The organism is Weeksella sp. HMSC059D05, assembly GCF_001809725.1.
GTDB lineage: Bacteria > Bacteroidota > Bacteroidia > Flavobacteriales > Weeksellaceae > Weeksella > Weeksella virosa.
This window is the reverse complement of the sequence record NZ_KV798524.1, coordinates 248,370-363,712: the sequence shown is the minus strand read 5'-3', so window position 1 is coordinate 363,712 and position 115,343 is coordinate 248,370. Positions and strand designations below refer to the sequence as shown.

General features: G+C 36.4%; 108 protein-coding genes, 1 tRNA gene and 1 pseudogene (2 of these 110 cut by a window edge). 47 read left to right on the top strand and 63 right to left on the bottom strand.

Annotation, left to right across the window (positions count from 1 at the left end):
• The 3 genes from HMPREF2660_RS04310 to HMPREF2660_RS04300 form a co-directional block, all read left to right on the top strand.
• Positions 1-1,838, top strand: the 3' portion of a protein-coding gene (locus HMPREF2660_RS04310) for a TonB-dependent receptor (protein WP_070485756.1). Its footprint begins 961 nt before the window's first position; the window shows 1,838 of its 2,799 coding nt (coding positions 962-2,799); its start codon lies off the left edge, out of view; it ends in the stop codon at positions 1,836-1,838.
• Between the two features lie 139 nt (positions 1,839-1,977).
• A complete protein-coding gene (locus HMPREF2660_RS04305; protein ID WP_255356411.1) occupies positions 1,978-2,829 on the top strand; it encodes a metallophosphoesterase in 852 nt (283 codons plus the stop codon).
• Entirely contained in the window at positions 2,826-3,878 is a 1,053-nt protein-coding gene (locus HMPREF2660_RS04300) for a phytase (protein WP_070485752.1), read from the top strand. The genes HMPREF2660_RS04305 and HMPREF2660_RS04300 overlap by 4 nt, the downstream gene beginning before the upstream one ends.
• A 212-nt stretch (positions 3,879-4,090) precedes the next feature.
• Here the strand turns inward: HMPREF2660_RS04300 and atpG are convergent, their stop codons facing one another.
• The 8 genes from atpG to HMPREF2660_RS04260 all read right to left on the bottom strand — a co-directional run bounded on the left by atpG (position 4,091) and on the right by HMPREF2660_RS04260 (position 9,861).
• A complete protein-coding gene (gene atpG / locus HMPREF2660_RS04295) occupies positions 4,091-4,957 on the bottom strand; it encodes an ATP synthase F1 subunit gamma (protein ID WP_070485750.1) in 867 nt (288 codons plus the stop codon).
• A gap of 55 nt (positions 4,958-5,012) precedes the next feature.
• Positions 5,013-6,590 (bottom strand): F0F1 ATP synthase subunit alpha, encoded by a 1,578-nt coding sequence (atpA, locus tag HMPREF2660_RS04290; RefSeq protein ID WP_070485745.1) that lies wholly within the window; start codon positions 6,588-6,590, stop codon positions 5,013-5,015.
• Positions 6,591-6,601: 11 nt separating this feature from the next.
• The gene (gene atpH / locus HMPREF2660_RS04285; RefSeq protein WP_013598302.1) at positions 6,602-7,162 is read right to left on the bottom strand and encodes an ATP synthase F1 subunit delta; all 561 of its coding nucleotides are present in this window, start codon (positions 7,160-7,162) and stop codon (positions 6,602-6,604) included.
• Positions 7,162-7,659 (bottom strand): F0F1 ATP synthase subunit B, encoded by a 498-nt coding sequence (locus tag HMPREF2660_RS04280; RefSeq protein WP_070485743.1) that lies wholly within the window; start codon positions 7,657-7,659, stop codon positions 7,162-7,164. Before HMPREF2660_RS04280 ends, atpH begins: the two co-directional genes overlap by 1 nt.
• A 105-nt stretch (positions 7,660-7,764) precedes the next feature.
• Positions 7,765-7,974, bottom strand: coding sequence for an ATP synthase F0 subunit C (atpE, locus tag HMPREF2660_RS04275; protein WP_013598300.1), 210 nt, complete (start codon positions 7,972-7,974; stop codon positions 7,765-7,767).
• Positions 7,975-8,022: 48 nt separating this feature from the next.
• Entirely contained in the window at positions 8,023-9,174 is a 1,152-nt protein-coding gene (gene atpB, locus HMPREF2660_RS04270) for a F0F1 ATP synthase subunit A (RefSeq protein ID WP_083299059.1), read from the bottom strand.
• A gap of 95 nt (positions 9,175-9,269) precedes the next feature.
• The gene (locus HMPREF2660_RS04265; protein ID WP_013598298.1) at positions 9,270-9,638 is read right to left on the bottom strand and encodes a hypothetical protein; all 369 of its coding nucleotides are present in this window, start codon (positions 9,636-9,638) and stop codon (positions 9,270-9,272) included.
• A complete protein-coding gene (locus HMPREF2660_RS04260; protein WP_013598297.1) occupies positions 9,628-9,861 on the bottom strand; it encodes an AtpZ/AtpI family protein in 234 nt (77 codons plus the stop codon). The genes HMPREF2660_RS04265 and HMPREF2660_RS04260 overlap by 11 nt, the downstream gene beginning before the upstream one ends.
• Before the next feature lie 28 nt (positions 9,862-9,889).
• Here HMPREF2660_RS04260 and dusB point away from each other — a divergent pair, with 28 nt between their 5' ends.
• On the top strand, positions 9,890-10,888 hold the full coding sequence (gene dusB, locus HMPREF2660_RS04255; RefSeq protein WP_070485741.1) for a tRNA dihydrouridine synthase DusB: 999 nt from the start codon (positions 9,890-9,892) through the stop codon (positions 10,886-10,888).
• A gap of 34 nt (positions 10,889-10,922) precedes the next feature.
• Here the strand turns inward: dusB and HMPREF2660_RS04250 are convergent, their stop codons facing one another.
• The 7 genes from HMPREF2660_RS04250 to folE form a co-directional block, all read right to left on the bottom strand.
• Positions 10,923-11,306 carry a Cof-type HAD-IIB family hydrolase gene (locus HMPREF2660_RS04250; RefSeq protein ID WP_070485739.1) on the bottom strand — a complete coding sequence of 128 codons (384 nt, stop codon included), beginning with the start codon at positions 11,304-11,306 and terminating at the stop codon, positions 10,923-10,925.
• Positions 11,306-12,370, bottom strand: coding sequence for a DUF2891 domain-containing protein (locus tag HMPREF2660_RS04245; RefSeq protein ID WP_013598294.1), 1,065 nt, complete (start codon positions 12,368-12,370; stop codon positions 11,306-11,308). The genes HMPREF2660_RS04250 and HMPREF2660_RS04245 overlap by 1 nt, the downstream gene beginning before the upstream one ends.
• Positions 12,371-12,439: 69 nt before the next feature.
• The gene (locus HMPREF2660_RS04240) at positions 12,440-14,431 is read right to left on the bottom strand and encodes a putative porin (RefSeq protein WP_070485736.1); all 1,992 of its coding nucleotides are present in this window, start codon (positions 14,429-14,431) and stop codon (positions 12,440-12,442) included.
• 98 nt (positions 14,432-14,529) lie between these two features.
• Positions 14,530-15,969: a RagB/SusD family nutrient uptake outer membrane protein gene (locus HMPREF2660_RS04235; RefSeq protein ID WP_070485734.1), complete on the bottom strand. Its 1,440-nt coding sequence runs from the start codon at positions 15,967-15,969 to the stop codon at positions 14,530-14,532.
• A gap of 21 nt (positions 15,970-15,990) precedes the next feature.
• Positions 15,991-19,110 (bottom strand): SusC/RagA family TonB-linked outer membrane protein, encoded by a 3,120-nt coding sequence (locus HMPREF2660_RS04230; protein WP_070485732.1) that lies wholly within the window; start codon positions 19,108-19,110, stop codon positions 15,991-15,993.
• A gap of 168 nt (positions 19,111-19,278) precedes the next feature.
• On the bottom strand, positions 19,279-20,748 hold the full coding sequence (cysS, locus tag HMPREF2660_RS04225) for a cysteine--tRNA ligase (RefSeq protein ID WP_070485731.1): 1,470 nt from the start codon (positions 20,746-20,748) through the stop codon (positions 19,279-19,281).
• A 28-nt stretch (positions 20,749-20,776) separates the two neighbouring features.
• Positions 20,777-21,451: a GTP cyclohydrolase I FolE gene (folE, locus tag HMPREF2660_RS04220; protein WP_070485728.1), complete on the bottom strand. Its 675-nt coding sequence runs from the start codon at positions 21,449-21,451 to the stop codon at positions 20,777-20,779.
• Between the two features lie 116 nt (positions 21,452-21,567).
• On the opposite strand from folE, the gene hutH reads away from it, so the two are divergent.
• Together hutH and HMPREF2660_RS04210 are read left to right on the top strand one after the other, a co-directional pair.
• Positions 21,568-23,076 carry a histidine ammonia-lyase gene (gene hutH, locus HMPREF2660_RS04215; protein WP_168160786.1) on the top strand — a complete coding sequence of 503 codons (1,509 nt, stop codon included), beginning with the start codon at positions 21,568-21,570 and terminating at the stop codon, positions 23,074-23,076.
• An 85-nt stretch (positions 23,077-23,161) separates the two neighbouring features.
• Positions 23,162-23,548 carry a ribosomal maturation YjgA family protein gene (locus HMPREF2660_RS04210; protein ID WP_013598287.1) on the top strand — a complete coding sequence of 129 codons (387 nt, stop codon included), beginning with the start codon at positions 23,162-23,164 and terminating at the stop codon, positions 23,546-23,548.
• Here HMPREF2660_RS04210 and HMPREF2660_RS04205 read toward each other — a convergent pair.
• From HMPREF2660_RS04205 to HMPREF2660_RS04195, 3 genes are all read right to left on the bottom strand, one after another.
• Positions 23,545-26,946: a hypothetical protein gene (locus HMPREF2660_RS04205; RefSeq protein WP_255356409.1), complete on the bottom strand. Its 3,402-nt coding sequence runs from the start codon at positions 26,944-26,946 to the stop codon at positions 23,545-23,547. The genes HMPREF2660_RS04210 and HMPREF2660_RS04205 overlap by 4 nt on opposite strands.
• Positions 26,947-27,120: 174 nt before the next feature.
• Complete coding sequence (locus HMPREF2660_RS04200) at positions 27,121-29,337, bottom strand: NADP-dependent isocitrate dehydrogenase (RefSeq protein WP_070485725.1); 2,217 nt, start codon at positions 29,335-29,337, stop codon at positions 27,121-27,123.
• Between the two features lie 285 nt (positions 29,338-29,622).
• Positions 29,623-30,270, bottom strand: coding sequence for a protein-L-isoaspartate(D-aspartate) O-methyltransferase (locus tag HMPREF2660_RS04195; protein WP_013598284.1), 648 nt, complete (start codon positions 30,268-30,270; stop codon positions 29,623-29,625).
• A gap of 71 nt (positions 30,271-30,341) precedes the next feature.
• On the opposite strand from HMPREF2660_RS04195, the gene HMPREF2660_RS04190 reads away from it, so the two are divergent.
• Together HMPREF2660_RS04190 and HMPREF2660_RS04185 are read left to right on the top strand one after the other, a co-directional pair.
• Entirely contained in the window at positions 30,342-31,346 is a 1,005-nt protein-coding gene (locus HMPREF2660_RS04190) for a Gfo/Idh/MocA family protein (RefSeq protein WP_070485723.1), read from the top strand.
• 15 nt (positions 31,347-31,361) lie between these two features.
• The gene (locus tag HMPREF2660_RS04185; protein WP_013598282.1) at positions 31,362-32,252 is read left to right on the top strand and encodes a 3-hydroxyacyl-CoA dehydrogenase family protein; all 891 of its coding nucleotides are present in this window, start codon (positions 31,362-31,364) and stop codon (positions 32,250-32,252) included.
• A gap of 47 nt (positions 32,253-32,299) precedes the next feature.
• Here HMPREF2660_RS04185 and HMPREF2660_RS04180 read toward each other — a convergent pair whose 3' ends face one another.
• The 7 genes from HMPREF2660_RS04180 to leuS all read right to left on the bottom strand — a co-directional run bounded on the left by HMPREF2660_RS04180 (position 32,300) and on the right by leuS (position 41,403).
• Positions 32,300-33,250: a hypothetical protein gene (locus HMPREF2660_RS04180; protein WP_013598281.1), complete on the bottom strand. Its 951-nt coding sequence runs from the start codon at positions 33,248-33,250 to the stop codon at positions 32,300-32,302.
• An 11-nt stretch (positions 33,251-33,261) separates the two neighbouring features.
• Positions 33,262-34,500, bottom strand: a complete 1,239-nt coding sequence (locus tag HMPREF2660_RS04175) for a hypothetical protein (RefSeq protein WP_070485722.1) — start codon at positions 34,498-34,500, stop codon at positions 33,262-33,264.
• The gene (locus HMPREF2660_RS04170; protein ID WP_070485721.1) at positions 34,478-35,344 is read right to left on the bottom strand and encodes a polysaccharide deacetylase family protein; all 867 of its coding nucleotides are present in this window, start codon (positions 35,342-35,344) and stop codon (positions 34,478-34,480) included. Before HMPREF2660_RS04170 ends, HMPREF2660_RS04175 begins: the two co-directional genes overlap by 23 nt.
• Before the next feature lie 3 nt (positions 35,345-35,347).
• Positions 35,348-36,391, bottom strand: a complete 1,044-nt coding sequence (locus tag HMPREF2660_RS04165; protein ID WP_141743544.1) for a GNAT family N-acetyltransferase — start codon at positions 36,389-36,391, stop codon at positions 35,348-35,350.
• Positions 36,385-37,245 (bottom strand): hypothetical protein, encoded by an 861-nt coding sequence (locus tag HMPREF2660_RS04160; RefSeq protein WP_141743543.1) that lies wholly within the window; start codon positions 37,243-37,245, stop codon positions 36,385-36,387. The genes HMPREF2660_RS04165 and HMPREF2660_RS04160 overlap by 7 nt, the downstream gene beginning before the upstream one ends.
• Positions 37,223-38,455, bottom strand: coding sequence for a polysaccharide deacetylase family protein (locus tag HMPREF2660_RS04155; protein WP_070485715.1), 1,233 nt, complete (start codon positions 38,453-38,455; stop codon positions 37,223-37,225). Before HMPREF2660_RS04155 ends, HMPREF2660_RS04160 begins: the two co-directional genes overlap by 23 nt.
• Before the next feature lie 92 nt (positions 38,456-38,547).
• Positions 38,548-41,403: a leucine--tRNA ligase gene (gene leuS / locus HMPREF2660_RS04150; RefSeq protein WP_070485714.1), complete on the bottom strand. Its 2,856-nt coding sequence runs from the start codon at positions 41,401-41,403 to the stop codon at positions 38,548-38,550.
• A 94-nt stretch (positions 41,404-41,497) separates the two neighbouring features.
• On the opposite strand from leuS, the gene HMPREF2660_RS04145 reads away from it, so the two are divergent.
• On the top strand, positions 41,498-41,911 hold the full coding sequence (locus tag HMPREF2660_RS04145; RefSeq protein WP_013598274.1) for a hypothetical protein: 414 nt from the start codon (positions 41,498-41,500) through the stop codon (positions 41,909-41,911).
• Here HMPREF2660_RS04145 and HMPREF2660_RS04140 read toward each other — a convergent pair.
• Complete coding sequence (locus tag HMPREF2660_RS04140; protein WP_083299057.1) at positions 41,893-42,924, bottom strand: sensor histidine kinase; 1,032 nt, start codon at positions 42,922-42,924, stop codon at positions 41,893-41,895. The genes HMPREF2660_RS04145 and HMPREF2660_RS04140 overlap by 19 nt on opposite strands.
• On the bottom strand, positions 42,924-43,601 hold the full coding sequence (locus HMPREF2660_RS04135) for a response regulator transcription factor (RefSeq protein WP_013598272.1): 678 nt from the start codon (positions 43,599-43,601) through the stop codon (positions 42,924-42,926). Before HMPREF2660_RS04135 ends, HMPREF2660_RS04140 begins: the two co-directional genes overlap by 1 nt.
• A 198-nt stretch (positions 43,602-43,799) precedes the next feature.
• Between HMPREF2660_RS04135 and HMPREF2660_RS04130 the strand changes: the two genes are divergently transcribed.
• The 4 genes from HMPREF2660_RS04130 (at position 43,800) to HMPREF2660_RS04115 (ending at position 49,394) form a co-directional block, all read left to right on the top strand.
• A complete protein-coding gene (locus tag HMPREF2660_RS04130) occupies positions 43,800-46,556 on the top strand; it encodes a TonB-dependent receptor (RefSeq protein ID WP_070485713.1) in 2,757 nt (918 codons plus the stop codon).
• A gap of 26 nt (positions 46,557-46,582) precedes the next feature.
• A complete protein-coding gene (locus HMPREF2660_RS04125) occupies positions 46,583-47,797 on the top strand; it encodes a hypothetical protein (RefSeq protein ID WP_070485711.1) in 1,215 nt (404 codons plus the stop codon).
• Positions 47,798-48,103: 306 nt separating this feature from the next.
• Positions 48,104-48,430: a DUF59 domain-containing protein gene (locus tag HMPREF2660_RS04120; protein ID WP_013598269.1), complete on the top strand. Its 327-nt coding sequence runs from the start codon at positions 48,104-48,106 to the stop codon at positions 48,428-48,430.
• A gap of 46 nt (positions 48,431-48,476) precedes the next feature.
• Positions 48,477-49,394: an SPFH domain-containing protein gene (locus HMPREF2660_RS04115; protein ID WP_013598268.1), complete on the top strand. Its 918-nt coding sequence runs from the start codon at positions 48,477-48,479 to the stop codon at positions 49,392-49,394.
• A gap of 128 nt (positions 49,395-49,522) precedes the next feature.
• Here HMPREF2660_RS04115 and HMPREF2660_RS04110 read toward each other — a convergent pair whose 3' ends face one another.
• Positions 49,523-50,113, bottom strand: a complete 591-nt coding sequence (locus tag HMPREF2660_RS04110; protein WP_070485708.1) for an HdeD family acid-resistance protein — start codon at positions 50,111-50,113, stop codon at positions 49,523-49,525.
• Between the two features lie 206 nt (positions 50,114-50,319).
• Between HMPREF2660_RS04110 and HMPREF2660_RS04105 the strand changes: the two genes are divergently transcribed.
• A complete protein-coding gene (locus HMPREF2660_RS04105) occupies positions 50,320-52,440 on the top strand; it encodes a prolyl oligopeptidase family serine peptidase (RefSeq protein ID WP_141743542.1) in 2,121 nt (706 codons plus the stop codon).
• A gap of 100 nt (positions 52,441-52,540) precedes the next feature.
• On the opposite strand, the pseudogene HMPREF2660_RS04100 reads toward HMPREF2660_RS04105, so the two are convergent.
• Positions 52,541-53,977: pseudogene (locus HMPREF2660_RS04100) on the bottom strand (glyceraldehyde-3-phosphate dehydrogenase); the annotation flags it as partial.
• A gap of 507 nt (positions 53,978-54,484) precedes the next feature.
• On the opposite strand from HMPREF2660_RS04100, the gene HMPREF2660_RS04095 reads away from it, so the two are divergent.
• The 3 genes from HMPREF2660_RS04095 (at position 54,485) to HMPREF2660_RS04085 (ending at position 55,784) form a co-directional block, all read left to right on the top strand.
• Positions 54,485-55,111: a peroxiredoxin gene (locus HMPREF2660_RS04095; protein ID WP_013598264.1), complete on the top strand. Its 627-nt coding sequence runs from the start codon at positions 54,485-54,487 to the stop codon at positions 55,109-55,111.
• 123 nt (positions 55,112-55,234) lie between these two features.
• Positions 55,235-55,555, top strand: a complete 321-nt coding sequence (locus HMPREF2660_RS04090) for a thioredoxin family protein (RefSeq protein WP_013598263.1) — start codon at positions 55,235-55,237, stop codon at positions 55,553-55,555.
• Positions 55,536-55,784, top strand: coding sequence for a DUF6952 family protein (locus tag HMPREF2660_RS04085; protein WP_013598262.1), 249 nt, complete (start codon positions 55,536-55,538; stop codon positions 55,782-55,784). Before HMPREF2660_RS04090 ends, HMPREF2660_RS04085 begins: the two co-directional genes overlap by 20 nt.
• An 87-nt stretch (positions 55,785-55,871) precedes the next feature.
• On the opposite strand, the gene rseP is transcribed toward HMPREF2660_RS04085, so the two are convergent.
• Genes rseP through mutY form a run of 4 tightly spaced genes read right to left on the bottom strand, consistent with a single transcriptional unit; the run spans position 55,872 to position 59,381 of the window.
• On the bottom strand, positions 55,872-57,188 hold the full coding sequence (gene rseP / locus HMPREF2660_RS04080; RefSeq protein WP_013598261.1) for an RIP metalloprotease RseP: 1,317 nt from the start codon (positions 57,186-57,188) through the stop codon (positions 55,872-55,874).
• 50 nt (positions 57,189-57,238) lie between these two features.
• The gene (locus HMPREF2660_RS04075; RefSeq protein ID WP_083299055.1) at positions 57,239-57,850 is read right to left on the bottom strand and encodes a gliding motility lipoprotein GldD; all 612 of its coding nucleotides are present in this window, start codon (positions 57,848-57,850) and stop codon (positions 57,239-57,241) included.
• Positions 57,851-57,874: 24 nt separating this feature from the next.
• Complete coding sequence (locus HMPREF2660_RS04070) at positions 57,875-58,306, bottom strand: single-stranded DNA-binding protein (protein WP_013598259.1); 432 nt, start codon at positions 58,304-58,306, stop codon at positions 57,875-57,877.
• A 28-nt stretch (positions 58,307-58,334) separates the two neighbouring features.
• The gene (gene mutY, locus HMPREF2660_RS04065; RefSeq protein WP_070485706.1) at positions 58,335-59,381 is read right to left on the bottom strand and encodes an A/G-specific adenine glycosylase; all 1,047 of its coding nucleotides are present in this window, start codon (positions 59,379-59,381) and stop codon (positions 58,335-58,337) included.
• Positions 59,382-59,455: 74 nt separating this feature from the next.
• On the opposite strand from mutY, the gene HMPREF2660_RS04060 reads away from it, so the two are divergent.
• Both HMPREF2660_RS04060 and HMPREF2660_RS04055 read left to right on the top strand, forming a co-directional pair.
• Positions 59,456-59,749, top strand: coding sequence for an HU family DNA-binding protein (locus HMPREF2660_RS04060; protein WP_013598257.1), 294 nt, complete (start codon positions 59,456-59,458; stop codon positions 59,747-59,749).
• A gap of 229 nt (positions 59,750-59,978) precedes the next feature.
• Positions 59,979-61,547, top strand: coding sequence for an Rne/Rng family ribonuclease (locus HMPREF2660_RS04055; protein WP_070485704.1), 1,569 nt, complete (start codon positions 59,979-59,981; stop codon positions 61,545-61,547).
• Between the two features lie 76 nt (positions 61,548-61,623).
• Here HMPREF2660_RS04055 and HMPREF2660_RS04050 read toward each other — a convergent pair whose 3' ends face one another.
• Positions 61,624-63,753 carry a S9 family peptidase gene (locus HMPREF2660_RS04050; protein ID WP_070485702.1) on the bottom strand — a complete coding sequence of 710 codons (2,130 nt, stop codon included), beginning with the start codon at positions 63,751-63,753 and terminating at the stop codon, positions 61,624-61,626.
• A gap of 14 nt (positions 63,754-63,767) precedes the next feature.
• Entirely contained in the window at positions 63,768-64,115 is a 348-nt protein-coding gene (locus HMPREF2660_RS04045; protein ID WP_070485701.1) for an arsenate reductase family protein, read from the bottom strand.
• 99 nt (positions 64,116-64,214) lie between these two features.
• Between HMPREF2660_RS04045 and rluF the strand changes: the two genes are divergently transcribed.
• From rluF to HMPREF2660_RS04030, 3 genes are all read left to right on the top strand, one after another.
• Entirely contained in the window at positions 64,215-65,108 is an 894-nt protein-coding gene (gene rluF, locus HMPREF2660_RS04040; protein ID WP_013598253.1) for a 23S rRNA pseudouridine(2604) synthase RluF, read from the top strand.
• An 84-nt stretch (positions 65,109-65,192) separates the two neighbouring features.
• A complete protein-coding gene (locus tag HMPREF2660_RS04035) occupies positions 65,193-67,640 on the top strand; it encodes an alpha/beta hydrolase family protein (RefSeq protein WP_070485699.1) in 2,448 nt (815 codons plus the stop codon).
• Positions 67,641-67,830: 190 nt separating this feature from the next.
• The gene (locus tag HMPREF2660_RS04030) at positions 67,831-68,982 is read left to right on the top strand and encodes a cystathionine gamma-synthase (RefSeq protein ID WP_070485697.1); all 1,152 of its coding nucleotides are present in this window, start codon (positions 67,831-67,833) and stop codon (positions 68,980-68,982) included.
• 84 nt (positions 68,983-69,066) lie between these two features.
• Here the strand turns inward: HMPREF2660_RS04030 and HMPREF2660_RS04025 are convergent, their stop codons facing one another.
• From HMPREF2660_RS04025 to HMPREF2660_RS03995, 7 genes are all read right to left on the bottom strand, one after another.
• The gene (locus HMPREF2660_RS04025; protein ID WP_013598250.1) at positions 69,067-69,678 is read right to left on the bottom strand and encodes a DUF4254 domain-containing protein; all 612 of its coding nucleotides are present in this window, start codon (positions 69,676-69,678) and stop codon (positions 69,067-69,069) included.
• Between the two features lie 82 nt (positions 69,679-69,760).
• Positions 69,761-69,937, bottom strand: a complete 177-nt coding sequence (gene tatA, locus HMPREF2660_RS04020; protein ID WP_013598249.1) for a twin-arginine translocase TatA/TatE family subunit — start codon at positions 69,935-69,937, stop codon at positions 69,761-69,763.
• 36 nt (positions 69,938-69,973) lie between these two features.
• A complete protein-coding gene (locus tag HMPREF2660_RS04015) occupies positions 69,974-71,641 on the bottom strand; it encodes a murein hydrolase activator EnvC family protein (protein WP_070485696.1) in 1,668 nt (555 codons plus the stop codon).
• Positions 71,641-72,426, bottom strand: coding sequence for a lipoprotein insertase outer membrane protein LolB1 (locus HMPREF2660_RS04010; protein ID WP_070485694.1), 786 nt, complete (start codon positions 72,424-72,426; stop codon positions 71,641-71,643). The genes HMPREF2660_RS04015 and HMPREF2660_RS04010 overlap by 1 nt, the downstream gene beginning before the upstream one ends.
• A gap of 13 nt (positions 72,427-72,439) precedes the next feature.
• Entirely contained in the window at positions 72,440-73,450 is a 1,011-nt protein-coding gene (locus HMPREF2660_RS04005; RefSeq protein ID WP_013598246.1) for a sugar phosphate nucleotidyltransferase, read from the bottom strand.
• Between the two features lie 45 nt (positions 73,451-73,495).
• Positions 73,496-73,927: a dUTP diphosphatase gene (gene dut / locus HMPREF2660_RS04000; protein WP_070485693.1), complete on the bottom strand. Its 432-nt coding sequence runs from the start codon at positions 73,925-73,927 to the stop codon at positions 73,496-73,498.
• On the bottom strand, positions 73,924-75,348 hold the full coding sequence (locus HMPREF2660_RS03995) for a lipopolysaccharide biosynthesis protein (protein ID WP_041942103.1): 1,425 nt from the start codon (positions 75,346-75,348) through the stop codon (positions 73,924-73,926). Before HMPREF2660_RS03995 ends, dut begins: the two co-directional genes overlap by 4 nt.
• A 102-nt stretch (positions 75,349-75,450) precedes the next feature.
• Here HMPREF2660_RS03995 and HMPREF2660_RS03990 point away from each other — a divergent pair, with 102 nt between their 5' ends.
• The 3 genes from HMPREF2660_RS03990 to HMPREF2660_RS03980 are packed head-to-tail and all read left to right on the top strand — an operon-like array spanning position 75,451 to position 77,746.
• Entirely contained in the window at positions 75,451-76,452 is a 1,002-nt protein-coding gene (locus HMPREF2660_RS03990) for an NAD(P)H-dependent glycerol-3-phosphate dehydrogenase (protein WP_013598243.1), read from the top strand.
• Entirely contained in the window at positions 76,452-76,859 is a 408-nt protein-coding gene (locus tag HMPREF2660_RS03985; protein WP_013598242.1) for a hypothetical protein, read from the top strand. The genes HMPREF2660_RS03990 and HMPREF2660_RS03985 overlap by 1 nt, the downstream gene beginning before the upstream one ends.
• A gap of 53 nt (positions 76,860-76,912) precedes the next feature.
• Entirely contained in the window at positions 76,913-77,746 is an 834-nt protein-coding gene (locus HMPREF2660_RS03980; RefSeq protein WP_070485692.1) for a siderophore-interacting protein, read from the top strand.
• A gap of 57 nt (positions 77,747-77,803) precedes the next feature.
• On the opposite strand, the gene HMPREF2660_RS03975 is transcribed toward HMPREF2660_RS03980, so the two are convergent.
• Together HMPREF2660_RS03975 and HMPREF2660_RS03970 are read right to left on the bottom strand one after the other, a co-directional pair.
• Positions 77,804-79,687: a lysophospholipid acyltransferase family protein gene (locus HMPREF2660_RS03975; protein WP_070485690.1), complete on the bottom strand. Its 1,884-nt coding sequence runs from the start codon at positions 79,685-79,687 to the stop codon at positions 77,804-77,806.
• Position 79,688: 1 nt separating this feature from the next.
• A complete protein-coding gene (locus HMPREF2660_RS03970; RefSeq protein ID WP_070485689.1) occupies positions 79,689-80,930 on the bottom strand; it encodes an aspartate kinase in 1,242 nt (413 codons plus the stop codon).
• 181 nt (positions 80,931-81,111) lie between these two features.
• On the opposite strand from HMPREF2660_RS03970, the gene fbp reads away from it, so the two are divergent.
• Both fbp and HMPREF2660_RS03960 read left to right on the top strand, forming a co-directional pair.
• Positions 81,112-82,131 carry a class 1 fructose-bisphosphatase gene (fbp, locus tag HMPREF2660_RS03965; protein WP_013598238.1) on the top strand — a complete coding sequence of 340 codons (1,020 nt, stop codon included), beginning with the start codon at positions 81,112-81,114 and terminating at the stop codon, positions 82,129-82,131.
• 16 nt (positions 82,132-82,147) lie between these two features.
• Positions 82,148-82,783, top strand: coding sequence for a suppressor of fused domain protein (locus tag HMPREF2660_RS03960; RefSeq protein WP_070485687.1), 636 nt, complete (start codon positions 82,148-82,150; stop codon positions 82,781-82,783).
• A 290-nt stretch (positions 82,784-83,073) separates the two neighbouring features.
• Here HMPREF2660_RS03960 and HMPREF2660_RS03955 read toward each other — a convergent pair whose 3' ends face one another.
• Positions 83,074-83,268 carry a CsbD family protein gene (locus HMPREF2660_RS03955; RefSeq protein ID WP_013598236.1) on the bottom strand — a complete coding sequence of 65 codons (195 nt, stop codon included), beginning with the start codon at positions 83,266-83,268 and terminating at the stop codon, positions 83,074-83,076.
• 162 nt (positions 83,269-83,430) lie between these two features.
• Positions 83,431-83,512 (bottom strand) — tRNA-Leu (locus HMPREF2660_RS03950).
• A 107-nt stretch (positions 83,513-83,619) separates the two neighbouring features.
• On the opposite strand from HMPREF2660_RS03950, the gene HMPREF2660_RS03945 reads away from it, so the two are divergent.
• A complete protein-coding gene (locus tag HMPREF2660_RS03945; RefSeq protein ID WP_070485685.1) occupies positions 83,620-83,982 on the top strand; it encodes a DUF3127 domain-containing protein in 363 nt (120 codons plus the stop codon).
• Positions 83,983-84,029: 47 nt separating this feature from the next.
• Complete coding sequence (gene aat, locus HMPREF2660_RS03940) at positions 84,030-84,665, top strand: leucyl/phenylalanyl-tRNA--protein transferase (protein WP_013598234.1); 636 nt, start codon at positions 84,030-84,032, stop codon at positions 84,663-84,665.
• A 4-nt stretch (positions 84,666-84,669) separates the two neighbouring features.
• Here aat and HMPREF2660_RS03935 read toward each other — a convergent pair whose 3' ends face one another.
• The 3 genes from HMPREF2660_RS03935 to HMPREF2660_RS03925 form a co-directional block, all read right to left on the bottom strand.
• On the bottom strand, positions 84,670-85,434 hold the full coding sequence (locus HMPREF2660_RS03935) for a DUF3108 domain-containing protein (RefSeq protein WP_041942102.1): 765 nt from the start codon (positions 85,432-85,434) through the stop codon (positions 84,670-84,672).
• Positions 85,435-85,538: 104 nt separating this feature from the next.
• Positions 85,539-85,820 carry a NifU family protein gene (locus HMPREF2660_RS03930; RefSeq protein ID WP_013598232.1) on the bottom strand — a complete coding sequence of 94 codons (282 nt, stop codon included), beginning with the start codon at positions 85,818-85,820 and terminating at the stop codon, positions 85,539-85,541.
• Positions 85,821-85,826: 6 nt separating this feature from the next.
• Positions 85,827-86,930, bottom strand: coding sequence for an Mrp/NBP35 family ATP-binding protein (locus HMPREF2660_RS03925; protein ID WP_013598231.1), 1,104 nt, complete (start codon positions 86,928-86,930; stop codon positions 85,827-85,829).
• Between the two features lie 131 nt (positions 86,931-87,061).
• Between HMPREF2660_RS03925 and HMPREF2660_RS03920 the strand changes: the two genes are divergently transcribed.
• On the top strand, positions 87,062-87,523 hold the full coding sequence (locus HMPREF2660_RS03920) for a DinB family protein (protein ID WP_070485683.1): 462 nt from the start codon (positions 87,062-87,064) through the stop codon (positions 87,521-87,523).
• 62 nt (positions 87,524-87,585) lie between these two features.
• Here HMPREF2660_RS03920 and HMPREF2660_RS03915 read toward each other — a convergent pair whose 3' ends face one another.
• Positions 87,586-88,158: a nitroreductase family protein gene (locus HMPREF2660_RS03915; RefSeq protein WP_070485681.1), complete on the bottom strand. Its 573-nt coding sequence runs from the start codon at positions 88,156-88,158 to the stop codon at positions 87,586-87,588.
• Positions 88,159-88,309: 151 nt separating this feature from the next.
• On the opposite strand from HMPREF2660_RS03915, the gene HMPREF2660_RS03910 reads away from it, so the two are divergent.
• Entirely contained in the window at positions 88,310-89,260 is a 951-nt protein-coding gene (locus tag HMPREF2660_RS03910) for an aminodeoxychorismate synthase component I (RefSeq protein WP_070485679.1), read from the top strand.
• Positions 89,160-89,849, top strand: coding sequence for an aminotransferase class IV (locus HMPREF2660_RS03905; RefSeq protein WP_141743541.1), 690 nt, complete (start codon positions 89,160-89,162; stop codon positions 89,847-89,849). Before HMPREF2660_RS03910 ends, HMPREF2660_RS03905 begins: the two co-directional genes overlap by 101 nt.
• Positions 89,850-89,854: 5 nt before the next feature.
• Here HMPREF2660_RS03905 and HMPREF2660_RS03900 read toward each other — a convergent pair whose 3' ends face one another.
• The 5 genes from HMPREF2660_RS03900 to HMPREF2660_RS03880 form a co-directional block, all read right to left on the bottom strand.
• On the bottom strand, positions 89,855-90,352 hold the full coding sequence (locus HMPREF2660_RS03900) for a regulatory protein RecX (RefSeq protein ID WP_013598226.1): 498 nt from the start codon (positions 90,350-90,352) through the stop codon (positions 89,855-89,857).
• Positions 90,353-90,456: 104 nt separating this feature from the next.
• Positions 90,457-91,104 carry a ribulose-phosphate 3-epimerase gene (rpe, locus tag HMPREF2660_RS03895; RefSeq protein WP_070485676.1) on the bottom strand — a complete coding sequence of 216 codons (648 nt, stop codon included), beginning with the start codon at positions 91,102-91,104 and terminating at the stop codon, positions 90,457-90,459.
• 134 nt (positions 91,105-91,238) lie between these two features.
• Positions 91,239-92,105 carry a sigma-70 family RNA polymerase sigma factor gene (locus HMPREF2660_RS03890; RefSeq protein ID WP_013598224.1) on the bottom strand — a complete coding sequence of 289 codons (867 nt, stop codon included), beginning with the start codon at positions 92,103-92,105 and terminating at the stop codon, positions 91,239-91,241.
• A gap of 132 nt (positions 92,106-92,237) precedes the next feature.
• Positions 92,238-93,179, bottom strand: a complete 942-nt coding sequence (gene hutG / locus HMPREF2660_RS03885) for a formimidoylglutamase (protein WP_070485674.1) — start codon at positions 93,177-93,179, stop codon at positions 92,238-92,240.
• Positions 93,176-93,784 (bottom strand): trimeric intracellular cation channel family protein, encoded by a 609-nt coding sequence (locus HMPREF2660_RS03880; RefSeq protein ID WP_070485672.1) that lies wholly within the window; start codon positions 93,782-93,784, stop codon positions 93,176-93,178. The genes hutG and HMPREF2660_RS03880 overlap by 4 nt, the downstream gene beginning before the upstream one ends.
• Before the next feature lie 70 nt (positions 93,785-93,854).
• Here HMPREF2660_RS03880 and HMPREF2660_RS03875 point away from each other — a divergent pair, with 70 nt between their 5' ends.
• Together HMPREF2660_RS03875 and deoC are read left to right on the top strand one after the other, a co-directional pair.
• A complete protein-coding gene (locus tag HMPREF2660_RS03875; RefSeq protein ID WP_013598221.1) occupies positions 93,855-94,832 on the top strand; it encodes an endonuclease/exonuclease/phosphatase family protein in 978 nt (325 codons plus the stop codon).
• A 177-nt stretch (positions 94,833-95,009) separates the two neighbouring features.
• Positions 95,010-95,753, top strand: coding sequence for a deoxyribose-phosphate aldolase (deoC, locus tag HMPREF2660_RS03870; protein ID WP_013598220.1), 744 nt, complete (start codon positions 95,010-95,012; stop codon positions 95,751-95,753).
• A 70-nt stretch (positions 95,754-95,823) separates the two neighbouring features.
• Here the strand turns inward: deoC and HMPREF2660_RS10755 are convergent, their stop codons facing one another.
• Genes HMPREF2660_RS10755 through HMPREF2660_RS03860 form a run of 3 tightly spaced genes read right to left on the bottom strand, consistent with a single transcriptional unit; the run spans position 95,824 to position 98,332 of the window.
• A complete protein-coding gene (locus HMPREF2660_RS10755; RefSeq protein WP_013598219.1) occupies positions 95,824-95,979 on the bottom strand; it encodes a FeoB-associated Cys-rich membrane protein in 156 nt (51 codons plus the stop codon).
• Positions 95,980-95,998: 19 nt separating this feature from the next.
• Positions 95,999-98,089, bottom strand: coding sequence for a ferrous iron transport protein B (gene feoB / locus HMPREF2660_RS03865; protein ID WP_070485670.1), 2,091 nt, complete (start codon positions 98,087-98,089; stop codon positions 95,999-96,001).
• A 9-nt stretch (positions 98,090-98,098) separates the two neighbouring features.
• Positions 98,099-98,332 (bottom strand): FeoA family protein, encoded by a 234-nt coding sequence (locus HMPREF2660_RS03860; RefSeq protein ID WP_013598217.1) that lies wholly within the window; start codon positions 98,330-98,332, stop codon positions 98,099-98,101.
• A gap of 159 nt (positions 98,333-98,491) precedes the next feature.
• Here HMPREF2660_RS03860 and rplU point away from each other — a divergent pair, with 159 nt between their 5' ends.
• On the top strand, positions 98,492-98,851 hold the full coding sequence (rplU, locus tag HMPREF2660_RS03855; protein ID WP_041942100.1) for a 50S ribosomal protein L21: 360 nt from the start codon (positions 98,492-98,494) through the stop codon (positions 98,849-98,851).
• A gap of 32 nt (positions 98,852-98,883) precedes the next feature.
• Positions 98,884-99,141 (top strand): 50S ribosomal protein L27, encoded by a 258-nt coding sequence (rpmA, locus tag HMPREF2660_RS03850; RefSeq protein ID WP_013598215.1) that lies wholly within the window; start codon positions 98,884-98,886, stop codon positions 99,139-99,141.
• Positions 99,142-99,313: 172 nt separating this feature from the next.
• Here rpmA and HMPREF2660_RS03845 read toward each other — a convergent pair whose 3' ends face one another.
• The 3 genes from HMPREF2660_RS03845 to HMPREF2660_RS03835 all read right to left on the bottom strand — a co-directional run bounded on the left by HMPREF2660_RS03845 (position 99,314) and on the right by HMPREF2660_RS03835 (position 102,063).
• Complete coding sequence (locus HMPREF2660_RS03845; protein WP_013598214.1) at positions 99,314-100,207, bottom strand: pseudouridine synthase; 894 nt, start codon at positions 100,205-100,207, stop codon at positions 99,314-99,316.
• Positions 100,208-100,277: 70 nt separating this feature from the next.
• Positions 100,278-101,138: a geranylgeranylglycerol-phosphate geranylgeranyltransferase gene (locus tag HMPREF2660_RS03840; RefSeq protein WP_070485669.1), complete on the bottom strand. Its 861-nt coding sequence runs from the start codon at positions 101,136-101,138 to the stop codon at positions 100,278-100,280.
• 10 nt (positions 101,139-101,148) lie between these two features.
• Positions 101,149-102,063 (bottom strand): mevalonate kinase family protein, encoded by a 915-nt coding sequence (locus HMPREF2660_RS03835; protein ID WP_070485667.1) that lies wholly within the window; start codon positions 102,061-102,063, stop codon positions 101,149-101,151.
• Positions 102,064-102,131: 68 nt separating this feature from the next.
• Here HMPREF2660_RS03835 and HMPREF2660_RS03830 point away from each other — a divergent pair, with 68 nt between their 5' ends.
• From HMPREF2660_RS03830 to rfbD, 10 genes are all read left to right on the top strand, one after another.
• Positions 102,132-102,482, top strand: coding sequence for an MmcQ/YjbR family DNA-binding protein (locus HMPREF2660_RS03830; RefSeq protein ID WP_013598211.1), 351 nt, complete (start codon positions 102,132-102,134; stop codon positions 102,480-102,482).
• A gap of 14 nt (positions 102,483-102,496) precedes the next feature.
• Entirely contained in the window at positions 102,497-103,150 is a 654-nt protein-coding gene (locus HMPREF2660_RS03825; RefSeq protein WP_070485665.1) for a CBS domain-containing protein, read from the top strand.
• Positions 103,151-103,158: 8 nt separating this feature from the next.
• Positions 103,159-104,040 carry an NAD kinase gene (locus HMPREF2660_RS03820; RefSeq protein ID WP_070485663.1) on the top strand — a complete coding sequence of 294 codons (882 nt, stop codon included), beginning with the start codon at positions 103,159-103,161 and terminating at the stop codon, positions 104,038-104,040.
• A gap of 113 nt (positions 104,041-104,153) precedes the next feature.
• On the top strand, positions 104,154-104,963 hold the full coding sequence (locus tag HMPREF2660_RS03815; protein WP_070485661.1) for a type IX secretion system protein PorG: 810 nt from the start codon (positions 104,154-104,156) through the stop codon (positions 104,961-104,963).
• Between the two features lie 7 nt (positions 104,964-104,970).
• Positions 104,971-105,714: an isoprenyl transferase gene (locus tag HMPREF2660_RS03810; RefSeq protein WP_041942296.1), complete on the top strand. Its 744-nt coding sequence runs from the start codon at positions 104,971-104,973 to the stop codon at positions 105,712-105,714.
• A 20-nt stretch (positions 105,715-105,734) separates the two neighbouring features.
• Complete coding sequence (bamA, locus tag HMPREF2660_RS03805) at positions 105,735-108,266, top strand: outer membrane protein assembly factor BamA (RefSeq protein ID WP_232013422.1); 2,532 nt, start codon at positions 105,735-105,737, stop codon at positions 108,264-108,266.
• 69 nt (positions 108,267-108,335) lie between these two features.
• Positions 108,336-108,926 carry an OmpH/Skp family outer membrane protein gene (locus HMPREF2660_RS03800; protein WP_013598205.1) on the top strand — a complete coding sequence of 197 codons (591 nt, stop codon included), beginning with the start codon at positions 108,336-108,338 and terminating at the stop codon, positions 108,924-108,926.
• A 55-nt stretch (positions 108,927-108,981) separates the two neighbouring features.
• Entirely contained in the window at positions 108,982-109,500 is a 519-nt protein-coding gene (locus HMPREF2660_RS03795) for an OmpH/Skp family outer membrane protein (RefSeq protein WP_115041908.1), read from the top strand.
• 49 nt (positions 109,501-109,549) lie between these two features.
• Positions 109,550-110,107 (top strand): dTDP-4-dehydrorhamnose 3,5-epimerase, encoded by a 558-nt coding sequence (gene rfbC / locus HMPREF2660_RS03790; protein ID WP_013598203.1) that lies wholly within the window; start codon positions 109,550-109,552, stop codon positions 110,105-110,107.
• Positions 110,104-110,958 (top strand): dTDP-4-dehydrorhamnose reductase, encoded by an 855-nt coding sequence (rfbD, locus tag HMPREF2660_RS03785; protein ID WP_013598202.1) that lies wholly within the window; start codon positions 110,104-110,106, stop codon positions 110,956-110,958. Before rfbC ends, rfbD begins: the two co-directional genes overlap by 4 nt.
• A 77-nt stretch (positions 110,959-111,035) precedes the next feature.
• Here the strand turns inward: rfbD and HMPREF2660_RS03780 are convergent, their stop codons facing one another.
• Complete coding sequence (locus tag HMPREF2660_RS03780; protein WP_013598201.1) at positions 111,036-112,100, bottom strand: diphosphomevalonate decarboxylase; 1,065 nt, start codon at positions 112,098-112,100, stop codon at positions 111,036-111,038.
• A gap of 14 nt (positions 112,101-112,114) precedes the next feature.
• Positions 112,115-113,104, bottom strand: coding sequence for an NAD-dependent epimerase/dehydratase family protein (locus HMPREF2660_RS03775; RefSeq protein ID WP_070485659.1), 990 nt, complete (start codon positions 113,102-113,104; stop codon positions 112,115-112,117).
• A gap of 84 nt (positions 113,105-113,188) precedes the next feature.
• On the opposite strand from HMPREF2660_RS03775, the gene HMPREF2660_RS03770 reads away from it, so the two are divergent.
• Positions 113,189-115,343: the 5' portion of a SusC/RagA family TonB-linked outer membrane protein gene (locus HMPREF2660_RS03770; RefSeq protein ID WP_083299054.1), read on the top strand. The gene runs 980 nt beyond the window's last position; 2,155 of the gene's 3,135 nt are visible here — the first part of the coding sequence; its start codon is at positions 113,189-113,191; its stop codon lies beyond the right edge, outside the window.

Genomic DNA, 115,343 nt, shown 5'->3' with positions numbered 1-115,343 from the left:
TTCGTAGAAGTTTTTCTTTAAGTTCTGATTATGTTTTTAATGAAAACAATCGTATAGACTTCACAGCTATGTACAACTGGCGTGATGATCGCGAAAACCGTTATAGAACTCGCTACCGTGATCTAAAACTACAAGATGATGGTACTTATGTGGGAGAAATTCGAAGAGAAACAAAGGGCGGTATCGATAATAATCGTAACAAAAATACTCGATTAGAAGACCAAAGAGTTCTAAATTTTTCATTGCGAGGAGAACATCTTCTTTCTACAACTCTGGATATGGATTGGTCGGTATCGTACTCAAAAGCCAGTGAAGATAGACCAAATGAGCGTTACATTGATTTCAGACAAAGAAAAGTTACCATGGGGCAAAGTGTTGCTAATGATAACAGCCCGTATGTATATGCTGTAAAAGGAGAAAATCCCGAAAACTTTGAATTGCGAAAGATCACAGAAAATCATAATTATACACAAGAAGAAGAAATTGGAGCAAAAATAAACTTCCGTTTACCTTTATCGGTAATTGATGGAGAAAAAGGACGCTTGCGTTTTGGTGCTCGCATGCGTTTAAAAGACAAAAAACGCGATAATATTTTTTATTCTTACAAACCAATTAACGCAATGGGCAGTTTGGCACAAATGCCAAATGTATATTGGAGTGGTGAAAACTTCTATCCAGGTTCTCAATACGCACCGGGTTATTTTGTAGACCGTAAATACCTGGGTAACTTAGACTTATATGATCCAAATTTATTCAAAGAAACTTTAGAGCCTTCAGAGTTTTTATCTTCTAATTACAAAGCAAAAGAAAACATTACTGCTGGTTACCTCCGTTGGGATCAGGATCTTGATGATAAAACCTCTATTATTACCGGGATCCGCTTAGAACACACAGCAATCGAATATACAGGAAATTATGTTAAGGATGAAGAAGATTTGTTGGGAGAAATAAAAAACAAAAACAATTATTTCAACTTTTTACCAAGCGTAACATTGAAACATAAGTTTACCAAAAACTTCATCTTACGTGCAGCGGTTACGACAAGTTTAGCACGTCCTAATTATTATAATTTGGCTCCATACGTAAATGTTATCCAAGAGGATACCGAAATTAAAGCCGGTAATCCGAACCTAAAAGCCACGTACGCAACTAATTTCGATATTATGGTAGAAAATTATTTCAAAAATATCGGTATTGTTTCTGGAGGAGTTTTCTACAAAAACTTAAACAATTTTATATACACCTATAACAACAAAATCTACACAGCTAATGATTTTAGTGCCGATTTTCCGGGTGTTGCCAACCCAATACCGGCAGGTGAAAATTGGGATTTCACACAAGCAAGAAACGGAGATAAAGTTTCGGTGTACGGTTTTGAAATAGCTTTTCAACGACAGTTAGATTTTCTACCAGGCAACTTTTTTAAGAATTTTGGCTTATACGCTAACTATACATACACAAAGTCGGATGCTAAAGGAATTACCAACGAAGATGGCGAAAAACGTACAGGTCTTGGACTCCCACGTACTGCACCACATATGCTCAACGGATCTCTGGCCTGGGAAAACAAAAAATTCTCTGCACGCTTATCAGCCAACTACACATCGGCTTATTTAGACGAAATTGGTGGAAATGAGTTTGAAGATAGTTATTACGACAAACAATTCTTTTTAGATTATAATATGTCGTATAAATTTATGTCTAATTGGCGCGTATTTTTTGAGGCAAACAACCTTACAAATCAACCATTACGTTACTACCAAGGCGAAACCAATCGTCTCCAACAATTAGAATATTACAAATCTCGTTTCACATTGGGTATTAAATACGATTTCTAATGAAGTTAAAAAAATTTTCTCCGTATTATTTATAATAATTACACACCTACTGTATGGTCAGCAAAAAGCTGATAATACAGTTGTTTTATCTGTATCACAACATCATGACATTCTACCAGAAAAAAATGGCCTATCGTTTTTGGCAATAGGAGATTTTGGTCGCCACGGAGCATTCACTCAAAAAGAAGTAGCACGAGATATGGGAGCTGTTGCAGATATATTAGATCTTGATTTTACTATTGCTGTTGGTGATAATTTTTATCCTTCGGGAGTTCAAAGTACAAAAGATTATCAGTGGATTTCTTCGTTCGAAAGTATCTACACCCACCATTCTCTACACAATCCGTGGTATGTTGCCTTGGGTAATCACGATTACGAAGGCAATATCCAGGCACAGATAGATTATACCAAAATATCGAGACGATGGGAAATGCCCGAAACGTATTATGAAAAACTAATCGAAATTGACCAAAATAAGTTTTTACAGTTATTGATTATTGACACTAATCCTTTTGTATCAAAATATCAAAAAAACACGGCTAAATATTTAGCAATCGACAAGCAAGATACACAAGAACAGTTAGCTTGGCTAAGGTCTAAACTAGAAAATAAAGATCCTAAAATTGTTTGGCGAATAGTAGTTGGTCATCATCCTTTGTATTCGGGCGGAAAACGTAAGGAAGCAAAAGAAACAATAGAAATAAAAAATATTTTCGAACCTATATTCGACAAATACCAAGTAGATGCCTATATTTGTGGACACGAGCACGATTTGCAAATCATTAGAAAGAACAATAAAAAACTAACTCAATTTTTATCCGGTGCGGGCAGTGAACTACGTGAAACCGGTAAAACAGAAGGGACTTTGTTTGCCGACTCAGTTCCAGGATTCATGGCTTTTACCTTATCAGAGAATATTTTAAAAGCATATATTATTCAATCTCAGAAAGATAGCTATAAAGTTATTTATAAAACCGAAATAAAAAAATGAAAAAAATAATCATACTTTCCGTAATTTCTTTTATTGCCGTTTCATGCGGCAACAAATTAGCTCCTATTGCAGCAAATGCGATAAAACCAACAATTGTTACACAACCCACACCACACGACACAGACGATCCTGCCATTTGGATAAATAAAAACAATCCTGCACAATCTCTTATTATCGGGACTGATAAAGAAGAAGCTACAGGTGGTTTGTATGCCTATAATTTACAAGGACAAATTGTAAACAAGGTGTACCCTATGGATCGTCCAAACAATGTTGATGTTGCTTATAATTTTGATTTAAATGGGACAAGAATAGATATTGCAGTCGTTACCGAACGTAAACAAAACAGAATTCGTATTTTTTCATTACCAAATTTAGAACCGGTTGATAACGGTGGACTATCTGTTTTCGAAGATTCTGATCAAAAAGACCCTATGGGAATTGCTCTTTATACACAATCTGAAACGGGAAAAGTATATGCAATTGTAGGTAGGAAAAACGGTCCATCTAATGAGTATATCTATCAATATGAACTGAAAGCCATTAGCGGAAGTATTCAAGCGAAATTGGTTCGTAAATTTGGGGCATATTCTGGAAAAAAAGAAATAGAAGCCATCATGGTTGATAATGAGTTAGGCTATGTATATTATGCAGATGAAACTTCTGGCATTAGAAAATACTATGCTGATCCAGAGAAAGGAAACAAAGAACTGGCTTTTTTTGGACAAAACGATTTCAAACGCGACCACGAAGGTATTGCCTTGTATAAAACTAGCGAAACAGATGGATATATATTGATTTCTGATCAGCAAGCGAATAATTTTGTAGTGTACAAACGAGAAGGAGAATCTACCAACCCACATAATCACAAAATGATTGCAAAAATTCCTTTTTCTAGTATAGAATGTGACGGTGCCGATGCGGTGAACTTCAACTTTGGCAAACCTTTTACAAACGGATTGATGGTCACCATGAGCAATGGTAAAGTTTTTCATTATTATGATTGGAACATCATACAAACTGAAATTGACAAACAGCAAACCAATTGATAGTTCTTATTCCGATAGAAATAGCATCTCTATTTCATTCGTAATTTTACAAACTGAGGTTTATTATCCATAGATAAACTTACAGTAATTGAAAAACCAGAATAATTCATTCAAACATCAAACTTGAAATTACTATATGCCAATAAAAAAACCACTCTATATTTGAGTGGTTTTTTTATTTGGTTATAGACTTTTCTATTTTTTCCTACGCTTTATGCATTGAGAGCTTCCGCACCCGATACAATTTCCAGGATTTCATTGGTAATTGCTGCCTGACGGGCTTTGTTATACTGGATAACTAAATTACGCTTCAACTCTTCAGCGTTATCTGTAGCTTTGTGCATTGCAGTCATTCGTGCACCATGTTCAGATGCGTTAGCGTCTAAAACTGCTTTGTACAACTGTGTTTTCAGGGTAAGCGGAATAAGGTCAGTTACTATTTCTGCTTTTCCTGGCTCGAAGATATATTCCAATTCCTCATTATTTACTTCTTCTACTTGCTCAATTTGTACAGGTAAAAATTGTTCGTTTTGTACTTCTTGTAACACAGCATTGATAAATTTATTGTAAATAATGCGAATTTGGTCGTACTTTCCTTCTACAAAATCTTCGGTCATGGCATTTGCTACGTCAGCTACATCATTAAAGTTGAGATTATCCCAAATCGAAGAAGCATTTTGCTTTACGTGTCCTGTATTTTTATAGGCGTCGAACGCTTTCTTACCGATGGTAATCATTTCTACGTTTTTACCTTTCAGTTCAGTTTGCAAAAGGCTATTTACTTTTTTTATGATGCTTGAGTTGTATCCACCACAAAGTCCACGATTTGAATTGATTACAACCAAGAGAACATTTTTCACTTCACGTTGTTCGGTCAAAGCAGTTCCCACTTCAGAATCTAAGTTCGAACTAATGTTTTGTACCAATTCGCGCAATTTATTAGCGTAAGGTCGGAGTGCTATAATAGAATCTTGTGCTTTTTTAAGCTTTGCAGCCGAAACGAGCTTCATAGCAGAGGTAATCTGCATAGTAGATCCTACCGAAGTAATCCTGTTACGTATTTCTTTTAGGTTTGCCATAATCTAATTTAGATGGACTAAAACAGGGAAACAAGTTTCCCTGCTTGTACTATTATTAATTATATTTTCCTGTTGTATCAGCCACAACTGCTTTCAAAATATCGATAATGGTATCATCCCATTTACCGTTACGGATAGCTGTAAGTGTATCTGAATGTTGAGAACGCATAACGTCTATATAATCGGTTTGCCATTCTTTTACTTTGTTTACCGGAACATTTCTCAAGAGACCATTTGTACCAGCAAAAATTACAGCTACTTGTTCTTCTACCGGAATTGGAGAGTTTACTCCTTGTTTCAATAACTCTACGTTACGTTCACCTTTCCCGATAACTCCCATTGTTGCAGCATCCAAATCAGACCCAAATTTAGCGAAAGCTTCTAATTCTCGGTACTGAGCTTGGTCTAATTTTAGGGTACCAGATACTTTTTTCATTGGTTTGGTTTGGGCAGATCCTCCTACACGAGAAACCGAAATACCTACGTTGATCGCTGGACGAATCCCTGAGTTGAATAAATCTGACTCTAAGAAAATCTGACCATCGGTAATCGAAATTACGTTGGTAGGAATATAGGCAGAAACGTCACCTGCTTGCGTTTCGATAATCGGAAGGGCAGTTAATGATCCTCCTCCTTTTACGATCGGACGCATAGATTCTGGTAAATCATTCATTTGTGCAGCGATGGTGTCATCTTTAATGATTTTCGCAGCGCGCTCTAATAAACGAGAGTGCAAGTAGAATACGTCTCCTGGATATGCTTCGCGTCCTGGTGGGCGACGTAATAATAAAGACACCTCGCGGTAAGCTACGGCTTGTTTGGTTAAATCATCATACACGATAAGTGCAGGACGTCCAGAATCACGGAAGAATTCTCCAATTGCAGCACCGGCCATTGGCGCATACACTTGCATTGGTGCAGGATCTGATGCGTTTGCTGCAACAATCACTGTATATCTATCTGCTCCGTGTTCTTGTAAGGTTTTCATAATTCCAGCTACAGTAGAACCTTTTTGTCCTACGGCAACATATATACAGAAAACTGGCTCTCCACGATCGTAAAACTCTTTCTGGTTTAGGATAGCATCCAAAGCAACAGAAGTTTTTCCGGTTTGGCGGTCACCAATAATCAACTCACGCTGTCCACGACCAATCGGAATCATCGAATCAATCGATACGATACCGGTTTGCAAAGGCTCGTTTACTGGTTGACGATAAATTACCCCTGGCGCTTTTCGCTCGATAGGCATTTCGTATAATTGACCTTCGATAGGACCTTTTCCATCGATAGGATTTCCTAACATATCTACAACACGCCCAAGCATTCCTTCCCCAACATTGATGGAAGCAATACGGTTGGTACGTTTTACTGTATCTCCTTCTTTAATGGCTGTCGATGGACCGAATAATACAATACCTACGTTATCTTCTTCTAAGTTTTGTACCATTCCTTCCGAACCATTCGCGAATTCTACTAACTCACCATATTGTGCATTGTCTAATCCATATACACGTGCAATACCATCCCCTACACTTAGAACGGTTCCTACTTCTGCTAATTCTACTGTAGAATCTAAGCTAGAAAGTTGTTGTTTTAAAATTGCTGAAATTTCAGCTGGATTTATTTCTGGCATGTTTGAAATATTTAATATTTAGGAATGTAATCGTTTTTACTGAATTCTTTTTTCAAGTTAGCAACTTTTGTTTTGATGCTTGTATCGATTTGTTGGTTCCCAACGCGTAATACAAATCCACCGATTAGGCTACTGTCTACTTTATTCTCTACTTTTACCTGAGCATCTGCCGGCAAAGATTCTTTTGCTTTTGCTACAATTTTATCTAAAGTAACTTGATCTAATTCTACTGCTGATATTACTTCTGCTGTTACAATTTTGTTGGCCGCATTGTACAAACGAATATACTGATCAGCAATTTGGTCTAAAATATTTTCTCGACCTTTCTTCACTGTTAAGGCAATAAACTTTTGCGTTAAAGGTGAAAAACCTTTAAAAACTTCTGATAAAACACTTTGTTTCTTTTTCTCATCAAAAATTGGTGATTGTAGAAAAGTGCGTAAATCATGGCTATTGGTAAGCATGGTTTTCAAATCCAACATTTCTGCATATACAGCTTGTGTTTGCCCTACCTCCTGTGCATATTGAGTTAAGCCCTTTGCATATCTGCTTGCTGCTCTAATCCCTGCCATTATGAGTTGAGTTTTACTTGATCAATAACTTGATTTACCAAGTCTTCTTGTGCGCCTGGTTGTGACAATTCTTTTGCCATAATTTTCTCGGCTACCTCAATCGATAACTGAGCTACTTGATTCTTGATATCACTCATCGCTGCAGTTTTCTCATTTTGGATAGCTTCACGAGCCGATTCGATTATACGATTTGCTTCAATCGTCGCCGTATCTTTTGCTTGGTTAATGATCGAATCTTTCATTTCGCGTGCTTGCTTCAATAAGGCATCACGCTCGATAATGGCTTCTTTCATCAGTTTTTCGTTTTCTGCATTTAGGCTAGCCATACGTTCTTCTGCTTTTTTAGCAGCATTCAGACTATCTTCTATCGATTTTTCTCGTTCTTTTACTGCATTTAGAATTGGTTTCCAAGCATACGCACGCAAAATAACTAATAGGATAATGAAAACTATAGCTGTCCAAAAAATCAAACCAATCGAAGGAGTTAATAAATCCATTGTATATTTTTATTTATTATTTGTATTTTTTATCTCTAAACATTTGTGAAAGAAAAATTAGCTTCTACAACCAACCGTTACAGAAGCCAATTTTTGTTTAAATTCTTATCCGTTACCTAATAACGCAACTACGATACCGAATAATCCAGCACCCTCGATAAGAGCAGCTGCGATAATCATAGCTGTTTGAATTTTTGATGCTGCTTCTGGTTGTCTAGCGATTCCTTCCATAGCTGATCCACCGATTTTACCGATACCTAAACCAACTCCTAAAACTGCTAAACCAGCTCCGATTGCTGCAATACTTCCTGTCATGATAATTATATTTAGTATTAATAAATTATTTTTTGCTTTTAAATTAGATTAATGCCCTTCCTCTGGATCTGCCACTGCCGCTCCGATAAACAACGATACTAACATCGTAAAAATAAAGGCTTGCAATACCGCAACCAATAACTCTAAGAAATCTATAAATAAAGTCAACGGTAATGCCCCTAATGCTACAGCTTCTGTCTGGAAGATAAAGATAATCGAAATCAATGACATGATTATGATATGTCCTGCTGTAATATTAGCGAATAAACGAATCATCAAAGCGAAGGGTTTTGTGAGAATCCCAACCAACTCGATTGGTGCCAATATTAATTTTACAGGCACCGGTACGCCCGGCATCCACAACATATGCCCCCAGTAGTGTTTGTTCCCTGACACATTGATTACAATCAGTGCTATTACAGCCAACACTAGCGTTACAGCAATATTTCCTGTGAGATTTGCTGCACCTGGTAACAACCCTAATAAATTATTGATCCAAATAAAAAAGAAAAGGGTTAACAAATAAGGCATATAACGCGCATATTTTTTCTCACCGATATTAGGAATCGCCACCTCGTCACGGATAAAGATGATGATCGGCTCGATGAAACCGGCAACACCTCTTGGCACATAACCTTCTTTTCCTTGTTTTTTATAATTTGCAGCAACTGCTCCGAATAGTAAAATCATGATTACCACTGACAAAAGCATAGATGCAACATTTTTTGTAATTGAGAAATCCAACGGCATTTCATTGGCTATTTTCATCTCTCCTTTTTCATTTGGCTCGAACGTTACTGTACCTTGTGCATCGGTTTTATAAATTTTTTCGTTATAATTGAAGTAATGCACACCATCTACTTCTGCAACTTCTTCGTTGTGATGAAATTTAGAAGACATAAAAATCTTTAGTCCGTTATCCCATAAAATCACCGGTAATGGAATTGTAAAACTATTTTCTCCTTCACCCCAAAAGTGCCAATCGTGCCCATCGGCAAGGTGACTCATAATCACTGGAACTGGGTTATACTTACTTTCGCCCGTTTTTACTTTCACGGCTTCCTCAGCGTATGCTTTCTTTTCCTTAGCTACTAATTCTTGAAAAGTAGACTCCGAAGGTTGTATCACCGAGACATCTTCAGCCTTCGTAAAACTAAATACGAAGAAAAACAGTAAAATGAATAAAGTCGAAAATTTCATCTTCTAAGTTTATGGTTCTAATTCTAAATTGGGTGCAAAATTATAATATTATTACCTACTTACCAAAGGTTAATGCTAAAAATCATCAATTTATGTTAACGCTTGTCTGATAGCAGTTTAACAAACCCAATTACCTCTGCAAACAAAAGTAAGAAATATGCAAGAATTAATTGATAAATATTGTCTTTAATTTCCTGATTTACAAAGACCCAAGCCAACACTACTGCCATTTTAGCAATCATCCCAACCAAAAAAACAGAACCTACATGTATTGGGTACAATCGTTGAATTATCAGAGCATTGAACAAGATTAACAGTGTAATTAGACCAACTACCAAATAACATTTTACAATCAGCTCTTTGGGAGAATTGGATAAAAGCCAATCTGAAATAGAAAACTGTAAAACAAAAAAAACTAGGGCAAGAATCAAATACCAAAGAATAGCTACAAGTTTATTTTTCATTTTTTTTGTCAGATTTGGGTAATTGTTTTATCATGAGATACATGGAGGCCAAAACCCCAACGAGTGCTAATCCTGCAGTATAGTATGGTGTCTCTGTCAGAAATTTCTTATCGAGCCAACGACCTACCAAAGCAAAAATAGCAATCACAGCGCCCATCTGAATTCCCATTGCAGAAAATTTCAGGTATTGATTTACATTTTCCAACTTTGATTTCTGTTTCATAATATTTTGTAATTTTGCAAAAAAATCTGTGGTAAAGATAGGCAACATTAGCTTACCCAATTTCCCTTTGTTATTGGCTCCTATGGAAGATGTTAGCGATCCTCCATTTCGTCGGTTATGTAAAATGAACGGCGCCGACCTTATGTACACTGAATTTATTTCTTCCGAAGGTCTCATCCGAGATGCTATCAAAAGTAGGAAAAAATTAGACATTTTCGATGAAGAAAGACCAATTGGCATTCAAATTTTTGGTGGCGATGAAGAAGCCATGGCCATGTCTGCAAAAATTGTCGAGACAGTTGAGCCCGATTTGGTAGACATCAATTTTGGATGTCCAGTAAAAAAAGTCGTATGCAAAGGTGCAGGAGCAGGCGTCTTAAAAGATGTTGATCTTATGGTTCGGCTAACAAAATCGGTTGTTGAAAGCACACATCTACCTGTAACAGTAAAAACGCGTTTAGGCTGGGATCACGATTCGATTAACATTGATGAGGTTGCCGAACGCTTACAAGAAACCGGCATCAAAGCATTGGCAATTCATGGGCGAACAAGGGCCCAAATGTACAAAGGCCATTCGGATTGGTCGCATATTGCTCGCGTAAAAGCCAATCCCAACATCGAAATTCCGATTTTTGGAAATGGCGATATAGACTCACCCCAAAAAGCTATCGAGTTTAAAGAAAAATATTGTGTAGATGGAATCATGATCGGAAGAGCTGCAATCGGACATCCTTGGATTTTTAATAAGATAAAACATTACCGAGAAACAGGCGAATTCTTACCCGAACCTACTATACAAGAACGAGTAGAAGCAGCTAGAAATCATTTGCTTTGGGCAATGGAGTGGAAGGGTGAACGTACGGGAATTTTAGAAACTCGTATGCATTATACGAATTACTTTAAAGGTATTCCAAACTTTAAACCTTATCGTACAAAATTAGTTACGCAAGATAATTTAATTGATATCGAAGCAACCTTTAAAGAAATTGAAGAAGAATTTATTCCTCAATTACTAAATAATATTTAAAATAAAAACCATCTCAAACGAGATGGTTTTTATTTTATATGTGAATTCCAATACCACCTGCTTCACAAATCGGATTCGTATGCCAATCTGCATCATCATCAAAAAGCATATCAAATTGATGTTCTTGATAAAATTCTAACTTATCCTCACTATCGGTATAAATAATTTTATCTGCAATTCCTAAAGCTGTAGCATCAGCAATCAAATCAGCATTGCGACCTTCTAATTTAGGTTCTATATCCATTCGTGTACAGTGTTCCAAATATTGTTCATTACTTGTACGCACCGTCAAAATCCACACATCATGTCCTTTTCTAATCATTCGCTGTGCCAACTGAAATAAAACTTCATCTGTTAATGTATCATCATAATCGAAAGCCACTTTCAACTTATAATTTCCGTTTTGATCTATAAACATTATTTCGATTTTAATTCTTGTTTAGTTTTCAAAGCATACAAAGCAAACGTTCCTAACCAATGACTTCCCATGTAATCATCATTTGAAATATTATTGAACGAATAATTAAAATGATGATCTGCCCAAGAATTCAAATAATTTAATTCTGGTAATTTATACGCAATTTGATACAAAGCTGTTGCACGACTAAAATTTAAACCATCCAAATGCACCAATTGTCCATCCGTACGATCAGAAACAATCCCTGGTTTCAACTCATGTTTTTTATCAAATAGCTGTGGTAAAAAATCTTTTAACCACGTTTTATATTCTTTGGTTGGTGTAATTTTAGACATTAATAATGCTTCTTCTAAACAAGCCGAAAGAAAATCAGATCCACTTGGTTCAAAACCAAGATTACATCCTTTATCTTTTAAATATAAACGATTCGCATTTTCGATTATCGCTTGTTCAAAAGCTTTATCATTTAACGAACGTGCATAATCAATAGCTAAACTTAGACCAAAAGCGGTGTTGTCGTGCGTGCCTGTACGTACAGGATAAACCAGTTTTGGCAAATATTCTTTATACTTAGCTACAATAAGTTCTGTGAGAGGTTGAAGATTTTTTGCCCATTTTTGTGCATCTGAATCTTGCCATGTATTCAGTTCCATTTGCAGTTGTAACAACCATGCCCAACCATAGGTTCGCTCGAAATTCCGATTATTTCTATCCTCGAAAAAGGCCTTTTCTATGCGAACATTTTCGGGTGTTATCAGTTGATTGAGTAGAATTCTTACCGAATTATTCTCATCCAATTCTGGAAAATCTTTCATCAATTTTACGATTGACCAAAATCCATGTACAGAGGAATGCCAATCGAAGCAACCATAGAAAATCGGGCGTAGTTGTTTAGGGGTTTTCAGATCTTGTTCACTTCCCAACACATTTCCTAACTTGTTTGGGTATTCGATCGTGATACAGTTTGTTGGCAACTCGAAAATCTTTTTGGCTTGTTCGAGATGTAATTCTTGTGCAAAAGATGAAATAGATAACAGGGTTGTGATAAATAATATTTTTTTCATACATAGATGGTGCCTTCTACGAAACTAATGAATTTAATCTAGATTAATCTCTTTGTTATTTTTGTTTTTCTAGGTAAATAAATCCCATTTTATTCCGATCTGAAATTTGAATCCGCGATACGGCGTTCCAGGTGAAGAGAAATAATCTCGTTTACCAAAAAGTGCATTAAAATGATCACCGCGAATAAAAAGACGCATGTTGCGAATTTTGGCATTAATAAACAAATCGATCATGGGATAATTTCCGATCGATTGAAGCTGCGTAGGATCTTGTAGATAAAACTCGTTGAAAATCGGCGAAAAGCCTTGTGCATCAAACGAAGAGAAATAATACGCATTGACACCAGTTTGTATTTCTGCTTTTCGATTAAATACTTTTCCTTGCCAATACAAAGTTTCTCTAACCAAAAAATCAGGCAAAGGCATATATTCTTCATTCTTGGTCGTTTTTTGGTATTGAAGAGTCGAAACCAAATTAAACCCATTGTATGACAAATGATTACGTCCTTTGATTTTAAAAGTCTGTATCGCATCATCCAATTGTGCTGGTAATAAATCAGACCCAAAATAAATCCAATCGTCCAATGTAAAATATGCTGCTTCTATTTGAGTTTTGAATTTTTCTAAAGATAAAACTCCATACAACTTTCTCGTTTTTACAGTATTGAAATCATCATAAAAATAATTGAATTGCTCGATCGGACTTTGATTATACATTGCATTTATCGCAGGTAAATCTGACTGAGCCAAAACTCCTGCTGTAATCGAATAACCTTCTATCGGCGCTATCTTTAGGGCTGCATCTATGTTGTATAAGCTTCCGTAATCTTCGCTTTGCAAAAACTCTAAATGTCCGTTGAGCGATAATCGATCAGACCAATCAAATTGTAATTGTCCTATTAAACCTATTAGATTTTGCGACCATTTGTACGGAATATTCGGTATTGAAGTCGGATAATATGGATAATCGTCTCGACCAAAAAGGCGTACATTTTGGTATTTTAGACCAGCATCAATCGTTAATCGATCCGACCATTTGAACTCAGCGGTGGTAAGATTGGTAAAGGATTTTAGTTTTTTCTCGTTTAGGAACATCAATCCGACCAAATTATTTTCTCCTGTGATCCAAGGTGCCAAATCAGTTTGTGATGAGTTTATTTTGTAAATCTGATCCTCGAACGTCAACTGATTGCTCAATTTCACGGCATGATAGAAAGTAGAATCAGCGGTATATTTAGGTAGGATGCCATACGAAGCGCCCAAAAAATATCGTCTAGAGTCGTATTTGGATTGGGTTTCGTTCATGTTCACCTCGATATTGCGAACATTGGTGAGGTTTCGGTCTTTCCCATCTATAAAATCATGAATATCTTGCAAGCCGTTATTTTCTTGGTTATCGATATTTTGTCTTGAGAAATGTCCCCAAACCGACAAGCGTTTATCTTTGGTATGATAGTTAGAACTTATCACCAATGCGTTATTGGCAGCCAACTCTCGACGATACAAACCTTGCGAACGCAGACCTCTGTATTGCACTGCATAGTTGAATTGAGAATTAAGATTATGTGTAAAAAGCGACGACAAATAATTGCCTTCGCGTACACCATTTTCATACACAAATTGCGTCATCGGAGTTTTCACATCAAAATAGCGAATGTCTTCTGCATAGAGATAATTCTCTCGTTTACCTGCTGGCAATAAGGCGACACCAAAGCGTTTGTTGTCTACTTCTAGAGCAGTGAAAGGCCTGCCAATATTAGGGAAAGGCATTTTACCGAAAAGATCTTTTTCTACAAAATTTTGTTTGTAGTAGGAATCGATAGTTAGAGTCGTATCCACGATTTCTCGTTTTTGGTCATTTCGCCAAAATTGATAATCTGAGATCACTCTTTTTACATAAACTATAGAATCGTCTTGCGAGTTGCTCTGCAAAGGTCTTCTACGCAGGGTGTCTTGCTGGATTACCGAATAAGGAGAAGAATCGGAGGTTTGATTTCTATCTATTTGGCCCAATAAGGGAATGGTAAGAATACCAATCAACAGACTAAGGGAATGCTTCATAGCCAATAATAACTTGATGCAAATGTAAATGATTTTTTTTAGGCACAAAAAAACCCATTCATTTGAATGGGTTTTTTATTATCCTTACTTATTTTATCTTATTGCCAAAGTGGGTGTTGAGATAAACTGGTGTTCAATAAACGCTCTGAAAGCGAAATTGGGAATACCATATAACGTGAATTTGCATCGAATGAACAGTTTTGGTAACAGTTCGTTTTCTTATCAAATCCTAAATTATTTCTTTTAAGGTCAAAGAATCGATGTCCTTCTGCTAAGAACTCTTTTTGTTTCTCTAACAATACGGCTGTAAGTGCATCTCCTGAGTAGGTAGAAGTTGCTCCTCTTTCTTGAGCAAAATCATTTACTAGTGCAAGTGCTTGTGTATTGTCTCCTTTTTTAGCCAAAGCTTCCATTTTAACAAATAAAGCTTCGCTCAAACGGAGAACTTTCACGTTTGCGTGATAGTTTTGCCCGTCCATAGCGCGTGGATACTTTTTGGTCCATACACCTTTTGGGTCATCATGTGCAGGTGCTCCTCCAGTTGAAAGAGTTTCTTTGAGTCGTACATCAGAAGAATCATAGAGATCGGCAACCCATTTTCTGACCATCAAACCTCTATGCCCTCCCTGTACAGAGTAGAAAGAACCAAGATGTGCATTGATATCTAAAGTAAATTTAGGTCCTTGTTCGATTTCAAAAACGGTTTCTGGACGATTTTCATATAGATCTGATTTAGTTGAGGTGAAATAGTTTTTTACGTCTTCATTTTTCAGAAGTTCAAAGCTTGCAGGAGCAAGATTTATTGTTTCTTCTGCATATTGAATAGCTTTATCATAATCACCTGCTTGTCCACGTGTTAGATATGCTTTGGCCAGCAATAATCTACCCGCTGTCGGAGATAAATATGTTTTCTTCGTTCTAGAGTTTGCATTCATTTCTGCAATCCCTTCCGTCAAATCTTTGATAACTTGATCGTATCCTTGAGCGACTGTGCTTCTTTCTGGGAAATGGTTAGGGTTGTAAAAATCTAAAACTAATGGTACTCCTACTTCTTGGTACTGTCCACTTGTTGGGTTTGAAGCATAAAGTTGCAATAAGTAGAAATAAGCCATTCCTCTTGCGATTTTTGCTTCTCCCTTATAACTTACAACTTTGTCGGTTACTGGTACATTATTATCCAAGATCACGATATTGGCTTTTTGTATAACATCGTATAATCCGCGCCATACACCAAACCCTGATTCTCCTGACCATGAGATATTATTCAAAGTTTGATGATATCCCGAATTATTAGAAGCACTCATAAAAACATTTTCTGAGATCATATCTCCGTATAGCAATATAGCGGCTCCAAAGTTGTCGCCAAAAGCAAGTGAATTATAAATCTGATTTACGTACCAAGACATTTGTTTTTCATCCTTGATAGTCCCTGTATATACATCTTCGATAACAGGCTCTAAGTCTAATCGGTCATCACTACAAGCAGTAAACGACAAGGTTGCCCCAACTGTGAATAATACTAATAGTATTTTTTTCATAATGAATTCAAATTAAAAAAATTAAAAATCTAATGACACTCCTAATGAAATTGTTTTCAAAATAGGAGATGTATAGTCATACAGCCCTTTCCCTTCTGCTCCTCCATAAGCATTTGAGTTTGACTCTGGATCAAAGTCTAGCTTATCATCAAAAGCATACATCCAAAGGTTCACTCCTTTTACATATACAGTTAGATTTTCTAATCCTGTATTTTTCTTGAAGATGTCATTAAACGTGTACGCTAATTTTACTTCTTTTAGACGGATATGATCCCCTTTTCTTACCCAACGATCTGATAAATGTTCTGTCTCGTTATTTTGATATGCAATCGGTTTTGGATTCGATGCATTTCTATTATCAGGTGTCCAAGCATCATAGAGTGCAGATTTAATTTGGTTATTCCCCATTTTAGATCCATCACTCAAGATAAAGTTTTGCCATCTATTGTGTACATAATAATCGAACTGACCTGTAAAGAATACCGATAAGGATACACCTTTGTATGAGAAATCATTTTTGAAACCTGCTAAATACTTAGGGAAACCTGATTTACCTAACCAAACACTGTTCGCTTTTCCGCGATCGGTTGTTGTTTCTGTTTTGGTTTCATCTGTCCACCACATACCTGCTCCGGTTTCTGGATCTACTCCTGCCCATAATGGTACGTAGTATTCAAAGAACTCTCGTCCTTTCGAGATAGCACGAATTCCATTACCTGAACCTCTTTCTATAGCATCTGGTCTATCTGTATAGAGTTCATCCACTTTATTTCTATTGTAAGAGAAGTTACCGTTGATACTCCAAATGAATTGTTTATTTATCGGTCTTGTATTGAAGGTTGCCTCTACCCCTTTATTACTCATTGTACCGATGTTGGCATAATAACTATCAGGGTATCCGTTGGTCCCAACAATTGTTTGGTCATAGATAGCATCAATGGTTTTTCTATTATAGACATCCAAGGTAAAGTTAACAGCTTTTAGCAAGCTAAAATCTAACCCAACGTTCCATTGTTGACTCACCTCCCATTTGAGGTCTGGGTTACCGGCTGTTTCTATTTCTAAACCTGGCACATCTACTCCATATGCGGCACTTAATAGTCTTAGTTTGTTATAGGCGTTGTACTGCGCTCCCCATGAGTCTGCATAAGGGATATTCCCAATCTCACCATAGTTACCACGAAGTACTAGATTAGATAAAACCCCATCCGGTGCAACGAAATTTTCTTTTCCTAGATTCCAGCTTGCAGCGGCAGACCAGAAAATTCCGTCTTTATTATTGTGTCCTAATGTTGAGTTTGAGTCTCGACGTATTTGTCCAGATAAGGTATATTTTCCATCCAACACGTAGTTAGCACGTCCGAAATATGAAATTTGATTCCATCTAAACACATTTTCCCCAACTGAGATTCTTTCTTGGTTTGCCCTAAAGTTCAAATATGGTCTTGGTTCTAATAAGTTAACTACAGATGCATAGTTCTGATCGTATTTATGCTCTTGGTATTCCATCCCGGCCCAAACTTGTAAATCGTGACGATCGTTAATTACTTTACGATAACTAACAGAATTTTGCCAGTTCCAATCAAAAGCAGCAGTATTTGCTAGGGTAAACATCCCTCCTAGTAATCCCTCTGGATATTTATCAGATGGATTAACTTCTTGATTTTTCCCATCTCCAACAGAAGGATCCCAGTACTGACGCTCATTTAAACGTTGATACTGCACCCCATACAATGTGTAGAGATAGAAATTTTTAGCAAATTGGTATTCTGCATTTACAGCTCCTACATAGGTCTGAATACTCGCTTTTGTAAAATCTAACTCTTGAATGGCTACAGGATTAAAGTATCTATTCCCACTTCCTAAGTTCAATAAGTTATATGATCCATCAGGATTATAGATTGGGTATATTGGGAGAAGACTAAATTGTGAAGTCCATGGGTTTCGATAGGCTCCACCGTCATCTAATGAAGTTCTTTCTACATTAGAAAAGTTCAAATTCAAACCTAAGTTTAATTTGTCTTCTACCTTATGATCTATCGCTGCGTTAACTCCTAAACGGTTAAACTTCGACTCTCTAATTAGCGATTTGTTGTCGTAGTAAGAAGTCCCCACACGGAAAGAGGTATTTTCACTTCCTCCTGTTGCCGAGAAATTATAAGTAGATACAGTCGACTGATTTCGTTGAATAGCACTACGCCAATCGGTGTTTGTTTTACCGTCCCAACCTGCTAATTCTGCAAATTTAGCAATTGCGGCTTGCATGTCTGTTGCATAATTAGCATCTCTATTCATCTCAGCCATTGCTCCCCAACGTATATATTCTTCAGCATTAAAAAACTTTTGCTTATCGTATGCTATTGAAGATACAGCTTTATCTGTCGAGAAGTTGAAGCGGGTTTTTTGGTTATAACGTCCTTTTTTGGTTGTTACAACAATTACCCCATTTGCTCCACGAGCACCATAAAGAGCGGTTGCAGACGCATCCTTCAAGACCATTACATTCTCGATTTGGTTCGGGTCTATTGACGCAAGCGGGTTCCAAGACTCTGTCAATCCAGCGTTGTCGGTACCTTTACCTACCGCTACACCATCGATGATATACAACGGATTCGGTGTACCGATTAAAGATCCTACCCCACGAATCGTAATAATATTTGATGATCCTGGGTCTCCTGAATTCGACGAGAAAACTAAACCAGCTACGCGACCGTTCAACACTTCGTCGATAGAAGCGGTCGGTGCTAATTCGAAATCTTCTTTCTTTACCACATCGTATGCTCCAATTTTCTGAGCAACATCCATTTTGATACCTCCAATCAAGTTAACAGTCTGTAACTCGATATTGTCTGACTTAGTTTTTTTGAATTTTACTTCTCCTAAGTTGTTTTTAGTAACTTTTAAGGTATAAACCTCTCCATTAGCATCGATGATTGTCAGAACATCGCCGACTTTAGCATCGATTGAAAAATTACCATTCATGTCTGTGAATGCAGATTGTCCTGTAGCCTCAACAATTACTTCTGCATCATCCAATGCAAAGCCTGAAGAATCTTTCAGAACACCAGTTACCTGTGCCATTGCAAATCCTCCTAAAAAGAACATTGACAAGGTACTTAAAGTTGTAAACTTTTTCCTCATATGTATTAATGTTATTGTAATTATTCTTACAGAAATGTTTAATTTTTCTTACATATCAAAATATTTTGTTAATTATTCGGATATAAGCAATAAAAAAGGCTATCCTCTAACAGAGAATAACCTTTTTAATGTTTTTAGATAAAATATTGTTATTTCCTAATTTTATTTCTAAAACTGATAAGTAGTACCGTCTTTGCTATCTTTTAACTGAATACCAAGCGATGAGAGTTCATCTCGGATTTGATCCGATAACGCCCAATTTTTATCAACCCTTGCCTGATTACGCATCTCGATTAACATTTGCAAGACTCCGTCTAATTTGTGCGTAGAATCTGATAAGGTTTCTTCTTCTTTCAGCCCTAAAACTTTGACAATAAAGTCATTCATTATCTTTTGTAGCAATGCAAGATCTTCAGTGTTTAGGGTTTCGGTTCCTTCCTTTAGGCTATTGATGATTTTTACTGCATCGAATAAATGAGCGATAAGGATGGGCGTGTTAAAATCATCATCCATTGCTTCGTACAATTTTGTTTCAAAAGCTTTCACATCGAAAGTAGAAGTGGCATTGGGTTCTATAGACTGGATAGTTTTATAAGCTTCCATCAAACGAGTGTAGCCTTTTTCACTTGCTAAAATAGCTTCGTTCGAGAAGTCTAAAATGCTCCTATAATGCGCTTGCATCATAAAGAAGCGTATTACCATCGGAGAAAATCCTTTATCGAAAAAAGAGTTATTCCCTGATAATAGCTCTTCTGGCAAAATTGTGTTACCTGTAGATTTAGACATTTTTTGTCCGTTCAGGGTTAACATATTTGCATGCAACCAGTATTTTACGGGCTCTTGTCCATAGGCTCCTTTTGCTTGTGCAATTTCACATTCGTGGTGCGGAAATTTTAGATCCATTCCCCCTCCATGAATATCGAATTGTTCTCCTAGATACTTGGTACTCATCACGGTGCACTCTAAGTGCCACCCAGGAAAACCTTCTCCCCATGGTGAAGGCCAACGCATTATATGGTCGGGTAGTGCTTTTTTCCAGAGAGCAAAATCTTGCGGATTTCGTTTCTCATCTTGCCCATCCAAAGTGCGTGTATTAGCCATTAGGTCTTCTATGTTCCGATTAGAAAGTTCACCATAATTCCCTCCTTCTTCATTGTACTTTTTCACATCGAAATAGACAGAGCCATTCGATTCGTATGCTAAACCTTTCTCGATAAGCTCTTTGGTAATGACAATTTGCTCTACGATATGCCCAGTTGCGGTGGGTTCTACATTGGGTGGATGATTATTGAATTTGCGCAAAACATCATGAAAATCGACTGTGTATTTTTGTACAATCTCCATGGGTTCTACTTTTTCTAATCGTGCTTTTTTAGCAATTTTATCTTCGTCAGAATCGTCTAATAAATGGCCTACATCAGTAATATTACGGACATAGCGCACTTTGTATCCTAATAATAGAAGATAACGGTAAATCATATCAAACGACATAAAAGTTCGTACATTACCCAAGTGAACATGACTGTATACGGTAGGCCCACAGACATACATACCAACAAATTCTTTGTTTATAGGCACGAATTTTTCTTTTTGTCCGCTAAGTGAATTGTACACTTTTAATTGATGTTGTTTTACCATAATTGTCTAAAATTATCTGCTAAGATTTTTATACATTAAATGTTGTATTCAAGCGTAAATAGTTTAAAAACTCTTTTCTTAAGTTTTCGTCTTTTTTAAATTGTCCCCCATATTCTGCTGTCACGGTGCTCGATTCGATATCTCGAATTCCTCTAGAGTTTACACAAAGGTGTTTAGCATCGATAACACATGCTACATCTTCGGTCCCTAAAGCGTCTTGCAATGCTTTTACTACTTGCATTGTGAGACGTTCTTGTACCTGTGGCCTTTTGGCAAAATAATCTACAATACGGTTCATCTTCGACAACCCAATCACCCTCCCTTTTGAGATATACGCCACGTGTGCTCTACCGACAATGGGCAAGAAATGATGTTCACAGGTAGAGTAGACTACAATATCTTTTTCTACCAACATTTGGTTGTAATTATATTTATTTTCAAAAGTCGACATACCTGGTCTGTTCTCTGGTAATAAACCACCAAATATTTCTTTAACAAACATTTTCGCAACTCTTTTCGGAGTCCCTTTTAGCGAATCATCTGTTAGGTCTAGACCTAGCGTCAACATAATTTTTTTAAAATCGTCTTCTATCAACTTTACCTTTTCGTCTACCGCAAGATCGAAAGCGTCAGCGCGCAAAGGCGTTTCTAAATTGGTCATGATATGCTCATCTGCCAATTCGTCTATATGTTTATCACACATCTTCTAAAAATTTGTACAAATTTATTGAAACTTAAACATATTCCCATCATTACTCCTACAAATCATCGTATTTGCCTATTAAATTTTTATATTTGATGCCAAAATCATACAAAACGATGAACGGAAAAATTGTAGGCTTAGACTTTCTTACCTTAGAGGATTTTCTAAATATTACCTCTGATAAAGAAAACTTTACACTTAATCAGCAAAGCAAAGAAAACATAGAGCATTCGCAGCAAAATGTTGCAAAAATTGTATCATCAGGGCAAACTGTTTACGGGATCAATACGGGTTTTGGTCCTTTGTGCGATACCAAAATTTCTGAAGAAGAAACTCGACAACTACAACACAACCTTCTAATCAGCCATGCTGTGGGTGTTGGAAATCCGATAAAGAAAGAAATCTCTAAATCGATGTTACTTGCCAAGGCACATGCCCTAGCCAAAGGATTTTCGGGTGTTAGCCTAAGAGTTGTAGAACGCATCTTGCTCATGGTAGAGAAAGACATCATCCCAGTGGTTCCTGAAAAAGGTTCGGTGGGAGCTTCGGGCGATTTGGCTCCTCTTTCTCATCTTTTTTTACCTTTGATTGGTGAAGGAAAAGTTTGGGACAACGACAAAATTATTTCTACCAAAGAAGCCTTAAGCAAGCATCAATTAGAACCAATCCACCTTTCGGCAAAAGAAGGCTTAGGGCTTATCAATGGAACTCAATTTATCTTGGCTCATGCGATTCACGGTCTAGAAAAGTTTAGTTATTTACTCAATTTAGCCGACGTTACAGGAGCTTTGTCATTAGAAGCTTACGAAGGTTCGCCAAGCCCATTCAAAGAAGAATTACACAAAATTCGTCCGTTCAAGGGAACGCAACTTGTAGCCAAACAAATGCGAGACTTATTGGATGGATCGGAGATTGCCTTCTCTCATGCAGACTGTGGTCGTGTACAAGACCCGTATTCTCTACGTTGTATTCCTCAAGTGCATGGTGCCTCTAGAAATGCATATTTTCACTTAAAAGAATTGGTCGAGATAGAACTAAACTCGGTAACCGATAACCCGATTGTGATTTCTGAACAAGAAACTATATCTGGCGGAAATTTCCACGGCCAACCCCTTGCAATGGCTTTGGACTACGCAACTATTGCTGCTTCGGAGTTAGGAAATATTTCAGACCGAAGACAATATTTATTACTCGAAGGAAAATACGGTTTACCAAGATTATTAACAGAAAGCTCTGGCCTAGATTCTGGTTTTATGATTCCGCAATACACCTCAGCTGCCCTTTGTACCGAAAACAAAACCCTGTGTTTTCCAGCCTCTGCAGATAGTATCCCTACCTCGTTAGGACAAGAAGACCATGTCTCGATGGGAAGTATTTCGGGTAGAAAATTCAACCAAGTTCTAGACAATGTCGAGCGTATTTTAGCAATCGAGTTGATGTATGCTTGCCAGGGATTAGAGTTCAGACGCCCTAAAAAAACCAGTGCAGCTCTTGAGAAAGTTTTCCAAGCGGTTCGTTCGGTTTGTCCGAAACTAAAAGAAGATCGCTTAATCGGAGAAGACATCGAGAATATTATTTGTTTGATACAATCGGATGATTTCAAGAAATTAATCCCAACTACATAAATCCGTCAAAAACAACTTTTATAAATCGGGTGATACTATTGCCCGATTTTTTTCCAGCATCTCTAAAATATTTTATACCTAAAACATGCTTCAGATTAGACCAAAATATTTCTTTTTCACACTCATTCTTGCAGTCGCTGTTTATTTTTTAGCCAACAATACGGAAACTATTGTTCTACAACAATACATAAAAAACATTGCATTTATCCTATTCTTATATTGTTTTGTACGAAGTTTTTTTCGATTCAATGCGCCACAAGTTTTGGGTTTTTCGCTCTTTGCTTGTTTTCTGTTAAAGCTTCTCCAGGCAACGAATTTCTTTGGTTGGATCGGAATCCTAGATCAGCATTTTTTGCAAATTCTCATCGGTAATGTGTATTCTTGGTGGGACATTTTGAGCTATACCATAGGTTTTTTAGTTTTGATTGCTATTGATCCCGAACTGAAGAAAAATCCAGATAACAACAATTAAAAACGCGCTTGCAACTGAACGCTTCCAGTGTGGATAGTCGATGTAGATTCATTTTTCCGACCATCGTACGAAAGATTCAATTGTAAAAAAGAACTTATTTGTCGCTGAATTTGCAGTTGCCACACAATGTTATTTCCGGCTCGTAGACCTTCCATCATTTGGTTACCGACCACCGACTCTTGGTTGCCCACAAACCGATTATTGATATAACTCATCGTACCAAAAACACTCATTTTGCTAGCTAGCGTCCATTGTAAATCGGTTTTCAGTTCATTTTGTTTGAGGCTTTCTACACCTGTCTTATTTTTTTTGTTTTGATAGATATAGGATAAACTCATCGTGAGGTTTCGTCCATTTTGCAACTCTATACTTGGTGAAATTTTATATTGATCCAAGGAATATCGACGATTTACAAAACTATCCGAATCGCTCTGCACCTCACTTTTCTCGGCTTCTGTATTCGCATAGAAATTGGCCAAAATTCTATATCGAACACGTAAATTATGCAACATCTGATCGCGGTATTCTGCACCCGTGTACACATATGTTTTGGCTGTTTGCTGATTATAGGTATACGTTGCTTGCCACCTGTATTGCATTCCTTGATTGAAAAACAAAATTCCTTTGAAGTTTCGGGTATTTCCTAAAGTAGTTGCACTTTTCTCGAACGGATTGAACAGCAAGGTATTCCCTTCTTTCAAGGCAGAATTGGTGCTAAAAATCGAGGTTTGCAGCAGCCAACGACTCATAAAATTATTCTCGGTTCGGAGCATATTTTTCGGACGAATTCTCACCCAAAAGTTGAGTTTATTTTTATTTGTTTTCAAGTAATTAATTGTATTGGTATAAACCCGAATATAGTTGGCCTGATCGGCAAATTCGGCCACATCGAACTCATCTATTTGCTCTATTCCATCGCCATTATAATCGGTCCATTTATAGATCCCCATTCCGTCTGCAACCCTTACATACTGAAATTCTCGCTGTGCTTCTACGCCACTTCCCAACTCATAATCGAGATTGAGTTGTATTCCATCATCTAAAAAAGATTTATACCACTTCAATGCTCCAGTCATAAACTGTTCATCCGCCGCAGTAGAGTTCTGATAGTTGACATTTCGATAATGAAAATTGAAGGCCAATTGATGCGTATTTCTACGCAAAACCTCCGACTCCATAATCACTCCATTGCTCCTCTGCATAGAATTCCATTGTTGCCAACGCACCGAATCGTCTTTTCGGGTGTACAATGTTAGGTTCATGGCCAATTTTAGTGTATCTCTTCTACCGGCTTTCAACCGAAATTCATTCCACCAGAAACTATTCTCAGACAAGCTTTTTTTAGTGGCCCATTCATTTTTTTCTCCTATGAATTGTGTTCCTACCCAATATTTCTCAGAAACCGAGTAGTGATAATTGGCATTGTAGCGCAAGAAAGTTGTCTTGTCTTGGTTTTTCTCAGCCTTCAGATAGCTCAATTCTACGGTTGCTTGGTGTTTTTCGGTCTGATAATTTGCACCAACATCATTTTTCAACCCTTTATAAAGATCTTTGAATGCTAGATAATTCGCCAAATAATGTAAACGAAATTGATTTCGGTAGGATGCATCAACTCCAGCAGAAAACAAAGTTTGCTGAACTTGTTGTTGAGCTTCATCCAAATTAAAATCTCGCTGAAATTCTACTTCTCGGATTCGTTGTGTCGTTACAAAGTTTTCGTTCCAGAACTCGAAAGAAACTTTCGGTGAGATTTTCCAATTTTCGGTAGTGAAGATTTTGTTTCCATACAGGCGAGCAGCATAACCTATATTTTCTTCATCATCCAAACTCGAAAATAAATTCAGATCCTGATTACTCAACGCTACATCTACCCCAACGGTACTTTCTTCGTCTAATTGATAAACAGAATTCACCGTATACATCTGTAATTTTTTGGGTGCAACCAAACGTTTTATCGGCTCGTAATCTCCCTGCAAAACACCTGCAACAGGCGCTACATACTCGTACACTTTTCCATTCTGAGATAGATTTGTGGTCTGATAATTACCTTGATTAGGACCGACATACGAAAAAGAAACTTGGTACAATTCTGCATTTACATTGGTTGAGTAACGATAAATAATTTGTCCGTTTTCGTCAACTTTCTCATACAAAACCTTGTTCGAGTCGTAGGTAGAAGGAATGGCTGAAACCGAAATCATCTTTGTTACATCGTTGCCTGCTTCACTCAGAATGCGCTTATCTTCATCAGACAAATCACTGCTCAAGGTATTGTTTTTACTGTCCGAATTAGAATAAAAATGTCCAGAAATTCCCCATTTCTCCGCACGATGTTCTACTCCTCCATACACAAGCAACTGAGTATAGTTTCTACTATTGTATAGATATTCTACAGAAATCCTTGTGTTACTTGTAATCAGTCTTTTATTGGTAAAAGTAAGTTCTCCCGTATTGTAATTGATTACATAATCTTTGTCTTCTCCACGTTCGACCAAAATCCCGTCAATATACACCCGCTCTGAGCCCGATATCACAATTACATACAATTCAGCGTGGTTCCCTCGTAGTTGATACGGTCCTTGATTGCCATCTTGCCCATTGAAGTTTTGGGTATAGAACTCACCTCTTGTCAGACTTCCTGAAGCAAAAATTTTGGTTGAAGAATCCTCATCTTCTATCTTGGTTTCTAGCAAAACGCCGGTTACTTTTTGGTTGAAATTATTGAAGTAATCGTTCTGCGTATTAAGGTCTATATGTCCTGCTCTGATTTTAGAATTTTTGGATGCTAATTCGATGTAAACTTTATCAAATTCTTGCAAAGATTGGGTATATCCGTCCGATTCTATCGGCACATTATTATCGGCAATTGCTGCAGTAACTTGAATATCATCACTCAACTTGCCAGAAAGCTGCAGATCTAAAGAAGACTGCACCGAAGCACTCTGAGAATTCCCGAATCGAACGCCTCTCACTAAAGATCCTTTACTTTCCAAGCCCTCGAAAATAGGTTTGTTTTGTTGGAGGTTTTTATTTTCGAATTGATGAAACACATCGACTTTTTTCGATTGATATATATAAGCCGTATCACGGGCAAAATTTTCTCTCTTCAGCTGTGGATGAAGAAAATACTGGGCTGTAATTTTTTGGGTAGGAAAAGAATGGAAGTAGATTTTCTCTTGTCGAAAGTCTACCGTATAATAATCGGCAGAAACTGGTTTGCCCAAGGAATCTACCAACACAAAACCTTCGGACAATGCCCCAAATAAATCGAGCTGAACGCTATCGCTTGCTTCGAATGTTTGGGTGCGAAAATTAGGATTTTTCCATGTCGGTTGTTGTGCTTGCACCCATGCAAACAGGCAAAAGAAGCAAAATACAAAAGAAATTATTCTCGACACTTTCACTAATTCATATGCAAATAACGTAAAATTTATACTTTTCGGATACATGTAGAAACAATTAAAAATTTCATCTGCTATACGAATCTTACTTACCAGATAGTTTTTGAGCAAAAAAAGACCTTTCTCTCGGAAAGGTCTTTTCTATATTATCAAAAAAGTCTAACAAAGTTTTTAGATAGATTGAATGATTTCGTTCAGTGTTGCCGAAGGGCGCATTGCAGCATCGGTTTTCGAGAAATCGGTTTTGTAATATCCACCAATATCTTGTGGTTTACCTTGTGCACCAATCAATTCTTCATTGATTTTGTCTTCTTGTTCTTTCATTTTTGCAGCAATTGGTGCAAACAATTTAGCCAACTCTTCGTCTTTGGTTTGCTCTGCTAAAGCTTCTGCCCAATACATTGCTAAATAGAAATGAGAACCACGGTTATCGATAGTTCCTAGTTTTCTACCTGGTGATTTATTGGTTGATAAAAACTCTGCATTTGCCTGATCTAGAGCATCTGCCAAGATTTGTGCCTTCGGATTATTTTGGGTTTGTGCCAAATGTTCTAATGAAGCTTGAAGCGCTAAAAATTCTCCTAAAGAGTCCCAACGTAAATAGCCTTCTTCTACGAATTGTTGTACGTGTTTTGGGGCTGAACCTCCTGCTCCGGTTTCGAAAAGTCCACCACCGTTCATTAACGGAACGATTGATAACATTTTTGCAGATGTACCTAATTCTAAGATTGGGAAAAGATCTGTGAGATAATCACGTAAAACATTTCCAGAAACAGAAATAGTATCTTTTCCTTCGCGCGCACGCTTCAAGGTTTCGGTCATGGCATCTTTTACATCCATAATGCGAATATCCAAACCTTTTGTATCATGGTCTCCTAAGTATTTTTCTACTTTTTTGATGATTTCTCTATCGTGTGCACGTTCTTTATCTAACCAGAAAATAGCGGGTGTTTCTGATAAGCGAGAGCGGTTAACCGCTAATTTTACCCAGTCTTGTATTGGTGCATCTTTGGTTTGACACATTCTGAAGATATCACCTTTTTCTACTTTTTGTGATAAAAGAACTGCTCCGTCTTCTGACTGAACTTCGATTGTACCATTTGCTTGTGCTTGGAAAGTTTTATCGTGCGATCCGTATTCTTCAGCTTTTTGAGCCATCAAACCAACATTCGGGACAGAACCCATTGTCGTAGGATCTAATTTTCCGTTCGCTTTCATATCATCAATCACCGACTGATAGAAACCTGCGTACGAACGATCAGGAATAATCGCAATGGTGTCTTCTTCGTTTCCATCTTTGTTCCACATTTTTCCACCTCCGCGAACCAAGGCGGCCATAGATGCATCAACAATCACATCTGATGGAACATGAAAATTGGTAATTCCTTTATCTGAATTTACCATTGCCAAACGTGGTCCATGCTCGATTGTTTTAGCAATATCTGCTTTGATTTCTTCTTCTTGAGGATTACCTTTGATTTTCTCGAAAAGTCCGGCCAATCCGTTGTTCGGACTGATATCCAATGACTTGAAAGTTTCTGCATATTTTGCAAAAACATCAGAAAAATAGGTTTCTACAATTGCTCCAAAAATTATTGGGTCAGAGATTTTCATCATTGTCGCTTTCAAGTGAGCAGAAAGCAAAACATTTCTTTTCTCGGCTTCGCCAATTGCACTTTTTACAAATTCTTTCAGTGCATTAATATTCATCACAGATGAATCGATTACTTCTCCGGCTTGCAAAGGAGCAAAATCCTTCAGGACTTCTTCTTTTCCATCTATGCTTTTAAAAACAATACGAAATTTCGTTGCATTTTCTATGGTGGTAGAAGTTTCGGTCCCGTAAAAATCACCATGATCCATATGCGCTACATCTGTTTGGCTATCTTTTGTCCAATCGCCCATGCGGTGAGGATTTGCTTTGGCATAATTTTTCACTGCTTTTGGTGCACGACGGTCAGAGTTTCCTTCACGCAATACAGGATTTACAGCACTTCCTAAAACTTTTGCATATTGTGCTTTAATCGCTTTTTCCTCTTCATTTTTAGGTTCCGCCGGATAATTTGGCACTGCATACCCTTTGGCCTGTAATTCTGCAATAGCTCCCTCTAACTGAGGTATAGAAGCAGAAATATTTGGTAATTTGATGATATTGGCTTCTGGTTTTGTGGCCAATTCACCCAACTCGATCAATGCATCGGCTACTTTCTGGTCATCTTTTAGATAGGATGAAAAGTTGGCTAAAATTCGCCCAGCTAATGAAATATCTGGCACAGCAATTTCGACATCAGCAGATTTCGTAAAGGCTTTCACAATCGGTAAAAAAGAGTGTGTAGCTAACATCGGTGCTTCATCCGTAAGGGTGTAAAAAATTTTTGATTTCGACATTCTTATTTAAGATTTTACGACTTTCAACAAGTCATATGAAACATATTTTTCTTAATTCTTTCTTGTATCAACAAGAAACATACAAATATAAAGTTTTATAAGGGATATTAATAAGATTTTAAGTTTCTTTATGATATAAATTAGCGAAAAACACCTTTCCTTATCCAATATTTTTATTGGATATTGTGTTAGAAAAACTCTGTTCACTTACGTACCTATCTTTCTTCATTAAAAACTTCGTCTCGAAATGCGGGACGAAGTTTTTATAATAGTAAATATTCTCTCTTATTTTTTGGTATTCTCCAGCATCGGAACAAATTGATAATCACCAAATTCTAATACCTCAAAATTATGATCATCCAACCGAAGATATGTATACATTTTCTGATTTTCTTTTCCGATTGGGATCACCATAATTCCACCTAATTTCAGCTGTTTCAGTAATTCTTCTGGTAAATAAGGTGCACCAGCCGTTACGATTATTTTATCGAACGGGGCAAATGCAGGTAGACCTTTATATCCGTCACCAAATGTTTGGTATCGTGGTTTTTTATTTATTTTATTAAGAATAAGTCTAGAGAAATCATACAACTCTTTTTGTCTTTCTATCGAAAAAACTTCGGCACCTAATTCTACCAAAACTGCTGTTTGGTATCCACTACCTGTACCAATTTCTAACACTTTTTCGCCTTCGTGCACATGCAACAGCGAAGTCTGAAAAGCAACCGTATAAGGGTGAGAGATAGTCTGCCCAGAGGCAATCGGGAAGGCTTCGTCGCGGTAAGCAAACTCTTCGAAAGCACTATCTATAAAAAGATGTCTAGGGATATTATTCATCGCTTTCAGAACCTTTTCATCTTCAATTCCTTTACGATACAACAACTCCATCAGCTGTTTTCGTTTTCCTTTGTGCTTAAATTCATCTACTGGCATGTTCCTTATTTTTTGCAAAATTGCAATAAAAAGTACTAAAAACTCATTAATTTTAACGCAAATATTTTTTTATGTTAAAAGTAGGAGTAATTGGCGCTGGCCATTTGGGAAAAATCCACCTAAAATTACTCAATCAATCTAGCCACTACCAATTGGTTGGCTTTTATGATAGTTGTGTAGAAAACGGGAAGAGTGTTAGCGAAGAGTTTGGCTATCGTTATTTCGGGTCGATGGATGATTTGATGGATGCAGTGGATGTGGTAGACATCGTTACACCAACGCTTTCGCATTATGAAGTTGCCAAAAAAGCACTCGAAAAAAACAAACATATCTTTATAGAAAAACCGGTAACCCATACGTTAGAAGAAGCCGATGAATTGCTGAAAATGGTAAAAGAAAAAGGACTCAAAGCGCAAGTAGGCCATGTTGAACGTTTCAATCCTGCTTATATAGCTGCTTTTCCTTATATCAACGAACCTTTGTTCATCGAAACACACCGCTTAGCAGAATTCAATCCGCGCGGAACAGATGTTCCTGTGGTATTGGATTTGATGATTCATGATTTGGATATCATCCTGTCGATTGTAAAATCGGAAATCAAATCTATTCATTCCTCAGGCGTTTCTGTGATCAGCAATACACCCGATATTGCTAATGCCCGAATCGAGTTCGTAAATGGTTGTGTGGTCAACATCTCAACAAGCCGAATGTCTTTAAAAAACATGCGTAAAATGCGTGTTTTTCAACGAAATGCATATATTTCTATTGACTTTCTGAACAAGAAAACCGAAATTATTAAAATGCACAAAGCACCCGAAAACCCTAGTGAATATGCTATGATTTGGGAAAACGATAAAGGAGATCGACGAGAAATTAGCTTCGAGCATCCGAAAATAGAAGCAAATAATGCTATATTGGATGAGTTGGAAAGTTTTGCAAATTCGATCGAAAACGGAGCGCCTATCAAGGTTAGTTTACAAGACGGTCGTAATGCCCTGAAAGTTGCTCTGGAAATTATTGATTATTTTGAAAAATCTCAAGAATCGATTAAAAATCAAACCATTATAAAAGAATAATAAAATAAAAACATCATGAAAAACATTACCGTAATTGGAGCGGGAACAATGGGAAATGGGATTGCACACGTTTTTGCACAATCTGGCTTCTCTGTTCATTTGGTCGATATATCGCAAGAAAACCTTGATCGCGGATTGAAAACAATCGAAACCAATCTTGATAGAATGATTGCGCGTGAGAAAATTTCTGAAGCCGATAAACAACAAACCTTAAGCAACATCACAACCTTTACCGACATTTCTGAAGCTGTAAAAGAGGTAGAATTGGTTGTGGAAGCTGCAACCGAGAATTTGGATCTGAAACTAAAAATATTTCAACAGTTGGATGAAGCTGCGCCCGAAAAAGCGATCCTTGCAACCAACACTTCGTCTATCTCGATTACCAAAATTGCTTCGGTTACTAAACGCCCGAAACAAGTAATCGGTATGCATTTTATGAATCCAGTTCCTGTAATGAAATTGGTAGAAATCATTCGTGGATACGAAACATGCGATGATGTAACAAAAGCCATCATGACATTGTCTGATAAGCTTGGGAAAATACCGGTAGAAGTCAACGACTATCCTGGTTTTATTGCCAACAGAATCTTGATGCCAATGATCAACGAAGCGATTTATTCATTGTACGAAGGTGTAGCTGGTGTACGAGAAATTGATGAGGTGATGAAACTTGGAATGGCTCACCCAATGGGACCGCTACAATTGGCAGATTTCATTGGTCTTGACGTTTGTTTATCTATCTTAAATGTTCTCTACGATGGTTTCAAAAACCCTAAATATGCTCCTTGTCCATTATTGGTAAACATGGTGGTAGCTGGCAAAAAAGGAGTAAAATCTGGAGAAGGTTTCTACGATTACTCAGAATCGAAAAAGGCAGAAAAAATAGCTGCACAATTCTCCAAATAATCACATAAAAAAAACCTGATTCGAGAATCAGGTTTTTTTTATGTATTTTAATAATAAGCTATTGTACGCTCGATGATTTGCCACGGACGTGCATCTCTAAAAACTTCACATTTCACCCAATTCCCATGCGAATCGTATTGATAATCGAAAGTATAAATATTCAAAAACGATTGACCTTCTTTCTCTGCTTTTTTCAATGCTATTAATTCATTATTATTATACACTTCTTCGCGTTCTAATTGCCAATTAGCATCATAAAAGCGTCGAGTTTCTTTGCGTCTTTCTTTATCTTCAAACCCAAATGCGTGTAGATTTTTCCCGATTCTTTCTACCGCAATCGGATTGCTAGAGTTATCATAAATAAAATATTCGACCAAGCCTTTTTCTCCATTGAAATAGATTGTTTCAGTTTTCACTAGATTCTGGTTTTCATTGTATAATAGTACTGTCTCGGAGTTTTTTATTCCTTCTATTTTGTCGACAATTTTCTGTACATTTTTGTCGTGAGTATACAAAGTCTGATAACGAATTTGGTTGGATTTGCTTTGATAAACAAAATCTTCTTGGACTAGTTGCCCGTTTTGGTAATAATATTTTTTTTGCTCCTCTACTCTTCGTGGGTCTTCGCCATTATTGAGAATTATTTTCTGGTATTCTGCTAATTGATTTGATTGATTATAATGATAATTTTCTTCTGAATAGATCCCTAATCGATTACCGTATTCTAAGAAATTTGTTTTGTATAGGAGCAGACCATTGTAATCGAATCGATGTATTGTTTGATTATAATATTCATTACTAAAAAAACCTGTTGCAGCACGCTTACTTATGGCTTCTATAGACTTTGTTTGTATTTCTTTTACCTTTCCGATTAGGCCAAAATCTGTAATAGACAAAGCTTGTTTAGGGGTTTGTTTCGATTGCATTTGTGCATGAAGCATACAAAACGAGCTCAGAAAAAATAATCCTACTGCAAACTTTTTTTTCTTATTAATCATACGAGATAATCTTATAATTTTCTTTCTTTTCCATTCGCGTCTATAATTTTCCCCTGTCCTTCGAAAACGATTTTTGCATTTTTTCCTAAAGAAATTTTGGTTTGAGGAGCCACAATCGTCTTGGCCGAAATAGTGAGAACTACTTCATCATTGACATGAATGTTGGAATAGAAACGTTGAGTTTTATCCCATATTGTATTTTTTTCAATAATAAATGTATTGCCCAAAAAAGAGTCTTCGGTCACGAATTGTATCAAGTTTGATCGGCGTAAAAAATCGTGCGCTTTGATGATTTCGGTTGGCTGCAAATAATCTCGTGGATCATTTCCTCTTTGCGACATCAGACTGAATGGACATGCATTCGGAGAATGATAACTATTTCCGTGCCCCAAACCAAGACTATGCCCCAACTCGTGTGCAAAACCTTTCCCATCTCCTTGCGTGTGCCATAGTTTTGTTTCCTCCCAGGTTGTGTTGCTTTGCAGAGGTGCTTGGTAGCGGTGCAAAAGATATTTTAGGTAACGGTTCGGCAAATGGATTTGTGAGCTTCTCTGCAGATTGTTTACAGTCGGAAACTCAGACGCAGCCATTGTATTCCCCTTATAATTAATCGCTTTTTTCTTTACAACTTCATCAAAAATATCTCCATCTAGGGTAAGATATAGGTTAATACCTTTGGGGATTTTTGGGTCATTTGTTATCTTACTATCCAAAGGTTTCATGTACCAATTATTGCTTGGCGAAAAATTTCTTAACACTGGTTTTTTAGACTCTAAATCGGAGCCAGAGTTTTTATAATTCCAATAATAAGAGTCTTTTATTTCGATATAATTAAACACAAATCTAATCTTGCTATCCTTATAATAATCGGTTCCTGTGTAGCAGCCGGTTAAATCATTTGGTTGCCTGAGATTTCCCCAACTTTGATTTGCTTGTTGCAAATAATCTTCTAGAACTTGACGCTCTTCTTGATTTTTTAGGTTAAAATTTCCCGAACCGTCTTCGCGTTCTAATATAATGACATTGACACGAATGTTTATCGGTTGCAAATCATCCGTAATCACAAAATTCTCTATGGTGGATACATTAGAAGAAAAGGTTGTTTTGGTAGGATTTTCTAGAGGTGATTGATTTTCTTTCGAATAAGACAAACCATAATGTGTTGTTGTACAAGAGGTTAGCAAACCAAGAAAAAATGGTAAAAGCCTATATTTTTTGGATAAACAATTAGAAATGCTGAACAGTTTCACGATGTATAGATTTTTTGATCCAGTAAGATACTACATTTTTCAACACAAAATAACTTGGATTTCCGAGACAATTATCCATTGGTAAACGTTGAATATTCGTTGCAACACTATCGTCTTTTATGCCTGCTGTACCAAAGGTTAATTGCGCATCAAAAATCTCGAAGAAGTCTTGCTTAACACCATAATCGGTAAAAGGAAAAGAGAACACTCGATAATCCAACCCGAATTTTTGTTGAATATAATCTACGCTTTCTGTGCTTTCACTCAACTGTTCTTCTAAGTTTAGAAACTGATAAAAAGGATGATTCATCGAATGCCCACCCAGAGAAAATCCATCGTCTAGCAAATCTTGTAGATCACTCATATTCATATAAATATCCCAATCTGACAAGGAAATTTTATATTGCTCAATCAAAGAATCAATCAAAGGCTCATCATGAATTTGTAGCTTCAAAAGCTTTTTGCGTTGAATTTCTGAAGGGTTTTTCTCTAACAGTAAAGCAACTTTGTACCGATAAAAAACTGCTTGATTATCGATAAAATTAGGATTAATAAAAAAAGTAGCATGCAAGCCTCTCTCCTTCAGAATCGGAGCAATATGGGTATGACATTCTTTTAGCCCATCATCGAAACTTAAATGAAAACAATTCTCCTTTACTCCTTCTTGTGAATTTTTAGATTCGATTAATTCTTGTAAAGAAATCGACGTGTAATGTTGCTGAAAATAGTCTAATTCTCGCTGAAATTGATCTATGTTTTTCAACGGATACAAATGCCGGATATAAGGTAAATCTTGATCAGATACCGTGTGATAAAAAGGGAATATCGATTTTTTATGCCACATTTTCTATGTAAAAATAATTTCTCCGATCCCATGTTGCCTATTTCTATGTAACAAGTCGGGATGTTTTTCTATTAATTTTTGATCGATAAAAAGAAAATTTTTATACGGTCTTTTTAGGATTACTCTTAATTTTCTTGTAAGAAGAAACTCAATTAATGGATTGCGAATCACCACCGAATGTAGTTTTTCTTTTTCAATTTCGGCGATGATGTTGTCCACAATTTCATTTGCTTGCTCATCAGAATTGTAATAAATATAGTGCAAAAAGTATGTTTTTTGCCGAATAGCTCGTACTACAAAAGCAGTTAGTTCGTCATTTTCACGTAATTCGAAAGCTGCTAAATGAAAGGTAGGATCGATAAAACTAAAGTCGAATTTTTGATGAATTTCATCACTAGGATTTGTAGATAGCCAAGGAAATTGAAAAATCCATTGCAGCTTTTTTGTCGACAACGGAAATAATTCGTTTTTTGATTTTTCTTGTAAAAATGCTTCGGTTTTTTGATCTAAACTCGATTGCCGAAAAGTAAATTTTTCATTTATTGTAGGCGTAATAAAATGATAAAACCAATTAAGGACTTTACTTATTTTCGTAGGAAATTTCTTTTCTAAAAAACTAAAACTCAGATACAATTCAGTTGATTTTATATCGTGAATAAAGTAATATTTCTCTCTATTTTGATACAATTTCGCCGAACCTGGCGTTCGTGTTAACACCATTAATTGATGCGGATAATCTTTTTCTATTTTGTTCAACAACAGCTCAGAAAAACCTTTTCTTCGGTAATCTGGATGTGTCCAATTTCCACTAGACCAAATTATTTTTTCGGTAAAATAAACCAAATCATGCAAGACAATTCTATAACTAACAATCTGATTATCAACAACTATAAAGTACAACACAAAATCTTCTTGTACAGAAAACGGGTTTTCTAAATAAGACCATAAACGAAACGGCGTGAAGGGTACATGCATTAATTTTCTATAAAAATCTGAATTATAGAACTCTAACAAATCCTTCTTTTTCAGTGTGTGTATTGTTACCAAAGTCGATTGTTTTTATAGCAGGTATAATATTTTTTTTGAGCACCAAAACCCTCGAAAAAATGAGCAATACTGGGAATATTCGATCCTTCGAAGTCTAGGATTTTCATTGGATTTTCTTGGATATATGCATCTAAAATCCCTGTCGGAACAGCCATTTTCTTCCCTTGATTATTTACAGAAGCATTGACATAAATTCCGCGTTGCCCACTATCGATAAATACAGAAAAGCCAACCAATTCTCCTTCGGAATGCGCTGTAATAATTGTTGCTTTTTTCTTTTCTTGCAATATCGTTAATACACGAAAAAGCTGTTGTATATCTACAGCATGTTGACTATTTTTTTGTTTAAAGTTGATTAGTTCATCTATCTCAACAGAATTCCAGCGCAATTCTACTTTTTTATTGATAAAAGAGCGTACATTTTTCTTGGTTTTCTTATCATATTCTCGATTATTGACGAGTAAAATATGATTAATTCTTTTTTCTCCTTGCGGAGAAAAAAGAAAAGTGTTCTCTTCATTGAAATGATAACTTTTTACCCGCTTTTTTTCTAATTTTCGATAAATCCTTTGAAAAACTTCTATAGGAAAATTGTCAGAATGGAAAACACCTAATTGCTGGCAGTAAGTTGGCTGAGATACAAACTTCATACCCAACAACCTAATAAAAGGCAGTGGCATAACAGCCTGATAATCACCATAAACCAAACAGTCCCATCGTTTATTCACCAATAAATCCAGGTACCAAATTTCTGCATACACACGATAATTTACACTTTTTCGCAAACATTTTGTATACTTTTCTTGGTCTAAATTTTTCCTATTTATTTGTTTAATCATATTGAATTCGCTCATAAACTTCTCGCCATTTTTCCCATTCATTGGTAAAATTCGACTGATGAAATAATGTTATAAAATACCCATTCACCGTCTTCACTTTTTCTCTATACTCCAATAATAATTGACAAGCCTCTACTGGTGAAAGTTTCATGTAATTTCTCAGGGTCACATCCATTGCAATAAACGGAAATATTTTGAGGGTTGTGATAGAATTCGTCGATAAATCGAACCAAAAAAATGGTTGTGCAGTGCCTGCGCGAAATCCCACCCTATGAGCAAAACCCATTGTATAGTCCTCTTCCACTTCGTATTGGAGCAAGTTCTTATAGGTTTGGGGCAAATGTAATTTGATGAAATGTTGTCGAGAACAAATTATTTTCCGATTCAAAACAATCGATAATCGTTGAATTTCCTCTTTTATTTTTTCTGGATTTCGGTTGGATAAATAAGATGGATGTATCCCTATTTTTGCCCAACTTGCTTGTTGTTTAATCAATTTTTGATGTGCTAAATTTTGCCAACTTAGATTATGATCATAGGTTGAAGTATCACCCAACAGCCAAAAAAAGATAGAATCATGCTCATATTTTTCGGCTATTTCTCTTAGGTAATCGAACTGATCGTAGGGATCTTTTTGCAAATTATTCAGTACGAAGAACTGTTCTTTTATCGATCTAAAATCCCCATAAAAACAACCCCTCAAAAAGGTTTTTATTTGTTTGGCTAAGGAGTGGTTTTTATATTTCCAAGCAAAATCTACATCGTGGGTATTGATTTGCACAAAAGATTTTTCAATCGGGCGAATACTTGGATAAAATGCCATTAAATCTTCTAGTATTTTTAATAATATTTGATCAACAATTGGTTTAGAATAATCTACTTCAGAACCTAAAAACCTTTGATGCTCATCCAACCTATCATGGAGTAACAAATATTCTTCGTATCTAGAAAGGCAATAAAAGACTTTTCCTATCTCATGCAAATCAGAGAATTTTACTGCAGAATCGATGTGATTGTCTAGCAGGAAACTATCTTTTTTCAACTGAAATAGCTCAGAAAAAGTATGTTCAGAAAAATTAATTTTATAAGCTTCGGCTTGTAAAAACTCTTCTTTTTGATGTACGAAAACTAGTTCTAATCCTAAAAAAGTTTGGTTGAAGAAATCGAATACATACTCGATTCTTGGACTTAATTTTTCGGTATAAATACAGAGTTTATCGTACAAAACATAGGGTTTTATGTGTAAAAATAAACCTTTTTTAGGAAAGAAAAAACGCCAAGCAAAACTCGGCGTTTTATGGCTGATAAACTAGTAAATTATCCTACAATATTGATTATTTTTCCAGGCACAATGATGATCTTTTTCGGGGTTCGATCTCCCAATTGTTTTTGGGTGCGTGCATCTTTCATCACTATTTCTTGGATTTCATCCTTACTCAAACTCAAAGGAAGCTCGAGCAAAAATTTCATTTTACCATTGAAAGAAACAGGATATTCTTTGCTATCTGCAATCAACCATTTTTCATCGAAAATCGGGAAATCTGCATGTGCAATTGACGAAGTATACCCTAGTTTGTGCCACAATTCTTCGGCTATATGGGGTGCATATGGCGATAAAATTATTGCCAAAGGTTCTAGAATTGCTCTTTTATTGGTTTTTAATTTTCCTAATTCGTTCACAGTAATCATAAATGTAGAAACCGATGTGTTAAACGAAAAACTGTTAACATCTTCGTCAACTTTTTTTATGGCTTGATGCAGAATTTTGTATTCTTCTTTGGTTGGTTCATCCTCTGAAACATAAAAAGAATCATTTTCTCCCGAATGGTACAAACGCCAAAACTTTTTCAGAAAAGAGTGTACTCCCGAGATCCCTTGTGTGTTCCAAGGTTTCGATTGTTCAAGTGGTCCTAAAAACATTTCGTACAAACGAAGAGAATCGGCTCCATACTGCTCACATATTATATCTGGGTTTAGCACGTTAAACTTCGATTTCGACATTTTCTCTACTTCTCGTCCTGTAATGTATTTCTCTTCTTCTAAGATAAATTCGGCGTCCTGATACTCTTCTCGCCATGTACAGAATTTTTCTATATCCAACTCATCTGTACCATCTTTCAGTAAGCTTACATCAACATGAATAGGTGTTACTTGGTATTGATCTTTCAGAGAATATGAGACAAAAGTGTTACTGCCTTGAATGCGATATACAAAAGCACTAACCCCTAAAATCATACCTTGATTGATCAACTTCATTGCATATTCTTGGGTTGGTGCCCATCCTTTATCGAACATAAATTTTTGCCAAAAACGTGAATACAATAAATGGCCTGTTGCATGCTCGGATCCACCGATATACAGATCTACATTTTGCCAATACTCTACCGCATCTTTGCTCACAAACTCATTTTCGTTATCGGGATCCATATACCGCATCCAATACCACGAAGAACCTGCCCAACCAGGCATCGTATTCAGTTCTATTGGGAAAATTGTTTTATTATCTATCAAGTGGTTTTCGACCACTTCTTTGTTCAGCGTATCAAACGCCCATTTGGTTGCACGCCCTAATGGTGGCTCTCCTTCTTTGGTTGGTAAATATTCATCAACTTCTGGTAGGATGACGGGTAAAGCTTCGGTTGGTATAGTGTACGGAACACCATCTTTGAAATAAGCTGGTACTGGTTCTCCCCAATAGCGTTGACGTGAAAAAACTGCATCCCTCAAACGGAAATTTGTTTTTCCTTTTCCGATATTCTTATCCTCTAGAAAATGAACAATTTTTTCTATAGCTTGTGGATAGTCTAATCCATCTAAAAAATCTGAGTTGATTAGTTTGAAGTTTCCTTTCTCTGTAAAAGCAGCTTCTTGTAGGTCATGATTTTCGAAAATTGGACGAATTGGCAAATCGAAATGTTTTGCAAAAGCGTAATCACGATCATCCCCTGCCGGCACGGCCATTACAGCCCCTGTCCCGTAAGATGCCAACACATAATCCCCTATCCAAATAGGCAATTTTTCTTGAGTAATAGGATGAATAGCATATGCACCTGTAAATTCACCGCTAATGTGCTTAACATCTGATAAACGTTCTCTCTCTGATCGTTTTGTGGTTTGTTCTACATATTCCTCTACTTTTTTTCTATTATCCGAAGTGGTAATTTTTTGTACCAATGGATGTTCTGGCGCAAGTGTTACATAACTCACACCGAAAATAGTATCAGGGCGAGTAGTAAAAACTTCTATTTGTTCTTCGTTTCCTTCTATCGAAAAAAGCACAGAGGCTCCCTTTGATTTTCCTATCCAATTACGCTGAGCTTCTTTGATAGGTTCTGGCCAATCGATGGTATCCAAATCGGTCAATAAGCGATCTGCATACGCCGTGATTCTCATCATCCATTGGGTCATTTTTTTTCTGATAACTGGGAAACCTCCTCTTTCAGATAAACCATTGATTACCTCATCATTTGCCAACACAGTTCCTAAATCTGGACACCAATTGACTTCGGCTTCTGCCAAAAAGGTTAGACGGTATTTTAGGAGTATTTCTTGCTGTTGTTTTTCTGTGTAGTTTTTCCAGTCTTCGGCAGAAAACTGTGGCGTATCTTCATCACAAACTGCATTTATTTGGGTGTTACCATTTGTAGAAAACTCATTGATTAGACGGCAAATAGATTCTGCTTTATTGGTAGAAAGATTGTAATAACTATCAAAAAGCTGATTAAATATCCATTGTGTCCATTTATAAAAATTGGGATTAGAGGTTCTAATTTCTCGATCCCAATCATACCCAAGCCCCAAACGCTTCAGCTGTTTATCGTACCCAGGAATGGTGTTTCCTTGTTTATCTACTCCACCTTCTATATTTACAATTGTTGTGATTGCTGGATGTTGACCTGTTTGTATAGCGTATTGCTCGGCTGGTAAACCGAACGAATCGTAGCCCATCGGGTGAAGAACATTATAGCCTTTTAGTCGTTTGTAGCGTGCATAAATATCAGACGCAATATACCCTAATGGATGACCAACATGCAAACCTGCTCCGGAAGGGTAAGGAAACATATCCAAAACATAATATTTAGTCTTATCCGACTGATTCTTTGCCTGAAATGTTTTGTGATCAAACCAGTACTGCTGCCATTTTGGTTCTATTTCTGAAGGATTGTATTGCATAATTATTTTAATTTTAGCAAAAATACAGTATTTATAGAGCAAATAAAACTTAAAAAAACGATATTTGAAACCAAACTAAGTGCTCAGTTTACAGATGTTGAAAAGAAAGATTTTTTATTGGTTTTCGGTAGGATTTATTTTAGTTTTCATCCTGATTACAGTTCGATACATTGTGAACCATACCCGTATTTTTGTGAATTATGAGATTGAAATCAACCCAATTGTCATTAATTGGGATCGAGAAAGCGATTCAATGGTTCGAATAAAAGATCCTATTTATGTGAGAGATGAGTTCTTTTTAATCGAATATCCTAATGATAATCAATACATAAAAGAGGATAGCATCTTGTACAAAGAGCTTTTCTATGGTGAAAACAAAAAAGGCTCGTTACTCAATCTAAGTACGCCTTATACGTTATGGAAAAGCCGCTACAACGACACAATTCATGTCTATAAAAACAAAAGACATCTGAAGTTTGTATACGATTATTATACCGCTTCTAAGTAAAAACTAAATACCGAACCTTGCCCAGGTTTACTTTTTACGGTTATTTTTTGTTGATGAGCTTCGAGAATATGTTTTACGATTGCTAAGCCTAAGCCCGAGCCACCATTGTTTCTACTTCTACTTTTTTCTACCCGATAAAAACGCTCGAAAATACGCTCTATATCCGACTCTTTGATGCCAACACCTTCGTCTTTTACTGCGACTTTCACTTTGTCTTCTTGTCTTTCTAATTGTATACTAACTTTGGTACCTTCATCCGAATAATTGATTGCATTTGCTATAAGATTGATCAGTACTTGCTGTATTTTTTCTAAATCTCCTTTTACACGCAAGTTAGGATTCACTGGTTGCTTTATATACAAATCGATATTCTTATTTACTGCTTTTATCTCTAGCAAGTCTATAGATTCTTGTACTAGTGCAGTAAGGTTGAAGGTTGTTTGATGAAGTTTTATTTTTTCTCGTTCGAGCTCGGTGATCATATCTAAATCTTTTACCAAAAAAATCAATCGATCTACCGACTTATTAATCCTATTGAGGTATTTATCTCTAATTTTTTCATCTTCTACTCCTCCTTCTATCAACGTCAACAAATAGCCTTGTACCGAAAATAGCGGTGTTTTCAGCTCGTGTGATATATTTCCTAAAAACTCTCTTCGGTAATTTTCTCGTTCGATTAGGATATCGATTTCTTTGGTTTGATCTTCTGTAATGGTTGTAAATTTCTGCGAGATATCTTCAAAATCCAAAGTTTCTTCGCCATCCAAAACAGGTAGAATAGACGAAAACTGACGCAAATCTGTTCGCCTTTGTCGTTTATTATTGAAATGAATAATAATTGTCAGTATCAAAGTACTAACCAAAAATGTAACGAAAAGAAAAGCTTTGTATTGATATAAAACAGCAAAATTCTGGAACCAAACATAATACAAAACAAACATAAGTGCATAGACAATTAGTGTAGCAAAAAAACCCCACCCAAAACTATGCATCTTTTTAAGGGATTTGGCCATTAATCATTCATTTTATACCCAATACCTTTAATGGTTGAAAAGCGATCATTCCCGAATTTTTCTCTTAATTTACGCACATGTACATCAATAGTTCTACCGCCAACTACTACTTCATTACCCCAAACTTTATCAAGGATTTCTTCTCGTTTGAAAACTCTCTCGGGATTTGAGCCCAACAAAGCAATAAGTTCGAATTCTTTTCTAGGCAAAGTAAAATCTTCTCCTTTGAAAGTAACTTTGTATGTTTCTCGATTGATCGTAAAGTCTTTTAGCCGAATTATATCCGCTACTTCTTCATCTTGTTGTTTTATTTTTAGTAAAGCTTTCAATTTACTTACCAATATTTTTGGTTTGATCGGTTTCACGATATAGTCATTTGCACCAGCATCATACGCAGCTAATTGAGAGAAATCTTCGCCACGAGCCGATAAGAACACAATCAGTGTATCCTTGAAAGCATCTAGCTTTCTCAACTCACCACAAGCTTCTACACCGTCCATTTGAGGCATCATTACATCCATAAGAATAAGATGAGGTTTGAAAACTTTTGCTTTTTTTATCCCCTCTAATCCATTTGTTGCGGTCTCTACCTCGAAACCTTCTTTTTCTAAATTGTAGGTAACAAACTCTAAAATATCTGGCTCATCGTCTACCAGTAAAATCTTATAATGTTTCATAATAAAGAGAATTAACGGTTTCGTAAAACGCTCGTAAAATTAAGGTAATAAAACTATATAAATATGAATTTCATAAACTTAACAATGATTTAAAATTACAAAACTTTCATAACGTTTCACTAACAAAAGCTTTACTTTCTATAAAAATTATTATGGAAACTTCCCTGCAAATTTGCAAAGTCAATTATTAAACACACAATGAAACGCATAACAACTGCCTTATTTCTTCTTGTAGCATCTGGGGTATTTGCCCAAACAGAGAAGACAATCACAGGAAAAATTCATGATCAAGAAAATCATCCTCTAGCAGGAGCAGAAATTTATGTTCCTTCATTAGACGAAACATTCTATACCAACGAGAACGGAGAGTATAGCATTGTTTTACCCGAAGGTAATCACGAACTAGAGGTGCAATATTTTGGATATAAATCGGTATACCAGACCGTAACAATTCTTGGGCAAGATGTAAGGGACATCAATTTTGTTTTGACCAAAGAAAATATCGAAAACCAAAATATCGACCTGAAAGGGACTACGATTACTGCAACACGCAATCGATCGAGCGAAGCCGAATTACTCAACATACAGCGCAAATCTGTAAATATTGTCACCAATATTGGTACGCAAGAATTAGATCGAAAAGGGGTGAGCGATGCCGCATCAGCTTTAACCAAAGTTGCAGGTGTATCTAAGCTAGAAGGAACCAACTCTATCTATGTACGTGGTTTGGGCGATCGCTACATTTCGACCACTTTAAACACCTTGCCTTTGCCATCGAACGATCCAGAGTACAAGAATATTGATTTGAGTTTTTTCAACACCGATATCATTGAGTATCTTTCAGTAGACAAAGTCTATTCGCCAAAAGTCTTGGGCGATTTCTCGGGTGCAGGCGTAGACATTGTTTCTAAAAATTATACCGACAAAGGAATGTTTCAGGTTTCGTTAGGAAGCAACTTCAACACGAATGCAGTGGGAAAATCCGACTTTATGTTACAGAACGGACCGAAAAAAACAGGTTTTTCTAACATAAAATTACCAAATGACCCGTTGAATTCTTACCAATTCCAAACGAAATTAAACCCTACCAAATCGCCTACAATCGGCCCTAATTTTGGCTTAACAGCAGGGAAATCTTTCCGCATCGGACACGAAGGAAGATTAGGGATTTTTGCTACTGCCGAGTTTGATAGCGACTATGATTACCGCGAAGGATTAGACCAAACAGTAAACGCTTCTACTGGCTTGGGAGCACGACTAAAATCATTCAATCCGCACAAAAAATATTCTTACAAAACCAACACAACGGGAATGTTTAATGCGAATTATAAAATCAATCAACATCATACCCTAAAATACAACTTCCTGTACATCAACTCTTCTGAGCAGTCTAGAGATTTGTATTATGGTTTTATTCGCGACTTGGCAGAAGATGATAATGGTTTGATTCAACGCAACACCTATATCCAAAATAAATTAATGGTGAATCAACTTTTAGGCAACAATAAGCTTAGCGAACGCATAGAGCTCGATTGGGCCTTAGGCTACAACAAAGTAGAAAGCGATTTACCAGATCGTACGCAAAACACAATGCGCTACGACAAAGAAACCAAAAATTACCACTTGGTACAAGTAACCACGACCGATAATCATCGCTATTTCCATAAACTAAACGAGGATAGCTATGTAGGAAACATTGGTATGACGTATCGCCTGAACGAGTCGGCCGATGGATTGGCAAAAGGCTTTGTTCGAGTTGGATACAATGGAAAGATTGTTCGTAGAGATTTCGAAGCAAGACAATTCAACTTCAGAATAATCTCATCTCAATTGGCAAACCCAGTAGACCCGAATAATTTAGATGCATTCTTTAACCAAACAAACTTTGATAACGGATATTTTTCTACCTCAACTTATAGCGGAACTTTGGCTCCACAAACCTATAACGGTGAGCAAGATTCGCATGCAGCATACGCAACATTAGAATATAATTTTACAGATCGTTTGAGTGCTTTGATTGGTGTTCGCTACGAGAATATTTTACAAAAAATCGATTGGCGCACACAGCTCGATGCCTCTGAAAAAACCAATGAACTAGCAAAGAATTACTTCTTGCCAAGTATCATATTGAAGTACATGTTGAATGATCGCCAAAATCTACGGTTTGCTGCGAGCAAAACCTACACGCTCCCACAATTCAAAGAAAGAGCCTTGTTTTTGTACGAAGATGTGACGCAAACCAAATACGGTAATCCATACTTATACCCATCACAAAACTATAATGTAGACCTGAAGTGGGAAATATTCCCGAATAAAGGCGAATTGATTTCGGTTTCTGCATTCGGAAAATACATCAAAGACCCGATCAACGAAGTAGTTATTGCCTCTTCTACCAATGATATTTCTTGGATCAATGGAGATTTTGGATATGTAGTTGGAGCAGAAGTAGAATTGAGAAAAAATCTTTTTGATTTTGGGATGGATGGAGGAAATACTTTATCGGCAGGCCTCAACGCGAGTTACATGAAAACAAATCAAGAAATCGATAAGGACAAAGTTTATCGCGAAACCAATGGCGTATATAATTTAAATCTTACCACTCCGAAAGCCAGCTTAGCAGGTGCATCTGATCTACTTTTGAACGCCGATATTTCTTATCTGAAAAAATGGAACAACGGCGGACAAGTGTTAGCTACGGTAGCTTATGCCTATTATTCGGATAGAATTTACGCCCTAAACAATGAACAAATGGGGAATTTGGTCGACAAAGGCTTCGGTACACTTGATTTTATATTACGCACCAAACTCAATCATAATATCGGAATTAACTTCAGCGCAAAAAATATCTTGAACCAGACTTTCAAACGAGTACAAGAAAATGCCAAAGAAGACATCACAGTAGTTTCGTATAAAAGCGGTGCAAACTTAGGTTTGTCTATAAACTATAATTTCTAAAAAAATAAACTTTAATAACTAATAAAATGAAAAAATCAGTTTTAAAATTATTAACCTTAGCTCTATTAACAGGAGCAGTTTCTACAACGACTATCTCATGTTCTAGTGATGATGATAATACAACCGTAATTCCAGAACCAGACAACTCATCAGACTTTGTTGTTAATCGTAACGACCTGAAAGGTGAAATCAAAAAAGGTGAAGTTGTTCTAGAATCAGGAACTTATAAATTAACCGGGAAGTTGATCGTACAAAACGGGGCTTCATTAAGAATAAAACCTGGGGTTATCATCGAAGCAACCGCTCCTTCATCTTCTACAGCATACGAAGAAGTTCGCTATATTTCTGTAGCACAAGGTGGTAAAATATTTGTAGAAGGAACAGCATCAAAACCAGTTGTAATGACAGCAGTAAACAAAACTGCAGGAAGCTGGGGAGGTTTAGTTCTAGCAGGTAAAGCACCTATCAATAAAGGAACAACTGCAACAACAGAAGTTGGTGGAGAATTACCATATGGTGGAACCGATGTAAACGACAACTCAGGTTCTATCGAATATTTACGTATAGAATACGCAGGTTTTGCATACAACAAAGAAAAAGAATTCAACGGACTTTCTTTCTTCGGTGTTGGTAAAGGTACAAAAGTGAAAAACGTACAAGTGTACGAAAGTTCTGATGACGGATTCGAGTGGTTCGGAGGAACCGTTGACGCCAGCAACTTGGTTGTAGTAAACTCTAACCCAGAGAATGTTGGTGATGATATGTTCGACTGGACAGAAGGATGGAACGGAAATGGTGAAAACTGGTACGGTAAAAAAACCAATGCAGGTAATCGCGGAATCGAAGCCGACAACAACTCGAGCAATCCTTCTGCTACACCAACCTCTGCTCCTAACCTGAAAAACGTAACCCTAATCGGTGCAGGAAAAGAAAGTAACGAAAAAGAATTCCAAGCACTAAAATTACGCGTAGGTACTCAAGGAATCATCGACAACTTGGTATTGAGCAACTGGGAAGTTGGTTTTGATGTACAACACGATGAAACACTTGCTTCAGTAGGAACAAAATTAAAAGCTACTAACGTGAAGTTTATTAACGTTACAAAAAAATCTACTGGTAAAAACTCTAACAATGAAGCGGTTGATGTTTCTAATGTATATACCGAAAACGAAAACGCAACTGGAGCTGGAAACGGAGTAAATACACCAGCTTGGGCACAAGGATGGACAATCGGATTATAATCCAGTTCCTTTAATCGCTCTTTTTTCCTCTAAAAATTAAACTGTGTTTAATAAGGTCGCCTGTCTCGGAGCAATCCAGCGGGCGATTTTTTTGTTATATATTTTTCTGATAATGTTTTTATATTACTCTAAAAGAAAGAAGAAGAGAAGTTACTACACACCAAAAATATCCCATTATTATGATAGGCAATTCGTTTGATCAGATTAACAACGTAGAATAGAAGAATTTTTCAGGGCAACTATTTAGAAATAGTCTATTCAAACATTATTTTGTACCTTTGTAACCGATAAATTTTTTAATTAAATATGGCACTTACACAAGAACAAATAAATTCTATGGGAGATGAGCTTGTATCCGTCTTCAAAACGATATATGACCCAGAAATTCCGGTTGATATTTACGAGCTTGGCCTTATTTACGATGCACATATAAACGAAGATGGCGAAGTAAAAGTTCTCATGACGCTAACCTCGCCAAACTGCCCTGTTGCAGAATCTTTACCTGCAGAAGTGGAAAGAGCCGTAGAAGAATTAGAGCCGGTTAGCAAATGCTATGTAGAAATCACATTCGATCCGCCATGGGATCGTGATATGATGAGCGACGAAGCTAAATTCGAGCTCGGAATGCTTTAATTTTATTGATTTTTTTAGTATACTTGTTATCATAAAAAAACTAACTATGGACTCTATTACCTTTTATTTTATTCTTATAATTATATTAGTAATTATAGGCTTAGGTATTTTCACCGTCAAACAACAAACAGCTGTAATTATCGAACGTTTTGGGAAATTCGAAAGTATCCGAAATTCTGGTTTACAATTCAAAATCCCATTTGTCGACAAAATCGCAGGACGCATTTCCCTTAAAATACAACAACTTGATGTCGTAGTAGAAACCAAAACCAAAGACGATGTATTTGTTCGACTAAAAATTTCGGTACAATACCAAGTAATTAGTAAACAAGTGTATGATGCATTCTATAAACTAGACAATCCATACACCCAAATTACGTCTTTTGTCTTTGACGTTGTTCGTGCAGAAGTACCAAAACTTCGCTTAGATGACGTTTTCGAGAAAAAAGACGATATTGCGATTGCCGTAAAAAGTGAATTACAAGAGGCTATGAATTCATATGGTTACGTAATTATCAAAACATTGGTAACCGATATCGATCCTGATGAGCAGGTGAAACATGCCATGAACAGAATTAACGCTGCCGAACGCGAAAAAATAGCAGCACAATACGAAGGAGATGCCCAGCGAATTCTGATTGTAGAAAAAGCCAAAGCAGAAGCAGAATCAAAACGTTTGCAAGGACAAGGAATTGCTGATCAACGAAGAGAGATTGCGCGAGGACTATTAGAATCAGTTGATGTACTCAATGGAGTTGGGATTACTTCACAAGAAGCTTCTGCACTTATCGTGGTTACCCAACATTATGATACGCTACAAGCAATAGGCGAAAAATCAGGAAGCAAACTAGTTCTTCTGCCCAACTCACCAACTGCAGCCAGTGAAATGCTCAATACAATGGTGACTTCTTTTACAGCAGCAAATGAACTAAGCAAAGACACACCTTCTACCCAATCACCTTAACAATAAGTAGGAAGTATTTTAAAAAAAATAAAAAGTATCAAGACACAAAAAACCGATTCGCACGAATCGGTTTTTTTAGTATCAACTTATTGTAGTGATAAATTGGTAAAACCTAATGATAGGCTATCTTAATTATCTATTTGCTTATATTGTTCATATTTCTTTTTTACCAAACGAAGAAAATAACTAATCGTAGTACTAAAAATACCGGTTGCAATCAAAGATAATCCAAACCAAACTACTGCTGCGTAACCAGCCAATATAGGATTAACCAACAAAACGATTCCTAAAACTAAACCAATAAGAGCAAAGAAAAGGGCAAATCCCCAATTTTTTACTCCGTAATTTTTCAGGTCGATAGAATAACCTATTCCAGATACAGAACGAAAAATCACTAAAAACCCAACATAGAAAGCAAGAACTTCTAAACTAAAGATTGGGTTACTTAGAAGGACTAGCCCAACAAAAACAGAAAGTAAGCCAAAGGCTAAACTCCATCCCCAATTGACCATTTCATTTCGGTTCGAGAATGCAAAAAACGACTCGAAAATTCCCGAAACAAGAAAAGTTACACTAAAAAAAGTTGCTAAAGCCGCATAGGACATCAGAGGATTGACAAAACACCAAATTCCGATAACGATGAATAAAATACCTGCGATTAATGGAACCCACCATTTTTTTACGGTAGACCGCATTGAATTTAAAAAATTATTTTCCATTTATACTATTTTGAAATTACTAGGTTTACTATACTTTTTGGGGTTATGTTTTGCATTTTCATGCAATAAAACAAATAAACTGCCAAAAAAACTACCTCAAATTACTCAAAAAACGATACTCAACAAAGCAATATCAGAAAAGATAATGTATTTTAGTAGCAATGTAGCAATAATTATAGTCATTACAAAATAAGAAGTATTATACCATGAAAAAACTATCTGTATTACTTTTCAATCTTGGAATTCTGATGAACTTAAATGCACAGAACTTTAAAGGGAAATACCCAACCACAGCAAAAGCAAACCATACTGATGAATATTTTGGTGAGAAAGTTGCCGACCCATATCGATGGTTAGAAGACGATCGTTCGCCTCAAACGAAAGCATGGGTAGAAGCCGAAAATAAAGTAACTTTTTCTTATCTCGACAAAATTCCGTTACGCAATGAGTTGAAAAAACAATTGACTGATATTTGGAATTACGAAAAGGTAGGAACACCTTTCAAAGAAGGAAGTTATACTTACTACTACAAAAACAATGGTTTACAACAGCATAGTGTATTGTACCGTAAAAAAGGTGAAAACGGAAAAGAGGAAGTTTTTCTTGACCCAAATACCTTCTCGAAAGATGGCTCTACTTCTTTGGCAGACGTTAGCTTCTCAAAAGATGGAAGCTTAGTTGCTTACTCTATTTCGGAGGGAGGCTCTGATTGGAGAAAAGTGATTGTTCTGAATACTGAAAACAAACAACAGATTGGAGAGACCTTGGTCGATGTGAAATTCTCTGGCATTGCCTGGAAAGGAAATCAAGGATTTTATTACTCGAGCTACGACAAACCAAAAGGATCTGAATTATCAGAAAAAACAGACCAACACAAAGTGTATTTCCATACACTAAACACCCCGCAAAAAGATGACAAATTAGTTTTCGGTGGAAAAGAAACACCTCGTCGTTACATTGGAGCATACCTTACCGATGATGAACGTTTCTTGGTAATTACTGCTGCAAACACCACAACAGGAAACGAATTGTACATTCAGGATTTGAATGCGCAAGATAATAAGTTTATACAGTTAGCTAAAGGTTTCGATCAAAACGCTACGGTTGTAGACAATGATGGAGATGTGCTATATATCCAAACCAACTACAAAGCGCCTAACAATCGCTTGGTAAAAACCAATTATACAACAACAGATAAAGAAAAATGGCAAGACGTCGTTGCAGAAACCGAAAATGTTTTATCGATTTCGACAGCTGGCAAATACTTCTTTGCACATTACCTGAAAGATGCCGTTACACAAATTCAGCAATTAGACAAAACAGGTAAAAAAGTGCGCGACATACTATTACCTGGTGTCGGGAGTGCTGGAGGTTTTAGTGGGAAAAAAGACGAAACAGAAGTGTATTACGTTTTTAGCAATTATATCACTCCGACAACGAGTTACAAATTCGATTTAGAAACAGGTAAATCAGAATTATACATTAAACCTGCAATCAAATTCAATCCAGAAAATTACGAATCGAAGCAAGTATTTTATTCATCAAAAGATGGGACCAAAGTTCCGATGATTATTACCTATAAAAAAGGATTAAAACTCGACGGAAAAAACCCTACTATTCTCTACGGTTATGGAGGGTTCAATATCAGTCTGACACCTTCTTTTAGCGTGACAACTGCTACTTGGATAGAAAATGGTGGAATTTATGCTGTTGCCAATCTACGTGGCGGAGGTGAATATGGAAAAAAATGGCACGACGGAGGGCGACAATTCAATAAATTAAATGTATTTGATGATTTTATCGCTGCCGCTCAATACCTACATAAAAACAAGTACACTTCACCAGAATATACCGCCCTTTCTGGAGGATCGAACGGAGGATTATTGGTTGGAGCTACGATGACAATCGATCCGAAAATTGCCAAAGTTGCCTTGCCAGCTGTTGGGGTTTTAGACATGCTTCGTTACCATACATTTACGGCAGGTGCAGGATGGGGATATGATTATGGTACTGCAGAAGACAGCAAAGAAATGTTTAATTATCTCAAAGCATATTCACCTGTACACAATGTGAAAAAAGGACAATGTTATCCTGCGACATTAGTTACTACAGGAGACCATGATGATCGTGTTGTTCCGGCACATTCGTACAAATTTGCTGCAGAGTTACAAGACAAACAAGGCTGTAAAAATCCTGTTCTTATCCGTATCGAGACCAAAGCAGGGCATGGTGCAGGAAGATCGACAGAAGTTATAATCAACGAAACAGCTGATAAATTTGCGTTTACGCTGTGGAATATGGGTATCAAAAATCTCAAAAAGAAATAATCATTTTTTTGAGATCAGCCCTTAAAATAGTAATCAATAAAAAAAAGGTAGTTAACTAAATTGGTTAACTACCTTTTTATAATTAGAAATAATTGCTTTATTAGTAGTAAGTATAACGTCTAACTTTAGCAACATACTTTGCTAGACGAATTACTTGGTGGCTATATCCGTACTCATTATCATACCAAACATATAACACTCCATTTCTACCATCGCTAGATACTAAAGTTGCATTACTATCGAAAATAGAAGGTGCCGACGTCCCGACAATGTCAGAAGACACCAATTCGTTGTTTAATGAATATTTAATTTGTTCTACCAGATTGCCTTCTAATGCAGCGTGACGAATAGCCTCATTTATATCATCTCGAGTTACATCCTTTCCAAATTCGATGTTGAGAACTGCTAACGATCCGTTTGGTACAGGAACACGAATAGCATTCGAGGTAAGTTTACCTTCTAGACTTGGCAATGCTTTTGATACTGCACTTCCTGCTCCGGTTTCTGTAATAACCATATTGAGAGCAGCCGCACGACCACGACGGTATTTTTTGTGCATATTATCTACTAAATTTTGATCATTGGTATACGCATGAATAGTTTCTAAATGACCTTTCACAACCCCAAGCTTCTCTTCTACTACAGCCAAAATAGGTGTAATCGCATTGGTAGTACAAGATGCAGCTGAAAATATGTTGACCTCGTCTGGAGAATAATCTTCATGATTTACACCGTATACAATATTGGGCACACCTTTTCCTGGAGCAGTAAGAATCACTTTCTCAGCACCTTTTGATTTCAAATGTCGGCTCAAAGCTTCTTCATCTTTGAAAGCGCCAGTATTATCAATAACCAAAACATTTTTGTAACCGTACGACGTGTAATCGATATCTTCTGGTTGGGCTGCTGAAATTAAATTTACAGTTGTTCCGTTGATAATTAATGCATTGTTTTCGTGATCTGCAATTACAGAACCATCGAAGTCTCCATGAACTGAATCATAACGTAATAGAGACGCTCTTTTTTCTATCAAAGTAGGATCATTTTTGTCACGTGTAACTATGGCACGTAAGCGCAATTGCTGTCCTTTTCCTACTTTCGACATTAATTCGCGAGCTAATAAACGTCCGATACGACCAAAACCATAAAGTACAACGTCACGCGGTTCGATATTTTCGATATCTTTCGCATCTTTCAATGATTCACGAACAAAGTCTTCTGCATTTTCGCTTCCGCTATTTTTGTACTCGTAAGTTAACTTTCCTAAATCTATTCTTGAGGGTGGCAAATCAATAGCATTAATAGCATTTGCAATCGCCAATGTATCTTCTATCGCTATAGGTTTGCCGATAAATTCACCCGCATACTCATGAAGATTGATAATTTCACTAACATTTTTATCAATTAATTGATTACGGAAAATTAATAGCTCTATTGACTTATCATACCATAAGTCGCTCACAGTCTTGATTAACTCTACCGTGTCTTTTCTAACCTTCGCTTGGTTGACTAACTGATCTTCGTACGAAACGTTTTGCCATGTTCTTTATTATTTATTTTATGTTTTGTTCTAGTTGCGCAAAGATAATGATTTATACTGTATTGTACGAAAATTGAAAAAACAAATCATCGTTCTTTCTCCTACCTAGAAAAATGATGAAATACTACTAGAATAGATATTTTACCATAAGATAATATTAACTACTCCACAAATATCTTCTTCCTGGATAGATTGTTGAAATATTATACATTTATTTTTTTTCTGCACAATGAAATCTATTTTCAACAAAATTTACCGAAATCCCTCAACTGATCAATTATTTTTTTTCTTATACCATCCACTATATTGATAGATTTCACCTTTCCTTAACAAAGAATTTCATACCTTTATCAGTATAAGTTAAACAGTTCAACTATAAAGAAAACTTATTAAGCTATCTATTTTTAATATTGTTTATCTATGAAAAAACAGCCAATCTAGCGTATATTTGCCTTAGATAAAATGAAATAAAGAATAGTATTAATCACAAAAACATTAGAAAGTATGTCATTAGTAGGAAAAAAAGCACCAAATTTTGTTGCACCAGCAGTTATCAACGGAGATGAGATTGTAGAAAATTTTAGCTTACCAATTGGTGAGAAAAATATCGTGTTATTCTTCTATCCAAAAGATTTCACTTTTGTTTGCCCAACAGAATTACATGCATTTCAATCTAAACTAGCAGAATTCGAAAAAAGAGATGCTGTAGTTATCGCTGCATCTTGCGACTCTGAAGAAACGCATTTAGCTTGGTTAACAACCGCAAAAGACAACGGTGGAATAGAAGGGGTTACGTATCCAGTTGTAGCTGATTTAGCAAAAACTATCGCAATGGATTACGGTGTTTTGGCAGGAGATTATGTGTACAATGAAGAAAGAGATGCCTTAGAATTTGAAGGATTGCCAGTTGCTTTCCGTGGTACTTTTATCATCGACAAAAACGGAGTTGTACGTCACGAAACCATCAACGATTTACCATTAGGTCGTAATATCGACGAGTATGTACGTTTATTAGACGCTATCTTACACGTAGAAAAATACGGAGAAGTTTGTCCTGCAAACTGGGAAGAAGGTAAAGAAGCTATGAATGCAACCAAAGAAGGTGTAGCAACTTATTTATCTAAAAACTAATCAATTACATTACACTTTATATAATAGAGTTTAACTAGCAGCTGTCTAAACTACAGAATGTAATATCAGAAGTTGTTTAGACGGCTTTTTTCAACTTTAAAAAAACAAATTAACCCAAAACATATGTCAGAATTAATTGAATTACAAGAAGATAATTTAGCACAACAAATAGCAGACAACGACTTAGTTGTGGTGCAATACGGTGCAGGATGGTGCGGAAACTGTCGTTTGGTAAAACCAAAATTCAAACGTATGGCAGCCGAAACACCCGACGCTAAATTTATCTATGTAGATGCAGAGAAATTTGTAGAATCTAGAAAATTAGCGGATGTTCCAAACTTACCAACCTTCGCTATCTTTAAGGGAGGTGAAAAGGTAGGACAAGTAACCGCATCGAAAATAGAAGCAATAAAAGAATTATACAATGAAGTTACCAGTATTTAAGAATTTGGCAAAAAATGTGTCGACAGAAGATTTAGAGGCTGCATTAGTAGTTCTAGAATCTTATGCAGAGTCACCAGCCGTAAAAGAAGATGAACAAGAAGCAATAGGTGAGATTATTTCTAATATTTGCGGCGCCATAGAAATGAAAGAAATGTTAAACAAAGGCATGGATGAGCGCGAAGCAGCCAATACTTTTATGCAACGTGTTATGGGATCAATTGATCGCTAAAATTATTCTCAGGATAAAGAGAGTAAAAAAGGAGGGAGTTGTGACATAGTCACAACTCCCTCCTTTTTTTATATAGTATTTGGATTATTATTTAGAAAACAAATTAAAGATATCATTTCCTAAGATAAAGACCATCAAACCTAGTAAAATAATTGCTCCGACCATTTGTGCTTTTTCCAACAATTTATCACTTGGTTTTCTCCCAGAAATCATCTCATACAATGCGAAAACAGCATGACCACCATCTAACGCAGGAATCGGCAATAGATTAATAAAAGCTAACCATGCTGAAATTACTGCAGTAAAATTCCAGAAGAAATCCCAATTCCATGTCGTTGGCATCTGCTTAACCATCCCGATTGGTCCTGCAACTTGCTTACGGCCTCCTTCTGTAGTTGCAACGGTTTTAAGTCCACGCATTTGAGTAAAAACAGAGCTGAAAGTTCTTGTCACTCCTTCTTTCAAGCTTCCGAAAACACCTAGATCTTGCTGATTAACCAATCCTTTTAGATACGTATTATCGGGAGTTGTTAGAATACCCAGTTTCCCTTTTTGGTCTACCTTTGCCATCAACTCGATTTCTTTACTATTTCTCATTACAGAAATCGTTACATTTTGTCCTTTGTATTTATTAATCCAATCGTTAAAATCTGCAAAAGTATGAATTGTTCTTCCGTCAATACCTGTTATTCGATCACCTTTTATAATTCCTGCATTTTCTGCATTCGAATTGGCTACTACACTATCTATAATAAAAGGAAAGTCTGGAGTATAGAAGCTTCCTTTGTACTCTAAAATTTTCTTACTAAATTCTTTTGTAATCGGTAGAGAAACCTCTTCACCGTTACGCAAAACCTCTAAGGATTTCCCACCCAACATCGATTCTTTGGCAATTTCTTGCAAGCTATTGTATTTTATATGGTCTACTCCAATTGGTATATCACCTTTTTTTAGACCTAGTTTTACTTGGGTAGAGTCTACCGTTAAACCATATTGCATTTTTTGCACATCGATATAGGTTTCTCCATTTTTCATTAACATTACCCAGAAAATAAGAATTGCCAATAAAATATTAACAATTATACCTCCGAGCATGATAATTAATCTTTGCCAAGCAGGTTTTGTCCTAAACTCCCACGGCTGTGGTTCTTGCTTCATTTGTTCGGTATCCATACTTTCGTCTATCATACCGGCCAATTTCACATACCCTCCTAATGGCAACCACCCAATTCCGTAGAGAGTATCGCCAATTTTCTTTTTCCAGATGGCAAACTTCACATCAAAGAAAACGAAAAAACGCTCTACACGAACACCAAAAATTCTAGCCGTAATATAATGACCATATTCGTGTAACATGACCAACAACATTAAGCTAAGCATTACCTGCGCTATCTGAATTATCATATTCTATTTTTCTAAATTTATTATTTTATAAAGGGTACAAAATTACGGATTTATTCTTCAGTTGAAGAATTATTTTTCCATTCGACTGATTCAATGAAGCGTTTTACATCCGATTGTATATATTGTATAGCAGGCGCTAGTGAATCGGGATTTGGTTTTGCCGAAAAGTAAACCGAGCCCGAAATGAAGTTTCGTACGCTATCGGTCACATGAAATTTGTAGTTAATTGCCGATTCTCCGCCCAACTCAAACAAGGTACCATATACCCGATGCTCTGGATAATGGAATTCTTGTGGAGAAATATAAGACGCTTTTACGGTTTGTTCTTGAACAAATTTTTCACTATCTTTTATCTTAGAGATTAAATCGGGCTTCGAAGTTATCGGAAAATAAGTGAGATACATATTCGCCTTCATACGCGGATAATGAATCGTTAATCTCGATGGATTATTCGGGTCCGAAATCACCTTTGCCCACCGAGAATAAGAAAATGTAAAATCTCTTGCCTGCTGATAATCGTTATAGCTTGCTTTGGGATACTCTAACCGGATTTGTCCTAAGGGTTTTGCTTGTTCATTTTGTTCGCAACTGCTAAAAAAAAATCCCAACCCTCCTGCAATTGAAATCATTAGCAGACTTGCTAACTTTTTTTGCTTTTTCATTCAACTATATTAAACCGTATTTTGCTAGAAAGGTAAATCGTCCTTTTCATCCTCTATTTCTTGTACGTTTTTCGTATCTAAACTACTACTTCTTGGTAAAGTTCCTGTACCTTGTGCATGATCACTTTTCGGTGTGAGGAACTCAATCGAGTTAGCCACAATTTCTGTAGTGTAGCGTGTTTGCCCATTATCATCCCATTTGCGAGTTTTTATTCTTCCTTCGACAAAAACTTTATCTCCTTTTTTTAGGTATTTTTCGCACAACTCTGCCAACTTATTTCGGGTTACAATATTATGCCACTCTGTTTCTGTGATTCGTTCACCAGCTCTCGAAGTGTAAGCTTCGGTGGTGGCAATCGGAAATCTGCCTATGCAATTGGTGTCATCAAAATAATGCACCTTTACGTCGTCACCCAAATTTCCTATTAAGATTACTTTATTCGTGGTTCCATTCATAACATTCTCTTTAAGGTTATAAACAAATTTAATCGAAAATTCTTAAATCCATAAACTTTTCAATAGGTTTGGGCAAGGCATATCGCTCGAGGTCTTGGTAGGATACAATTTCGGCTTTCCAAAAAGCTTTCAGATCCGACAAAGATTGTTCATTCACCTCTAATTCCCAAAATTTTATATGTAAGCGTTGATGCGATAAAAGATGAGTTTCTTCATACAAAAATCGACATTTATCATCATAATCCCTATGAAAAATAGGCACATCGTCGGCTTTTCTGCTTTCAACTTTTGGTAAGCTAAAAAGTTTTGCCCAAACATCTTTATCATCACGTTGCATAAGCAAAAAAAGATGTTGGTGATGAATATATATAAAATGTAAATATCTATTTTTGATGGTTATTTTTTTTAATTTGACTGGCAATTTATTTTGGACATTTTTCTGCAAAGCAAAACACGATTCGTTCAACGGACAAGCTTCACATTTATAATTTTGGGGAGTACAAATCATCGCACCTAAATCCATTACCGCTTGATTAAAATCGCCTGGACGTTCTCTATCGATGATCTCTTTCCCCAATGCAAAAAATTTCTTTTTAGTTGCAGGTTCAGTAATGTCATCATACAAACCAAAATATCGAGCAAAAACACGATACATATTCCCGTCGAGTGCAGGGGTTACTTCATTATAACAAATAGAAGCAATTGCCGATGCAGTATAATCACCAATGCCTTTTAGTTTTTTCAGATCTTGTGAATTATCTGGGAAAATACTATCTTCATGAAGATAAAGATATTTTGCGGTAGCATGCAAATTACGTGCTCTCGAATAATATCCTAATCCTTGCCACAGCTTAAGCACCTGATTTTCATCGGCTCTTGCCAACATCTCGAGTGTCGGGAAATGAGATATAAAACTCTCGTAATAGGCGATACCTTGTTGTACACGAGTTTGTTGTAGAATAATTTCTGAAAGCCAAATTTTATAGGGATCTTTTGTATTGCGCCAAGGTAGAATACGTTTATTATGATCGAACCAAGCCAAAATCAATAAGTTGGCATTTAATTTTTTGTCCAAATAACTTTTTTTTTAAAATTTACAATGCTTATATTTGCATCCGCTTTCAAATTTAAGAATAATAAAGAGTAATTATGACAAAGGCAGATATAGTAAACAATATTTCAAGTAAATTAGGTCTTGAGAAAGGAGATACGCAGCGAGTTATTGAGGCGTTTATGGACGAGGTGATCAAATCATTAGAAAACGGAGAAAATGTTTACCTGAGAGGTTTTGGTTCATTCACAATCAAGAAAAGAGCAGAAAAAACGGGGCGTAACATTACCAAAGGAACATCTATTATTATTCCTGCACACAATGTCCCAGGCTTCAAACCTGCCAAATCATTTGTAGAAAGCGTAAAAGCAAAAGTAAAAGTAGAAGATTAATTATAACATTATTAAATAAATTTTAGAAATATGCCAAGCGGAAAAAAACGTAAAAGACATAAGGTAGCGACTCATAAAAGAAAAAAACGTCGTCGTCTTAACAGACACAAAAAGAAAAAATAATCCATGTATTACAGGTGATATATTTTTAATCTTTTTGATTAGCACTTTTCATGTTAGCCAAACAGGAAAGTGCTTTTGTGTTTAATTAATAGAACATTATTTTTTGATGAATAAAGAATTAGTAATATCAACAGAGGGTCAAGATGTGCGCATTGCTGTCTTAGAAGATGGTCGATTAATGGAGCTTCATCAGGATTCCAGCAATCAAGGTTTTGCTGTTGGTGATATTTACTTGGGGAAAATCAAAAAATTGGCACCAAGTCTCAACGCATGTTTTGTAGATATTGGGTATTCTAAAGATGCCTTTTTACATTACCATGATTTGGGACCACAAATTCGTTCGTCTTTCAAGTTTTCTCGTTTGTCGATGAAGAACAAGCACCAAACACATTGGTTGAAGCACTTCAAGACTGAGAAAGATATCAACAAAGACGGCTCTATTGCAGATGTTTTTCAGCCCGGAGATTCGGTAATGGTTCAAATTACCAAAGAGCCGATACACTCCAAAGGTCCTAGAATTACTTCAGAAATTTCTATTGCTGGTCGTTATATAGTTTTAGTTCCGTTCTCTAATAGAGTTTCTATTTCACAGAAAATAAAAAACAAAGAAGAGCGCGAACGTTTGCTAGGGATTTTAGAAGCGATAAAGCCAGAAGGATTTGGTGTAATTATCCGAACAGTTGCCGAAGAAAAAAACACAGAAGAGTTGCAAGATGACTTGAATTATTTACTCAATAAGTGGAAAGTAGTCCATCGAAACTTGGTAAAGAACACTGCTCCTGCACTGATTCTAGATGAGATGGATCGTGCATCTTCTATTCTTCGAGATAATTTCAATGATGATTTCATCAAGATTTCGGTGGATGATGAATCTTTGTACAACGATATGCGCGATTACCTAAAATATATTGCGCCCGATAAAATAAAAATCGTAAAACTATACGAAGATCCTATCGTTCCTATATTCGAGAAGTATAACATCGAGCGGCAAATAAAGCTAGCTTTTGGCAGAACGGTAACCATCCCACAATCGAAAGGAGCTTATCTGGTTATCGAACATACTGAAGCTTTACATGTTATTGATGTGAACTCTGGTAACATCTCCAGAAACTCTAGAAACCAAGAAGACTCTGCTTTCACTGTGAACAAAGTTGCAGCAACCGAAATTGCTAGACAACTGAAACTAAGAGATATGGGAGGTATTGTTGTTATCGACTTTATTGACATGACTTCTGCCGAGCATAAGAAACAACTTTTTGAACATTTACGTTCAGAAATGCAAAAAGACAAAGCCAAACACAAAATTCTACCCCCAAGTAGATTTGGTTTAATTCAGATAACTCGACAAAGGGTGCGTCCTGAACTGAATTATACCACAACCGAAGAAAACCCCAATCACGATGACGAAATTGAAGCGCCTATTGTATTGATCGATAGAATCAATCAAACTCTTCAAGGCATCGTTGACCGAAAAGACAAAGATCTAAGCAAGATGTCGTTACATGTACACCCATTTGTAGCTGCTTATCTAAAACAAGGAATTCCAAGCATACAAATGAAATGGTTTATGAGATACAAAAAATGGATAAAAATCGTCCCAAGAGACGCCTATAAGTATTTGCAATTCAACTTCTTAGACCTCAACAAAAACACCCTTTACAACGAGTCAAATTAAGCAACAAAAAAATCTACTCTAGGAGTAGATTTTTTTTATTAATATCGATAAAAAGTAAGTTTTCTGTAGAGAAATATTATTTTTCGGGTTGTAAGTATAGATCGAAATAGTCGGTAATTTTCTGCATCAAATGCACTCTATCTTTGCCGCGCACATTATGTTCGTGTCCTGGATACACGAAATAATCTATTTGCACTCCGTTACTTACAGCTTCGCGAAGAAAATCTATCGAATGTTGCCAAACCACCACCGGATCTTGCGCTCCGTGAATCATCATCAATTTACCTTTGAGATCTTTGGCTCGGTTGAGCAAGTTGTTTTCTTTGTATCCTTCTGGATTGTCTTGAGGCGATTCCATGTAGCGTTCTGTATACATAATTTCATATTGCGTCCAATCGAGAACCGGACCTCCAGCAACGCCAACTTTAAAAACCTCTGGCTTTCTCAACATGAAAGATGTTGTCATAAAACCCCCATAGCTCCAACCATGAATTCCCATCCTTTCGGCATCTACATATGGCAATGAACGCAAGTACTCTACACCTTTCATCTGATCATTCATTTCTACAGTAGCTAATTTTCGGTGGATTGCTTGCTCAAACTTCAGCCCCCTGTTTGATGATCCGCGACCGTCCATTGTGAAAACAATATAACCTTTATCGGCCAAGACATCATACCATAGATTTCCGCTTGCTGGGAAGCGATTCGTAATCAATTGTGCATGCGGTCCATTGTATAAATACACAATTACTGGATATTTTTTAGTAGGATTAAAATCGGTCGGATAAATAATTTTCCCGTATAAATCGGTTCCATCATCAGCTTTTAGAGTAAGGTTTTCTACTTTTGCAGTCTGATAATTTTCCAAAGGATTTTTGGCTGTCAATAAATTTTGAGTCGATTTTCCATCGGTAGAAAGTAAATCAATTTTACGAGGCGTGGTTTCATTGGTCCAAACATCCAACACATAATTTCCTGATTTTGATGCTAAAACTGTATGAGTTCCAGGGTTTTTAGAGATTTTTCTCAATTTTCCGTTTTCCCAGTTCACGGCATACAGTTGTTTTTCTTTGGGAGAATCTTTGGTTGTTGTAATTAACAATTCTTTTCGTTTCGGATTATTTCCTACAATTTCATTTACCAACCAGTTGCCTTTTGTAATAGCATTCAACAATTTCCCTTCTCTGTTATATCGATACAAATGCATAAAACCGTCTCTTTGCGACCACCAAACAAACTCATCTTTTTTCCCTGGCAAAAAATACAATTCGTGCTGTGGTTCTACATATTTATCATCTTTTTCCTCGAACAATGTTCTTATTTTCTTTCCGCTTGCTACATCATATTCGTTGAGCTGGAGATGTTTTTGATTGCGTGATAAAAGGGCGATAAAAATAGATTTCTCATCAGGCGACCAAGTTACTGAAGTGAGATAATGATCGATTTCGGGTTGGGTTTGAAGAAAGATTGTTTTGCCCGTTTTGGGTTGATAAACTCCCAAAGTTACGGTATGATTTTTTGTGCCCGAAAAAGGATATTTGATGTTTTTATTCACTGCAGGTTGTACCGACCAGTCAACAATCGGATAATCGGTTACAACTGTCTGATCCATTTTATAAAACGCCAAATAATTTCCCATTGGCGAAAAGAACAAACCATGATTGATCCCAAATTCGTTCTGATGAACCGACTTTCCGTTTACAACTTCGTACTTGCCATCTTTTGTAATCTGATGTATTTTACCTGTTTCATCATACAAAAACACATTATTATCAAGCACATAAGCGAGTTGTTTGTTGTGTGCATCTATAGTAGCATCTTCAGCTTTTTCTGGTAGTTGCATCCATTGGGTAATCTGTCCATTTTTTTTGATCCAATGATAAGTTCTCGCGTTGGTAAAATAAGCCTCCTCTTCATTCACCCATTGAAAATAAGGCAAACGGTTCTGCTCGAATTGTGTACTACGAAAAAGTGTATCTATTTTCTGATTAGTTGCTGAACGCTCTACAAGTGCCTCGCCATACGAAGTTTTCACACTTAGCGTATAGCGATCTTGTGAAGGCTTCCAGCCGAGTTGGGATAGATTTTCTATTCGTAAATTACTTCCTAAACCCAAAACTGCATCGGCCATGCTTAGGTTTTTCTTTTGCCCAAAAACAGCCGAACTTACTAAAAATGCTATTGTAAGATAGGGGATATTTTTCATGTATATTCTATGTTTTATTTAAAATGATTTTCCAAAGCTTCGATATTCTTTCTATCACTTCCGATAAAAATCGATTGTCCATCAACAATTACAGGACGTTTGAGAAAAGTATAATCGGATAAAATATAACCTTTATAATCTTGCTCGTTAAGTGTTTTATCTTTCAGCCCTAAAGTTTTATACTTTTGTGCTCTTCGCGAAAATAATGCCTCATAACTTTTGGCTAATTTTTGTAAATCGTCCACTTCTTTTTTGGTTAATGGTTCTGATTTTATTTCTCTCATCTCGAATCCGTCTGTCGGTATTGTATCTAGAATTCGTTTACAAGTAGAACAAGTCTTCAGATAAAATATTTTTTTCATACAAGCCTTTTTCCAATTCAATTGGGTAAAGATAAAGAAGTTTGACTGGTTTCTGTGCTGATTTTGATATTTTCCTGATCGAATGATTATCTTTACCACATGGAAAGAAAGGAAACAATACGGCTCAATAAGTTTATTAGTGATAGTGGTTATTGTTCTCGCCGAGAAGCTGATCAATATATAGAAAACAGACAAGTATACGTTAATGGTCGAATTGCAAAAGTTGGACAACATGTGCAATTACATGATCAGGTAGTGGTGAACAATATCGAAATAAAACCCAGAGACAAAGAAATGGCCATATACATTGCCCTTAATAAACCCGTTGGCATCACATGCACTACCGACCCGAATGATCCTACCAATATCATCGATTTTCTGAGTTTTGGTGAGCGTATTTTTCCGATTGGCCGCTTAGATAAAGACTCGCAAGGATTGATTCTTTTGACTAGCGATGGAGATATTGTGAACAAAATTCTTCGGGCTGGCAATAAGCACGAGAAAGAATACATCGTTACTGTCGACAAACCGATTACAGATGATTTCTGTACCAAAATGGAAAATGGAGTTCCTATTCTTGGTGTGAATACAAAAAAATGTACGGTTGAAAAATTAAACACAAATACCTTTAAGATAATTCTAATTCAAGGTTTGAACAGACAAATCCGTAGAATGTGCGAATATTTCGATTATCGAGTTACAAAACTCGAGCGTACCCGAATTATGAATATTGATTTGAATGTTCCGATTGGTCAGTACCGAGATCTGACGAAAGAAGAGCTAATGGAACTGAAGCGTCTAACGGCTCAATCGGAACAACATGAAAAAGCAAAGGCTAACAAGAAGACTGCTAAAAAAAAGTCGACAACTAAAAAAACCGTTCTAGAAAAAGATACAACACCAAAAAAGAGAATAACCAGAAAACCAAAATCCCAACCACGCATAGGGAAAAGTAAACCGCCCGAAAAGCCAAAACGTAAAAGACGTTATTAGTTGTTTTTGGTTGTAGCTCTGGCTGAAAATATTTTTCAAATAATTTAATATCTTCGTACTTAAATATATTTCAAATCAATTAACATGAGAAAACTATTCTATTCTCTTCTCTTCTTATCGCTGAGCATCGGCAATTTGTTTGCGCAAGAGAATTTACCGTACCAACAACCTCCTATCGAAATTTTACAATTAGCAGATGCTAATCTTCCTCCTTCGGTATATGCAGACAGAAAAGGTGAAAATGCTTTTTTCTTCTACCGAAACCGCTACAAATCAATTGCTGAATTATCAGAAATCGAAATGCGTTTAGGAGGACTTCGCATCAACCCGAAAACCAATATCAATAGTAGACAATCGTACTTTGATCATTTAAGCGCTTATAACCTAAAAACAGGTAAAGAGCAAGAGATAAAAGGATTGCCAAGCAATGGAAAATTTGCCAATGTAATCTGGAATCGCAATCAGACTAAAATAGCTTTCACCAACACCACCGAAAATGGTGTAGAACTTTGGGTAGTGGATGTAAAAAGCAATCAAGCTAAAAAACTAACCAAAGATAATTTAAATGCAAATTTGGGTCGACCATTTACTTGGTTAGAAGATGGAGAAAGCTTTTTAGTGAACGTTTTACCATCGGATAGAAAAGGGCTTATCGATACCAAAGAAGCCGTTCCTACTGGTCCTACGATTTCTGTAAGCGATGGAAAAGAAGCACAAAACAGAACCTACCAAGATTTGTTACAAAACAAAAACGACGAGTTCAATTTCGAACAATTAACTCGCTCTGAACTATATCTGGTTACGACCGATGGTACGACTACCAAATGGAAAGATGCAGGAATGTATGTTTGGAGTAGTGTTTCGCCAGACGGGAACTTTATATCGATAACCGAAATGAAAAAACCTTTTTCGTACATTGTCCCGTATAACCGTTTTCCGCAAACCACAACTGTCTATGACAAAACAGGAAAGGAAGTAAAAATCATAGCCGAAAAACCGTTAGAAGAAGATAGACCAAAAGGCTTTATGTCTACCTCAAAAGGTGTACGGAGTCTTTCTTGGCGTGCAGATCATCCGGCAACTTTGGTTTGGGCAGAAGCTTTAGACGAAGGAAATGCAGAGAAAAAAGTAGATTATCGCGATGCTATTTATCAGCTATCGGCTCCTTTCGACGGAGAGAAAAAACTGATTCTAAAAACCGTTGATCGTTTTTCGGGTATTACTTGGGGGAATGACCAAATAGCAATAGCGTATGACAACTGGTGGAACACTCGAAATACCAGTAATTACCTTTTCAATCCATCGGACAATACACAAGAACCAAAACGTTTTTTCAGCCGTAATTATCAAGACGCTTACAATAATCCAGGAAGTTTTGTGACGATTGACAACCAATTTGGTAGACAACAATTATTCATCAACAATCAAAAACTAATGTTAGAAGGTGAAGGAATTTCTGCCGAAGGCATTATGCCTTTTATTGATGAGTTTGATCTGAAAACCATGAAAACTAAACGTATTTGGCGTGCTGCTAAAAGTGATAAACTCGAAACAATTGTCAATGTATTAGATCCTAAAAAAGGAATTGTTTTAGAAAGAATTCAATCCAAAACAGAATTCCCAAACTTATACATTAGAAACATCTTCAAACCTAAACAAAAGCCAAAGGCAGTAACCTTTCATAAAAACCCTTTCGAAGCGATGAATGGCGTTCATAAAGAAGTTATCACCTATAAACGAGAAGATGGGGTAGAATTATCAGGTACACTTTATCTTCCGCCAAATTACGACAGAAAGAAAAAAGAAAAACTACCGATGCTAATGTGGGCTTACCCCAGAGAATTTAAAGATCCAGCAACGGCAGGGCAAGTGACTACCTCACCCAATCAGTTTACATACCCGTCATACGGTACACCAATACTTTGGGCAATGCGCGGTTATGTTGTGTTGGATGATGCAGCATTCCCGATTATTGGTGAAGGAAACGAAGAACCCAATGATACTTTCGTAAAGCAATTGGTAGGAAATGCAAAAGCAGCCATCGATGCTGTAGATAAATTAGGCTATATAGACCGAACAAGAGTAGGTGTTGGAGGGCATTCTTACGGAGCTTTCATGACGGCAAATCTTTTAACCCACTCTGATTTGTTTGCAGCAGGAATTGCTCGTTCTGGAGCCTATAACCGCACCTTAACACCTTTTGGTTTCCAATCGGAAGAACGAAATTACTGGGAAGCACCAGAGGTTTACAATACCATGTCACCGTTCCAGAATGCAAACAAAATGAAGACTCCTCTTTTGCTGATTCATGGTGAGGCGGACAACAACTCTGGAACTTTCCCGATGCAATCTGAGCGCTATTTCAATGCGTTGAAAGGTTTAGGGGCAACCGCTCGTTACGTGGTCTTGCCAAAAGAGTCTCACGGGTATTCGGCCAGAGAATCTGTTCTACACATGCTTTGGGAACAAGATCAATGGTTAGAAAAATACGTAAAAAACAAAGGTCAAGAAACCAAAGAAGAAAAGAAATAATTTTTTTGGGGATATTGGACACAAAAAGCTAAGCCGAATTGGGTTAGCTTTTTTTTATATTTTGGGATAAAAACAAATGTAACATATCTTACCATGCATCAAACAAACTAATAAATAGCGGGATACAATAGAAATAATACATCACCAAAAAATTCCCGTAACTTTGTATAAATTATAAAAATCTATTGCCATGAAATTCAATACAAAAACAATACACGGAGGACAACAACACGATCCTTCTACAGGAGCGGTGAATCCTCCTATTTATCAGACCTCAACCTTTGCACAACAAAGTCCAGGAAAACACAAGGGATACGAATATGCACGTGGAGAAAACCCAACACGCACAGCTCTAGAAAACTCTTTGGCTTCGATAGAAAGCGGTGTGGCCGGTTTTGCATTTGGTTCTGGACTGGCTGCAATTGATGGTATTTTGAAGTTATTTTCTCTAGGAGACGAAATCATCGCCATGGACGATTTGTATGGAGGTTCTTATCGATTATTCACACGAGTTTATAGCAACTATGGCCTAAAATTCCATTTTGTGGATATGACCAATGTAGATGCGATTGTTGATTTGATGAACGACAACACCAAGATGATTTGGATAGAAACACCTACCAATCCTTTGATGAAAGTTGTGGATATTGAGGCTGTTTCGAAAGCTACAAAAGCAAAAAACGCAAACGTTCTAGTGGCTGTAGACAACACTTTTGCATCGCCATATTTACAACGTCCAATCGAGTTGGGCGCTGATATTGTTATGCATTCTGCGACCAAATATTTGGGCGGACATTCTGATTTGGTTGCTGGAGCTGTGATCGTAAATTCGAAAGAATTAGCAGAAAAAGTTCATTTTAATTTATTCGCTACGGGCGGTATTTTAGGTCCACAAGATTCGTATTTAGTACTACGCGGGATAAAAACATTGGCCGTTCGCATGGATCGTCATTGCGAAAACGGAATGAAAATTGCCGAGTTTTTGGTTCAACATCCGAAAGTAGACAAAGTGTATTATCCGGGTCTAAGCAATCATCCACAGCACAAAATTGCCAAAAAACAAATGAAAGCTTTTGGTGGAATGGTAACTTTCACATTAAAATCAGGTAAACAAGAAGATGCTTTTAAACTATTAGAGAACCTGAAAGTTTTCACCTTAGCTGAGTCTTTGGGTGGCGTAGAATCTTTGGCCAATCATCCTGCAACGATGACACACGCATCGATCCCAGCTGAAAAACGTGCTGAGATAGGAATCACAGATGATCTAATCCGCCTAAGTGTTGGTATTGAAGATATTGATGATTTGATTGAAGATTTAACCAATGTTTTCGCGTTGATTTAATCTTTTTATGAAACAATCATACAATAAAAAAATCCAGTCGAAGGTTCGATTGGATTTTTTTATAAATTATCTTTTCCGATTTTTTTATTTCTTTTGTTGATACAATACAGGATTCAAACTTTCGTCATTGTACATTTTCATTTGCTTATACACTTTCATGTATTTGATGCCTTTTGCAATATCATCGATTAATTCTTCGATTGCTGTACTCAGGTCCTGATGTTGAAGTTGTAGTACATCTAATTTACTTTGGCAAATAAATTTGTGATCTTCACTCGCATCTTCTCTGTTTACCTCTTGCTGCATATGATAAACTTTGAGCGATAGAATGGATAACCGATCGATTGCCCAAGCAGGTGATTCTGTATTAATTTTTGCATTTGGGCTCACCACAACGTCTTTGTATTTGTCTAAAAACCAAGAGTCGATATATTCTACCATATCTGTACGTTCTTGGTTCGACTTGTCTATCCAACGTTTTAAACGCAATGCTTCTTCTGGATCAATTGCTGGATCTCGAATGATATCTTCTAAATGCCATTGAACTGTATCGATCCAGTTTTTTTTATACAACAAATGCTCAATCAAATCATCTTTACTGTACGGATTTTCGATGGTTCTATTCACATCATCGTGTTGATGATAATCTGCAATACTTTGGTTAAATATGTTCCAAGCTTTTTCTGTAAAAGTCATATTAGTTACTGTATTTTGTTATAAAAAAAGCATTGCAATAAAATCACAATGCTGTATTTTTCTTTATTAAATTTAAATAAAGTTAGCTCTCCTTTTTATCAGGATCAATGTTCTTGTCTTCTTCTTTCGTTGCGTTCTTAAATTCTTTTATACCAGAACCTAAGCCTTTCATCAATTCAGGGATTTTTTTCCCACCAAATAACAAAAGAACAATCACAAGAATAATTATAATTTCTGTAGCACCAAACTGTCTAAACATATTCTATTGATTTTGTGCAAAGTTAAACATTAATTCTTACATACCTGCAACCCAAGTTGCTGGATTTTGTCTTTGTGTTCCGTTCCAAACCTGGAAATTCATGACCGTTTGTCCGTCGGTAGTATCGATTGTTCCCAAAGCTTGTCCTCGACTTACTTTATCGCCTTTTGAAACCGAAACCGAACTTAAATTCGTATACGCCGTAAAGAAAGATCCATGACGAACAAGAACCATTTTGGCCCCTCCAGCTATTTGCTGTACGGCGGTAACTTCTCCCTCGAAAACTGCTTTTGCTTGTGCCCCTCGATTGGTTGCAATATCTACCCCTAAATTTTCGTAGGAAATATTCGACAAAATCGGGTGAGATGAAGTACCAAAGGATGCAACAACACGACCGTTATCTACCGGCCAACGTAAACGTCCTTTGCTCGATGCAAAATCACCAGATATACCTCCCAGACCTGTACGGTCTTCATAAGCCTCATTACTAGGTGTTGCCTTGTCTACTTTTACAACTTTCTCTTTTTCTGGCACTTTTGTTACGACTTCTTTGTCTGCTTTTTCACGTGCAGCTCTTTCGGCTTCTGCTCTTGCAGCAGCAATTTTACGTTCATCTTCTTCTTTCTGTGCCTTAAGTCTTCTCTCCTCTTCTGCTTTTGCCAAGGCAATCAATCGTTGACGTTCGGCTTCTGCTTCGCGTTCTAATTTCTCAAACTTCTCAATCTCTGTACGCGCCGTTGTCACAAAAGATCCTTTCGGATTAGATTTTAGGTAAGCTTGATAAGATGCTTTGGTATGCGTAGATCTAGCTACATTCCATGCTCTTGCATCTTCTTCGATTACTTTGATGGCTTTTTGGGCAGAGGTATAATAATCCCCTTTAGGATTATCACTCATGTATTTCTGATATGCCGGAATAGTATTCGCACTTAGTGCTGTTTGCCATTCTTTTCTATCTTTTTCTGCTCGTAACTTTTCTAAGCGGATTTCTTCTTCTATAATTCTTCTTATTTGAGAATCAATTTGTCTTTGTAGTGCTTCTTTTTCTCGAATCTGAGCGGTTATCAAACCTTCATTCTTCTTAAATTCTTCTATGGCTGCGTTTTTTGCACGACGCTCGCTCTCTAATCCTTCAGCAAAAATTATTTGCTGTTTTAGCACTTTTTCTTTGTCGTTAACGGCTTTTTCTTTTTGCTTTTTTGCACTGACAATTGCCGATTGCTTATCCATGATTTCTTGAGCTTGTGCTTTCTGATAATCTGAATATTTTTCTAAATATTTGATACGACGATAGGCCTGATTGAGGCTGGTAGATGACAAAACAAACAGCATTTTGTTTGCAGTTGACTTATTCTTGTAAGCCTTGATTAAAACTTTTTTATATTCCTGCTTTAATCCTGCCAATTCGCGAGAGAGTTTATTAATTTCTAATTGAGTAGTGTAGATATCATCATCTAGAAGTTTTTTTTCTTTCGATAGGTTATTGACTAGTTTTGATTGTACTTCTATTTTCTTGGTAAGATTGTGCACAAAATCAACATTCAGCTTAGAATCTTGTTGATTCTTTTTCAGCTGCTTACTAAGCTGAATAATTTCTTTTTTCAGCTCGAGATTTTGTTTTTGCAATTTCTCTTTATCGCTTATTTTCTGCGCAAAGAGCAAAATACCAGAAAAAAATAAGACACAGCTTAGAAGGGTTCTCATTATTTAATATCTCTTTTCTTATATCCACTCGGTATGCTAAATGGCGTATCTATTTGTTGAAACGTAAAACTATTATATTCTAAATCAATTTGTTTGGTTTTCTTATCTTTTACCAAAATTTTAACATTTTTAGGCAGCTCTTCTTTTCCTGCTTTCACCCAGTTGAGATATTGGATTTGTACCTCAACTTTTTCTTTAGGATAATGTAAGTTGGCTTCTTTCAACCGAAAACCACTATCAAAAATATACGATTGTTCGTATGCTTCTTTCTTCGATTTAGCAGCCGTTGGTGTTATTCTATATTCATTGTCTACTTTTTCTGCTATGAAATCAGTATCCGTAAGATTGACAAATACTTTACCTAGCATCAAATTCTGAAATTTTTGATAATCGATAAAATCAACACCTAAAATTTTATTAATGAAAGAAAAATCACCGTCTATGTACGATTTCCCCATATTTTCATATGCCTGAAATTTATCTGGCGTTACTAAAGCGCGTGCTTTGAAAATAAATTTCTGTGCATTGATCCATATTTTATCTTGATTGTCGATAAATATTGTCGCATCAATACCAGTATTGATATCACCTAGATCGGCTTTGAGTGTTGATTTGATCATCAAATAATCAAAGCTCGATTCTTTACTGATTACATTTTTTATGATCGCACTACTGCTCGATGCAAAAGCCGAGGTTTCGTTTATTTTACTGGTTGTGGTTCTTTTGCTAGAAGCACAGCTTGCCAATAATAAACTTATCATAACAGAGATAGCAATTTTCCTCATTATATCGGTTTTATTATTGTAATTTAAAATCTATTACCGAATAATCTCCTAAACTGATGCTTCTGGAAAGACCATAATATTCTGCATTGTTGCCTATCATACTTTCGGTAAGATGAGCATTTTCTATGACAGCATTTTCTTGCACCAGGCTATTTTCTATGTTTGTGCCAATGACTTTGGTTCCGTTGCCTAAAGAAACATTTGGTCCTACTTTAGAGTCTTCGATGATGACATTTTCACCAATAAAACATGGCTGAATGATTAGTGAATTGGTAATTTTTGCAGATGAAGGAATCTCAAACTCACCACAAAAGCCTAGTACTTTGCTGTTGGTTTCTACGGTGACTGTTTTGTTGCCACAATCCATCCATTCATCAACTTTTCCTAGGGTGAATTTTTTACCTTTGGCCCGCATATTTTCTAATGCATCTGTTAGTTGATACTCGCCACTTTTCATTATATTATTGTCAATTAGGTATCGAATTTCATTTTTCAGTTCTTGTCCATCTTTGAAAAAATAAATACCTATAATTGCCAAGTCTGACACAAATTCTTTAGGTTTTTCTATGAAATCTGTGATAAATCCGTTGTTGTCTAATTTTACTACTCCAAAGGCACTAGGATTTTCTACTTGTTTCACCCAAACTACTCCATCATTTGTGGTATCGAGCTCGAAATTTGCTTGAAACAAAGTATCTGCAAATGCTACCACAACTGGCCCATCCATAGCTTCTTTTGCCATCCAAATCGCATGTGCAGTCCCTAGAGGCTCTTCTTGTCGATAGATACTACCTTTAGCTCCTAAACTTTGTGCAATTTGCAATAGGTTTTTTTCTACTTCTTCGCCAAAATCGCCAATTACAAAGGCAATTTCGTCGATAGCCTCCGATGATAGTCTATGTATATCCTCTGCTAAACGATGAACAATTGGCTTGCCAGCAATCGGGATCAAAGGCTTAGGCGTTGTGAGGGTATGCGGTCGAAGACGAGAACCTCTTCCCGCCATTGGAATAATAATTTTCATTATATTTTCAGGTTTTTTTTTACTAACGTATTTACTTATTTTTTATTATTTGCCCGTGCTACCAAATCCTTTGGCACCACGCGAAGTATCAGACAAATCTTGGACTTCCTCCCATTCGACTGTCTCATGTTTTGCAATCACCAACTGAGCAATTCTTTCTCCGTTTTGGATGGTTATTTTTTTTCTAGAGAGATTAATCATAATCACCCCAATTTCACCACGATAATCGGCATCTATTGTCCCAGGAGTGTTGAGGACAGACAAACCATCTTTCAGGGCAAGTCCACTTCTTGGGCGAACCTGTGCTTCGTAGCCAGCAGGCAATTCTATAGAAATGCCCGTCGGTATTAGTTTTCTTTCTAGAGGCTCTAGTTCTACCGCTTCTGTAAGATTAGCAGTAAGATCCATACCTGCTGACAAGGCTGTTTTATAGGCAGGCAAAGCATGATTGGATAGGTTGATGATTTTTACTTTCATCTTATTTTATTTTCTAATTTAAGACTCCTTTTTTCTATAAAATAAGTCATCGCAATATACATGATAAGCAAACTATTTCCAATGAAAAAGTTATTATCTAGAAGATAATATGTTACACAGGTAATAATAATTGCAGATGTGGTATAAAAAACAATTTTCTTGGTTTTATAGGGAATTTTATATTCTTTTTGTCCCCAAAAATACGAAATCAGCATCATACTTCCATAGGCCAAAAGTGTTGCCCAAGCAGAAACCATGAAACCATATTTTCTTAGTAAGGTGAAATTCATTATTACTGTAATACCGCATCCTATCAAAGAAATAATTGTCCCGACGTAGGTTTTGTCCGTCACTTTGTACCATGTAGACAGGTTGAAATATAAACCGTAAAACAAGTTAGCGATGAGAATTATTGGCACGATATCCATTGCTATCCAATAAGATGGGTTTCTGATTAGGATTAGCTTTATCCAATCTAGATTAGCTACAACACCGATAATCACCACATTACAAACTATACTGAAGTACAACAACACATCGGCATATGTTTTTCGGCTATCTGCTTTCTCCGAGACTTTGAAGAAAAAAGGCTCGACACCCATTCGGTATGCGGTAACAAAAAGGGTGAGAATCATGGCCAGTTTATAGACCCCATTATAAGCGCCTGCATCGGCTTCGGAAATTATATTTCTTTGGATTAGTTTATCGAGATTTTCATTGGTAACGAAAGCTAAGCCAGCAATCATGATTGGGTAGCCATAATGAAGCATTTTCTTGAATAATACCCTATCGAATTTGAATTGTATTTTCATTACTATCGGAAACAATAGAACAAACCCCAATATACTTGCCAAGAGATTGGCAACAAATGTGTAGGAAATTTTCTCTGATAGACCAATTTCCACCAACCAACTATCGGTAATCCAATAAAGCATCGCAAATGTGAGAACTGCCTGAAAACTACTAACAATAATTCGGGTAAGAGAATATTTTACTGGCATATTATTAAAACGCAAATATGCGAACGGAATCACACATAGGGTGTCGAAAAAAATAATCCAACCAAACCATTTCAGATATTCTGGATGATTGGCATAATCTGCAAAATCAGCTAAAGGTTGCAAAAACAGATACACGAGCAGGATAAATGTACTCGAGGTAAAGAACATAAACCAAAACGATGTATTAAGGGTTTTCTTGTACAAGCCATCTTGTGAAGCGTAACGAAAAAAAGCAGTTTCGAAACCAAAAGTCAAAATCACATTCAGGTAAGAAACTGCGGCATAGAGCTGTCCGTACTGAGAATACTCTACACTATTCACCTCTTTTATGATGAAAGGAGTGAGAATAAAAATAATGAGTCGCGGTAAAATCGCACCCATTCCATAAATTATTGTTTCACTTAAGAGTTTTTTGTACAAAGGCTTGGTCTAAAATATTCAGCAAAATTGAGATTTCTTTTTCAAAAATCAAAACTTAGATCATGGTAAAATATGTATCTTTGATGGTTCAAAATTCACACGATGAAAGAATTAGAAGCCTATCGGATTGGTTTAATCGGAAATGGTAGTTGGGCAACTGCAATTGCGAAGATACTTAGTAAAAATCTGAGCAATATTCGCTGGTGGGTAAAAGATGATTTTGTAAAAGGACATCTGATTCGCTCGAAACACAACCCTACTTATTTGACTGATGTTGAGTTTAATCCAGATCAATTTATTATTTCTACCGACATTAATGAGGTTGTTTTCGAAAGTGATATTATCTTTCTTGTCGTACCATCTATTTACGTAGAAAAATGTTTAGAACGCCTGAATGTTCCATTGAAAGATAAAATCCTCGTGAGCTCGATAAAAGGGATTGTACCGAATCATTATTTAGCTGTGAACGAATTTTTACATCAAAAACATCAAGTACCAACAGAAAATATGGGTGTTATCAGTGGACCTTGCCATGCAGAGGAAGTTGCACTCGAACGTTTATCTTATCTTACCGTTGCGCATCAAGATCCCAAAATGGCCGAAATGATTGCAAATTGTTTACGGTGTGATTTTATCCAAGCCAAAATAACCGATGATGTTATCGGGACCGAATATGGAGCAATCCTAAAAAACATCTATGCTATTGCAGCCGGCATTGCGCATGGAGTAGGCTATGGTGATAATTTCCAGGCCGTACTGATGAGTAACGCAATTCGGGAGATGGAGCGTCTTTTGTATACAATTGATTGGCGCGATAGAGACATCAACGACTCAGCCTATTTAGGAGATCTTTTGGTAACAGGTTACTCTTTTTTCTCACGTAATCGGATGTTTGGGAATATGATTGGGAAAGGCTATACCGTGAAATCTGCTATCTTAGAAATGAATATGGTGGCCGAGGGATATTATGCGACAAGAGGTGTGTATGAAATGAAAGATAAATTCGAAGTAAAATGTCCGATAATTTCTGCCGTATATAAAATTTTATACCAAGGAAAAAACCCTAAAAAAGTAATGGACAAATTAACCAAAAAGTTAGACTAATGCTCAAAAGAGATTTTATAGCAAAATACATCGAAGAGCTTGGCAAAATGCTTAGCAAACTACTCGATATCGAATACTACAAAGATGCTGTTTCCGAGTTTGATTACTATTTCAAAGAAATGCTACATTCGTATTATCATATAAACGATGAACAATTGCAAGTACTTCTAGAAGAAGATGAAGAGCGTGATTTATTTTTGTTGAGTTTTGATATGAAAAATAAAAACATTTTGGCTTTTGCGAAAGCTGCTCATTATTATGTAGAACAAGGAGAAACAGAAAAAGCACGACAAATTCTTGCAATTATAGAACGTATCAATCGAGTAAATTCAGATGTTTTCCGTTTCCCCACAGAAGAAGATACTTGGGTAGAAAAAGCAATAAAAGAACTTCCTTCTCTAAATTAGATTTTGTCTAAATTAATATTTCATGTATTTTTGCTCATTATTTGGGTAAAAGCATGGCAGGAAAATCGAAAATCACCAAACAAAAATTTATCTTACAACACAAAGAATTCATCGGACCAAATTTCATTCGTCTATATTTAGGCCGAGAAAACATAGAAGAATATCTCTCTATGACTTGCGGCAGTAGTTGTAAACTATACTTTCCACCACTAGAAATGTGCGATAAACATTTTGCGAAATACAATGAAAAATCTGGCAAATGGATTTCTGCTAGCGAGAAGTTCAAACCAAAATCAAGAACGTATACCCTACGAAAAATCTTACCCAAAAACAATCAATTAGTGATCGATGTTGCCAATCACGGTACACAAGGACCAGGAACCCGATGGGCAAATCTGGCAAAAGTAGGCGATGCAATTGGCGTTACCATGAAAAATAGCTCTAAAAAAATTGCTCAAAAAGCAGATTGGTACTGTTTAGCAGCAGATCTTACAGGTTTGCCTGTTGTTTCAGTTATTGCCGAAAACTTACCCTCTACGGCTAAGGGAGTTATGCTGATCGAGGTTCCGTCCAAAGAAGATATTCATGCGATTGACACTCCTCTAGACATTCATTGGGTTGTGAACCCTTTGGTAGGCGCAAATTCTGATTTATACAAAAAACTTAAAAAAATAGAATTTCCTACCAAGAAAAAGATTAATCGTTTTGCTTATGTAGCCTCAGAGTCTACAAGCACAAAAAAAATCAGAACGTTTTTTAAAGAAAATCTAGCCTGGAAAAGACACGAATATTTCTGTACATCGCATTGGAAATTAGGAAAAGAAGAACGCAATGCAATAGAAAAATGTTATAAAAAAACAGAATCTATAGAATTGATTTCTTTGTAAGAAATCATATATCATTATCAAATCAATAAAAAATCCACTCGAATACGAGTGGTTTTTTTATTCTTTACTTTTCTCTTCCTTCAACTTTCGTTCTAATTCTGCCTGAATATCCTCTAAGACAGGTTTTACGGTAGATTCTGGCAAGTCGGAAATCCGAATATACATCAGACCATCTATCGCATCATTGAATTTAGGGTCAACATTAAAGGCTATTACTTTTGCATTTTGTTTTATATATTTTTTTATCAGAACAGGTAAACGCAACATATTCGGCTCTAACTCATCGATCAACTTATCAAATTTATTGAGATCGGCGTTGTCTTCGAAAATCAAACTTCTCTCCTCTTCTTTTAGTTTTACTTTATATTCGTTCTTGGCATGTACATATTGCGCAACTATTGGATCAAAATAATGCGAACGCATAAACTCGATCATCAACGATTTAGAAAAATCCGAGAACTGATTGCTAATACTCACACCACCAATAATATATTTTTGATGAGGATTGCGCAAAGTAACATGGACAATTCCTCTCCAAAGCAAAAAGAGCGGCATTGGTTTTTGTTGATAATCTTCTACTACAAAAGCACGCCCCATTTCTATACATTTCTTGAAAAAAGGATGAATCTCGGGCTCGAAGTTAAACAGTTCGCTAATATAGAAGCCTTTGACTCCATATTTTTCATACACATCGGCACCCAAAGCCATTCTATACGCTCCAACAATTCGTTCATTTTCTTTGTCCCACAAAAATAGATGATGGTAATGATTGTCATACCAATCCAAATCTATTTCATGGTTGGTTCCTTCACCAATTGCCCGAAAGGTTATTTCTCGCAATCGCCCTAATTCTCGCAAAATATTTGGGATATTTTGGGCCAAAGCAAAATAACATTCGTACTGATTGCTGGTAAACAATAAATTCATCGGATCTTCATTGAGAATATCTATATCGCTGAGCAACAATTCTTTTTGTGTTTCACTAATTACTTCTTTTGGTTTGGATGCTCGTGATAATTGTGGGATAAACTGCGGTATTATCTTCAGCGGCAATGATGGAATTGTCGACGGCAATTTCTTAATCGAATCGATGGATAAGTTCTCTCTCAGTGAGTTTTTCTTTCCGTAATACGACGATAGGATATAGACTTTCCTACGCAAGAAAAGTCTAAATTGTTCGACATTCTTGTATTCTTCCTGAGTTTTTGGTAGAATGGGTTTCCCGATTCTTATTTGGATTGGTTTTGTTCTTTTACGAATCATTTCAGAAGGCAACATTGCCGTTTGCACATCGGGGTGCAACTGAGACATCCGGTAGAAAAGTTTGCTATTTCTTGCCCTGAAAAACATTGGCACTACCGGAACTTTGGCTTTTTGCACCAAACGAATTGCAGAATCTTGCCAAACTCGATCGACAATTTCTCCCTCTTCATTCTTGAAAGAAACCTCGCCTGCCGGGAAAATCCCCAATCCTCCACCTCCTTCTAAATGGCTAAGTGCTACTCGCAAGCCGTGTAAACTGTTATACACTTCTTTTCTCGTTTCGAAAGGATTTACTGGAATTACCATTGTTTCTAGAGGCTTTATTTGATGCAAAAGAAAGTTACCCATTACTTTGAAATCGGGTCGAACTTTTCCTATGGCATGCATCATAATTATCCCATCTAAAGCTCCCAAGGGATGATTGGCCAATATAATAAAAGGGCCAGTTTTAGGTATTCTATTGAGGTCTTCTTCATGGATTTCGTAATCTACATTGATATCGTCTAACAAAAAATCTAAAAATTGATCAGTAGGTAAATCTTTTCCTCTGTTATAGATATTGTTGAGCACATTGAATCTAGTAATATAAATCAACGACCATGCAATTGGTTTGCCTAAGACTCCTAGTTTTTGTAAGCCTAGCGCTTTGTATATGTCATCTGTCGATACTATTCCCATGTTAAGATTTGGTTACTATTTGTAGTGTTTCTTTAAACGTTTGACGTAATAATTCTTCTTTACCGGCAAGGCACTGATCGGAATTATCATCATAATGCCTTATAGTATATAGATTTACACCCTTTTCGTGTGAGATTTTATAGTCATGGTTGAGTTGGTTTAATAATTCGTTTAGGTGTTGATACTTATCCTCTACGCATAAAGATAAACTAATTGCTGAATTTTGCATCAAATTTACTTTAATCTTCGCATCATACAAAGCATTGAAGATTGCGCTTAAATTTTCTTCTGTAATAAACGAGAAGTCTTTGCTGGAAATATGCAATAAATGTTGATCTTTTTTCAGGATATAACAGGCTGTTTTTGGTGAAATTTTCTGGCCTTGTCCTACCGAAGTTCCGGGAGCTAATGGCTCATAAAAAGACTTCACAAAAAATGGGATATTTTTATTTTGCAACGGCTGCATTGTTTTCGGATGGATGACAGATGCTCCGTAGTATGCTAACTCAATGGCTTCTTCGTACGAAATACGATCGAGCAAAACGGTATCCTCAAAATAACGTGGATCCGCATTCAGTACACCGGGTACATCTTTCCAGATTGTCATACTTTCTGCATCTAGACAGTAAGCAAAAATAGCTGCCGAATAGTCAGAACCTTCTCTACCGAGTGTTGTCGTGAAAAAATTAGCATCCGATCCCAAAAAACCTTGTGTAATAATCATTCTATCTTTTGGCAATGTTGCGATAGCCTTTTGTGTTTTTTCCCAATCCACTTGCCCTTCTCGGTAAGTATCATCAGTTTTGATATACTCTCGCACATCGTACCACGCATTATGAATGCCAACAGTGTTGAGATATTCGCTTACGATTGTAGTTGAGACCAGCTCGCCCTTACACACCACCTGATCGTAGATATAGTTATAATTTGGCGATTTATTGCGTCTTAAAAAAGCTTCCAGATCCGAAAAAAGATTCTCGACCGCTTGCGTTGTTCTTTTGGGCTGATCGAATAAATCCTGAACAACTTGCAGATGTTGTTCTTTGATTTCGTTTATTTTGGTCTGATAATCTACTTGCTCTACATACAAAGCCACTACCTCTTCTAAAGCATTGGTAGTTTTTCCCATGGCAGAAATTATCATACAAACATCCGAATAACCTACTTTTTGCAAAACTTGCGCAACGTTTCGGATACTTTCTGCATCTTTCACCGATGCTCCTCCAAATTTATATACCTTCATTCTATTTGTAGATTCACAATTTATTTAGTCTGTAAAGATACGCAACTTACCGATTTATAAATAGAATGTACTCAGAACAAAAAAACAAATAAGGAAATATAAGCAAGAATATATCAACCCGATAAAACTTTCAAATCCTAAAATATCTTCCTAATTTTGCTAAACAAACTTATAAACTATTATGACACAAAACACCCATCCCACTTTAGGCGAATTCATCATCCAAAAACAAGATGATTTTGTGTATTCGAGTGGTGAGCTTAGCCGATTACTAAGTTCCATAAAATTAGCCACCAAAATCGTTAATTACAAAGTAAACAAAGCTGGCTTGGTGAATATTTTAGGCGAATATGGTGAAGAGAATGTGCAAGGAGAACGTCAACAAAAATTAGATGTTTACGCTAATGAAGTGTTTATCGACACGCTCTCACAACGAGAAGTGGTCTGCGGAATTGCTTCTGAAGAAAACGAAGACTATATAGAAATTCCTTGTACTACGAATGCCAAAAACAGTAAATATGTTGTTTTAATCGATCCGCTCGATGGGTCATCTAATATTGATGTAAATGTTTCGGTAGGAACAATTTTTTCTATTTACCGAAGAATTTCCGAACCTGGTACACCTGTAACGCAAGAAGATTTTCTACAACCTGGTAATCAACAGGTAGCAGCAGGATATATTGTATACGGCACTTCTACCATGTTAGTGTATACCACCGGAAACGGAGTAAATGGTTTTACGCTTAACCCTGGAATCGGTACGTTTTATCTTTCTCACCCTGACATGAAAATTCCTGAAGACGGAAATATTTATTCGATCAACGAAGGAAATTATGCTAAATTCCCGGCTGGAGTAAAAAAATACATCAAATATTGTCAAGAAGAAGAAGGCGAACGCCCTTACACTTCTCGTTACATTGGGTCTTTATGCTCAGATTTCCATAGAAATATGCTGAAAGGAGGTATTTATATTTATCCATCTGGAACCAATAATCCGAATGGCAAATTGCGTCTCTTGTACGAGTGTAACCCGATGGCTTTTATTGCAGAACAAGCTGGCGGAAAAGCTAGTGACGGTTTTCATAGAATCTTGGATATTCAACCAACCGAACTACATCAGCGTGTACCATTTTTCTGCGGCTCTAAAAATATGGTAGAAAAAGCCGAGGCTTTTATGCAAGCAGAAAAAGACAGTCAATAACACACCAAAATCTTTTATGGATTTACAATCATACCAATCGACCTACAACAAGAAGCAAGCTGTAGGAGCCCTATTTATCGAGGATGCATTGAAGAAAATCTACCCCAATGCTACGCCAAATTTCTATTCTCCACATGTATTGAGTTTCGAAGGTGGAGAAGATGCTTTGGACGGCGTGGCTATTTATAGAACTGATCATTACGACCATCTGATTAGCTATGGTATGTCTCATTTATATTACAACGAAGAGGCTATTTCGGGGGAATACAGTAAATGGGGATTCGAGTTTTCTTTTCGTGTAAAACCATCGGCAAAAGACCATGGCGAAGATCCTTTTTGGGCAATAAATGTATTGCAGAACTTGGGTCGGTTTGTATATGAAACAAAAATATATTTTGATGAATTTCAGTTCATGCCCTTGGGGGGTAAAATTCGACAAGATACCGATAACGATATTGTAGGAATTATTTTTATAAAAGATCCTGAGCTTGGAGAAATAGAAACACCTCACGGAAAAGTTAAATTTTTACAAATTATTGGCATCGATAGTAGTACTTTAAAAAGTCTTGAAAATGACCCTTCATATCCTCATATTAAGGCTGTGGTACAAGAAATTAAGAAGAATAACCCACAATTCATTTGTGTGGTATAAGTAGAGTTGGCTACGAAATCAATAATAAAATTTAGTTAAAATGTAGATTATCTTCTTCCAAATAAAAAACACTTAGTTATCTTGTGGAGGAAATTCTTACTTAATCCATATATTTGGAATAAGTTTAGTTATTTTTCATAGGTTTTAGGTTGGTAAATTAAGTTTAAACTTAGTTTGAGCGTCTCTTTTCTAGAGACGCTTTTTTTTGTGGTCAAGAGTAATAATTCTTATATAAAAAAAAACTGGAACAATTCCAGTTTTCTAAAGTATTTTCTGACAGATATTCGATATTAATCCTCTTTCCAATTCTTAATTTCTTTCTCGATATCTTCACGGGTTCTTCCAGTTTTTTCTTGGATTTTCCCGACTATTTGATCCCATTTTCCTTCTACATATACTTTATCATCGTCGAACCACTCACCGTATTTTTCTTTTACAGCTCCTTTGATTCTTTTCCATTTTCCTTCTAACTCTTGTGCATTCATTTTTTTATATTTTATGTTATTACTTATACATCAAGCAATTAACACACCAAAAACCACCCCTGTTTGTTAAAAAAAACCTAAACATTGAAGCTTTTGAGTTATATAACTAAACTTTTCGAGCATAAAAAAAGCTCCAATTATTTCTAATTGAAGCTTTTACAGTACGGGCGGAGAGACTCGAACTCTCACACCTTGCGGCACTAGATCCTAAGTCTAGCGTGTCTACCAATTCCACCACGCCCGCATTTGAGATTGCAAATATACATTAATATTTTTATTGACAAAATATCTAACACAAAATTTTTTATTTGTTGAAATCTACTAACTTTGTATCAAAGAAGTAAGATTTATATGGAAATTACAGGAAGAATCAAGAAAATATTTGAAACTCAAAACATTACAGCAAGTTTCAAGAAAAGAGAAATCGTTATTACAACGCAAGAACAATATCCTCAAGATATTTTGGTAGAATTTACCCAAGACAAAACCGATTTATTAAACAATTACAGAGAAGGACAAGAGGTTCGTATATCGATCAATATTCGTGGTCGTGAATGGATTAACCCAGAGGGTGTAGCTAAATATTTCAACTCTATTCAGGGATGGAGAATCGAAAGCTTGGCCGATGCTGCTCCGTCTCCAGACCAATACCAGCAAATTACCCCTGCTCCACCGACAGATTTTAGTAATGAGGATGATGATTTACCTTTTTAAGGAAAATCTTAAACAATACAACGTGTCGTAAAGGCACGTTTTTTATTATGATTTGGCTCAATTCTACTGATAATTATTTCCCAGATTATGTACATGCAAGCGAAGAAGGAATCTTAGCCATTGGTGGTGATTTGTCTCCGGAACGCTTGCTATTGGCGTATAGCAAAGGAATCTTCCCTTGGTTCAATCAGGAGGATCCTATTTTGTGGTGGTTTCCTCCAGAGCGTTTTGTTCTTTTTCCAGCGAATTTAAAAGTATCTAAAACGATGCGGAAAGTTTTTCGCAATCAGCAATTTCATTTTACCGAAAACCTGGCCTTCGAACAAGTTATCAGACTTTGTGCAGAGATTCCTCGCAAAAATCAAGACGGAACATGGCTCACCGAAGAAATGATCGAGGCATACGTAGAGTTGCATCGTTTAGGGTGGGCAAAGAGTATCGAAGTTTGGGAAGAAGACACCTTAGTCGGCGGTTTTTATGGGATAGAGGTAGGACGTGTTTTCTGCGGTGAGAGCATGTTTAGCAAAGTAAGCAATGCTTCGAAAGCAGGCTTTATCCATTTTATAGCAACGAACTTTCATGAATACGACCTGATTGATTGCCAAGTCTACACCGAACACCTAGAAAGCCTGGGTGCTGAAATGATTAGTGCCGAAACCTTTTTACAGTATATTTCTAAGTAATTTTTTATTTTACAAAATTGATTGGATATTTCAGATTTTTATATTCATAAATATCTGCATTAAGTGACCCTACGACCAAGGAAGCTTTTACCGAAACCGGAATCATATTTGCATCATCTGTAATCCACATTGTTACACTCTCGGATTCTTTAAAAACACGTCCCTCTTGCACATAAGGTCTGATCATAATTGTGTTGATTTTACCAAATTTAGTTTTCTTTTCTTCTCTACCTAAAATTTTTATTCTGAATTTATAGGTTTCATCGCCCAAGAAAATATTCCGATCGAGAAATTGTCCTTCGACCAGTTTCGTATGATCTTCATTACGCAAAGAATACACAACCGATAGTAAATCATACGCTTCACCAAAAAACTTCACCGATGCCGATTTGTTACGTTTTACATCATCTACAATCGCATATTGGTCGCTATGATTGAAGTAATAAATCTGATAGCGCTCGTAACCTCCTTCGCTAATATTTCTTATAAATTTTGTGGGCTTGAAAATGCTTTTATCTATAAATGTTTCATACACATCATCTACCTTGTAGAAAGCCCTTACTGCACCCGAAGAGCTTCCTTTTCCTACTATATGAAAATGGTCGCGACCATCGTATTTCATGTTTTTTACATTCAGTGTTGCGAAACCAGCATTCAGGCCAGAATAGTGAATTCTATATTTTAAAAACTCACCCGATTTGAAGTTGAACTGTGCCTGTGTGCTTATCATCAACATAAAAACAAAAAGCACACTGTAAATTCGTTTCATATACATATCACTTGGTTTAGCATTGACAATAATGTCAAATTCTTTGCCAAAATAAAACTCGCTCCAGTCGAAACGAGTTTTAGTTAAACAATACTCTCTTTTTTCTATGAATGTTCGGTAGAATGTGATTCGTCTTCACCGGCATTCTCTTGGCTCGATACATCGATTACCTTAATTATTTCTGGAACAAACTTTTTCACAGTAGTTTCTACCCCTGCTTTCAAGGTCATTTGATTCACAGAACAAGACGTGCAGGCGCCTTTTAATCTTACTTTTACGACATTATCTTTTACCTCTACAAGTTCGATATCTCCACCATCCGAATTAAGAAAAGGACGGATTTCGTCCAATGCTTTATGGACATTATCAATAAGTTCTGTATTCATAGTGTTTTAGTTTTTGTTTATTGCTGAACATCCTGCCATATTGGTAATGCGAACAACTTCTGTTGGTGGTAGGGTGTCATTTCTTTCTACTAAACTCTGAACAGTATTTCGGGCAATATTGGCATAAATATTCGCGGCTATTGTATTTTCTTGCAAGGATGCTGGTCGACCAACGTCTGCTGCTTCACGGATAGATTGAATTATAGGAACTTCGCCCAAGAAAGGAACACCTAAATCTTCTGCTAAGTTCTTTGCTCCATTTTGACCAAAAATATAGTATTTGTTATTAGGCAACTCTTCTGGAGTAAAATAAGCCATATTTTCTACAATTCCAAGTACTGGAACATTAATCGCTTCCATCGCAAACATTCCTACTCCTTTGCGTGCATCTGCCAAAGCAATGGGCTGTGGTGTACTTACCACTACGGCACCAGTCAACGGAATTTGTTGAACAATAGATAAGTGAATATCCCCTGTACCAGGAGGTAAATCGATTAGCAAAAAGTCTAACTCACCCCAATGTGCATCGCGCAACATTTGGTTAAGGGCTTTTGCTGCCATAGGTCCACGCCAAACAATTGCCTGATCGGTATCGGCGAAAAAACCTATGGATAAAAGCTTTACACCGTAATTTTCTACTGGTTTTATTTTTGTTTTGCCGTTAACTTCTACCGAAAAAGGTTTGGCATCTTCTACATCAAACATGATTGGCATCGATGGACCGTAGATATCCGCATCCAACAGTCCTACTTTGAAACCCATTTTGGCCAAACTTATTGCCAAATTAGAAGCCATGGTCGATTTTCCTACACCTCCTTTTCCTGATGCTACTGCAATAATATTTTTCACTCCAGGTAATGGGTTTCCTTTTATTTCGTTTGGTTTTTCTTCAACTTCTACCGTGATATTGAGCTGTAATTCTGCTTCTGGTAAATGTTCTCTGAAAGCATTTCTGATTGCAACTTCTAAGCGCTTGCGCTCGTGCATAGTAGGTGTTGGCGAAGCAATGTCTAATATAATTTTTTCGCCCATCACTTGTGCATTTCGCATCCAATTGCGAATCCCCAAACTTTCTAAAACTTCATTTATCTGATCTCTTGTATAAGCCATTTTTCAGTCATTATTTAGCATACAAATTTAGGCAATAAGCTTGTGAAGTGGAAATCTTCTTGACTGATTTTAATTGTTTTATACTATAATACCATATTTTTTTTCTAATTTGCTAAAAATATCCCAACTAAATGGAGGAACAGATCTATTATTTAGGCTTGATAAGAAAAAACATTATTAATGAGCTCGAAAACCACTCTCTACAACAACTGTTGTATATCCCAGTTGGTTTCAAAAATAATATTTTCTGGAATGCGGCTCATGTTTTGGCCACACAGCAACTTATTATGTACTATCTTACAGAAACCAAAATGTACGTGGATAAGAGTTTTATAGAACGCTATAAGAAAGGCACTATCGGAACAACTGAAGTGAGCGAAAAGGAAGTTGAAGAACTAATAGAAGTTCTAGAGCAAACACCAAAATTGCTCTACAAGGATTATCGGTCAGAGAAATTGGCTTACTACAAACCGTACTCAACAAGTTTTGGAGCAAAACTAGAAAGTATAGAAGATGCTATCCAATTTAACAATATACACGAAGGAATACATTTTGGCTATATTCTAGCCCTGAAAAAAAACATTCCTTTTTGATTCTATCTATAAAAAGCTTACTCATAGCACAATACATGAATAAGCTTTCCTTTTTTCAGTTTTTAGTGATTGATAAAAACAACTTTATCTTCAATTGGTTTACGTTCTGCTAATCGCTCTCTTTTAGTTGCTTTACCTAAATAAAAAATCCCAACACATTTCTCGCCTTCTTGCATTGGCGTAAACTCATCCATATTGGCTATAATATTTGCTGGCGATGACCAATAAGAACCGATGTTCAGCGTCCCGCACATCAACCACATATTTTGCACGGCCATTGCAGTAGAAGCTAACTCTTCCCACTCTGGCACTTTTCCGGTATCAATAAACGAAATGAGAATTATTGCCTGAGATTTATCACATTTTTCGGCCATGTCATTCAACTTTCGTTCACTTAGTTTTTCTGGAGAGGTCGACTGCACATATACGCGTTTCATGAATTCTTTCAATCGTTCTTTCCCTTCTCCTTGCACAATCTTGAAACGCCATGGTTCGGTCTTTTTATGGGTTGGTGCCCAATTTGCTGCCTCTAACAAGAGCTTAAGTTCTTCTTGTGATATTTTTTCATCGGTATATTCTATCGGATAGATCGATCTTCTATTCTGAAGTGTTTTTAATAATTCTTCGGAAACCATATTTTTGTGGAGTTTTTTTATAAAAGATTTTTTATTTTTAATGATTCAAAATTACGATATTTTTTTTTACTAAATAGAGGAAGTCATAATTCTTACCACGACAACAGAAAATGATAACTTTAACAATCAAACCACAACATTCAATTCATAAATGAATCAGCAAGAATTCATCAAAACCATGAATACATTTGGGAAACAAGGCGTTCCCTTTTTCTTTATGATTAATTTTCTGAAGACAGAAGCAGAGATTTACCCGCTCTCAGAATTACCCGAAACCATTCGGTATCAACTAAACACCCAGAAAAAATCTTCTACACAAACGATAGAACTAGAAAAAAAACCGATTTCGTTTGCCGAGTATCAGAAAAAATTCAATTTGGTTCATGAGGCGATTCTCCGTGGAGATTCTTATCTATTGAATCTTACTCAACCAACGGCAATAAAAACCAAAGCTAGTTTGCCATTTATTTTCGAGAATTCGCATGCGAAATTCAAACTTCTTACCGAAAACTTTGTTTGCTTTTCTCCCGAAAGATTTATAAAAATACAGGATAATAAAATTTTCTCTTATCCGATGAAAGGAACGATCGATGCGACGATTCCCGATGCGGAAAAACGCATTTTATCAGACGAAAAAGAGGCGGCAGAACATGCGACAATTGTTGATCTGATTCGGAATGATCTAAGTCAAATCGCAGAAAATGTTACGGTTTCTCGGTATCGTTATATCGATACAATTCAAACCCCGCAAAAAACTTTGTTACAAGTAAGCTCGGAGATTGTTGGTGATTTACCTGATGATTATACAGCTCGATTGGGCACTATTTTCGATGCGCTTTTACCTGCTGGCTCAATTTGTGGAGCGCCTAAACCAAAAACTTTGGAACTGATTTTGAGAGCTGAGGAATATGACCGAAATTATTACACAGGCGTTTTTGGCATTTTCGATGGTAAAAACCTCGACAGTGCAGTTATGATTCGGTTTATAGAAAACATAAACGGTGATTTATACTACAAAAGTGGTGGTGGAATTACCAGTAAAAGCAATGCAGAAAGTGAATATAGAGAACTGTTACAGAAAATATACGTACCCATTTGTTGAGACTATTTGCCTAATCGACGGTAAACCTCGGCTTTTGCGTTACCATAACAGACGCCTAAATCATACGCGTAAAATGATTTTTGGTTCGACAGACTTTATCGATTTAGCAGATTATATCCCCCAAAAATTTCACAGTGGAAAACAAAAGTTAAGGGTTTTGTACAATGAGCGAATTTTGTCTGTAAAAGCCACTGATTATCAAATCGATGAAATAGAAAAAATTAGTGCCGTAACGATTGATTCATCCTTTTCTTACACGTACAAATCTAGCAATCGAGCTTATTTTGCTCAGTTACTCGATGAACACAACGCACAAGATTTAGTTTTGATACAAAACAACTTGATCACAGATACCACTTATTGCAATCTTATTTTTTTTGATGGACACCGATGGCTTACTCCTTCACAGCCTTTATTAGAAGGATGTATGCGCCAGAACCTGATCGAAAATCATGGCATTTTACCTGTGATTATCAGGACAGAAGACTTGGATAAATTGGTAAGTTTCAAGCGGATTAATGCGATGAGAAGCTTTGATGAAGCTCAGGAAATTGCTATTTCGGCAATTCTTATAGAGCAAAAATGTTGAGTTAATTATTTTTTTTCGAATAATCGAGCAACAACCTCTTGAATTAAATCAAACTCATATCCTTTATAAGCCAAATAGCTTCTAATTTTTTGTTGTTTTTTATAACTCTCTTTTTCTTTTTCCAAGCTCAAATATTTCTTTTCTGCTAACTTTTCTAAGGTTGTATAATAGTCATCTTGATCAATCTCTGATCGAAATGCTTCGAGAATCATTTTTTCTGGAATTTGTCTTTTTTTCAATTCCATTCGTAGTCTATTTTTCCCCCATTTTTTCTGATTAAATTTTCCTCTTACATATTGGTTGGTAAACCTTTCTTCATTGATAAAACCATATTGATACAGCTTGCTAATTACTTCTTCTTTGGCTTCGGGGATAAGATCAAATTCGCGTAATTTCTGCTCAATTTCCCAAAAACAACGATCCTGATAAAGACAAAAATGTCCCATTTTATCTTTTATCTCTTCAAGTGTGAAGCTTTTTTTGGGTGATTCGTACCGATTCATTCTGCTAAATTAATCGATTTTATTACAAATAAAAAACCCAAAGAAACAAGTCTCTTTGGGCTATTGATAGAATAATTTCTTGTCGAAAAAAAATATATTTTTATCTATGCTTTGACTAATTCTGCAATATATTCAGTCGGATTTTCAGCATTGAAAACAGCACTTCCAGCAACCAAAGCATCTGCGCCAGCTGCAGTTAATTTCGGTGCATTGTCAGTGTTTACTCCACCATCAACTTCGATAATCAAACCAGGATTATACTCTTTCTTCATCTCGGCTAATTTTTCGATTTTTCGATAGGTATTTTCGATAAACTTCTGTCCTCCAAACCCTGGATTAACACTCATAACGAGCACCAAGTCTAGCTCTTCTATTATATCTTCTACAACCGAAACAGGTGTATGCGGATTGAGTGCCACGCCTGCTTTCATCCCTTCTGCTTTTATGGCCTGAATGGTCCTATGCAAATGCGTACTTGCCTCATAATGAACGGTTAATATATCGGCACCTACTTCTCTAAAAGCCGTAATGTATCGTTCTGGTTCTACAATCATCAAATGCACATCGAGAACTTTATTTGTCAGCTGATTGATACGATCGATGATAGGCATCCCGTAAGAAATGTTGGGTACGAAAACGCCATCCATCACGTCGAGATGAAACCATTGAGCTTGTGAATTGTTCACCATTTCTATATCTTTCCCTAGGTGAGCAAAATCCGAAGCCAAAATAGAAGGAGCAATAATAGCCATAGTTTTTTATGTTTTATTTGAGCAAATTTAAGAATAAAAAAATCGCTTATTCTTAACAGTTTTTTTATTTTCTGATAGTTTCTTTTAGATATAAAAAAACACTAAATCCATAGAAAATTTAGTGTTTTTATTTTTTATCGACCGATGTAAGTTTTTAAGATTTTAGATCGCGAAGTATGTTTCAGTCGTCGGATTGCTTTTTCTTTAATCTGACGTACACGTTCTCTTGTTAGATCAAATGTTTCTCCAATTTCTTCTAAAGTCATCGGGTGAGCTCCATTGAGACCAAAGTACAAACGGATAAGGTCTGCCTCTCTTGGTGTTAAGGTTTGTAATGCACGCTCAATTTCTACTCGTAGGGATTCTATCATCAACGTATTATCGGGTGATGGTGATTCACCGATGTTTAATACATCGTAGAGATTAGAGTCTTCTCCCTCTACCAATGGAGCATCCATCGATACGTGACGACCAGAGTTTTTGAGAGATTCTTTTACGTCTCCTTCGGACATATCTAATACTTCGGAAATTTCTTCTGCAGACGGAGCACGTTCATGCTCTTGTTCTAATAAAGCATAAGCCTTATTGATTTTATTGATTGATCCAATTTTATTGAGTGGTAAACGAACTATACGCGATTGTTCTGCTAAGGCTTGTAGAATAGATTGACGAATCCACCAAACGGCATAGGAAATAAACTTAAAACCACGTGTTTCGTCAAAACGCTGTGCTGCTTTTATCAAACCTAAATTTCCTTCGTTAATTAAATCGGGTAAACTTAGTCCTTGGTTCTGGTATTGTTTCGCTACTGATACCACAAAACGCAAATTTGCCTTTGTTAATTTCTCTAACGCTACACGGTCTCCTGCTTTTATGCGTTGTGCTAGTTCTACTTCTTCTTCTGCGGTAATCAGATCTACTTTCCCAATTTCTTGTAAATATTTGTCCAACGATGCGGTTTCTCGATTGGTAACCTGTTTGGTAATTTTAAGCTGTCTCATTAAACTAAATCTCTAAAAAAAATTTATTAATTGCGTATATATTTTACAAGTAGAAAGCATAATGTAATGCGTCTACATATTAGGTATACGTAAAAAAAAAGAAAAAGTTACAAAAAAATAAAAAAATTTATTCTAAGCTTGCTTTATTGCCTCTAAAATCATATGTGCAGCCAATTTCGAGGTCTGATTATCTCGATCTAAACTCGGATTCACTTCCACCAAATCGAATAAGCGTAATTTACCCGATTTCGAAATCAATTTTACTAAGTATTTTACCTGAAAAGGTGTGAGCCCATTGATGCTTGGCGCACTAACTCCAGGTGCATAAGCTACATCAAAAACATCCATATCTAGAGAAAGATAAACCGCATCTGCCGAGGTTAGTTTCAGTCGAAGATTGCTTAGCATTTGTTCGAAATTAAAATGGATTTCGTCTGCTAAATGGTAATTCACCTTCCAGACTTCGGCGCGTTTGAATAGCGCCATTGTATTCCCGTTTTCTTGCACACCCAAAACAGAATAATCGAAGATGCGATTTTCTTCTTCACAAAATTGGTGCATCTCGTAAAAAGGCGTACCCGAAGATGTTTTGGGGCTTGGGCTACGTAAATCGAAATGTGCATCGATATTGATAATCGCAATATTCTGATAGTGCTTGGCAAGTGCCAAATAATTTCCTAGAGATGTTTCGTGTCCGCCACCGATTACAATTGGTAGTTGATTTTTGGATAGAATTTCACCCACTTTATCTATTTGCAATAAACGCGCTCTTTCTAAATCACCCTCTATACAAAGAACGTTTCCGGCATCGGCAATTGATTTTTCGATAGGGTTAAAATGCACGGGTAAATTTGCCAAAGCTTTCCTGATTTCGTTCGGAGCTTCCGCAGTGCCTTCTCGACCCTTATTTCGTTTCACTCCTTCATCCGAACCAAAACCCAATAAGACTTGTTTATAAGCTTCTGCTTCTTGGTATTCTTGTATAATTTGGTGCATTCGGATGCCATCTAAACCATCTTCTTCATCTTTCCGGCCTTGCCAGATTGTAGGATCGAATTTTTGTAGTTCTTTCATTTATAAAACTTAGGGAGTGAAATATTATAACGTACTGTTAGCATCCGAACCAGGACAATAACAGCACCCGAAATTACGAAATTTATATTACGGTTGCAACCAAAAGAATCGAGTACTAAATATAGGACACCACCCAAAATACATGCTGTTGCATAGATTTCTTTCATGAAAATTATTGGCGTTCTACTGATAAGTGCATCACGCAAAACGCCTCCCATTACTGCGGTAAACATCCCCATCAGGACCGATATAAAATTATTGGCACCGAAACTTTGTGCTTTTTCTAATCCTACAATGGTAAAAAGTGCAATTCCAATTGTATCAAAAAGCAATAGCGTTGTTCGCAAACGCGACAGTACATTGGTAAAAAGAGCGGTGAGAATAATACCCACAAAAACCGCATAGATCAGGTTCATGTCTTCCATCCAGACCAACGGATGGCTATCAAGAAATAAATCTCTTAGCGTTCCACCACCGATTGCAGTAATAAAAGCAATAAAAGTAATCCCAAACCAATCGTGTTTTTGTCTTTCATCTCCGGCCAAAGCTCCTGAAATTGCAAACACTACGGTTCCAAAAAGTTCGAATAAATATTGTATGGTCATTAAAGTTTTACTATATTTTCTATTTCTGCATCATTTTTGCAAATATAAAAATATTGAAGTATTAATAGTTTTGAAACAGTTTACAATTGCCTTTTATAATGTTGAGAATTTTTATGCTCGACAATTACATACTACCGACGAAGAATCGTTTATAGTGGGCAATAAACAAAAATGGAATACAAGTCGGTACGCAAAAAAGCTTGACCAAGTTTGCACAACGCTTCATCATCTTGGGAGACAAGAAACCGGAAGTTCTCCTACGTTTATTGGTTTGGCCGAAGTAGAAAACGCATTAGTTTTAGAAGATATTGTATCTCATCCACAGCTTTTTTCGGATGGGTATGATTATATTTTCTACGATTCGCTCGATGAACGAAATATCAATGTAGCATTGTTATACAAAAAAGATGAAACTACAATACTAGACTCTAAACCAATTCGCGTTGTTTTTCGTAATACACTAGGAATCCGGTCGTATACCCGAGATGTTTTGTGGGTGAAAGCAAAGCATTGTGATGAAATTTTGCATCTATATGTTCTACACTTACCCTCTAGAAGAGGAGGATTGCTCAATCAACACAAAAGATCAAATATCCTACAAGTCCTGAAAAATGAGTTGGATATTTTGTACGCAAAAGAGCACGAGCCCAATATCGTAATGATGGGAGATTTTAATGATACACCGAATAACTCTCAACTGATTAACATCTTGTCTACGAAAGCAAATTTACAAGATGTTCGGTCGAATGATTTATTCAATCCTTTTGTGAAAATGATGAATTACGACACGGGTACAATAGTGTACAAGAAACAACGTTTAATCTTTGACCAAATGTTATTTTCAAAAAATTTCATAAAAAAAGATTCTTTTTTTCATTGGAAAAAATCACAAATTTTCAACCCTAACAAATTTATTTTCAACAATATAAACACCTCAACACAACCACAAAACACTTTCAGAGGTAAAAATTATTTCGGAGGTCCGAGTGATCATTTTCCAATTATTAGCATTATTAATTATAACTTTGCGTTACGAGACAATTCGTAAACGAAAGAAGTTTCTGGGTAGTATTTCGAGATAAAACTCTATAAATCAACGCTCTATAATAAATCGAAGATTAGTTTCGAAATTGTTTCGCAATAACTTAATAAATTAAAACCACATTCGATCAAGTTTTGGTTGGATGAAAAACAGATAAAAAAGATTATTAAGCAAAGCAATAAAATGACTGTTAAAGATTATTTAGATTCAACCTATTTGAAAACACCCGAACAAGCCGGAATTTCGAACTCAGAAACGTTGAACAAAGTACACGAAGTCACCCAAGAAGCTATAGACAATGGTTTTTATGCGGTAATGATTCGGCCCGATTATGTTCGATCGGTACGCGAGTTGTTAGATGCACATGCCTCTAATGTGCGACTCGGGACGGTCATCGATTTCCCAGAAGGAACTGCAGAGGTTGATGAAAAATTACGTGAAGCACAAAAAGCCATAGCCGATGGAGCAGATGAATTGGATTTTGTGATCAACTATACCGCCTACAAAAAAGGCGATGTAGAAAAAGTGAGCGAAGAAATAGAATCTTGCACACGTGTTGCTTTACGAGAAGGAAAAATTATCAAATGGATTATCGAAACTGCTGCTCTTACCGATCAAGAAATTGTTCGTATTACTCAGTTGATTAGAAATATTGTTATCGAAAAAATTGGTGAAGACCAAGCAGACCGTGTGTTTGTGAAATCATCTACAGGTTTTTTCGAAACCCCAAATGGTGAACCCAATGGAGCTAATGAACATGTGATAAAGCTTATGTTAGATAATGCCGGTCCACTTCTTGTAAAAGCTTCGGGTGGTGTTCGCTCGTACGAAGAAACAAAAAAGATGATCGACTTGGGTGTAAAGCGTATCGGGACGTCTTCTGCACTTGCTATTGTAAAAGGTTTAACGAGCAAAGAAGATTATTAATCTACTATTCGTAATTATTGATAAATAGAATCAACATAAAAAAGTGTATCCCAGAGCGGTACACTTTTTTTTACTTGTCTTTAGGTTCTATTGTTGAGGAGCATCCACAACCTTTACTGCATTGTTTTTTTCCTTTTATTGCGTCTTTTATCATTTTTACAATATACCAAACGGCAATCATAAAAACAATAGCTATAAAACCATATTGTACATAGATATTCGACATGGCATTTTTCTATTATAAATTATTTCAATAGCTGATAGGCAATCAATGCCAAGATGTATGCAATACTTGTCATAAGCCCAGCTTGAAACAGGGTCCATTTCCAAGAGCCGGTTTCTTTCTTCACAATTGCAATTGTACTCATACACTGCATTGCAAAAGCATAAAACAAAAGTAAAGAAGCACCAGAAGCTATATTATAAGCAGGTTTCCCTGTATTGTGATTGATCTCGCTTTTCATTCTTTGCAACAAAGTTATTTTTTGTTCTTCGTCCTCGAAATCTTCGTTCATACTATAAACCATTGCCATTGTACCTACAAAAACTTCGCGTGCTGCAAAAGAAGAAATCAAACCGATTCCCATCTTCCAATCATACCCTAAAGGCCTAATCGCAGGTTCTATAAAGTGTCCCAATTGTCCTAGGATAGAGTGGGTCACCTGAAAGCTTTTTATTTCTCGTTCTAATTCTTCACCGCTTATGGTAGGATGAGCCGCTTGCACTACTTCTTCTGCATGATAGAAGTCTTTTTTGAAGCTGAAATTCGACATTACCCATAAAATAACCGCCATGGATAAAATAATTTTTCCGGCATCGATTACAAAGCCTGAGACACTTTCGTATACGCTTGTGAAAACATTTCTCCAATCGGGCATTTTATAGTTTGGTAATTCGATTGCAAAGAAAGAACGATGGGTTGTTGTAATAATTTTATTAAGGATAAATGAACTTCCTAATGCTCCTACTACTCCTAAAAGATACATTACAAAAAGTGTAATTCCTCGGTAATCGAACCAGCCTATTTTCTCTGCCGGAATCACTAATTCTATTATAATAAGATAAATAGGCAAACGAGCAGAACACGTCATAAACGGTGTTACTAACATCGTAAGTAGTCTTTCTTTTGTGTTTTCTATGTTTCTTGCCGACATCACCGCAGGGACAGCGCATGCAACACCAGAGACCAAAGGCACTACACTTTTCCCACTCAGCCCAAAAGGTTTTAAGAAACGATCTGATAGGTAAACAATTCTACTCATGTAACCGGTTTCTTCCATTATGGCGATCAGAAAGAATAGTAACATGATTTGTGGAATAAAAATCAAGATTCCTCCAATTCCCGCTACGAAACCATGCGCTACCAAATCAGAAAAAGGACCTGTTGGCAAAACATCTGATAACCATGAAATTAGCCAAGCAAACCCTTCATCTATCGTATCCATAATAGGGGTTGCCCAAAAATAAACGGTCTGAAACATCAAAAACATCACCAAGAAAAAGAATAAGTAACCCAATATAGGATGCATTAATATTTTATCTATTTTTTCGGTGGTGGTAAGCGATGTTTGCACATGGTAATTTACAATTTCGTCGAGTGCTTGATCGAGCTCTCGATTTCTTTCTACAATTTCCTTTACTTGCAATCGCTTGTAAATAAAGTTGTTCTCTCTACGAATATCGTCTATTCTATGTTGTTGATCTCGGCTAAGCTCTGGAATATTTTTTTGTGCCAGATAATGCCAAGCCAAATAATCATTTTCGAGCTGAAAAGTTGATTTCACCTCTTCTATTGTTTGTTTTGTTTCTTCTGGTAGAAGAAAATGATGTTTTGCTTTGGCGGGTTGATAATGCAAAGCTTCTTTCAACTCTATCAATCCCTCACCCTCACGTGCATTGGTTGTAATGACTTTTGTATCGAGATAAGCTTCTAGTTTTTCTAAATCGATTTCGGCACCTTTCAAGTTCAACTCATCAATCATATTAATGACAAAAATCGCAGGTACACCTAATTCTCTTACCTGTTGATAAAGGATTATTGACCGTTTCAGGTTAGAAGGTTCTCCTATAACAATTGCCAAGTCAGGATAATCTGGATGATTTTTGTTATTCAGGATATTAAATACAATTTGCTCGTCAAACGAATTGGGATACAAGCTATACGTTCCGGGTAAATCAATCAATCGGAAGGTTTCTCCTTTATACGTTATTTTTCCTTCTCGTTTACTTACCGTTACACCCGGATAATTCCCTACCTTATGTCTTAATTGTGTTAATTGATTGAATAAGGATGTTTTCCCGACATTCGGATTTCCTACAAGTGCTATTTTCTTCATGATGGGTTCCTAGATTTTTTCAATCAATAATGTATGAGCCTCTGCTTTTCTCAGTGCCAACAGCACATTGTTTTTTAATAGTTTTACACTAATAAGACCTCCTAAAGGCGCTTTAGATTTCACTTCGATTATTGCTCCTGGTGTTAAGCCTAATTCTATATATTTTGGCGCTATATCCAAGTTGTCATCAATCTTAATTCTACCTTTATCTCCTACTTTTAAATCTTTGAGTGAAAATTGCATAGTTCAAAATCTTGGTGCAAAGTTACTTATTTTTATTTTTTCTAAATAACCCTAAAATCAAAAACATGATTTTATTTTATAATTCTTGAAATATATTTGGCAAACGAACAAAAACATCTTATATTTGCATCCAATTTTATTAACCAATATTTTTTTAACATGTACGCAATTGTAGAGATAGCAGGGCTTCAATACAAAGTTGAAAAAGACCAACAATTGTTCGTAAACCGCTTGAAAGGTGAAGCAGGTGACGAAGTTACATTCGATCGCGTGTTATTAACCGACAACGGGACTATCGAAGTTGGCGCCCCAGTTATAGACGGAGTTAGCATTACTGCTAAAATCGTTGAGCACGTAAAAGGAGACAAAGTAATCATCTTCAAAAAGAAAAGAAGAAAAGGTTACCAAAAAAGAAACGGACACCGTCAACAATTTACCAAAATAGAAGTAACTGCAATTGGTGGTGCAAAAGCTGCAAAGAAAACAGCGAAAAAAGCAGAAAAAGAAGCTGCTGAATAATTTTAAGTATTAACCCTAAAAAGTAACTAGAAATGGCACATAAGAAAGGAGTCGGTAGTTCGAAAAACGGTCGCGAGTCAGAATCGAAACGTTTAGGTGTTAAGATTTTTGGTGGACAATCAGCAATTGCTGGTAACATTATTGTTCGTCAAAGAGGAACTAAACACCACCCAGGAAACAATGTAGGAATTGGTAAAGATCATACCTTATTTGCACTTGTTGATGGAAAAGTTGTTTTTACTAAAAAACGTGATAACAGATCATATGTTTCTGTTGAACCAGTAAACTAAAAACAAAGTCATAAACAAAAAAACCACTTCTAACGAAGTGGTTTTTTTGTTTATGAATAAAATACGTTATAATAGTTTCATCAATAAATTATTGTTGCATAATTTCCCCAAAAAACTCCGAAATATTTTTCGAAGTTTTTGAAGATTAAAACATTTAGAGGCTTAATATTATCTAGACCATTTTCAAGAAATTTACTTCTTGGGGTGTTAAAGCTCGGTATTGACCTTGTCTTAGTTTAGATTTTGTTAGGCCAGCAAAAGATACGCGATCTAATTTTTCTACCTGATAGCCTAAACTTTCGAATATTCTTCGCACAACTCGATTCCAGCCAATATGCAACTCTAATCCTATTTCATTATGAGGTCGCCCATCGATAAAGCTCACCTCGTCGACTGTAGCCACTCCTTCTGGGATTAGGCGAATTCCCTTACGTATTTCAGCCATATCATGCGAAGAAAGCTTTCTGTCTAATGTCACATGGTACACTTTTTTCACATCATGGCTCGGGTGTGTTAACTTTTTGGTAAGAAAACCATCGTTTGTAAAAAGTAAAACTCCAGTTGTTTGTCTATCTAATCGTCCTACCGGAAAGATTCTTGCTGTAGTTGCACCTTCCATCAAGTCTAGAACCGTCTGACGATTCTTTTCATCTTTCGTCGTAGTGATATAACCTTTTGGTTTATTGAGAATAAAATATACGTTTTTCTCTGCCGAAATTTTCTTTCCATCAAAACGCACTTCGTCTGTCGGCTGCACTTTGTATCCCATTTCGGTTATTACTTTACCGTTTACGGTTACTACGCCTGTCAAAATAAGTTCATCTGCTTCTCGACGAGATGATATACCGGCATTTGCGATATATTTATTGAGACGTATTGTACCGTCATCTTTTGGTGCAGGTTTCAGTTTTTTATTGAAGCGGTCTTTGTTGTACACGTTGTACGCTGGTTTTCCTTTATAATTTTTAGACGTACGATCTTCTGCCGATTTGCGATTATTTCGCGCTTTTGGATTGGTGTTTTGGGGTTTGTTCTTAGACGAACGATTATTTCCTCGTTGATTCATATCTCGTAATTTATTAGGACAGTTTTCCATCCTGCGGACAAACCATCTGCTGCAAATTTACGAGTTTTATTTAGATGAATATAATACTTATGACGCCCGTTACGATAATCGCCTTAAAAAATAAATGCATGGCCTGATAATAGCGGATAGAGTTTATCCTGCCGATCCTGAAAATAAAGCCTAACAGAATAAATATACAGGCATAAAAAAAGTATTGCATACTACCCAAAGAATAGGAAACTACCAAAAAAATTGCTAAACAAATTGCTGATAAAGAAAGAAGTTGTAAAATTGTTTTGGTTCTTTTTTCTCCATAGACTATTGGCAAAGTATTGTATCCATAAATGGCATCTGCTTTTTGCGAACTCAGGTCTTTTAATAAATCGGTTATCATCAACAAAACCGTCAGAAAGCCTGCATGAACAAAGACATTTAAATGATAATTTTCGAAGTATAATAGCAATGCAAAAAATGGGAAAACCCGTAATATGACAGAAAATAGGTTTTTTAGGAATACAATTTTATTGATTCGATGACTGTAAATCCAAACAAGAAACTGATACCCCACAAAAAACAATAAAACTCGCCACGAGACGTAAAATGCAAGCAAAAGAGCTAAGAAATTGAGGAAAATATACAAACGAAGCTTGAAACCTTGCGATACTTTTCGGTTGAGATAAGCCAATAAAGGCCGTTTGATAGCATCTTTCTCTAGATCGTAAAAGTTATTGATGATGTAGCCTGCTGCAGCACTAAGTGTGGATGCAAAAACAATGGCATTGAATATTGGATCGAGGATGATTTCTCTATGCGATTGATTGGGTGCAAAAACAAAAAGGGCTGCCAAATATTGTGCTAATGCCAAAACCATGAGGTTATACACGCGAACTACATTGAGTAAAGCAAAGGTTTTTATTAGAACCTCCTTCATTCGGTAATAGCTAAAATCTATACACAACTTCTGGGTTCAGGTGTTTTAATTGCTCTTCAACGATCGCATAGTCTTCGGTGAAACCCAAAACATAACCACCCCCACCCGATCCACATAATTTGAGGTAATAAGAGTTGGTATCGATTCCTTTTTTCCAAGCATCAACTAATTTGGCAGGAATCATGGGACGGAAATGTTCAAATGCCCAAGATGATAGTTTTTTTAAATTTGCAAAAAGAGGCTTAAACTCTCCTTTCACAAAATCATCAATACACGCATTATTGTAATTAATAAACTCTTCGCGCAAGGTTTTTCTAAATCCTTCATTTTTCAGCTTTTCAAAAAATAACTGAACCATAGGTGCAGTCTCGCCAGGTGCTCCGGAATTGATTAAAAATATTGCCCCTGTTCCTTCTTTCTCTGCTGGTAATCCTACCGTGGAAATGTCGTCTTTGGACTGGATGAGTAAGGGAATTTTCATATAACAAATCAATGGATCAATCCCTGAGCTTGTTCCATGAAAAAAACTTTCCATTTGAGAAAAAAGCTTTTTGAGTTGGGCTATTTTTTCTTTGGTAATTTCTTGCTCGACATCTATTTTTTCGATCGCATATTGATCATAAATTGCAGCTACCAAAGCGCCCGAACTTCCTACGCCGTATCCTTGCGGAATATCTGAATGAAAATACATGCCTGCTTCTACATCAGACATAAATTGTTGGGTACGAAAGTCTTTCGGGAAGTTTTCGTGTAAGTAGGTTGCAAATTTCTTCAAATGTAGATTCGATTCTGAAGAAAATTCGTTTTTATCGAATTTTAATACACCCTTATAATCATTAAAAGGAATCGTTAAACCTTTTGAGTTTTCGATGATTCCGTACTCTCCGAAGAGTAATATTTTCGCGTAAAACAAAGGGCTTTTCATAGGCAATTGAAATTCTATACAAAATTACAAATAATTTCTTTACCATTGTATGCAAAAAGCAATCCAAGATGAATATAGAAGAAGTGCGCAACTATTGTCTTAGCAAACCTTTTGTTACAGAAGACTTCCCTTTTGATAAAAATATTTTGGTTTTTCGTTTAGCAAACAAAATTTTTTGTCTTACTGCTCTGGATGCACTACCTTATCGGATTAATCTGAAGTGTGATCCTAACTATGCGATAGAGTTGCGAGAAGAATTTTCTGCCATTACACCTGGTTTTCATATGAATAAGAAGCACTGGAATACAGTTTGCCCCGAAGAGCTGGACAACGATGCACTGCTTCTTTCTTTGATTGACCATTCGTATAATTGCGTATTGAATGGCTTACCAAAAAAAGTGAGAGTACAATTAAAATAACTACCTTTGCAATTATGTACACGGCCGAATATATACACAAAGATTTTATACCAGGAAAACGTAAACAATCACCGCAAGAACTCTTACGTCTGATGCATGAGCAACGCGTTACGCATCTTCCTATGTTCGAAAATCTACAATTTATCGGCAATCTCTCTGAAGAAGATTTGGTTGACGGTCTAGAGATGGAAAATTTTATTTGTACAGATTATGTTCAAAAATTCATGGTAACCAATGAGCAAACAGTCCTAGATGCTTTACGCATGATGCATCATTACCATACAAACATGGTTCCTGTTTTTGATACAGATGAACGATATTTAGGGGCTATTTTACAAAATGATATAATAGATCTTTTTGCCTCAACACCATTTATCGATGATTTTGGCGCAACGATGCTTTTATCGATTGCAACTACCGATTTATCTATGACTTCTATTGCAAACATTGTCGAGTCGCACAATAGCAAATTACTCGGTTCATTTATTTTACGACAAGTAGAAGATCAAACCAAAATATTGATCAAGGTACAATCAGACAATATTTTATCAATAGGAGAAACCTTCGAGCGATTTGGTTATCAAGTAGTACAGAAGTATTATAATGACGAAAAAACTGAACTTTTGAACGATCGTTACAATCAATTAATCAAATTTATCAATCCATAATTTACCGCATGAAAGTTGCATTATTTGGGCAAAAAACAAGCACTTCTTTACACGACATTATTGATCCTTTTCTAAGTTTCTTAACGAAGCATCAGGTGGAGTTTTGTATCGAAGAAAAATTTAAGCAAATCTTGAGAGAGTACACCAACTTTGATTTGTCGGAGATAGAAACTTTCGACGATTTCGAGACTCTAGATAAAACCTCTAAATTTTTTTTTACATTTGGTGGTGACGGGACAATCCTCAGTGCAATTTCGTACATCAAAGACAGTGGAATTCCTATTGTTGGAGTAAATACCGGCCGCTTAGGATTTTTGGCTACAATCAACAAAAATTATTTTATCGATCAGTTAGAAAACATTTTCAATGATCAATACAAATTGGTTCCGAGAACTTTATTGAGTATTTCTTCTAATAGCGAATTAGATTTAGTCGACAAATTTGCTCTGAATGAAATTACAGTTACCCGACGAGAAACAACCAGTATGATTACGGTAGATTCTTGGTTGGATGGAGAATACCTAAATTCTTTTTGGGCCGATGGTCTCATTATTTCTACCCCAACAGGTTCAACCGGATATTCGTTGAGTTGTGGAGGCCCGATTGTACATCCATCGACCGAAAATTTTATCATAACACCGATTGCACCGCACAACTTAAATGTGCGGCCACTCATTGTAGATGATGAAGCTTGTATAGACCTGAAAGTAAACAGCCGTGCCAATGAATATTTTTTATCGCTGGACTCTCGCAATTTAGCTCTGTCTACCGAGGTAGAAATCCGAGTGAAAAAAGCAAACTTCTATGTCTATATAGTAGAAACGAATGAGATAAATTACTTCAATACACTACGAGAAAAACTTCTGTGGGGATCGGACAAAAGAAATTAATTACAATAATTCTTCTTAATTTTTGTTAAATCAATTAGGTTGAAATCAGTTTTGTTTATATTTGTTCGTTAAATTGAAAAGTATAAGCAGCGACTTATTATATTATGGTCATTATGAAGAACTATTTTCTTGCACTTTTATTATTGGTCAATGCCACGTCGTTGCTAGCACAGCGGCACGAATTAGGAGGTTTTCTAGGAGGTGCAAACCTCATCTCCGACATAGGAAGTGAGAGTTATGTAAACCCAATCCCGAATCGCTTAGAAAGCGGGAAAATAAACATTCCTTATATTGCAGGGCTTATTTATCGATTCAATTTTAATCCCTATATGGGCGTACGATTAGGCTTTTATCATTCTCAGGTAAATAATCATGATCAAAACTCTAATCAATTATACAAAAGAAACCGAAAAAAATTTTTCAAAAACAACATAACAGAAGGATCGTTGTTGTTCGAATATAATTTTTTTCCGATCAATGATGAGGGAAATGCACATTCTCCTTTTATCTTTGCCGGGATTGCTGGTTTTATGTCTCGTGAAAGAGAAGTATTTTTTAGAGAAACCGACATAAAGGACAGTCAAGGAAACGTAGTCGATCCAAGAGGAATTGATGTTCGCAAAAAATCTGCTGCCAACTTTTCACTTCCGATAGGTGTCGGGTATAAAATAAAATTTAATTACAATTGGGTTCTTGCTGCCGAGGTTGGTTTCCGCTATACAAACAGCGATAAGTTAGATTATAGTGAATACACATTTAACCGTAATTTGTATGATCAGAATGGTAATTTGAGAGAAGAAGTAGATGCCACAAAATATTTAGATTACCAACGAATTGGCAACATCTCTAACACCGATTGGTATGTTTTCTCGGGGTTAAGCCTTACGTATGCGTTCGGAAGACCACCATGTTACTGTGATTAATAAAAAAATGGAGAGCAAAATAGATCAAATAGACCGAAAGCGAGTTCCGCAACACATTGCCATTATAATGGATGGGAATGGTCGTTGGGCAAAAAAAACAGGACACGAAAGAACTTTCGGACATAAAAATGCCTTGAAAGCAGTACGGGCGGCAATAGAAGCTTGCCGTGAACTGGGCATCCCTTACCTTACGCTTTATGCATTTTCCTCTGAGAATTGGAATCGTCCTAAACTAGAAGTTAGTTTATTGATGACTCTCTTAGCCCAAACTATCCAGAAAGAAATCAAAGAACTACACCAAAACAATGTTCGTCTCAACGTCATTGGAAATGTAGAACGCTTACCCCAAGCTACCTTAAAAGAATTGAAAAAAGGTCTCGAACTCACCCAAAACAACACTGGTTCTACCCTAACTTTGGCTTTGAGTTACGGATCGAAAGAAGAAATATTATCAGCAACCAAATCAATCGCTCAATCCTATAAAAACGGAGAAATTAGCCTAGAAGAAATTGACGAACAATTATTCGAACAACATCTTTATACGCGCCATTTACCTATGGTCGATCTAATGATAAGAACAAGTGGCGAAGAACGAATAAGTAATTTCTTACTATGGCAGATAGCCTATGCCGAACTGTATTTTACCGATACACTTTGGCCCGACTTTACCCATGAGAATTTGTACGAAGCAGTGCTCAACTATCAAGGGAGAGAAAGAAGATTTGGCAAAACAAGTGAACAATTAATCTAGTTTTCTAGAAGTACAGAAGTATGAGAAAAATAACATGGTCTATGTGGATGTTAGGAGCTTACCTAACTGTAGTAAATGCACAAGTAAACGACAGTATTCCTACTGCAGTAGAACAAACTACCGTTACACCACAGGATTTTAGTAATTTAAATAATGTCCGCACGTTCATCCTAAAAGATGTACAGTTGACAGGCGACACAAAATTTTCTAAAAATCAAATCTTGCGTTTTGCGGGATTTTCTTTGGGAGATGAAATAGAAATTCCAGGAACCAAAATAAACAATGCCGTAAAAAAACTATGGCGTTCTAAAATGTTCTCTGACATCAATGTCTATGTAAGTTCTGTTCAAGGAAACGAAGTAATTTTAGAACTCAACTTACTCGGTTTACCCGAATTAGAGGCAATTAATATAAGCGGTATAAAGAAGTCACAACGCGATGAGGTTATCAAAAAAAACAAACTCGATCCTGGTGTAAAAATTACCAATAACCTATTAAATCAGACCCGAAACAACATCAAAGAATATTACGTACAAAAAGGATTTCCAGAACCTGTCATTACGATCAACCGCATCAAAACAGACGGAGACAAAGAAAATCTTGATATAAAAGTAGATCGAGGGCCACGCGTGAAAATCAAAGACATTGTTTTCGAAGGCAATCATGAACTTTCGGACGCAAAATTACGTAAAGCAATGAAGGATACGAAGCGTAAATCGATCAACTTCTTCAAACCCTCTAAATTGATTGATGAAAAATATCAAGATGACCTGAAAAAAGTGGTAGAGAAATACAAATCTGTTGGTTTTCGCGACGCAAAAATTATTTCTGATCGTATCGAGAAAATTTCTGACGATAGAGTGATAATTCACATCAAGGTAGACGAAGGAAAGCCTTATTATTTGGGGAACATCACTTTTGCCGGGAACTCTGTTTTTACTTCCGAACAATTGGCTCGAGTATTTTCTTACAAAACAGGCGATCGATATGATGCAGTTGGTATCAACAAAAAAGTAACTGGATCTGAAAAAGATGATGATATCAAAACCCTATACATGGACGATGGTTATCTCTTTGCCAGTGTAATACCGATAGAAAAAAATATCCAAGATGACGTCATCGATCTAGAGATAAAAATCAATGAAGGAACACAAGCAACCATCAACCGAGTAACAATTTCGGGAAATACAGAAGCACACGATCATATTCTGTACCGAGAGCTACGTACACAACCAGGAGATTTGTTCTCTAAGTCGAATATCAAACGTACTATGTACGAGTTAGCCGCTACAAGTTATTTAGAGCCAACGCAAATTGTACCAGATGTACAACCAAATTTCGAGAACAACACGGTCGATATCAATTGGAAAGTAGCACCAAAATCTTCGTCTCAAGTAGAGTTACAAGGAGGATACGGTGGAGGAACCTTTATCGGAACTTTAGGTTTGACTTTCGGGAATTTTTCTATCGGAAATATTTTCAATCGAAAGGCATGGAAACCTGTTCCTTTAGGAGACGGCCAACAATTATCGATACGTGCACAAGCCGGTTATGGTTACCAAAACTATAGTTTTTCGTTTGTAGAACCATGGATCGGAGGAAAACGTCCTACATCCCTTTCTACCTCGTTCTATTATTCACGCTACAACTATCGTGACAACCATAATGAGCGTATAAAACTAAACATTATAGGAGGAAGTGTTGGTATGAGTAAATTACTCACTTGGCCTGATGATTATTTCCGTCTAAGCCACTCCATATCATTCCAACAGTATGACTATGAAAACTACAACCTATTTACTGCGGGAAATATTAACTACTCGAATGGAAAATCGAACAATATAAATTATACCATTGGACTCTCGCGTAATTCAGCAGGTCCGAACCAGATTTTCCCACAAGGAGGATCAGACTTTAGCGTCAATGCAACCATGACTTTCCCTTACTCTTTGGTAAACAACAAAGATTATAAAAAACTAAGCCCGCAAGAAAAAATCGAATGGTTAGAGTATTACAAAATCAAAGTGAAAGGAAACTGGTACAAAGAACTAATCGGCAAATTAGTTGGACGTTTGGGAGCAGAGTTTGGATATTTAGGATCGTATAACCACGACATTGGGACCATTCCGTTCGAGCGTTTCTATATCGGAGGAACCGGACTGATGCAACAACGCTTCGATGGTCGAGAAATCATTCCATTACGCGGGTACGAAGATTCTACCAATTCAGGAGGACGTGTAAATGAAGACATTACACCAGAAGGAGGTGGAGCCATTTATAACAAATTCCTATTCGAGTTGCGCTACCCAATCACAATGAGTCAAACTGCCAACATTTTTGCCTTGGCTTTTGCCGAAGCTGGTAACACATGGGAAAATGCTCGCGAGTACAAACCATTCGAACTACGCCGTTCTGCTGGTATAGGTGTACGCGTTTTTATGCCTGCTTTTGGTATGCTCGGATTCGATTTTGGGTATGGATTCGACAAAGCTATAGGCGCCATCGAACCATCGGGTTGGCAAACACATTTTATTATTGGACAATCTTTTTAATTTTATTATTTTCGCACAAAGAAAAAACCAATTGTTTGGCATAGTTTTCGAAATAACAAAACACATATTATGAAAAAGTGGATTTTTTTATTGCTGATATTTCTCGGGCTTACCAAGGAAAGCTTTGCACAACGCTTTTGCTATGTCGACACAGAATTTATATTGAATAATTTCCCTGCCTATACCAATGCACAAACCAATCTTCAGAGACAAACCGACGCATGGCAGAAGGAAATCGAACTAAAGAAGGAAGCCGTAGCAAAGCTTCAGGCAGAATTCGAAGCAGAAAAAATTCTATTGACCGACGAACAAGTGAAAGCCGAACAAAAGAAAATAGATGATGAGCTCGCAGCTATTCGTTCTTTGCAAGACAAACGTTATGGCCCTACAGGAGATTTGATCAACTTGCGTAAAAGTTTGGTAAAACCAATCCAGGATCAGATTTACAACGCAACCAAACAAGTCGCAGACCGATTAAATTATAGCTTTGTTTTTGATAAAGGAAGTGATTTGATTATGATCTACACTGACCCTAAATTCGATATCAGTAGAGAAGTTCTGAAAATTTTGGTGCCAGAAGTCTACAATGTAAAAACACAACAAAACACAACAACTAACCCAAAAAATAATAACAACAACCGTTCAGGAAAAAGAAGATAGAAAAAAATATAAACCCGAAAAAGCATTATACGTTTAATACATTTAATTTATGAATATGAAAAACTTGAAATTTATCGCTCTATTAACCATGTTTGTTTTTGGTAGCATCCTAACCTTTGCTCAAGACATTGCGCATATCGATTTTAATAAAGTTTACGATGCAATGCCAGAATATAAAAAAGCAAATGATGACTATGAAGCTTTAGGTAAAAAACACCAAGGCGAAATAGAAAAAATCGAAGTTTCTTATAAAGCTTTAATGGAACAAGCACAAAAAGATTTGCAAGGAAAATCTCAAGAAGAAGTACAAAAAATCATCATTGAGAAAAAATACCAAGAGCAAGAACAAGCAATCCAACAAAAATTGCAAACTTACCGTGAAGCTGCACAAAAAGAAATGTTAGAAAAAGAAAAATCTTTGTTCGAGCCAATTTACAACAAAGTAAAAATGGCAATCGATGCAGTAGCGAAAAGAAAAAACATCAAATATGTTTTACCAGAAAACATGGCAATCTACACAGGTGGTGGATACGACTTGTTTAATGACGTGAAAACAGAATTGAAAATAAAATAAAAAAATAAACCTTACATTTGAGCCACTAATTTAGTGGCTTTTTTTATTTATGAATGCAACAGAAACCTACCTCAAAGGTTGTTTCATAATCGAACCAACCGTTTACCAAGATAAAAGAGGATATTTTTTCGAATCGTTTAATGAAAATATACTAAATGAAATTCTTGGTTTTCGTCCTCATTTTGTACAAGACAACCAATCGCAGTCGACCTATGGAGTAGTCCGTGGACTTCATCTACAACAAGGAGAACATGCACAAGCAAAACTCGTTCGTGTTCTCGAAGGCAAAGTACTGGACGTCGTGGTCGATGTACGCAAGAATTCTACCACCTATGGGAAAAGTTTTAGCATAGAACTTTCGTCCGAAAACAATCGACAACTATTTATACCAAAAGGTTTCTTGCATGGGTTTTCTGTTTTGAGTGAGCGTGCAACGTTCTTTTATAAATGCGATCAATTCTATCATAAAGACTCAGAAAATGGAGTGTATCCTCTCGACATAGATTTGGGTATTGACTGGCAAATACCAACAGAAGACATGATTCTATCTGAAAAAGACCAAGCAGCACAACGTTTTCTTGACTTTAACAATCATCATCATCTATGAAAAAGATTTTAGTAACTGGAGCAAACGGACAACTAGCACAAGCCATAGAAAGTATAGAAAAATCGACCAAGAAAATTCAATTTATTTTCAAGACCGCCAATGAGTTAGACATCACTAATCGTACAAATCTTTTGCATCATTTTGATAAAAATATATACAATGGTGTTATCAATACAGCCGCCTATACTGCGGTAGATTTAGCAGAAAGTGAAGAAAAAAAGGCCTATGCTGTAAATGCTCTTGGTGTAGAAAATCTTGCCAGAGTTACCAAAAGACAAAATATTCCCCTCCTCCATCTATCAACCGATTATGTTTTTTCGGGTAACGATAATCATCCGCAAAAAGAAGATGACCCATGTGACCCACAAAATATTTATGGTAAAACAAAATTAGCAGGAGAGCAATTAGCTTTGCAAACGAACCCAAAAACCATCATCATTAGAACTGCATGGTTGTATTCTAGATTCGGAAATAATTTCGTCAAAACAATGCTGCGTTTATTCGAACAGAAAAAAGAAATCAATGTAATCAATGACCAAATCGGCTCGCCAACCAATGCAATAGACTTGGCAAAAGCCCTAGTGCAAATAATCGAAAGTGATGTGCCACAATATGGTGTTTTTCATTATTCTAACGAAGGTGAATGTTCTTGGTATGATTTTGCTCAAGCCATAAAAAAATACACCAATTCATCAATAGAAATTCATCCCATTGCAACCAAGGATTATCCTACGGCAGCTAAAAGGCCAGCCTTTAGTTTATTGGATAAAACAAAAATTAAACAAGTTTATGGTTTGAAAATCCCAAAATGGGAAGATAGTTTACGTTCCGAAATTAATGAAATGTATTGATTTCCCTTAACCACTATTCATAAAAAAAAGCTCTATTTTTTGAGCTTTTTTATGGATTGTATTCTTTATAATTTGACTTAAAAATTTACCTGGTCGTGGATATAATTACCTTTTTCACAAAATTGCTTCAGCTCATTTTTTATAAATTCGTGTACTTCTTTGGCAATATCATCAGGATAAAGCAAATGGATATTTGCACCAGCATCTAGGGTAAAAAACAGAGGATTGCCAGTTTTTTTTCTGTAAGCCCAAATCGAATCAATTGCTGCAACAGTTTGAGGTTTCATCAGCATAAAAGCAGGATCAGATGTCATCATCATCGCATGCAAAGTTAGTGCCTCGTGCTCGACCATCTTACCAAAAGCAAATACATCTCCATTTTTGAGAATTGGCAAGAGTTTTTCGAGATTTTTATTGGCCTCTATGAATCTTTTTTCTGCGTATGGATGCCTATCCATCAACTGATGCCCTACTGTAGAAGATACTGATTTTTCTCCTTCATGGATCAACAAAATCGTATCGTGAAAATGTATAAAAACCGAGTGAATCTGCTGGTTGGGATATTTTATAGCATAAAGATTAGAGCTATTGGGCAAGGCCTTATTTTCTCCCCAAACAACCAATCCTTTATAAGTAGACCGACAAGCACTCCCAGAGCCTAAACGTGCCAAAAAAGAGGCTTTTCTATGGGCTTGCTCTTCATTGAGAGAACTACCTAGAAGTTTCTCCATTTTTATTAAACAATTGGCCATAGCACTCATACCGGATGCCGAAGAGGCGATACCCGAGCTATGGGGAAATGAATTGTGCGTATGTACTTCGAATCTGAATCTTCGTAAGAAAGGCATGTATGCCTCTATGCGCTCGAAAAACTGAATGATTTTTGGTGCGAAATTGGTCTGTAAATTTTTGTCTAAAAACACTTTCACATCAAAATCGTTACCTGATTTTGGTTCAAATTTCAGTTCTGTTTCGGTATAACTATTGGTTAGTGTATAACTGATGGATGCATTGGTCGGAATCTGATTCTCCCTTTTTCCCCAATATTTTATCAATGCGATATTCGATGGACTTTTAGACTTTACGCTTCCGGCAGAGAAAACAATGTTCGCAGGAAGCTCTGAAATGAATTGCTGTTCCATAGGTTGCAAAAATACTATTTTAGTTTTTGATATTGATCGAAATGATATGCAATTGCATTTTCTACCGAAATAAAATTATACGAAAGCTTCTCTTTTACTTTATTATTGTCGTATACACTCATTTGTGTGATTGCCTCTAATGTACCTTTGTCTAGCCAAGGCAATCCTATCCAGCGTCCTATTTTTGATAAATAATGAACGGTATATAAAAAAGAGGTTGGGATTTTTTTTATTCTTTTACCATAATAGCCGGCTACTTGCCCCAAAACCAATTGATAGGCTGTATTTTCGCTATTAATCAAGAAGCGTTCTTCATATGCTTTTTCTTTTCGTAAACGTATAATAATTTCTACAACATCACGAACATCAACAAAACCAGTTCCACCAGCAGGTGCAAATCGATTGCTCCAACTTTTCTGAAAGAGACGTTCGCTTTCTCTTTTTCCATCCAAACTACCTATAATAATCGAAGGATTAACGATAATGGTTCTAAGGCCCTCTTGAGATCCACGCCAAACTTCCATTTCTGCTCTGAATTTTGTTAGTGCATAAGGGCTATGTTTTTTACTTTGGTTGAAGTAAGAATCTTCGTCTATTTTTTTGGTAATAGGGTTTCTGTCGTCCATGGTTGCAATAGAACTTAGATAGATAAATTCTTCGACTTTTGCTTCTATCGCTGCATTGACCAAGTTTGTTGTTACTTCTACATTGCTTTCCCAGAGTTGTTTTTTCTTTTTCGGGTCGAAACTGACCATTGCTGCGGCATGAAAAATCGTGGTTACGCCTTGCAACAATTCTGGCAGAGAAGAGATATCGGATAGATCGCCTACTCTCCATTCTATTTTTTGCCAACGATCTATTGCCTTATTTTGAATAAAAAAGCGTTCGACTATAGAAATATCCGAATTTACCCGCCGAAAAGCAATAATTTTTTCATATTCACTTGTCAAACGCAATAGCAGATTGCATCCGACCAAACCAGTTCCTCCCGTTATAAAAATCATCAAACAAAAATAACAAAATTTTCCTTTAACATTTTTTTATAAAATTTTTATTATGTTTACGGTCTGTTAAATTTAAATTAAACCATGAAGAAAAAAATTGTAAAATTAAGTTTACTCCTTTTTCTAGGATTTGGGACATATGCATTTGGACAGACACAGGGTCGTGTAGAAGATGACAATGGCCTGCCAGAAGATGATGTTGAAGTGCGTATCAAAGGAACAAATACCGTAACGTATACGGATGAAAATGGTAACTTTGAGATTGATGCGAAAATAGGAGACACTCTAATCATTAACAATCAAGAGTTCTTGGTAACCTCTACAACCTTAGGAAACCTTAAATTAAAATCAAGCTCTTCTACTATAGACTTGGAAGAGTTGGTAGTAGTTGCTTATGGGGTAGAAAAGAAAGAAAATGTTGTCGGCTCTAACTCTGTTATAAAGCAAGAGCAAATAGAAAACCGTGTAATATCCAACGTAGCCAAAGTATTAGAAGGTTCTTCTCCTGGCGTTCAGGTTTCTACAGGGTCTGGGCAACCAGGTAGTGGATTGAGCGTAAGAATTAGAGGAAATTCATCTTACAATTTATCCAACAGCCCTTTATATGTTGTTGACGGTGCAATTTATACGGGAAGTATTTCCGACCTTAACCCTAATGATATCGAATCGATAAACATTCTTAAGGATGCCGCTTCTACTTCTCTATACGGAGCCTCTGCTGCAAACGGCGTGGTAATGATTACAACCAAAAAAGGAAGAAAAGGAAAGGGTTCTTTTAACTTTAGTGCTTACTCTGGTGTTGTGAGTCGTGGAATAAAAGAATATGAAAGAATTGGTAGTAAAGAGTACTACGTATTAGCTTGGGAAGCAATGCGAAACGGTTATCTACAAACCAATCCTAATGCTACTGTAGAACAAGCGAATGCCTATGCATCTGGAGCACTAATCAAAGATAACCTGAAAAACAACATTTATAATGTAGATGATAGCCAATTAGTTGTAGATGGCATTTTTAATCCAGGCGCAAGCTTACTCTACAATGACTTCGATTGGAATAAATACCTCAACAAAACAGGTCAAGTAAATAGATACGATCTTAACTACGGTGCTTCTACAGAAAATTCTAACTTCTATGCCTCTATTGGATACAATAATGAGGGAGGATATGTTATTAAATCTGATTTTGAACGTTATACAGCACGTGCATCTGCTGATAGTCAGGTAACTGATTGGTTGAAGCTAGGAGTAAACCTTAGTGGATCGAAAGTTAAAAGTAAATTGGCTAATGATAGTGGAGGCACCTCATACATTAATCCGTTCTTCTTTACACGTTCTATAGGTCCTATTTATTCTCCTTTTTACTATGACAAAACAGGTAAACAGGTGTATGATGATGACGGCAACTTAGTATATGATGGTATAATTAGCCGTGGACGTGGATCAGAAGCTCACAGCGGACGTAACGTTATACAAGAAACTCTATTAAATGATGTTTTGTTCACTGCAGAATCTATCAATTCTAGATTCTTCACAGAACTAAAGCTAGCCAAAGGCTTAACATTTACAGGTAATGCTACCTACGATTATCGAAACGAAAATAACAGACAATATACAAATAAAGTTATTGGCGACGCTGCAGGTACAGGAGCTTTATCAAATGAATTATACAAATATACAGGTACTACAATAAACCAAATACTTAACTATAATAAATCATTCGACAATCACAACTTCAATATTCTTGTAGGGCATGAATCGTATGAATATGGATACGAATATCAATACCATCGTAAGATAAAGGAAAAAGTTTCGAACAATTATGAGTTTTCGAACTTTGTTTTGACCACGACCCAAACAGGGTATAGCAACAAGATAAGAAAAGAGTCATGGTTCAGTCGATTAAACTATGATTTCAATAGCAAATACTTAGTTTCATTATCGGTAAGAAATGATAAATCTTCACGATTTTCAAAAGACAATAACTCTGGAACATTTTGGTCAGCAGGAGCTGGATGGAATATTCATAGAGAAGACTTTTTGTCTCACAACTCAAGCGTTAGTCAATTAAAGCTTCGCTCTTCGTACGGGCAAGTTGGTAATGACGGAGGAAACGGATCTGCACCTGGATGGCAAGCTGATCGCAACCTATATTCACTAAGCTATGATAATGCAGAAGAACCAGGTATCTATATTACACAACAAGGAAATCCTGATCTAACATGGGAATCTAACAATCAGT

Coding starts and splice junctions, on each gene's coding strand:
- HMPREF2660_RS04240 (WP_070485736.1), bottom strand. CDS start 14,431: ATGAAGCATTCCCTTAGTCTGTTGATTGGTATTCTTACCATTCCCTTA.
- hutG (WP_070485674.1), bottom strand. CDS start 93,179: ATGAAAGAACTACAAAAATTCGATCCTACAATCTGGCAAGGCCGGAAA.
- HMPREF2660_RS04130 (WP_070485713.1), top strand. CDS start 43,800: ATGAAACGCATAACAACTGCCTTATTTCTTCTTGTAGCATCTGGGGTA.
- HMPREF2660_RS04280 (WP_070485743.1), bottom strand. CDS start 7,659: ATGGATTTATTAACTCCTTCGATTGGTTTGATTTTTTGGACAGCTATA.
- HMPREF2660_RS04035 (WP_070485699.1), top strand. CDS start 65,193: ATGAGAAAACTATTCTATTCTCTTCTCTTCTTATCGCTGAGCATCGGC.
- HMPREF2660_RS04010 (WP_070485694.1), bottom strand. CDS start 72,426: ATGAGGAAAATTGCTATCTCTGTTATGATAAGTTTATTATTGGCAAGC.
- HMPREF2660_RS04030 (WP_070485697.1), top strand. CDS start 67,831: ATGAAATTCAATACAAAAACAATACACGGAGGACAACAACACGATCCT.
- HMPREF2660_RS04260 (WP_013598297.1), bottom strand. CDS start 9,861: ATGAAACAGAAATCAAAGTTGGAAAATGTAAATCAATACCTGAAATTT.
- dut (WP_070485693.1), bottom strand. CDS start 73,927: ATGAAAGTAAAAATCATCAACCTATCCAATCATGCTTTGCCTGCCTAT.
- HMPREF2660_RS10755 (WP_013598219.1), bottom strand. CDS start 95,979: ATGTCGAATATCTATGTACAATATGGTTTTATAGCTATTGTTTTTATG.
- HMPREF2660_RS03930 (WP_013598232.1), bottom strand. CDS start 85,820: ATGAATACAGAACTTATTGATAATGTCCATAAAGCATTGGACGAAATC.
- tatA (WP_013598249.1), bottom strand. CDS start 69,937: ATGTTTAGACAGTTTGGTGCTACAGAAATTATAATTATTCTTGTGATT.
- HMPREF2660_RS03925 (WP_013598231.1), bottom strand. CDS start 86,930: ATGGCTTATACAAGAGATCAGATAAATGAAGTTTTAGAAAGTTTGGGG.
- HMPREF2660_RS03820 (WP_070485663.1), top strand. CDS start 103,159: ATGAAAGTTGCATTATTTGGGCAAAAAACAAGCACTTCTTTACACGAC.
- HMPREF2660_RS04120 (WP_013598269.1), top strand. CDS start 48,104: ATGGCACTTACACAAGAACAAATAAATTCTATGGGAGATGAGCTTGTA.
- atpG (WP_070485750.1), bottom strand. CDS start 4,957: ATGGCAAACCTAAAAGAAATACGTAACAGGATTACTTCGGTAGGATCT.
- HMPREF2660_RS03960 (WP_070485687.1), top strand. CDS start 82,148: ATGGATTTACAATCATACCAATCGACCTACAACAAGAAGCAAGCTGTA.
- HMPREF2660_RS04140 (WP_083299057.1), bottom strand. CDS start 42,924: ATGGCCAAATCCCTTAAAAAGATGCATAGTTTTGGGTGGGGTTTTTTT.
- HMPREF2660_RS04265 (WP_013598298.1), bottom strand. CDS start 9,638: ATGAAAAATAAACTTGTAGCTATTCTTTGGTATTTGATTCTTGCCCTA.
- HMPREF2660_RS03980 (WP_070485692.1), top strand. CDS start 76,913: ATGGCAGGAAAATCGAAAATCACCAAACAAAAATTTATCTTACAACAC.
- leuS (WP_070485714.1), bottom strand. CDS start 41,403: ATGCAATACAATCCTTCAGAAATAGAACCAAAATGGCAGCAGTACTGG.
- HMPREF2660_RS03810 (WP_041942296.1), top strand. CDS start 104,971: ATGGAGAGCAAAATAGATCAAATAGACCGAAAGCGAGTTCCGCAACAC.
- rpe (WP_070485676.1), bottom strand. CDS start 91,104: ATGGCTATTATTGCTCCTTCTATTTTGGCTTCGGATTTTGCTCACCTA.
- HMPREF2660_RS03910 (WP_070485679.1), top strand. CDS start 88,310: ATGAATCAGCAAGAATTCATCAAAACCATGAATACATTTGGGAAACAA.
- HMPREF2660_RS04110 (WP_070485708.1), bottom strand. CDS start 50,113: ATGGAAAATAATTTTTTAAATTCAATGCGGTCTACCGTAAAAAAATGG.
- HMPREF2660_RS03775 (WP_070485659.1), bottom strand. CDS start 113,104: ATGATTTTTATAACGGGAGGAACTGGTTTGGTCGGATGCAATCTGCTA.
- HMPREF2660_RS03935 (WP_041942102.1), bottom strand. CDS start 85,434: ATGAAACGAATTTACAGTGTGCTTTTTGTTTTTATGTTGATGATAAGC.
- HMPREF2660_RS03890 (WP_013598224.1), bottom strand. CDS start 92,105: ATGAGACAGCTTAAAATTACCAAACAGGTTACCAATCGAGAAACCGCA.
- HMPREF2660_RS04115 (WP_013598268.1), top strand. CDS start 48,477: ATGGACTCTATTACCTTTTATTTTATTCTTATAATTATATTAGTAATT.
- HMPREF2660_RS04005 (WP_013598246.1), bottom strand. CDS start 73,450: ATGAAAATTATTATTCCAATGGCGGGAAGAGGTTCTCGTCTTCGACCG.
- HMPREF2660_RS04160 (WP_141743543.1), bottom strand. CDS start 37,245: ATGAGCGAATTCAATATGATTAAACAAATAAATAGGAAAAATTTAGAC.
- HMPREF2660_RS04060 (WP_013598257.1), top strand. CDS start 59,456: ATGACAAAGGCAGATATAGTAAACAATATTTCAAGTAAATTAGGTCTT.
- cysS (WP_070485731.1), bottom strand. CDS start 20,748: ATGGTAAAACAACATCAATTAAAAGTGTACAATTCACTTAGCGGACAA.
- aat (WP_013598234.1), top strand. CDS start 84,030: ATGATTTGGCTCAATTCTACTGATAATTATTTCCCAGATTATGTACAT.
- HMPREF2660_RS04300 (WP_070485752.1), top strand. CDS start 2,826: ATGAAAAAAATAATCATACTTTCCGTAATTTCTTTTATTGCCGTTTCA.
- HMPREF2660_RS03795 (WP_115041908.1), top strand. CDS start 108,982: ATGAAAAACTTGAAATTTATCGCTCTATTAACCATGTTTGTTTTTGGT.
- HMPREF2660_RS04090 (WP_013598263.1), top strand. CDS start 55,235: ATGTCAGAATTAATTGAATTACAAGAAGATAATTTAGCACAACAAATA.
- HMPREF2660_RS03955 (WP_013598236.1), bottom strand. CDS start 83,268: ATGAATGCACAAGAGTTAGAAGGAAAATGGAAAAGAATCAAAGGAGCT.
- HMPREF2660_RS03845 (WP_013598214.1), bottom strand. CDS start 100,207: ATGAATCAACGAGGAAATAATCGTTCGTCTAAGAACAAACCCCAAAAC.
- HMPREF2660_RS04180 (WP_013598281.1), bottom strand. CDS start 33,250: ATGATTAATAAGAAAAAAAAGTTTGCAGTAGGATTATTTTTTCTGAGC.
- HMPREF2660_RS03780 (WP_013598201.1), bottom strand. CDS start 112,100: ATGGAACAGCAATTCATTTCAGAGCTTCCTGCGAACATTGTTTTCTCT.
- atpH (WP_013598302.1), bottom strand. CDS start 7,162: ATGGCAGGGATTAGAGCAGCAAGCAGATATGCAAAGGGCTTAACTCAA.
- HMPREF2660_RS04230 (WP_070485732.1), bottom strand. CDS start 19,110: ATGAGGAAAAAGTTTACAACTTTAAGTACCTTGTCAATGTTCTTTTTA.
- HMPREF2660_RS03900 (WP_013598226.1), bottom strand. CDS start 90,352: ATGAATCGGTACGAATCACCCAAAAAAAGCTTCACACTTGAAGAGATA.
- hutH (WP_168160786.1), top strand. CDS start 21,568: ATGAACGGAAAAATTGTAGGCTTAGACTTTCTTACCTTAGAGGATTTT.
- HMPREF2660_RS03815 (WP_070485661.1), top strand. CDS start 104,154: ATGAAGAACTATTTTCTTGCACTTTTATTATTGGTCAATGCCACGTCG.
- HMPREF2660_RS03830 (WP_013598211.1), top strand. CDS start 102,132: ATGAATATAGAAGAAGTGCGCAACTATTGTCTTAGCAAACCTTTTGTT.
- HMPREF2660_RS03990 (WP_013598243.1), top strand. CDS start 75,451: ATGAAAGAATTAGAAGCCTATCGGATTGGTTTAATCGGAAATGGTAGT.
- bamA (WP_232013422.1), top strand. CDS start 105,735: ATGAGAAAAATAACATGGTCTATGTGGATGTTAGGAGCTTACCTAACT.
- HMPREF2660_RS04200 (WP_070485725.1), bottom strand. CDS start 29,337: ATGTCGAAATCAAAAATTTTTTACACCCTTACGGATGAAGCACCGATG.
- HMPREF2660_RS03920 (WP_070485683.1), top strand. CDS start 87,062: ATGGAGGAACAGATCTATTATTTAGGCTTGATAAGAAAAAACATTATT.
- HMPREF2660_RS04195 (WP_013598284.1), bottom strand. CDS start 30,270: ATGCCAGTAGATGAATTTAAGCACAAAGGAAAACGAAAACAGCTGATG.
- HMPREF2660_RS04085 (WP_013598262.1), top strand. CDS start 55,536: ATGAAGTTACCAGTATTTAAGAATTTGGCAAAAAATGTGTCGACAGAA.
- HMPREF2660_RS04135 (WP_013598272.1), bottom strand. CDS start 43,601: ATGAAACATTATAAGATTTTACTGGTAGACGATGAGCCAGATATTTTA.
- HMPREF2660_RS04185 (WP_013598282.1), top strand. CDS start 31,362: ATGAAAAACATTACCGTAATTGGAGCGGGAACAATGGGAAATGGGATT.
- rseP (WP_013598261.1), bottom strand. CDS start 57,188: ATGATAATTCAGATAGCGCAGGTAATGCTTAGCTTAATGTTGTTGGTC.
- HMPREF2660_RS03970 (WP_070485689.1), bottom strand. CDS start 80,930: ATGAAGGTATATAAATTTGGAGGAGCATCGGTGAAAGATGCAGAAAGT.
- HMPREF2660_RS04055 (WP_070485704.1), top strand. CDS start 59,979: ATGAATAAAGAATTAGTAATATCAACAGAGGGTCAAGATGTGCGCATT.
- HMPREF2660_RS03800 (WP_013598205.1), top strand. CDS start 108,336: ATGAAAAAGTGGATTTTTTTATTGCTGATATTTCTCGGGCTTACCAAG.
- HMPREF2660_RS04095 (WP_013598264.1), top strand. CDS start 54,485: ATGTCATTAGTAGGAAAAAAAGCACCAAATTTTGTTGCACCAGCAGTT.
- HMPREF2660_RS04210 (WP_013598287.1), top strand. CDS start 23,162: ATGCTTCAGATTAGACCAAAATATTTCTTTTTCACACTCATTCTTGCA.
- HMPREF2660_RS04075 (WP_083299055.1), bottom strand. CDS start 57,850: ATGAAAAAGCAAAAAAAGTTAGCAAGTCTGCTAATGATTTCAATTGCA.
- HMPREF2660_RS04025 (WP_013598250.1), bottom strand. CDS start 69,678: ATGACTTTTACAGAAAAAGCTTGGAACATATTTAACCAAAGTATTGCA.
- HMPREF2660_RS04045 (WP_070485701.1), bottom strand. CDS start 64,115: ATGAAAAAAATATTTTATCTGAAGACTTGTTCTACTTGTAAACGAATT.
- HMPREF2660_RS03945 (WP_070485685.1), top strand. CDS start 83,620: ATGGAAATTACAGGAAGAATCAAGAAAATATTTGAAACTCAAAACATT.
- HMPREF2660_RS04245 (WP_013598294.1), bottom strand. CDS start 12,370: ATGAAAAAAATATTATTTATCACAACCCTGTTATCTATTTCATCTTTT.
- HMPREF2660_RS03915 (WP_070485681.1), bottom strand. CDS start 88,158: ATGGTTTCCGAAGAATTATTAAAAACACTTCAGAATAGAAGATCGATC.
- HMPREF2660_RS03975 (WP_070485690.1), bottom strand. CDS start 79,687: ATGGGAATAGTATCGACAGATGACATATACAAAGCGCTAGGCTTACAA.
- rfbC (WP_013598203.1), top strand. CDS start 109,550: ATGAATGCAACAGAAACCTACCTCAAAGGTTGTTTCATAATCGAACCA.
- fbp (WP_013598238.1), top strand. CDS start 81,112: ATGACACAAAACACCCATCCCACTTTAGGCGAATTCATCATCCAAAAA.
- rplU (WP_041942100.1), top strand. CDS start 98,492: ATGTACGCAATTGTAGAGATAGCAGGGCTTCAATACAAAGTTGAAAAA.
- deoC (WP_013598220.1), top strand. CDS start 95,010: ATGACTGTTAAAGATTATTTAGATTCAACCTATTTGAAAACACCCGAA.
- HMPREF2660_RS03985 (WP_013598242.1), top strand. CDS start 76,452: ATGCTCAAAAGAGATTTTATAGCAAAATACATCGAAGAGCTTGGCAAA.
- rfbD (WP_013598202.1), top strand. CDS start 110,104: ATGAAAAAGATTTTAGTAACTGGAGCAAACGGACAACTAGCACAAGCC.
- atpB (WP_083299059.1), bottom strand. CDS start 9,174: ATGAAATTTTCGACTTTATTCATTTTACTGTTTTTCTTCGTATTTAGT.
- HMPREF2660_RS04170 (WP_070485721.1), bottom strand. CDS start 35,344: ATGTGGCATAAAAAATCGATATTCCCTTTTTATCACACGGTATCTGAT.
- HMPREF2660_RS04015 (WP_070485696.1), bottom strand. CDS start 71,641: ATGAGAACCCTTCTAAGCTGTGTCTTATTTTTTTCTGGTATTTTGCTC.
- HMPREF2660_RS04070 (WP_013598259.1), bottom strand. CDS start 58,306: ATGAATGGAACCACGAATAAAGTAATCTTAATAGGAAATTTGGGTGAC.
- atpA (WP_070485745.1), bottom strand. CDS start 6,590: ATGCCAGAAATAAATCCAGCTGAAATTTCAGCAATTTTAAAACAACAA.
- HMPREF2660_RS03840 (WP_070485669.1), bottom strand. CDS start 101,138: ATGAAGGAGGTTCTAATAAAAACCTTTGCTTTACTCAATGTAGTTCGC.
- folE (WP_070485728.1), bottom strand. CDS start 21,451: ATGTGTGATAAACATATAGACGAATTGGCAGATGAGCATATCATGACC.
- HMPREF2660_RS04250 (WP_070485739.1), bottom strand. CDS start 11,306: ATGTTTATAGATCAAAACGGAAATTATAAGTTGAAAGTGGCTTTCGAT.
- HMPREF2660_RS04050 (WP_070485702.1), bottom strand. CDS start 63,753: ATGAAAAATATCCCCTATCTTACAATAGCATTTTTAGTAAGTTCGGCT.
- HMPREF2660_RS03825 (WP_070485665.1), top strand. CDS start 102,497: ATGTACACGGCCGAATATATACACAAAGATTTTATACCAGGAAAACGT.
- rluF (WP_013598253.1), top strand. CDS start 64,215: ATGGAAAGAAAGGAAACAATACGGCTCAATAAGTTTATTAGTGATAGT.
- HMPREF2660_RS04235 (WP_070485734.1), bottom strand. CDS start 15,969: ATGAAAAAAATACTATTAGTATTATTCACAGTTGGGGCAACCTTGTCG.
- HMPREF2660_RS04145 (WP_013598274.1), top strand. CDS start 41,498: ATGTTGAAAAGAAAGATTTTTTATTGGTTTTCGGTAGGATTTATTTTA.
- HMPREF2660_RS04105 (WP_141743542.1), top strand. CDS start 50,320: ATGAAAAAACTATCTGTATTACTTTTCAATCTTGGAATTCTGATGAAC.
- feoB (WP_070485670.1), bottom strand. CDS start 98,089: ATGAAGAAAATAGCACTTGTAGGAAATCCGAATGTCGGGAAAACATCC.
- rpmA (WP_013598215.1), top strand. CDS start 98,884: ATGGCACATAAGAAAGGAGTCGGTAGTTCGAAAAACGGTCGCGAGTCA.
- HMPREF2660_RS03880 (WP_070485672.1), bottom strand. CDS start 93,784: ATGACCATACAATATTTATTCGAACTTTTTGGAACCGTAGTGTTTGCA.
- HMPREF2660_RS04190 (WP_070485723.1), top strand. CDS start 30,342: ATGTTAAAAGTAGGAGTAATTGGCGCTGGCCATTTGGGAAAAATCCAC.
- HMPREF2660_RS03860 (WP_013598217.1), bottom strand. CDS start 98,332: ATGCAATTTTCACTCAAAGATTTAAAAGTAGGAGATAAAGGTAGAATT.
- HMPREF2660_RS04125 (WP_070485711.1), top strand. CDS start 46,583: ATGAAAAAATCAGTTTTAAAATTATTAACCTTAGCTCTATTAACAGGA.
- atpE (WP_013598300.1), bottom strand. CDS start 7,974: ATGACAGGAAGTATTGCAGCAATCGGAGCTGGTTTAGCAGTTTTAGGA.
- HMPREF2660_RS03835 (WP_070485667.1), bottom strand. CDS start 102,063: ATGAAAAGCCCTTTGTTTTACGCGAAAATATTACTCTTCGGAGAGTAC.